The organism is Algoriphagus yeomjeoni (genome assembly GCF_003259505.1).
GTDB classification, from domain to species: domain Bacteria; phylum Bacteroidota; class Bacteroidia; order Cytophagales; family Cyclobacteriaceae; genus Algoriphagus; species Algoriphagus yeomjeoni.
This window is the reverse complement of sequence record NZ_QLLK01000001.1, coordinates 115,343-230,685: the sequence shown is the minus strand read 5'-3', so window position 1 is coordinate 230,685 and position 115,343 is coordinate 115,343. Positions and strand designations below refer to the sequence as shown.

Below are 115,343 nucleotides of genomic sequence, written 5' to 3'. Positions count from 1 at the left end.
CCAATCATAGGAAATGTGTGTATGGATATGTGCATGGTGGATGTCTCAGGCATGGATGTGAAGGCCGGAGATGAGGCGATTATCTATGGAGAGAAGATCTCCTTGAAAGAACTTGCAGATCAGATTGGAACCATCCCCTATGAATTGCTGACAAATATCAGCACCCGTGTGAAGCGGGTATATTACCTGGACTAGGGTTGGTTTTGCCTATGAAATTTCTCTAAATTCCCTCATGAAAATCACCAAAAAGCGATTAGCACACATCGTATTTGAATCAAATGATAAGGCGTCAAAGTTGTTTGACGTGGTCCTCTTATTCATGATTTTTGGAAGTATTTTCGTGGCAATTTTAGATTCAGTTGCCAGTCTAAGAGAAGATTACGGCGAGGCTTTTTTAATTCTTGAGTGGTTATTTACAATTCTATTTACAATCGAATATTTATTGAGAGTTTGGTTATCCAGAAAGGCTACTGGCTATATTTTCAGCTTTTTTGGTATGGTTGATTTGCTGGCAATTTTACCTACCTATCTCAGCTTCTTTGTACTTAATTCCCAATTATTCACGGTAGTAAGAGCCCTTCGTCTCTTGCGTGTAATTCGTATTTTGAAGCTTGGTCGATATGTGGCTGAGGCAGAGTATCTGACCAAATCTTTAAAATCGAGCTCTCACAAGATTATGATATTCATAGGATTTGTGATCACTATTGTGCTTATCATGGGAACCTTCATGTTTATCATTGAAGGCCCGGAGCATGGATTTACCAGTATTCCCGTCGGGATGTATTGGGCGATTGTGACCTTGACTACTGTAGGATTTGGTGATATCTATCCAGTTACTCCTCTGGGTCAGCTGGTTTCTTCACTGATCATGTTACTTGGCTATGCGATCATCGCAGTTCCCACAGGCATTGTTTCTTCTGAGATGGCTTCGCAAAAAAGAAAAGATGAACTATTGCTAGGAGATAAAATATGCCCTAAATGTAGATATACCCCACTTCTTCAGACAGACAATTATTGCAAAAACTGTGGAGAAAAACTGTTTTAATCGCCGAATTTTAGGAAATCCTGTATGTTTTTCACCTTACCAAAGAGAAGTAAAATATCTTCAGCCTCGAAGGCATACTCAGGAGTTACCACGCCAATCACATTTTTGTAAGGAGTATTGATACCCAGTAGATTTTTCTTCTGCTCGATTTTTATAATAGTAAGAATATTCAAGTAAAATTCCTTCCTGATATCCGCTTCAGCTACAGTCATTTCGACATATCTACCAGGCACTTTTACTTCCACAATATTATACTCATCCGAAATCTCCAAAGAGTCCAAAACGCCTTTCATTTCAAGTCGCTTGGAAAGTCGATCTGCAGTCTCCTCTTCCGGATGGATTATTTCATCCACTCCAATTGCTTGAATCACCGTCTCATGCAAATCGTTAATTGCACGCGCTATAATTCGCTTTGATTTGAGCTGCTTGAAAATGGCTGTGCTCATGATGGATGCTCCAATATCCTCTCCTATGGCAATAATGACCACATCAGTCTCCTTCAAAGGTAGATTCTTTACCGCCGCCTGATCTGTGGCATCCATGACAATGGAATGAGTGATACTGTCTTTGATCATTTCAATTCTGCCTTCATTGGAATCCACACCGATCACTTCGTGACCTAGATTTGTCAGGCGTTTTGCCAGATATCCTCCAAAGTTTCCTATGCCTACAATTATATATTTCATGTGTTTTAGATTACGTTATAAAGACGGTTTCTTCAGGGTATTTGTACCGTTGTTCGCCTATTTTTCGAACGATTGCAATTAGAATAGTTAATGTTCCTACTCTTCCGATGAGCATGATTACCATCAAGACTAATTTACTTCCCAAGCTCAATTGTGAGGTGATCCCCAAGGAAAGCCCAACTGTGGAAAATGCGCTAAAAACTTCGAAAGCCACATCAATCATGGGGAGTTCAGGATCAAAAACCATTAGTAGAAATACCCCAAGACCCATCACAAGCACGGACAAAGAAATAACAGCAAAGGCTTTTTTGAGCGTTTCATTGGAGAGTTGTCTTCTGAATACTTCCACTCTGGTTTTCCCTGAAGCGATACTGAAGGTATTGAGCATAGCTACTGCAAAGGTGCTCGTTTTTAGTCCGCCGCCAGTGGATCCAGGCGATGCTCCTATCCACATCAGGAAAAGATAAACCAGTACAGTAGGAACTGCCAATTCGCGCATGTCTACAGTGTTGAAACCTGCAGTTCTAGGAGTGACTGCTCCAAAAACTGTAGTAGCAAATTTCCCATACAGACTAAGTCCTTTCAAGGTGTGCTCTTGCTCCGAAATCGCATACACTACCATTCCAACTACCAGTAGAATACCAGTGGTATAGACCACCAGTCTAGTGTTCACACTGGAAACTCTTGGTGTGTGCCGGTATTTTTCTAAGCCGAGCACGCTTTTCACAAAACCAACAATCAGATGCTTTACATAGGAATAGTAGTTTAACACCACTGGAAACCCGATTCCACCTAGAACAATTGCTAAGGCTATAGCTAAATGCATATTGTATGCCTCCCTAAACCCTTCCTGATATAGTCCATTACCTAGCGTAGAAAAACCTGCGTTGCAGAAAGCAGAAATGGCGTGAAAAAGTGAAAAGAAGAGCTGGTCTCCCTGACCAGAAAATTGAGCAGAATCTGTGAAATGATAAATCAGGAAAGCACAAATACCTTCTACCAAAACAGTAAAGGAGATGATTTTGAATAAGGTGGTGTAAATCTCATTTACATTGTTCTCATTGATGTAGTCGCGTATGAAAAGCCTGTTTTCTATAGAATAACTTCCCTTGAAAAAGAACCCGAAGAAGCTGGTGAAAACCATGATTCCAAGTCCTCCGATTTGGAAAAGTATCATGATAATCACCTGACCAAAAAAGGTGAAATCCTTGGCAGTGTCTAGTACGATCAAACCTGTAACGCATACGGCTGAAGTGGAAGTAAACAATGCATCTATAAAGCTGATATCTCTAGTGGTGGCTTCAGGAAGGCTCAGAAGTCCTGTTCCCACGAATATCAGGATTATGAAAGATAGAATAAATACTAGAGAAGGACTGAGCTTAAGCTCATTCACCGTTAAGCTGAATTTGCTTAGTTCTATGAAAAATAAGATAATGACTAAGGCATTGATTAGGTGATAATGAGTCGAAAAAGAGAGGATCATCTCTGTAGTCTCATTTCCAAATAAATTCCACCGAACCAATGCCGTAAGACAAAGGAGTATGGAGAGTAGAATTTCAAAGATTACCCTTGCAGGATAAATTGATTTCTCCACGAGGAATACTTTTACCAAGTAACCTGTGCCTATCAACATCAAACACAAGTTGAATAGGAAAGATGTTGCAACTTGATCTTTTGGGTCTATTGAGTAGCCTAAGTGAAATAGTAATATTCCAAAAGCTAAAATACTGCTAAGCTGAACTACTTTTTCCTGAATCTTCATCACCTTCTTCAGAAAAAGGATGTTTCGATCGGGGTTAGAAAAGAATTTCAGCTTTAGTTTCATAGCTTACAATTACGCGTACAAGGGTTACCTATCCTTTTTGCTAGTTGGTTTTTCTGAAGTTTTAAAAATCCCTTCAGCTGGATATAAATGGAATTTTTTATCCAGATTTTGTGAGGAATAGATGCTTGATTTTCCACTGAAAAGGTAGGCGATCAAGCAGGCAATTCCCAAAAATATGCCTGATTCATATCCAAATAGTTCCATGCCCATCACAGTACATGCGAGTGGAGTATTGGTTGCTCCTGAAAAAACGCCTACGAATCCCATGCCTGCCAATAAGGCAAGCGGAAGTGGAATCCAGGAAGAGAGTGCATTGCCCAATGTGGCTCCTGTGAAGAATAAAGGTGTCACTTCTCCGCCTTTGAAGCCAGCTCCTAAAGTAAAGCTGGTCAGGCCAGTTTTCACCAGCCAATCATACCATGGTAGTGGAGTCTCGAAGGCTTCAACTATCCTTGGAATACCAAGCCCTATGTAGGTCGTACTGTCCGAAATGTATACAATTCCTGCGATCACCAGTCCACCTATGACCGGGCGAAGTGGAGGATAAGAAATGTAGTTGGAAAATAGATGAGAAAAAAAATGATTGCTTTGGGCAAATAATCTCCCGGATAATCCAAAGGCAATTCCTGCGGGAATAATCCAAAGTAGGTTGATCAACGTATGCGGAGGAACCAAATCTACCAAATAATGCGTGTGGCCAACTCCAAAAAGTGAGGCACAAACCCAATTTGCCACAAAAGCAGTCAAAAAGGCTGGAAACACTGATTTCCATCTAATTTTCCTATGCAACATCCATTCTAATGCGAATATTGCTCCAGCCAAGGGTGTCCCAAAAACAGAGGCAAATCCCCCGGAAACCCCAGCTATTAAAATGATTCTTCGATCTGCTGGATCCACCTTAAAATACTTTGTAAGTTGGTCAGCAAGTGATCCTCCCATTTGCACTGCTGTGCCCTCACGTCCAGCGGACCCTCCAAATAAATGTGTCAAAACAGTTCCTAATAGCACCAGAGGAGTCATTCTAAGGGGAATCGGTTTTTCTGTTTTGTAAAGCTCATCCAGCAAAAGATTATTCCCTTTTACAGAATTTTCACCAAACCGGTAATAACTCCAACCTATTACAAACCCGGCAATTGGCAGAAATGCAATGATCCAGATGTGAGATTCCCGGTAATTAGTAGCCCAGTTCAAGGCAATTAGAAAAATAGCGGAGGCAGCCCCTGAAAGTAAGCCGATTACCAGACTCAAAACGATCCAGAGTAGTACGTACCGAAAAATAGATGTACTGTTCAAACTAGTTTTTTCAATTAGTTAGCCCAAATTAGGAATAGAAATTGAATTTAAAGAAGCGTACATAGCCTTATATTATCAGAGAAGAGTAACATATTGGATTGATATAGGGTTATCTTAAAATAAATCACCCAGCAATGAAAAATATTCTTATTTCCGGAGGTTCAGGTCTTATTGGCCAAAAAATCACTCAGCTGCTGGAACTGAAAGGGTATTCAGTTGCCTGGCTAAGTAGATCCAAACAAAAGCAAAAGTCATTTCTATGGGACCTAGATAAGCAAACTATAGAGACTGAGGCAGTAGAGTGGGCAGACGCCATCATTCATTTAGCCGGTGCAGGTGTGGCTGATAAACGTTGGACGGATGAACGTAAAAAGCTCATCTTGGACTCTCGAATTGATAGTTCTAAGTTGCTTTACACAGCCGTAGAAAATGCCACCGAAAAGCCAAACACCTTTATTTCAGCATCTGCTGTGGGATATTATGGATTCAATACTGGGACATCATTGATGGACGAAATGCATGAGCCAGGATCAGATTTCTTAGCTCGTACAGTGGTAGCATGGGAAAATGAAGTGAAGAAAATGGAGGAATTGCACCTTCGAACTGTGATGCTCAGAATAGGAATTGTGCTCGATGCCAATGGTGGAGCACTTGGAGAAATGATGAAGCCACCTATCGCAGCTCCACTCGGTACAGGAGATCAATGGATGAGTTGGATAGGTATAGAAGACTTGGCTAGAATGTTTGTCTTTGCATTGGAAAAGACTACGCTACAGGGAGTTTTCAATGCAGTTGCCCCAAATCCTGCTACCAATCAGCAATTGACTCAAGCAGCGGCAAAAGCTAAGGGTAAACCTTATGTGGGAATAGGCGTACCGGGTTTCGTCCTCAAACTAGTTCTTGGAAAGATGGCGGCAATGGTTCTTGGTGGCAATCGAGTTTCTTCTCAAAAAATCCAAAAAGCAGGTTTCGATTACGAATGTCCTGATTTGGTGCCAGCCTTAAAGCATATTTATAATTAGAGACAAAGGGAGTAATCCTTCCCTCATAAGTCAAGAATTAGGAGTTTTTCCTTCTAGCAATTCCACTATTTGCTCTTTGATGACGATATGCAGCCCTAGACTGTCTTTGGAAACTCCATCGACAAGTTTGTAGGTATATTTAGCTTCATCATTCACCACTTTTACATCAAAGCATCTGAAGAAGATGTTCTTTTGCTTTTCCAATTCCTGTGCGATTTCCATTATGTGTGAAGAGATGATATAGACACTTCCGGTCTGTTGGGCGATTGCAGAAATAATCAATGAAGAGGCTGCAGAGGCATCTTTGACATTTGTGCCACGAAATAACTCATCAAAAATCACAACCAGATTTTTATCATTTTTGATCTCGCTAGCTACTTCCTTTACTCTTTTTACTTCGCTGTAAAAGTGGCTCAGGCCGGTATTGAGGTTATCAGAAAGATTGATTGTAGTGAAGAGCCCGTCGAAAATACTCGTTTTCATTTTGGTAGCTGGGACAGGAAATCCCAAATGAGCGAGATAAGCGGCAAGGCCGAAGGCTTTTAAAAAGGTGGATTTTCCAGACATGTTTGCCCCAGTCAGAAAGCATATGTTTTCTTTCGCTGAAATAGTGAAGTCATTCCCTACAGCTTTCGCCAACTTTGGGTGAAATAACCCTTCTATTTTTATAAGAGAGGCTTGCTCCTCTTCATATTCAGGAATCGAGAGCTTATACTTTCTACTCGTTTGAGCTACCGCGTTGTATGCATCAAATTCATAAAAGCGTTCGAGCAACCAGAGCAATTCTTCCTTTGCCTTTTTTCTCAAAATATAGTCAAAGGCTGAAAAGTGGAGGGAAAGTGGCTTCTTACCATAGTTATCTATGAAGTCCCGAAAACTATTACTGTTTATTTTCTCTTGAATCTGATAAGCAAGATCTGATAAATACCAGGTTGGGCTTAGGTCTTGGATTTTAGTGGCGAGTTGTAGCGCATTTTTCAAAAAGTCAAACACATGCTGCATCCCAGTTTCCTGGATGTAAAAATTGTTTGAAGTTCTATACGTATTCTTCAAATAAATGGACAAAGAGCTGAAATAGGAAGAAGAAGTTACCGCTATTCCAGACTCCAGATACACAGCGATAAAGTCAAGTTGCTTTTTGTCAACTTTTAATAGGAAGTCATTTGTCTGAAAGAATTGAATTGCTTTCTGTCTGTTTTGTAGGATGGTTTTGCTCTTCGTTGGACTTCCAAACAGCTTCTCCAAGTATACTTTCCCACCTTTAGAAGCAGGCTTTTCAAAAAGCGCCAAGAGGCTTTCCTCATCGTAATTGACGGATAGACCTAAGTCTTTCGCCGTTTGCTTATCGGTAATAAAGCGTTCATCTACAGCTTCTTCTTCCGATTGGGACTTTTCGGGCGGCAGGTAATTGTATTCGATGAGTTGCTTTCTATCTTGGATAGGCTTCAGTGCGCCTCCAGTCAGCAGGAACGTTTTGTCGCTCACATCCATCAGATTCACATAGTCGTGATCCGTGATGATGATGCCTTTTTCTTGCTTATGTAAATCAATGAGGGCCTTTATTTCAGCCCTGTAGAGCGGTTCTACTTGGGAAAAAGGCTCATCTAGTAGAGCAAATGCCGTAGGGAGGTTTAGAATTAACAATACTTGGAGGTACCTTTTCTCTCCTCCTGAAAGCGAATTGATTTTTTTCTTCAGAAGCGGTTCTACTCTGATATTTGCCTTGACTGAACTTCTTCTGGTTTCGTCTGGGATAAAGGTTCGAATGACCCCCGAAACAGTAATGTTTTTCGGCAAGAAATTTCCTTGGGGTAGATAAGCTATTTTATCTCCAGTCGAATAAGCTTTTGATAAGGGTTTGCCATCTACTCGTATGCTTTTATTTTCCGTTTCTACCGAACCAAAGATGATCTGAAGGAGTGTGGATTTTCCTGTTCCATTTCGTCCAAGAATACCTATAACCTCACCCGTTGCGCACTTAAGATAGATGTCTGTTAAGAGATGCTTTTGCCCAAATGATTTGATTATGCTATCGACTTCTAAGCTATGCAGGGCCATCATCGATCAGAAAATTAAGAAATAGACTAGTGCGATTGAGGCATTTATTCCAAAGGTAAAACCTATCAATTTTAGCTTATCCAAACCTAGATTGTAATAGAAAAAGTATTGATTGGCATACCTTACTTGATAGAGATAAAGTGAAAGCAAAAAACCTACAGTCAGCAAGGGTAAAAAGAAAAAAACTGAAAAACTGCCTCTTTCTGATAATACTAACAAGGCAATGCTAAGTGAGAAAGGGATGTTGAAACTGTTGATTTGCTTGTAGTACAGAAATAGACTTCTCATAATTAAGTACTTCTAGTTTATAGATGCCCAAAAATTCTATTTTTCAAATAGAAGTATGTTCAATTCCTTAACCTTCGAAAGACGCTTATCTGCTGTCATCAAAGGGATATTTAGGTAAAATGCAGTAGCTGCAATTATTGCATCAGGAAGCTTGATTTTATTTGAGTTTCTTAATTCAATGACAAGCTTTTTTATCTCTGAATTAATGTCAATTATGGCAGAGTCTTCCAATAAATTTTCAACAATTTGCCTTCCTTTCGTAGTTAGGTCATTATATCCTAACAATTCTAGCTCAGTTACAAATGAAATAAATATCGATTTATTGTTTAAAAAATCGGCAATAGTCTGATCTCCTGAAAGTAAGTAAAGAATAATGTTGGTGTCAAGCAGTAGACTATTTCCATTCATTTCTCATAGCCTTTTGGATTACTTGAGGGTCTTCTTTTAAATTAAGTGCTCCGCAATATTTTTGAGCATCAAAGTTTTTTTTGCTTTTTGCTTTTGATAGTGCTTTCTCTATTTCTTTTTTATCTGATCCCTTTTTGATTACAGTTACCATGATTCATACATTTATTTCAATTGAACGAATAAGTTATCAATTTGATTTCAAATCCTTTTCCCTCTTCCAATTAAAAACCAGAGAATAGCCCCTAAAAGTGGCAACAAGACTACAATTACCACCCAAATCAATTTGTCATTTGGGTTGGCAAACCTACTGCTCACCACATCGAAAATAGTGATCGCGTAAATGATTAACCCAATAGCGCCCATTCCAAACATATCAGGAATAATTTGTGATTTTAGTGCTTTTTCCCATCGCCAGATATACAATCGGCCCAATACCTTGTGCAAATAAGAGAATCACTATCCAAATGATTTTCATATTCGGATCTTTGAATTCTGAGCGAAGTACATCTACCAGGCAGTAAATCCAAAATATGGTATATAGAATTCCAAAAATGAGAAAAAGCAGAAGTGAGGCTCCGCCCATATTCTGAATAAATGTTAGTGTCATTTAGTTAGGAGTTTGGTTGTTTTGAAAATGAAGGATTAAATCTTCGCCGTTCTTTTCTCATGCTTCTAGCCATGGCGAGATATAAAAATGTTCCGATAAAAGGAGCAATCAAAATTATTAAAACCCACAGGAATTTACTGTGAGCTGCCCTAAATTCCGATCCTAGGGCGTCAAATAGCGCATAAGCCCAAAAACCTAGGTAAACCACAGAGAATAGGAATGAAATTTGCCAAATAAGTTGCCCGTCTCCAGATGCTATTAAATCCATGTGTATTCTTCAATTATTTTAACCATTGAACCAAAATAGCTTTTTTTATGGACTCGAAATAAGAATTTAGCTAAAAGTTAAACCACCAATCTATATGAAAAGAAGTCTGTTTTCGCTGATTTTATCCTTTTTCGCGCTTTGTAGCTATGCTCAAGTCGATCTAAGCTACTACTTGCCAGCCGGCTATACCTATGATGAGTCCATCCCTACGCCAAAGGAAGTCTTGGGTTATGAAGTGGGAGAATGGCATGTGAGTCACGATCAACTCGTGATGTACATGAAGGCAGTGGCAGAGGCATCGGACCGGGTGACATTCGAGGAAACAGGTAGAACGTATGAGAAAAGACCTCAAGTTCTCTTGACAATTACCTCACCTTCAAACCTTACAAAAATCGATCAAATCAAAGCAGATCGGAAAAAGTTGAGGGAAGCCAGTGCCTCGGCAGATATTGCAAAAATGCCGATTGTGATGTTTATGGGCTATTCTGTTCATGGCAATGAGCCTAGCGGAGCAAATGCTTCTCTTCTGGCAGCCTATCATTTTGCGGCAGCAAATGAAATCGCTGGAGATTTGGACAATATGGTTTTGCTGCTAGATCCAGCCATAAATCCAGATGGCTTGAATCGTTTTGCTTCATGGGTGAATACTCATAAGTCCTATAACATGAATGGCGACCCAAACAACGTGGAGTTCAGCGAAGCATGGCCTAGAGGCAGAACGAACCATTATTGGTTTGACTTGAATAGAGATTGGCTACCTGTCCAGCATCCAGAATCCAGAAATAGAGTGCGCGTCTTCCAAGATTGGCTTCCAAATATCCACTTGGATTTCCATGAAATGGGGACAAACAGCACCTTCTTTTTCCAACCAGGTGTACCTGCAAGAATGCACCCACTCACGCCAGAAAAGAACTTTGAACTGACGGAGAAGATAGGTACCTACCACGCGAAAGCTTTGGATCAAATTGGCTCCCTTTACTACAATCAGGAGAATTACGATGATTACTATTATGGAAAAGGCTCAACCTATCCAGATGTCCAAGGTTCTATAGGAATTTTGTTTGAGCAAGCCAGCTCACGAGGCCATCTGCAGGAAAGTGTAAATGGGATGCTGAGCTTTCCTTTCACGATCAGAAACCAGTTCACTGCTAATCTCTCCTCTTTTCAGGCCGCAAAAGAAATGCGCCAAGAATTGAATCAATTCATGAAGGATTTCTACAGTGATATTAAAAAAGAAGTCGATGCTGATACGAATAAAGCTTACATTTTTGGAAGTAAGGAAGATGACGCACGAAGCTTCCACCTTGCTGATTTGATCCTGCAGCATGATATCAAAGTATTCAGCCTGAATGACGATATCACGGTGAACGGGAAAGAATTTGAAAAAGAAACTTCCTACATCGTGCCAGCTGATCAGCCTCAATACAGATTGATCAAGGCAATGTTTGAAACACGAAATACCTTCAAGGATAGCCTATTCTATGATATTTCTGCATGGACATACCCAATGGCTTTTAACTTAGATTACATGGCCTTGAATAGTCAGATTTTGAACTTGGCAAGTGTAAATGAAATTACCAAAAGCTCTATCACTTTAACGCCAGGTAAAGTAATTGGCACTGTCGGAGCTTATCAATATGCAATGGAATGGATGGATTATTACGCTCCAAAGGCTGCCTATAAATTGATGGCCGAAGATTTCCAGGTTAGAGTAGCGACAGGAGAATTTTCCACTGCCGATGGCAAAAAATTCGGTAGAGGCACATTGTTAATAGGAAAAGGAGAAAGTGGACTGGATGACCAGGCTTTTTTCACCAAACTCTCTGAAATAGCACAGAAATCTACTGTAGATATTTATGGGTTGACTACTGGCTATACTGGCGGTATGAATTTGGGATCGCCAAATATGATGGTGCTCGACAAACCAGAAATTGCGCTTTTGGTAGAAGGTGGCGTGGATAGCTACGAAGCTGGGGAAATCTGGCATCTGCTCGATCAGCGCTACGAAATGCCGATTACGCTATTGTCCATGGATAATATCGGTAGCAGTACACTTGATAGATACAACGTAATTCTAATGCCTGATGGCAGATATAGTGGTCTTGGAAAGTCTGGTGCTGCTACCTTGAGATCTTGGGTGTCCGGAGGAGGAACTTTATTGGCAAAAGGCGGAGCGCTTCAATTTCTCGCTCAAAATGAAGTAGGCGATTTCAAGTTCCGGGATGGAGCCGAAGCTGAAAAAGATTTACAAAAAAGCTACGCAGATTATGAAAACGAAACCGGTGCAAAAGTAACAGGAGGCGCGATTTTCAATGCAAGGCTAGACCTTACTCATCCCATTGGCTACGGCTACTTAGATACTGCTATTCACACGTTCCGAAATGATAATTTATTCCTGGAGCCTTCAGAAAATCCATATGCAAACCCATTGGTTTACACCGATGAGCCCTTAGCATCAGGCTATCTGCATCCTTCAAATCTTGCGGGCATTCAAAATGGTTCTGTAATTCAGGTTTCCGGTATTGGAAGAGGACGTATTGTTGCTTTCGCTGATAATATGAACTTCCGTGCTTTCTGGTTTGGGACAAACAAACTCTATATGAATGCGATTTTCTTTGGACAAGTAATTCAGGGCGGAACAACTAGATAATTTCAATTATCCTAAATCCCGGGTCTTGGCTCGGGATTTTATGTTTTAAAAATACTTAACTGTTTTATAAAATTTTGCGTAAGCAAGCCTACTAAACACTAAAAGATAGTCTATGAATATTTCTACAAAATTATTGCTTATGCCTGCACTGCTAATGTTAGGAGTCACGACATATGCCCAGGATATGAGTTTTGAAGAATATAACCCGCCCTCTACACTCAAAGTCCCTGAACATCCTGTGCAGAGAGCGAAATTTCCTTTTGTAGATATCCACAGTCACCAAGGAGGAATAAATGAAGAAAGAATTGATCAGCTAATTGGTGAAATGGATGAGTTGAACATGGGAGTTTTGGTGAATCTAAGTGGTAGAGGTTTTGGACGAGGGAATAGCAATACCCAGCAAGATTACATCAAATCCATGATCACCGAATTTAATACCCACGCTCCAGGCAGATTCATGGTGTTTACCAATTTGAATTTCGCAGGTTTTGGAGATGAAAACTGGACTAGAATTGCTGTCAAAGAATTGGAAGAAGATGTGGCTGCCGGAGCAAGCGGCTTGAAAATCTATAAGAGTCTCGGTCTGAATGTAAATGATATCCATGGAAACAGAGTTCCTGTGGATCATCCGGATTTGGATGCCGTGTGGGCAAAAGCCGGTGAATTGGGAATTCCAGTGATTATTCATTCTGCAGACCCTGCGCAGTTTTGGCAGGAGATGGACGCCAATAATGAGCGATGGCTAGAACTGAAAACTCACCCTAATAGGGCGCGTGGAGCTGACAATCCAGCGCCTTTCGAGCAGATTATGGCTGAGCAACATCATGTTTTCGAAAAGCACCCTGAGACAACTTTCATCAATGCACATATGGGATGGATGGCTAATGACCTGGATGCTGCAAGTGCCCATTTGGAGAAATATCCAAATGTCAATTTTGGAATTGGAGCGGTGATCGCTGAGTTTGGTCGTCAGCCGAGACGTGCAAATGAGTTTTTTGAAAAGTATCAGGATCGCGTTCTTTTTGGAAAAGATGCTTATAATAAAGAAGAGTATTACACCTATTTCAGGGTCTTGGAAACTGACGATGAATACTTCCCTTATTATAAAAAGTATCATGCCTTTTGGGCTATGTATGGCTTAGGACTTTCTGATGAAGTCTTAAAAAAGCTTTACTATAAAAATGCGTTGAGGATTGTGCCGGGTATGGATAAGAGTATGTTTCCGGATTGATATTATTTGGGTAGGGGCGAAAAATATTTCGCCCTTACCGCCAATTTTTCTCCATTATGATATGTAAAATCACTTAACATATCATTACCCTTATGTAAAGAAAACGCAAAAATCTTTACATATACATTTTCATATGTAAAGAAACTGTAGCTTTTCTATACATAAGCCAGTACCTTTGTAAAGAAAATAGAATAATCTTTACATATGACCTGGCAAATCTCCCTTCTTCCTCATGTTGATGAATTGGAAACAAGAACAATTCTCAAGCAACTGCCTGCCGCACATGCGGCTTTGGCGGAGCTGAAGGGATTAATCTACTCCATTCCTAATCATGAGATCTTGCTGAATACGCTGGCTATTCAAGAAGCGAAGGACAGCTCTGCCGTGGAAAATATCATCACTACGCATGACGAGCTGTTCAAGTCGGACCTGGAATTTGAGTCTTTGACGCCGGCAATCAAGGAAGTTCAGAACTATGTAGCGGCGATGAAGCGGGGATTTGAGTTAGTTGAAAAGAAAGGATTGCTGACCAATCAGATCATTTTAGAGATTCAGGAGACGCTGGAGGGGAACAATGCCGGATTCCGCAAGCTTCCCGGCACTGCGCTGAAAAATGCACAGACTGGCGAAACAGTGTATTTGCCACCACAAGATCCAAATGAAATCATTTCTCTGATGTCAAATTTGGAGCAGTTTATCAATAATCCGGAACTAAGCGATCTGGATCCACTTGTAAAGATGGCAGTGATTCATTTTCAGTTTGAGAGTATTCACCCATTTTATGACGGCAATGGTCGTATGGGAAGGATTATGAATATTTTGTATCTCATTCTTTGTGACTTGCAAAAGCTGCCTATCCTCTATCTGAGCAGCCATATCATCCGCAACAAAGCTGATTATTACAGATTGCTTCAGGGTGTTCGGGAAAAAGGGGATTGGGAAAATTGGTTATCTTATATGATTGCAGGAGTGGAAAATACGGCTCGGGAGACTATCGTATTGATAGAAAACCTCAAAGTTCAGATGGCTGAAATGAAGATTCAACTTCGGGATAACTACAAGTTTTACTCTCAAGAGTTGTTGAACAACCTGTTCAAACATCCTTATACCAAGATTGAGTTTATCGTGCGGGATCTTGGAGTTTCCAGAATCACGGCGGCCAATTACCTCAATAAACTTGCGGAAGACAGGGTGCTGCGCAAAGAGAAATTGGGGACAGGAAATTATTACGTGAATGAGAAGCTTTTTGCGCTGCTGACAGCAAAAGCTTAGCACTATGAAAGTGTCCAACATTCTATCCCGTTTCCTTCTTCACGGGGCAGATTTTAGCAAGTAAAAACGAACATAAACAGATGAATATCCTCCAGAAAAAACCCAGAATCAAAGCGACGCTGAAATATCTCGTCGTCTTGGTTCTGGTGCTTTTGGTGACGATTTTTCAAGACATACTGGTTAAGGAAAACCAGCAATTTTCTCACTATTATTCCGAGCCTCTGCTACGCAATTTATTTTGGGTTTTAGTGTTTCCAGTAGCTATTCTTTCTGGTATTACCTTCAAAAAGTTTTCATTGCTGACCAAAATTTCTCTACTGTTACTTAAAAGGCTCCTTTTCGTATTTCTGACTTCCTCCTTACATCTTCTTTTATTTGCTGGATTAATGCACTTAGTGTCCTCAGTTTTTTATGAGGAAACATATTCTTTCATAAACAATCTCCGATTTGCGCTCTCAGAGGATTTGTATAAATATTTGCTAATTTATTCTGTGATTTCGCTGGTATTAATAAAAAAGATAAATGTCAAATGAAACTGATTTAAAACCCGTGAAGCACTTCGACTATAAAAGTAGAAACGATGGGACTAAGGGTCCTAGAATACTTGGCCAGATCCTTCTTGCTTCTGGAGTGATCGTTATCATTACACCATTTTTTGCTGATTTGGATACAGATAATCTGAAAATTGCATTAGTTGGTGGCGGAGCATTATTGATTGGAATAATTTTGAGCTCTCTTAGATCAGGTACTCTTTTTGACTTTCAAAGCAGAAAATTCAAGGAATACCAGAGGATTCTCTGGTTTGAATCTGGCGAATGGGAAGTATTCCCAGATATAGACCATCTAGAATTGATACATCACACTTTTCGAACATCTTTTACCCCCAATGGCATTACACCTACAATGAATGGGCTGGTCACTATTTATAAAATTGTCTTGTTAGCAAATGGGGCCAAATTCTTAGTACTTGATTATACACAAGAAAGGGATGCGGTGAAAGCCTTGGAGGAAATAAAAATTGGGATAGGAATTTGAAAAAGTAAATTTTTTGAACGGCTTAAATCTCGACTCCTTACATCACTATTGCGGTAATAAAAAAGCACTGATTTTCTCAAAACAAGTTCGGGAAAATCAGTGCTACTAAAAGTATAAACCCTTTAGAATTTCATATTCAATCCCAACATAAAGTTGGTTCCCGCCATCGGGTAATAGTAGTTTTCAGTTACCAATTGCTTTTGGCTTTCTCCAGGCACGAAATAGCTAAACGTGTAGCCATTCGGTTCATACAGCTCATTGAAAATGTTATTGACCAAAAGATTTACCTCTAAACTTTTGAAAAACCTCGGTTGCACTTGGTAGCTGATTCGGATATCATTGGTAAAGAAGGAATCCAGTGATCTACTGTCGCTTTCCGAGTTATCTAAGTATTGCTTTCCAACATACTTGGACATCCAGTTCAACGATAGATTTTGGATTGGCTTATACTCGATGATCGCTGACGCAATAGTGTTTGGAGAAAAAGCGATATCGGTATCCTCGTACGTAAATTCCTCCTGTTGGAATTCTGCTGTGCTATAATCATCCACGTATTCAGTAAATTCTTTGATCTTGTTTTGGCTCAGCGTCAAATTTCCGCCCAAAGTCAAGGCCTTCGAAACTTGGTAGCCTCCAGATAGTTCGATTCCTGCACGATAAGAATTTGCGACATTTTCTCTAATATATGCTCCCACGTCATTGATTTGACCTGTCAAAATCAACTGGTCTTGGTAATCCATTAAATAAAAATTTGCATTGTAGTTAAACTTACCTTTTTGCGCTCTAACTCCAGCTTCAATGTTATTCAAGCGCTCTGGTCTAGGGATTTCAGTAATCGGATTATCGGTAAAATCAGAACGTTTTGGTTCGCGATTTGCCACTGCATAACTCGCATACCAAACTTGCCCGTTGCTTCGTTCATAGCTCAATCCAAATTTTGGGTTGAAAAAGGTATAGGTTTCATTTCCGTCTACTATTCTTTGATCGTCATTGACTCCAAAGAAAGTGTAGTTGATTCCTCTGACCTGCAAATCACCGAAAAGATTCAAACCAGGCGTAATTTCATGTGTTGCTTTCAGATAAATATTCCGATCATCTTTGACGGCATTGTTATCATAATAGCGATCCCGGATGTTTGTCTCCCCCGCAATTCTTGCCCAGATGATTTCACCGAAATGATCTCCATCGTAGCGATTGGCTCCACCACCAAAAATGACATCCCACTTTCCATTATCAGAGATGTAATTGACAGAAGCTATTCCTCCAAAGAAGTCGTTGTCCAACCATCTTCTGCGGATAATGTCCGTACTGGAAATTATTTCTCCGCCGATTTCCACATCGGGAAGAGCATAGCTTGCAAAATCATCATCTTCACGGAATTGCTCATAGTAGCCTCGACCATACGTATAGTGAAGTGCTGCGTTAGTTTTCCAATTGGAACCGATTTTCCCGGTATAGATCAGCTGATAGTGATCCTGCTGGTAATTGTCCGTCTCATTGTCATAGGTATAGTAATTGAAGGTCCGGTCATTCTCTAATTTCGATTCTGGGAGTCCCCACCAAGCTTGATAGGTTTGCTCCTGTCCAGAAAATATATTCAGTTTCACCACATGGTTTTCACCGTAATATCCTCCCGAAACAAAGAAGGATTTCAAGTCAGAAAATGCGCGATCCACATAGCCGTCTGAAGTGATTTTGGAAAGCCTTGCATCCACAGCAAAACGGTTATTCAAAAGTCCTGTTCCTGCTTTTACCGTATGCTTCCAAGAATTAAAGGATCCTACAGAATTGGAAATTTCAGCATAGGGTTCATCTTTTCGGGTATCCGTTTGAATATTCAGACTCGCACCAAAAGTAGCAGCGCCATTGGTGGAGGTTCCTACGCCCCGCTGAATCTGTATGTTGTCCACAGAGGATGCAAAATCCGGCATGTTGACGTAGAAAACACCATGCGACTCCGCATCATTCATGGGAATTCCATTCACTGTCACATTGATTCTACTTTGATCTGATCCTCGAATGCTCATACTGGTGTAGCCGATTCCTGCTCCTGCATCTGAATTCGTAACCACGGACGGAGTGAAATTCAAAAGAATAGGAATATCCTGTCCCAAGTTTCTTTTGGCAAGCTCTTCCTTATCTATCGTCTGAAATGTGGTTGGAGTCGTGGCAGATGCTCTTGTGGCAGACACAATAAACTCTTCAGAAAGCAGGTCTGTTGGATTAAGCTCCAGCCTTAATTCTCCTGCCAAAGGCACGCTGAGGCTTTTTTGAAGTGTTTCAAAGCCTACATACGAGACCCGGAGTTGAATCTCTCCTTCATTTAATTTCGTAATGGTGAAATTTCCATCTGCGTCCGTAACAGCTCCTCGACCTTGTTTTTCGGTCCAAACTGAGGCTCCAATTAATGGTTCGCTGGTGTTAGCGTCCAATACTTTACCGCTGATGCTATTCTGAGCCCAGACGGAAATTGTAAACAGGCAAAATGCCACGTTTAATAGTACTTTTTTCATGTGTAATGTTCCCTTTCGGAAGATTGAGTGAAACATGAGAAAGCTCTAGGGAAGCTTACCGTATTTGTTTACCCTGTAGCAATGACAAAATCGAAAATCCAGAAGGGTACCGCTTCATCGGTTTGATTTTATTTGTTGCTACGCTTGTTCATTTCCCTTCGCCGGCATTACCCGGATCAGGTCGTATGGGTATGATCTCAGCCCGTTTTGTTAAGGCACCCCCTATGATCTAGAAGCAAAGGTAAGTGTGAAAAATTGCTAAGCAAATCTGCTGATTAGAAAATTAATTTGTCAAAAGTCGATAAGTGCGATTGTTTCAGGACTTTCATAACTGATCTTTTATTCATCTCTCAAATCTTTTTCCTAAATTTCTAGCCAAACCCTATTGACCTATGAAAATATACAAACTGCCTTCAGGCACACTTTTGCAGCAGGAGAACCAAGTATTCTTGGGCCCTGAATTAGACTGGGATGTCTTGCTAGCCCAAGAAAACCTAAAAGATCACTTATTATCTAAATCCAAATCCTGGACGAAAATATCTTCTGAGGAGGCTGAGTCACTACTTGAAAAAGGGATTTTGGCCCCAATGGGAAACCAGGAAATCTGGGCTGCAGGCGTGACATATTTCCGTAGCCGGACCGCCAGAATGGAAGAATCCCAAGATGCAGGTGGAGCAGATTTTTATGACAAAGTTTATAACGCAGATCGACCAGAGCTATTTTTCAAGGCTACTGCCAGTCGGGTTTCAGCACCGGGATCAGCCGTAAATATCCGTAAAGATTCTACTTGGGATGTGCCGGAACCCGAATTGACTTTGGTAGTTTCTCCGTCGGGAAAAATCCAAGGATATACCTGCGGCAATGACATGAGCAGTAGAAGTATTGAGGGAGAAAACCCGCTCTATTTGCCTCAGGCGAAGGTTTATGCGGGCTGTGCGGCGATTGGCCCTTGCCTTTTCATCACAGATAAGGCTATCGAAGAAACGGCAAATATACGCTTGGAAATATTCCGGGATGATGTATTGGCTTTTGTTGGAGAAACGCCTCTGACACAGCTGAAGCGAAAGCCGAAAGAATTGGCAGGCTGGCTGTTCCGAGGAAATACTTTTCCGATTGGGTGCTTTTTGATGACGGGCACGGGAATCGTGCCGGACGATTTCACGTTAGAAGTGGGAGACAAAGTCAGAATTGGAATTGATGAGGTTGGAGTGCTGGAAAATTTCATTGAAAAGATCTAGAATTTGAATTTCAAAAGCATTTTCAAACATATGGACAAAGCACCAGGTTACTCATTTTTTTGAGTACACTGGTGCTTTTCTTACTTTTAGAAATGACTCAGTTTTTCCAGCACCAACTTCGTTTGCCGGCTTTTCCATCAGGCTATCATTTGATTACTGATAAAATAGAAGATGCGATTCCAGAAATTTCCCGGATTAAAACTGGGTTTTTGCAGGTGTTTATCCAGCATACTTCAGCAGCCTTGACAATCAATGAAAATGCTGACCCCACAGTCAGAAAAGACTTTCAAACTTTCGTAAATGATTTAATTCCAGAATCTTATCCACGGTTTATCCACACATACGAAGGCCCGGATGATATGCCTGCGCACATTAAAGCCAGTTTTTTTGACACAAGCTTACAAATACCCATTTCTGGTGGAAAACTCAACCTAGGAATTTGGCAGGGAATTTATCTCTGTGAATTTCGGAGAAACGGAGGGAGTAGAAGCTTGATACTTACGGCTTTTGGGGAAAGTATTTAGCCAAATTTTTCGAATAGACCTGATTACCACCATTGATATAATAAAAGATTTAAAAATCACGCCAGCGCATATTTTTGTTTCGAATAATCGCTGATGACAAAATTATTACCTCTTCTTGTAATTTTCACCCTTGTCCAATACAATCTTTGCGCCCAAAAGTTTGAACAATCAAACGCCTTTGCTTTTAAGCTAACTGAGCCTATCGTCCTTGATGGCATCTTAGCTGAAGAAATCTGGGGTGATCATGGCTGGAGTACGGATTTTATGCAATATTTTCCCTCGGATACTTCTCTGGCGTTGGTTAGAACCCGTGTCAAGATTGCCTTTGATGAGAATAACCTTTACTTGGCAGCGATAATGGAGAATAACGAACCAAGGGAATATGTTTCAACTTCATTGCGTCGCGATTATAGAGGACAACAGAACGACGGGATCACATTTGTTTTTGACACTTTCAACGACAAAACGAATGCCTTCCAATTTGGGGTAAACCCTTATGGAGTTCAACGAGAAGGATTACTATCAAATGGAGGCTCCAAATCTGAAGATTTGAGCTTAGCCTGGGACAACAAATGGTATACGGAGGCAAAGATATTTGAGGATCGCTGGCAGGTAGAAGTGATTATTCCTTTATCCACACTACGATTTAAAGATGGTGCTCAAAACTGGAATGTTAATTTTTATCGAATTGATAGCCATGTAGGAGAAAGAAGTACTTGGTCTCCTATTCCAAGAAACTTTTCAATAATATCTACAGCATTCAACAGGAAGTTGATTTTTGAGGAGCCCCTTAGGAAGACATCAGCCAACATTTCATTGATCCCTTATGTGGCAGGCAAAACTTCAAAAAATTACCTGGAAAATACCAGCGAAAAATTTAAACCTGCAGTCGGTGGGGATGCAAAAATTGGCCTTGGACCAGCGATGAATCTGGATTTAACGTTTAATCCGGATTTTTCTCAGGTAGAGGTAGATCAGCAGGTGACCAACCTGGATCGATTTGAGATCTTCTTTCCAGAGCGCAGGCAGTTTTTTCTGGAAAATGCTGACCTCTTTGATAGCTTCGGACAAATGCGTTCCAGACCTTTTTTCTCCAGAAGAATTGGGGTGGATATAGATTCGTCTACAGGACAAAATGTGCAAAGCAAGATAATCTACGGCGCAAGACTGAGTGGCAAAATCAATGAAAACTGGAGGATAGGTGCCATGAATATGCAGACAGCAACTGAGGAGGAAGCTGGGATTACCGGGAAGAATTTTTCTGTATTAGCGATTCAAAAGAAGGTTTTTGCCAGATCGAATGTAGGCTTGATTTACGTGGACAAGGAATCACTAGCGCAAGATGAATATCAATCTCTATTTGATCCCACGGATTACAACAGACTCTTGGGTCTGGATTACAACCTCAATTCAGCGAATGGGAAGTGGACAGGTAAGGCATTTTATCATAGGACGTTTGAATCTAGAGATACTGAAAAACCTTATTCACTCAATGCCTACATGCTTTTTAGTGATATTCATTGGGCTTGGAGTGCGAGTTTTCAGGATATTGGAAAGGATTTCAATCCCGAAGTTGGTTACTTACCAAGGTCAAATTTCAAGCGATTCAACCCAGATGTTTCCTACCTATTTTATCCTCAATCTCGGTTGATTAATAGACATGGGCCCAAAGTCGAATTTGAGGGCTATTGGAATGAGACGATAGGCACAACTGACAGAGATATTAACCTGAGCTATAAGGTTCAGTTTAACTCTTTTTCCGAAGTCACACTAACCCAAAAAAACCGATATGTGTATTTATTTCAGGATTTTGATCCAACTAGAACTGGAGGAGAGAAATTATTAGCCGGTACCGATTATACTACCAAAACCTTACAGCTAGAGTATAAAAGCAACCCCAGGAATATTTTCAATGTTACGCTGACAGCTGAAGGTGGTCAATACTACACAGGTAACTACCAAAAACTAGAAAGTGAAATGGCAGTGCGAATTGGCTACAAAGCGAATATCTCCATGAATTTCAACTATGCACGAATTAGACTTCCAGCACCTCAAAACGATGCTGATCTGGTGTTAGTTGGACCACGAATCGATTTGACATTTACTAAAAGTCTATTTTGGACAACGTTTATTCAGTACAATAACCAGATCGATAACCTGAATATAAACACCCGATTGCAGTGGAGATTTGCTCCAGTTTCAGATTTCTTCTTGGTATATACGGATAATTATTTCCCGGAGAGTTTACTTCCCAAACAGCGCTCCTTGGTGTTTAAATTGAATTATTGGCTAAATCTCTAATCCTTTCTAGCTTCAATCTTGGCGTGATCGCCAGTCATCAATATTCTGCGGAAACCGTCTTTGGTGTCGTTACTGACTTCCTTGCCTAGCACTTTTACTTTGGTGTATTTATCTGGAATCTCGATGGAAATACCAGCTTTCTTCTGAGTTTGGGTGACTTCTACGGTCATTTGGTTATCCGTAGAATTGATGTAAATGCTGATTTGATTATCATCAATCCATAGGTTCTCTATTGAAGCCTTCTCCCAACCTGCTGGCAAATTTGGACGGATGTAGGTCACACGGTTCTCTCGGTCAGGCAGTATTCCTAAATGAGTAATAAAAAGTAAAGGCTGTATCATAACGTGCCCTGGCGCTAAGTGTCTCGGTCCTCTTGTTAAGAAAATTTCCTGATCTACCTTTTCAACGAAATCCTTACTTACTAATTGAATAAATTTAAATAGCTCATCTGAGTCGTCTAATCCCCCATCAACTCGTTTTAATCCTTTTGCAAATTCCATTAACCCCGTTTTGTACTTGCTCCATTCATAAGCTTCCTGTATTTCTTGATCAGGAATGGTGATTTTGGAAGTGGATTGCAGAGAATCTATCAAAGCAAAGTTCTGGTCCCAATCTGTGTGGACATCAGTCCGAAGATCAATCAACGTTTCAATGGCCGTGAATTCTCCTTGGTCAGAACCGGCGATGAAAATAGGAATCACTCGCTCTTCATTTCCTGCCATTTCCAAAGAAATTTCTAATCCAGCGCTGGCCCCCAATACGGAGATTTCTGGTGTGCAATCTGAATTAATCGGACTCACTACAAAATCCTGAGAGCTTCCCCAGACTGCGTACCAATCGTTTGCCTCATCCTTTGCGGTGAAAATTCCAGTCAACTCATCAAAAATTATCTGGTCTGCTGCGTTGACGCCAAAAGTACTGTCCTTCAATACACTAGGTTGGAGGCCGGTATTCGCTTGAAACTGAAACTTAACGCTTTTCGCAGAGTTATCCACATTCCTGATGGAGTAAAGTAGCGAGATTCCTAGCTTATCTTTACTGATAATTTGTAGCTGACTTACTTCCAAACCTTGATTTTCGAGTGGATAAAATAGCTTTGCAGCAAAAGGATATTTGGTAATTGAAGTTGGATTTTCCAGACAAATTGTCTCAGTCTCCGTTTTAATAGCCGCATTGAAGGCACTCAACAATTGTATGCTTTCCAAGGTGATTGCCTGCCGATTTCCGCTGATTAGGATATGCTCGTTTCCTAAGGAAAAGTCGGCGAGATCAGTTACAGCAACGGAAGGCAATTTTTCCAAGCTTTCAAAAAGCGAGACTTCTTCTGAATGCGGGAACTGGCAGGAAAATGCGGAGAAGAGAATTAGAAAAGCTAAAATGGAGGTTTTCATTAAGTCTGAATTTGCTTAAAATTACATCGTTATGCCTAGTTGTCTCCAAATGAGGAATTAATCTTTGGGAGATTTAACAAAAGCCTACTTTCGGTACTTTTTTGCCTTCAACCTATACACCCACAGGTAAGTGAAAAACGAGACAAAAACTTGCAGAATTATAAAGTAAAACCAGGTGTTTGGTTCTCTTAGAGGTTCTAGATTGATGGTATTGTTATAATAGAGCTTGGAAATAATCAGAGCTATGATTGTGGCAGGCAAAACTACTACCATCCAGAAGTTGAAAAAGGAGCGATACAGAAAAGGGGTTTTCTGATTAGTAGAAGGATTATTTGTCTTACTGTTTTTCATTTTCCCGCATTGATTTGCTGATCATACGCCATCTTTAAATTGCTTCGATTTTGGCTTATAATCTCTGTAGTACATCCACAACCCAAAAATCACCTGAAATATCAGCATTTTGACATAGGTAGATGGAAGCTTGAAGAAATTCCAGCTGATGGAACCCTTGAAAAGCTGTGTGAGGATAATCGTGAGAATGCTGGCAGGAAGGATATAAACCAGCCAGAAATTGAAAAAGGAACGATATAGGAAAGGTGGTTTTTTCATTTAATTTGAATTTTTACCTGCGCTCTGATGATATCTCAAGTTAGGCCGATAAAAGACGTAATAGTTGGAAATTGTAGTGAGAATAAGGTACCAAATGAAGGTAGAATAGAAGCTCCTGTCGCTAATAAATTCCCAGGAGATTTCTCGGTTAATCGTGAAATGAGTTGTCAAGGCGAAGAAGACCGCACTCGGAAGGATGAGTCTATACCAATACTTCAGGTACGGAGTAAAATGCTTTTCGAATCTTTCTTTTGCCTTTGAGGGAACCATGGTTCTTAAATTTATCGATTTAAATAGGGAAGAAAAATCGCACTTCTATCACTTACCTCACCAAACCTTGAATAATTTGATTTAGATACATGATATCCCCTAATTCATGAAAGGCGGAAATCACGATTCTGTTCACAGATGGACTTTCCGCTGTAGGGTAAGGAAAGGACGAGGTGATAATACCTGCTTTTTCAAACTCTTTGACCCAAGATGAATCTGCATAAGGAAATGCTGGAAATACTCTACTGCCACTGATTTGCGATACTTCTGCCGTCTCTTGAGCGAATATTCCACAGGCGTCTTCCAGCCAGCTTTTCGCCTCCAAATAAATATGCTCCATATCCAAAAAAGCGCTCAGATGCGCTGGTGACCCTGGAGATGCACCTCCGAATAGCGGAGTTGACTTGATGGAGTCTATGTGAATTTCATTTCCTAAAATTATTCCTGCGGGAAGACCCAGCCCTTTTCCAAGTGAGCCAGTCACCAGAAGGTTGATATTCGGGTCATCCCAGTTTTCGTAGGTACCATAGATACTTTTTCCTATGGTGCCAAAGGCATGACTATCGTCTATCAGCAAGGTGACTTCATGTTTTTTAGCAATGGATTTCACCCAATTATAGTCGTGGATCTCACAGAGAAAAGGATCTAAGGCATTTCCAATCAAAAGGATTTTACGAGGAGAAAGTTCTTCTGACTGTTCTAAGCAGGAGTTTTTCCATTGTGTAAAATTTAATTGAGTAGAGGGGGATAAATCATCTGGTACTATCGCTGAGTGGGCATCAGGAGCGATCCAGATTACATCAGCATTTTTATGACAGGATTTCCATGCGGCGATACCTGCCAGATACCCCGAGCTAAAAACCGCCGCGGCAGGAGCGCCAGCTGATGCTGCAAAGGCCTCTTCAAACTCGTCGAAAATCAGTAGTCGAATATTGTTGATTCGGCTTTGTCCGTGATTGGAGCCAAAATCAAACAGTCGATCAGCCAAAATATCCAGGAAATCATTGTTTTGAACCATTCCCAGATAGGAGGTTCCGCTGAAATAAAGATGCTCTCTGCCCTCTATTTCTACCATTCTTCCAATTCCGGTATCTAGGTAGTGATTTTTCAATGTGTATGCTTATTTGGCGAAAATCTGAGTTTCATCCTGAAAGGATTTGAATTCCAGCGCATTTCCGCAAGGATCTAGAAAGAACATCGTCGCCTGCTCGCCAACTTCCCCTTTGAATCGAATGTAGGGTTCGATCACAAATTCAATTCCATGCGCCTTTAATTTATCAGCCAATTCGTGCCATTCTTGCCAAGGCAGAATAGCTCCGAAATGCCGAACAGGGACATTTTTGCCATCGACTGCATTTGTATTCGCTTTAGCCAATTCTTCAGGCTTAATATGGGCGGATAACTGATGGCCGAAGAAGTTGAAATCTATCCATTTGTCAGTGCTTCTACCGATCTCACAGCCAAGAAGATCTCCGTAGAATTCACGTGTCTCTGCGATGTCCCTAATCGGGAAAGCGAGGTGGAAGGGTTTAAATTGGCTCATAATGCGTACTTTCGTTGAGGGTTTTATGGCGTCAATTTAGTTGTTTATTCCCTAAATAATATGAAGAAAAGTAAATCTGTATCATTGGTTTTGAGCAGCGGTGGAGCGCGGGGATTAGCGCATGTGGGCGTGATCGAAGAGCTGGAAAAACGGGGGTATCGCATAGCTGAGATTGCTGGTTGCTCAGCCGGGGCGCTCGTTGGCGGGATGTATGCCGCTGGGAAAATGCCCGAATTCAAAGATTGGATTTGCCATTTGGATCGGCTGGACGTATTTTCTTTGATGGATTTTACCTTTTCAAGCAGGGGATTTATCAAGGGTGAAAAAGTATATAATGCTCTGAAAAAAGTGATCAAAGACTGCCAAATAGAAGATTTTGAGATACCATTTTACTGCAATGCGGTAGATTACATCAGTGGGAAGGAAGTGGTTTTTAGCGAGGGCAGTCTATATGCTGCTATTCGTGCTTCCGGAAGCATTCCTACCGTTTTTCAGCCAGCACGACTTCATCGTCAGGAATTAATTGATGGCGGAGTGCTAAACCCTGTTCCACTGTCACTTTTGAAGCAGTCAGAGGAAAATATGATCGTGGTAGTGGGATTAAATGCCGGTGATTCTGAATTAGTTATTCCACCTAAAAAAGATGCAACTGGCAAAAGCTTTATTTCCATGCCAGCTTGGGTAGCTGATTATCGCATTAAAATGCGTCAGTATTTTCCCGAGCAGGTCAAAGAAGAAAAGAAAACGTCGCTCAGCTCTATTAGCCTAATGACACGCTCCTTTGATTTGCTACAAGATCGATTCTCTGCCTTGTTGATTGAAAAACAGAAGGTTGATATTTCCATTCAAATAGCCCGAAATCAGGCTGGAACTTTAGAGTTTCATAGAGCGGAAGAACTGATAGAAATTGGGAGAGAAAAAGCAATTCAAGCCTTAGACAAATGGGAAAATGAATATCTCTGAACTCAATAAATTGCTTGGAAATATCGACATCTACCTACTGGATCAGATTCTGAAGGGAAGGTTTTCTACGGAAATGAGAATCTTAGATGCTGGCTGCGGCGAGGGAAGAAATGCTGTCTATTTCATCAATGAAGGCTATCAGCTATTTGGAATTGATCAGAATGAGACTGCGATTCAGTACTGCAGATTCATGGCAAAAAGTCTGGACAAGAACTATGATGCCCATAGGTTTCAGCTGGCTGGATTGGAGGAAATACCATTTCATAATCAAGCTTTTGATGCAGTTATTTGCTCAGCAGTTTTACACTTCGCGCATGATGAAAGTGATTTTTGGCAGATGATGAATGAAATGCTCCGAGTGCTGAAGTCAGGCGGAATTTTATGGTTTAGAATGACCACAGCTTTTGGAGGTGTTTTGGGAAAAAGCCAAGACCTTGGAGGTGGAAAATATCTGCTTCCTGATGGTTCTGAAAGGTTTTTACTGACTGAAGCGCACCTAGAGAAATTTGAGCAACTTGGATTGACCTTTTTGGAAACACCCAAAACCGTTTTGGTGCTGGAGCAAAGGGAAATGGGAGTTTTCGTGATGCAAAAAGAAATGGAAAACTGAAAGCTGAGACTATGGATTTACAATACGGGTTAGAACTGGTTGGAACTTTTGTTTTTGCGATTTCCGGGGCTTTGGCGATCCGGGAGCGGGAGCACGACATGTTTGGTGCAGGATTCACTGGGTTTATTACGGCTATAGGTGGTGGTACCCTCAGAGATATTTTGCTCGATAGTTATCCACTAGTTTGGATAGCGGATGTAATGTTTCTATATGCTATTCTTCTTGGAGTTTTAGGGGCTTTTATTTTTCCAAGATTCCTAAGTAAGCTTCGCAAAACCTTCTTTCTTTTTGATACACTAGGGATTGCTTTTTTCACCGTTCTAGGTGTTGAAAAAGCACTGAGTCTCGGGATGAGGCCAGAGATCGCGGCTATTATGGGGATGTTTTCTGCCGTGATGGGTGGTGTGATCAGAGATACCCTGACGAATGAAATTCCTATATTATTTCGAAAGGAAGTCTATGCTTCAGCTTGCCTAGCGGGTGCGATTGTTTATTTGATTCTGAATTATTTCCAGGTCCCTCGGGATATTAATTTATTGATTTCTATCTCTGTAATCATCGCAATCAGGATGCTTTCTGTAAAGTATAAGTTGAGTTTGCCTAGGCTTGACTAGAGGAATTTTCAATTGACAAATTCAAGGCTCAATTTTCAATTGTCCAGATCAAAACTTGCATTGGTTACCAGAATCTTGGGATAATTGCGGGGACTGCTGCCTTGTATTTTTGGTAGGCTTCTCCAAACTGAACAATCAGATTTTTTTCCTCATAGTATATCCCAAGTGGTAAATAGAGCAATAAACAACCGAGATGAACTACAGAGCTAATCGTCCCTGCGAATAGAAAATACCCAAGAAAAATCAACACCAATCCAGAATAGAGCGGATGTCGGACCTTGGCATAAAGACCGGTTGTAATCAATTCTTCAGAATCCATTGAGCTGGGTTTAATTCCAAGAAAGCGCTTTATTGAGTAGTTTTTGCTTGATTTGGTAGCAATGATCGTCCCAAATCCTGCAAGCATATATCCCAGATAATCTGTAAAGTCGCTTTTTGGAATCAATGTAGTTTTCGGAATTAAGACTGCTTGAATCATGATACCAAATAAAAGTATCAGGGAAATTAAGGTGTAGACTAAACGGTACCATTTGTAAGCTCCTCCCCATTTTACCTCCAAAATTCTTTTTAACTTGGATGCTGCCAGCAGGGTATGTAGTGTGTAAAATATGATCCAGCTCAGGGCTAGCAGTACATAATTCATTGAAGTATATTAAATTTTGAAGCAACTATAATTTTTATGAAATCGAGCCTGCCCGATCCAGGCGTGACGCTTAGCAGCTTACAGAGGGATGGCCATTAAAGATCAAATTATAAAAATATGAAAATCGGAATAATCCGCGAAGGAAAAAACCCACCTGATAAACGTGTTCCATTTACGCCGGAGCAACTGAAAAGCATTCAGGAGGAATATGCCGGTAAGATTAGCGTACAAGTGCAAGCCAGTCCTTTCCGGGCATTCACAGATCAGGAATTTATTGATTTAGGGATAGAAGTAGTTGATGATATTTCAGATTGTGATGTTCTTTTTGGTGTGAAGGAAGTTCCCGTTGACCAGTTGCTAGAGGAGAAGACGTATTTTTTCTTTTCTCATACGATCAAAAAGCAAGCCTACAATAGAAAACTGCTCCAAGCTGTCCTGGACAAAAAAATCCGACTGATTGACTATGAGGTTTTGAAAAATGAGGAAGGAAATCGTGTGGTAGCTTTCGGAAGATGGGCAGGAATCGTAGGAGCTTACAATGCATTCTGGACCTATGGAAAGAAAACAGACCTTTTTGAGATTAAGCGGGCAAATGAATGTGCAGACCTGAAGAAGCTTCATTTTGAGCTTGCAAAGGTTCAATTGCCCCCAGTGAAAATTATCCTCACCGGATCTGGTCGCGTAGGAAGAGGAGCTTTGGAGATCTTGAATGCTATGAAAATACGGGAGGTTTCTGTACATGATTTTCTGCATGCGTACTTTGATGAGCCCGTCTATGTACAATTGAGCTCATCGGACTATAATAGAAGAAAATCAGATGGAGGGTATGACAAACAGGAATTCCATTCCTTTCCTGAGAAATATGAAAGCCATTTTCAGAAGTTTGCAGAAGCGGGCGAGATACTTATTTCTGGAGCTTACTGGGATCCAGACGCCCCAAGGTTATTTGAATTGAAGGATATCGCAGGAGAGGATTTTCAACTATCGGTGATTGCAGATGTGAGCTGCGATGTGGGTGGATCTATTCCGACTACACTTACTTCCAGCACGATCACTGATCCAGTCTACGATGTAGACCGTGAAACGGGTGAGAAAATTCCAGCCTTTGGAAGTCAGACGAGTATATCGGTCATGGCGATAGACAATTTGCCCTGTGAGCTACCCCGAGAGGCAAGTCAGGAATTTGGGATTCAATTGATAAAATGGGTGGTTCCTGCACTATTGGAAGATAATTCCGGGATTCTGGAGCGGGCGACAGTTGCTCGGGATGGTGACTTGACTATTGAGTTTATTTATTTGAATGAATTTGTAAATCAACATGAATAAGCTGAATCGCTTTTTAGAATCCACTCTTTTAAAGCCGACTATGATTGGAATTGAAGTGGATTTATTAGTCAGAGAAGCAATTGATGAGCAATTTGTAGGAGTCTGTGTGCCTCCATTTTGGCTGAAAAAAGTCCGTAGGGAATTAGGGGAAGAGAATATTCAGCTAGTAACCGTGATCGGCTTCCCTTTTGGATATAGCGACACAGCTACCAAAGTATTTGAAACTAAGGAAGCGATCCGACAAGGTGCAGATGAACTGGATTTGGTTTGGTCCCAAACGGCCTATCATTCGGGGATGAATTGGCCAAAAATTGAAATCGCGCAGATAGCAAAGATTTGCCATGAGGAAGAAAGAATTCTAAAGGTCATCATTGAAACAGCCAATTTGAATGAAAAGCAACTTGTGGAAGCTTGCATGATTTGTCAGGATGCTGGGGCTGATTTTGTGAAAACATCCACTGGATATGCTTCACATGGAGCCAAAGTGGAGGATATCAAATTGATGCGGGAAAATTTATCTTCTTCACTAGGTATCAAGGCAAGCGGTGGAATCAAAACGCTAGACTTAGCACTGGACCTTATTAAAGCGGGTGCTGATAGGCTGGGCAGCAGCTCTGCAAAAGCATTAATGGAAGCTTGGAGAAATTCTCAATCGTTACTGAAGTAAATCAGCAAAAAAGGAATGATGAAGAAAGTCAACAGGATATAAGCAAAACCTAAGAACCTACTTTTAACAGACTTTTTGCCCATATACAAAGCCAGAATCACAGGAATATTCCTGACGGTAGGAAATGGAAGGAAAATCAATGCTCCAATCAAATTGAATAGGAAGTGAACTATTGCCAATGCTATAGCAGCTTCAGTCTTATAAATGGCAGCAATTCCTGCGGTAATGGTGGTTCCTATATTGGCCCCGATGATGAAGGGAAAAGACTTTTTCACGGATACTTTTTTATTCGCCACCAAGGGTACTACCAGTGAAGTAGTCACTGTACTAGACTGCACCGCCGCAGTGAAGAAAGTCCCATAGATAAAAGCCATGTAGGGATTCTTGAAAATCAGCTTGTTGATATCCTGAAAGCTATTGAGAACGAATGCCTTATACACCGATGTGGACAGGATCTTAATAGCTGCAAAAACCAAGAAGATTGAAAGGATCATTGTTAGGAATGGAATATCTATAGTACTCGTGATCCATTCAGAGATCGGTCTGGTAAAAACTTTATTGTAAACGATCGGCCCTGAGTAGGATTCATCCGGAATGAATAAATCGGCTATTTGGATCGAAATTTTGGATAAAAAACCAAAATATATTTCAAGTGGAAGGAGAAGAACAACTGTGAAAATATTAAATATATCATGCAGCATTCCCGCGGATAGGGCACGCTTGAATTGCTTCTTGTTCATGATATAGGAAAGAGAAACCAGCGTAGAGGTTAAAGTCGTTCCTATATTGGCACCCATGACCATCGGTACAGCTTGTTCTAAGGTTAAGTTGCCAGCGGCGACTACTGCGACTATGCTGGCGGTCACTGTGGAGCTGCTCTGGATAAGGGCAGTCATTAGAAGGCCAATGAAAAGACTGACAAAGGGGTTTCTTGTAGCAAGAAGGATATTTTCTGCCACGTCATTGTTCAAATGGCTCATTGCCACAGTGAGCAAATCAATCGCGAAGATGAATAACAGAAGAGCCAAAAGCATCATTACATAGCTTTTAGTCTTATTTACTTTTTCTTTTTCCGGTTCTAAGCTCTCCATCTATTAGATTCAGAAGTTATTCTGTATACTTTATTTTATCTAAGGGTTAAGGGCTTATGAATTAGAACGGAACTAAGCGAGAATCCAAATTTTTGATAAAATATTGGGCAAAAGTTGAAATTTTTTTGCGAAAAACAAGATAAAACTATCTTTTAGAAGAGGAATTGTGTTTACTTAACAATTTGATAACATGGATAGAAGTATATCTTCTTTAATTTTGCGCGACAGACCAAAAGCCAAATCATGGCCAAGAAAAAAATAGACCAAAACATTAATCAGGATAAGCTTTCCAAAGGAGCGTATTCGTTGTTCGATTTTACTAAGAAGGAGAAATCTTTTTTAATCGTCATTTGTGTACTCATATCCATCGCTGCGGTAATCACCCCATACACCTATGCAGCTATGTGGTTTGGGTTTGCATTAGCCGCCTACTCTGCTATTGCAAATGATAGTATTCAAACAATCGGGACATTTATAGCCTCAAATCATAGTAAGAAATGGTATTGGTTGTGGTTATTTATGGGTTTGATCTTTGTGGCAACTGTCACGTATAGCTGGATCACCTTTAATGGTGATGTGAGTTATGAACGATTAAGTGTACCTGGATTGGACAAGGCGCCTACTAGCTTTGTTTTCCTTCAGCTTGCAGCTCCGATTGTACTCCTTATTATGACTAGGCTGAGAATGCCTGTTTCCACTACATTTTTATTATTGAATGTATTCACTTACAAAGCAGGGACTATTGTTAGTGTTATGTTTAAAAGCTTTGTAGGGTATATTTTAGCCTTTTCAATTGCTATTGCTGTTTGGTTTGTTCTTGAGAGATTTGTCAAAAACTACCTAAAAGGAAAGCCTGCTCCGTATTGGATTTACCTGCAGTGGATCACCTCTGGTACGCTCTGGGCGGTATGGATTATGCAAGATGCTGCGAATATTGCAGTGTTCCTACCTAGACAATTGGATGTAGTAGAATTCGCTGTTTACACTGGTTTCGTGTTTATTGGTCTGGGTTTTCTTTTCTACATGAAGGGAGATAAAATACAGGGAATTGTTAATGAGAAAACCAGTGTTACAGACGTTCGTGCAGCAACCATAGTAGATTTTGTGTATGCTATCATCCTATTCTACTTTAAGCTTTATAGCAATGTTCCGATGAGTACTACTTGGGTATTTATTGGATTGCTTGGCGGAAGAGAAATAGCGATTGCACTCGGTAAGCATGCCAAAGCGGAAAAGAGAAATGCCTGGTTATTCCGTGCATTTAGACTAGCTAGGAAGGACGTCTTCAAAGCATTTATAGGTTTGGTAGTTTCCTTGATTCTAGCATTTATCATCAATGATGGTGTGAGAAACGAGATCTTGGACTTCTTCTAGACCGCTTTGGAAATAGAACTTTATAGCAACGAGTACTTCATGAATGAAGCTCTCAAGCAAGCAAAAATTGCTTTTGAAGAGGGAGAGATACCTGTTGGTGCTGTGATAGTTTCAAAAAATAGAATCATCGCGAAAGCCTATAATCAGACCGAGAAGCTTAATGATGTCACTGCCCACGCCGAAATGCTTGCTATAACTTCGGCGGCAAATTACATGGGAGCTAAATACCTGAATGATTGTAGGCTGTATGTGACTTTGGAGCCCTGCGTGATGTGCGGAGGGGCCCTATTTTGGTCGCAGATCGGCGAAATCCATTATGGAGCATCCGATCTTAAAAGAGGGTTTTTGCAGAGTAATCCGGCAATTTTGCACCCCAAAACAAAAGTAATTGCAGGAAGTTTGGGCTTAGAATCCGAACAGCTTTTGCTCGAATTTTTCAAAAAACTGAGAAAATAAAAGGAAATTGATCACTAAAGAACCTTTTTCGTTTTCGATTGGTTGATAAAACAGATTATTCGTAAGATTTTTAAATCAATCTTTTAACCTTAAAATTAAAACAAAATGGCTTTCGAACTTCCATCTTTACCTTATGCCACGACGGCTTTGGAACCCAACATTGATGCTAAAACCATGGAAATACACCATGGCAAGCACCACAATGGATATGTAACTAACCTTAACAACGCAATTGAAGGGACTGACCTAGCAGGCAAATCTTTGGAAGAATTGCTTCAGGTTGCTGGATCAAATACAGCAGTAAGAAATAATGGTGGCGGACACTATAACCATAGCCTTTTCTGGAAAATCATGTCTCCTACAGGTGGCGGAGCTCCAACTGGAGATTTGGCAAATGCAATCAATGATAAGTTTGTCAACTTTGAATCCTTCAAAGAAGTTTTCAACAAAGCAGCTGCAACAAGATTCGGTTCTGGCTGGGCTTGGTTGATTTTGACTGCAGCAGATAAGCTTGAGGTGGTTTCTACTGCAAATCAAGATAATCCTCTGATGGACGTAGCAGAGATAAAGGGAACCCCTATCATTGGACTGGATGTATGGGAACATGCATATTATCTAAATTACCAAAACAAGAGACCTGATTACATTGCCGCTTTCTGGAATGTAATCAATTGGGATCAAGCAAACGCGAACTATATAGAAGCGTTGAAGAAATAAGCTGGTAAAGCTAAAATTTGAATCCTCGGACATAACGTTCGGGGATTTTTTATGTCCAAAGGTGAAATAACACTGTTCGTTTTCGATACACTCTTTTTTCGATATTTTTTGAAAAGTGGAGAATAGAGCTATTTTAGGCCGATTTCAACCTGTGGCATTTATTTTTCAATAGGTGGCTGACGATACACAATGTACTATTGAAATGAAATCGAGCATGACTCCATCGACACACGGCGTGAAGATTATGATGAATGCGGAATTCCATCTCACCTTTGAAAATTTATAAAAGAGATGAAAACGACCAACTTGCTTTTTTTAACACTATTTACTTACCTGCTAGGGATAAGTAACCTTGCCGCTGCGGACAAAGACGTCAGCGAGATTACCGGTAAAGTAACTGATCAAAATGAACAGCCTGTCCCATATGCTAATGTGGCATTAATCGATGCTACGAGCGGTAACCTGGTGGATGGCGCAGTATCTGATGAAAATGGCTTTTTCCTAATAGAATCTACCAAAACTGTCAAAGTCAAATTGGTGATTTCCTCTATTGGGTTCACTGCTTTTGAATCCGAAGTTTTTCAGCTAGAACCTGGTTTGAAGAAGAATTTTGGGTCAGTAACCGTACAGGATGAAATGACAGGTCTTGATGAGGTAACAGTAAAATCTACTCGTCCGGAAATCATCATTGAGCCAGACAAAACAACCATCAATGTGGAAGGAACAGTGATGGCTGAAGGATCAAACGCGCTGGATGTGATCGGAAGATCACCTGGAATTTACGTAGATCAAGATGGGATCATCAATCTGAACGGGCGTACTGGAGCTACCGTGATGATCAATGATCGCTTGACCTACATGAGTGCCACTGACTTGGCGAATTTTCTTCGATCTATGCCTGCTGATAATATTAAAAGCATAGAAGTGATCAATAATCCTTCAGCAAGATTTGATGCCGAAGGTTCTGCCGGCGTGATCAATATCAAGTTGAAAAAGAATACTGTCGATGGTATGTTCGGGAATATCCAAGCAGGAGCCTTGTATAACGGACAGTGGTTACCAAATACCGGCGTAGCGCTGAATGTGAAAAAAGGAAAGTGGAGTACAAATGCCAACTTGAATTACAACCACTATGGTAATTTCAATGATCTCGAAATCTATAGAAATTTCACCTTACCTGAAGGCATTTCTAACTTCAGCCAAGAATCTAGAATTGTATCTAGAAACAAGAACCTCTTTTTTACTGGAGCTGCAAATTATGAGATTAATGAGAATCAAAACATTGCCATAAATATACAGGCTTCGGATTCCCGTGATGGAAATGACAATAACTCATTGACTGATATCATCACACCGGGCATGCAAGAAATTAGCTATTTGGAATCGATTAATGACGCCACAGGAACAGGAAGTAGATATTTTGCCAACCTGCATTACGATGCAAAACTTGATACTTTGGGCACAAAAATAAGTTCCGATGTGGACTTTACCCGAATGAATTCCGATAGCCAATCCTTACTTACCAATAAGCAATGGGTTGGTGAGAACATGTCTGATGCAATGAATAGTAACATTTTGACGCTGAATGATATGTATTACAATATCTTCACAGCCAAGGTAGATTTTGTAAAACCAGTAGGAAAAGGAAACACAATTGAGACTGGTGTAAAAGGTAGCTGGGTTAAATCTGATAACAATCTAGACCTAAGTAAAGCACAGGAAGATGGTCCATTTATTCCTGACCCAAGCAGCAACAGGTTCATTTACAATGAAAATGTATTGGCTGCATATTTTTCCTACAAAGGGAAATTCTCCGATAAACTTTCTTATCAGGTAGGGTTAAGAGGTGAGCATTCGGATATCACTGGTAACTCGGTGACGCTTGATCAGGTGAATAAGCAGAAGTATTTCAATTTATTTCCAAGTGGTTTCCTACAGCATAAAATCAGTGATAACTACCAGATCGTCTACAATGTGAATCGTAGAATAACCAGACCTAATTATCGATTACTGAATCCTTTTGTATACTACATTGATCCGTTGACTAGTGAAAGAGGTAACCCGAACCTTAAACCGCAGTATTCCAATAATATTGAAATGAATCATGTAGTAAAAGGGATGTACCAATTCACGCTTGGATATAGCGAAACGGAAGATGCATTTATGCAGGTGTTTATACAGAACGAGGAGGAGCGTACTACTACTACGTTTACTGACAACTTTGACAAGACTAGAAACGCAAACTTCAGAGCGATTATCCCTGTAGATATCAAAGAATGGTGGTCTACTTCGAATATGGTCCAGGTGAATTACAATCGCTTTAAGTCACAGATTGGGGATGATTACCTAGATAATTCGCAGACTTCGTTCATGGCAAGGTCGCAGCACAACTTTGTTTTACCACTAGGTTTTAAAGTGGAAGTGATGGGAATGTATCTTGGACCGCAGATCTGGGGACAGGGCGAAATTGCTGGATTTGGATGGGTAGATGCAGGGGTGACCAAGTCTATCATGAAGGATAAAATCACCCTTTCTGTAAATGGAACTGATCTGTTCAGGACGCAGGTAATAAAGGCCAATGTTGACTTCGCAAATATTGATACAAATTTCCGACAGTACCGAAGCAATCAAGGTGTTCGATTTACGTTGAAATATAACTTCTCTAAGGGAGAAAGCTTCCGCGTGAAAAGTAATTCTGGAAGCTCCGAAGAGCGAAATAGATTAGACTAAGGTTATCTGAAATAGAAAGAGCCGGACCATTGGTCCGGCTTTTCTTAGTTTATTCCCACTTTATAAAGGGTATAAAAATCCTCTTCAACATCCGGATTTGGCTTACCCATAAACCATAACGAACCTTCACGACTAACGAACAAATCGCTTAGTTCATCAGGTATTATAGCATCATTTAGCATATTTCCCTCAAGGTCCAGGATCTGATACCGCATTTTATAGGTGTCTTTCATGCGGGAATAAAATTCTTCCCATTCAGATTGGGACATGTTTTCACGAGAGCGGATAGCATCTTCTTCGCTATACCCAGTTTCATACATGATTACCAGTTTGTTTCCCACTTTCACCAGTTTATGAGTGATACCATATGATGGATCATAACTTATTGCTCTTGGGTCAGCTTTTTTGGGATCTTCACCGGTATTCAGTTTGTAGTCTGTTAGTTCTAGAGGGATTCTCTGGAGTTTAGTATAGGGAGAATCAAGTTCGTAAATATTCAAAAATGGATCTATTCCAGTGATGACATACAATTTGTCATTTACGATTTCAAATGTTGGCGAAAGTGTCGATGGCTCATGGGACATATTGTTTTGGAAAATGCTGGCAGAATCCAGAGCTAGAAACTGCTCAAACGACCCTGTCTGAGGATCAGCCCAAACTAGCTGTAAAAAAGTGTCATAAAATTCTGGCTGTGTCTTGTTGTACTCTCCACGCCCAATGGTTCCGCTAAGAAGAATTTTATCCTTGACAAATTGAATCTCACGCTTAGCATCTGCTCTGCCACTGAAAGATTTTGCTTCATCTCTTGGGATTTTTTTGCTTGTCAGTAAGTTGCCATTAAGATCATATTCATATATGCCAAACATCGAAACAACCTGGATATTTTGTGATGCATTGAATCTGCCGGCAGCCATAGGGTAAAAGCCAAACCCGTCCGGCGCATCGCGGTCTTTGCTGAATTCACCCAGGATATTTCCGTCAAAGTCTGTACTCACAAACTTCATGTTCTGAGGATCAAAGAATAAAATTTTCTCAAATTCTGGATTGACATCCATAAGATTGAGCATACCTATATAGTCGACGCGGATGGAGTCCTTGATCTCTAATTTAAGATCTAGTATTTCTGATGTCTCGGAGGTAGTAGATGGCTTGCAGGCAAAAAAGATGAATGGAATAAGAAGAATGAGTAGTCCGAAAGGAAGTTTCATATTGTTGGAGATTAGCTCCAACTAATATATTTGCTCATCAGATAATTACCTAATCGAATAGCATATTTTGGTTAGGAATCTTGTGCAGATCAACTTGCTTACGTAGCCTATTTGGCTTACTGAAAATGATAAAGGAAGATCAAAACTCCAGAAAAGGCTGGCTTCTTTTGGTCCTTTATTTCAAGTTTTACTTCTACTTCTGCCTTTACTGTTCCTCGTAGATTAGCAACGTTTTTTAGGGTAGCTACCAGACGAACTTCACTATTTACCAAGACGGGATTTGCAAAACGTAGGGATTCAATTCCGTAGTTGATCATCATTTTCAGGTTTCGCACATCTACGATTTGTTCCCAAAGATGGGGTACAATACTTAATGTGAGGTAACCGTGAGCGATTGTATTCCCAAATGCTCCTTCAGCTTTGGCTCTCGCTGGATCGGTGTGAATCCACTGGTGATCATGAGTAGCTGTTGCAAATATATTTATCTGGTCCTGAGTGATTTGAAAATATTCAGATGAGCCCAAGCTCTGCCCATTGTACTTTTCAAACTCTTCAAAACTGCCTATAATCACTGGTTGCATGGAATATATTTTTTGTATTAAACCAAATTAGGGAAGTTTTAGCGGGAATTACAAGAGTATTATTAAGGCTAAAATCGAATTATAATGTTTCTAGCGGGCATTGAGAGCCTTATAATTATATTTTAATAGAACTTTAGTTTTACAAACAAAAAAGTATATTTTGCACCAAATTTATTCGTTCTCCACATGCTACTATTGGGTTTAGTCACCAGTTTTCTCTTTGGTTTTCAAGCTCCTGTTGATACAATTCCAACTAAAGAGGTTCCCACAATCTATTCCCTGCTTACAGAGGATCAGCGAATAGAAATTACAGAATCCTATGAAGTTACCTATAAAATAGAGCGAAAGTTTACCATCTTTTCGCCTGATGGATTAAGCCATGCTTTTACCTCCGTTTTCTATAATAAGTTGAATGATATTGAAAATGTTGAGATAGAAATTACCGATCCGCTGAGTGGTAAAACTATGGAGAAGGCGAAGACCAAGGACATGACTGATGCAGCTATCTATTCTACCAGCAGCATTTTTGATGATAATCGGCATAAGTATTTTGAGGTAAATAGCAGTAAGTTCCCAATACAGGTTACTATTACTATTGAGACTAAATCTTCCACTAATTTCTATTTGAGAGATTGGGTACCAGTACATCGCTATAACCAGAAGGTGTTGAAATCCACGCTAACTGTGGTTTATCCAGAGCAAATTGGCTTACGATATAAAGCGGTGAATTTGCTTGGTGAGAGAACTCAAAAGACCGTTGACAATAAAACTGAAATTACCTGGGTGGAAAAAGATCTTCCAGTTCAAACTCCAGATTTGAAGAAGGAAGATGATCACAAGTTATTGTTAGCACCTGTCAGCTTTGCTTTGGGAGATTATGTCGGTAAGATGGAAGATTGGTCTGGCCTTGCGGCATGGCAGTTTAAGCTCAATGAAGAGCGAAAAGCGCTTCCGGAGGATTTCCAAGCCAAGCTTGTTGCTATGGTGAAAAATGCTTCGAGTGAGTACGAGAAAATTCAGATTCTCTATGACTACCTGCAAAAAAACTACCGCTACGTCAGTATCCAATTAGGAATTGGTGGTTGGCAAACTATGCTAGCTTCAGATGTGGTGAAATATGCATATGGAGATTGTAAGGGATTGACAAATCTAATGCAAGCGATGTTGAAGGCTGTCGGGATCAGCTCCAACTATACCTTGGTACAAGCAGGTGAAGATGCGGATGATATCGAGATAGATCTTCCTTCCACTCAATTTAACCATGTGATCCTACAGGTGCCTATGAAAGAAGGGCAGAGTCCAGTTTGGTTGGAATGCACTTCTAACTCTCTTCCAGCGGGGTTTCTCGGGGACTTTACCAAAAATAGGCACGTTTTGGTCATTGATGGAGAAGGAGGTTATTTGACTAAAACACCTTCGTACAATTCACTCGACTGGAATACTATCTACAGCAAAAATGAGGTGAAAATTGATAATAATGGAGATGCTTCTATTGCAACAAGGCTTAAAGTTGATGGCAATTTCGCTGAAGACATGCTTACGGTGAAGCAACGTCTCGATACCCGACAGCAGCGCGATTATTTCAACCGAAATTCACCTGTTGCAGGATTAATTATCCAACAGTATGAGCTGGCTGTTGACCATAAGGATTCTCTTTTGCTTGCAGAGGTAAGCTATGATGGTTTTATTCAAAAGTTCGTCCAGAATACAGCTAAACGAATGATTTTAAAATCATTTCTTGGAAAAGTAACCGATGAGATGCTGGTCAATAACTCACTTAGTCAGATTGATGAATATGAAATTGAGCTTCCTGAGGTGATGGAGGCAGAAAATCTTCCAGATAATTTATCGATTGAGGAGGATGGAATATCGGTGACTTTATCTGCCTCGCTAGATGGTAAAAACTTACATGTAAAAAGGGAAGTGAAGCTTTCAATCAGTGAGGAAATGACCGATGAATCTAAATCGGAACTTATTAAACGAATTAATGCCCTAGGCTCTTCTAACTTCTATTTTATCAAAAACACAGCTGCGCTCAGAAATGAATAAAACATTACTAACCCTGATTTTGATCCTTATTTCGAGGATTACCTATTCTCAAATACCTAAACTGGGAGAGTTTAGTGATAGCGAGATTTCTATGACTGAGGTAGCATTTGAACCAGATGCACCAGCTGTTATATTAGTGTCTCATGGAAATTCTAAGTTCTTACCTGGGCTAATCGAAACCACCTATTTTATCCGATTAAAGGTGCTTTCAGAAGCAGGTAAGGACAACGCTGATATCCGTATTCGCTATTATGCGGGAGACCAAAGGATGGAGGACATTTCAGGTGTGAAAGCCCAAACAACAAATTTTGCAAACGGCAAGGCAGAAACGGTAAAGGTTTCTAAGGATGGTATTTTTGAAGTAGACCTAGATGGTGGATATAAGGAGCTAAGAATTTCTTTTCCGAATGTACAAGTAGGGTCTATTATGGAGTATCAATACAAGAAAGTGGACAAAAATCTTACGTTTATAGACGGCTGGACATTTCAAAATAGACTTCCAACTCTTTTCAGTCAATATGGAATTAAAATGAACCCTAACCTGGAATACAGAACCATGGGACAAGGTCAAAATTTCGCCAGTAGTGTGGAAAAAACACACGAATTTGATTTTTACACTTGGACTTTGAGGGATTTGCGTTCGCTCAAAGAGGAACCATTCATGAAGAATTATAGGGACTACATAGACCGGATTGAATTTCAATTGGCTCAATATAAAACTTCAGGCGATATGGGCATTCAGTGGAAGGATGTGCTCAATTCATGGGAGGTTTTGGGTGACGAAGTTATTTCTAACTATACGGAGAAGGGTTTTTATAGAAATAATCCTATTGCAAAAGAATTCCTTGACGTTGATTTGAAGGGTTCTACACAACTGGAAACAGCTCAGAAAGCGTATTATTATTTGAGAAATAACTTTAGAGTAGAAGGAGAAGACTGGATTTATCCTCAACAAAATCTCAATCAATTACTAAAGTCCAAAGTAGGCACCCCTGGAGAACTTATGCTGGCATTAATGGGAGTTCTGAAGTCAGAAGGAATTCCTTGTGAGCCTGTTCTAATTGGCAGTAAAGGTTATGGAAGGAGCGATCTGGTACCGTTCCCGTTCCTTAATCAGTTTGATGAAATATTGTTATTAGCAGTACTCGATGGCAAGCCTCAATATCTGGATTTATCGCAATCTGACGCGCCTTTTGGGTACGTAGATCTGGATAAACACGTGAAGGGAGGCCTGTACCTACAAGAGGATCAAAGTAAGCTTATCCCGATAGACATTCAGCATAATTCTAATTCTCAATATTTTGGACAAATTGGCCTAAATGAAGAGGGTCAACTCGTGATGGCTAATTCTCACCGAAACTATCGATATAGAGGTCTTAGTTTAGCCAAAGAAATAGCTGGAATAGAAAAAAGAAAGGAGTCCTTAGATAAGCTGTTTGATGAGGAGGATGGTGTTGTTTTTGAGAACTTTAAAATCAATAATTCTTTAGAGGAGAAGGACATGCTGGTAATAAATTTCGACACGAAGATTACTGAGTTGGGAGATCAAGAGATGATTCTATTTAGCCCACTTAAATTTTCTTCTTTCTCTGAGAATCCTTTTTCCCAAGAGTACAGAATGTTTCCAGTTGATTTTGGATACGCTTTTACGGAAACGTATAATACTGTGGTGACTATTCCAGAAGGATATGAATTAGATGATTACCCACTAGAAGCTGGATATACTATTAATGGAGAATATGTAATTTTTGTGTATTCCCCTGTTGTAGTTAATAATGGTCTGACAATTTCAGCCAAATTCGTTGTGAATAACCCTCTTATTCCTGCAAGCGAATATGAAAACCTTAAATATTTTATGGAAAGTGTTGCTTCAAAACTTTCAGAGCCAGTGATTCTTAAAAAGAAGTCAGTTCCTTCACCAAACTGACGTGAAGTATTTGTTCTTTTATTGATAATTTTGAGAGCAAATACCCAAGGAGATGAGTGCATATTTACATGGATATATTCCTGAGGAGCAACAGCGGCTGATGGACCAAGCTGGTGTGCTTGGTTCTTTAATTTACCCTAGGGTTGATTTTTCTGGCTGCAAAAAACTTCTTGAAGTAGGATCTGGAGTTGGCGCACAAACTGAGGTTTTGTTAAGGCTATTTCCAGAACTGGAGATTACCTGTGTAGATTACTCCCAAAGTCAACTTGATAGAGCCAGACAGAATTTAGCTTTTGCTGGGGATAGGGTAAAGTTCGTCTGTCAAGATGCAAGGATCCTTCAGTTGGAAGAGAACTATGATTCAGTATTCATTTGCTGGGCACTGGAGCATATTCCTGAGGCATCTCAGGTTTTGGTAGCTATCAAGCCTTATCTTCTTCCTGAGACTAAGCTCTGGTTCACAGAGGTTTTTAACGCTAGTTTCTATTTTCATCCACCGCTGCCTGGCTTGACAAAATACTATAAAAACTACAATGATCTTCAGGTATCTTTAGGTGGTAATCCAGATATTGGGGCTAATCTTGGAAATCTACTGAACAGTGCTGGCTACAACCAAATTGAGCTATTTCGAGGGGGTTTTCATTTAGATCAACGAAATCCTGGCGATCTTCATAAGATTACACAATACTGGAAAGAGTTGATGAAAAGTGCAGCTACTGGATTGATTGAAGCAGCGTTGATTTCTGCAGAAGATGTTTCGGCTATGGAGAATGATCTTGATGCTATTGCCCAAGATGAGGATGCTGTCTTTTTCTACCATTTTGTACAGGCAAGTGCAACAGTTTAAATCGAAATTATGAAGGTTTTTAAGTGGCTATGGCGATTGATTTGGAAAACGATTATGTGGTTTTTCATTTTATCCGTGGGGTTAACAGTTCTCTACCGTTTCGTTCCTGTACCTATCACGCCATTAATGGTTATAAGACTTTTTGAACAGACATTTGATTCTGATAAAAAGGTTCGACTTCGAAAAGACTGGGTTCCTTTTAGTGAAATATCAAAGAATGCACCCCAAGCTGTGTATGCCTCAGAAGATCAGAAATTCCTTGATCATAGTGGATTTGATATTGAGGCAATGGAAAAGGCTTGGGAAAACAACAAAAAAGGAAAGCGGGTGAAGGGAGCTAGTACCATTACCCAACAAACAGTTAAAAATGTCTTCCTATGGCAATCGCGCAATTATCTACGAAAAGGGCTGGAAGCATATTTCACGGTGTTAGTGGAGCTGATTTGGCCTAAGGAGCGCATCATGGAGGTTTATCTCAATGTGATAGAGATGGGAGATGGTATTTACGGTATTGAAGCTGCTTCTCAGGAATTTTTCAATAAACCAGCGGCTAAACTCACTCGAAATCAGGCTGCCTTGATAGCTGCTGTACTTCCTAATCCAAGAAGATGGTCACCAGCTAAACCAACCCCGTATATTTATGGGAGGCAAGCCTGGATTCTTCGGCAAATGAATAATCTTCCCCCGATTGGTATGGGAATATAAAGGTTGGATTTGTAGTATTAAAATAGGATTATTTGATGTAAAAATAAGAGCGATACCAAATCCCTTTTCTTTTTGGTACTGTTTTTCTCAACTAGTAGGAGCAACTTTGATGTACACAAAATTATCTTTTTGAATTGAACGAAAACGGGCGTTTTCAGGGTTTAGTTTTGCATTTCTAGATTGCACATATTCAATCCTTAAATCCTTGTTTTTGAGCTCTATTTGAGGTTTAAAAAAAGCAAGTATTTTTTATCCACATTTTCGATAATTTATCCACACTTATTCACACGATGCTACTAATGCCTTGTATAACAGGTAATTATACGCCATGTTTTAAAGGTAATTTTGTGGATAAAGAAGGCTAACTTGAAAAAATCATTTAAAACGAAGGTCTAATAAAGTGGATAATTGGCTCCTCCAAATATTATTCTTAATCCAGTTAATCCTGCTTTTGTTTGATGAGGCGTTTGCGGTATGCATTGAAGATTCTTGACTTGGAAACAAAGCCCAAATACTTGCCGTCTTCGATTACAGGGAGGTTCCAAGCTCCAGACGATTCAAATTTTTCCATGGCTTTTTGCATATTCTCAGTAGCCAATAGGATTTCAGGAGGACTATGCATGAGCTCTTTTATCATCAGGTTCTCTTGCTTCTCCCGATCAAACATGATATCACGAATATCATCTAAAGTAACTATTCCTCGTAGCGCTTTAAACTCATCTACAACAGGGAATATATTACGCTTCGATATTTTCACCAGGCTTATAAGATCTTTCAATTTTGAATCAGGATGTATTGGCAGTAAATCTCGCTCGATGACATGTGTTATAGTAATGAGTTCTAGAAGCTCCTGATCTTTTGACTCTGGCAGGTATCTTCCTTTTTCCTTCAGTTGTATCATGTAGATGCTGTCTTTCTGATAGGCTGTCTTTGTCACATAAGATATTGCAGAAACGAACATCAATGGGACAAATAACTCATATCCTCCCGTTATTTCAGCTATTAAGAATATGGCTGAAAGAGGTGCATGCTGGGCGCCAGCCATTACACCACACATAGCCACTAAAGTGAAGTGAGCAAGTGGCAATGGAATTGTAAAATCAAAAAGATTACTGGAGTAGGCAAAAAGAAAACCTAAAATTCCACCTACATATAATGAAGGCGCAAATATTCCCCCACTTCCACCAGCCCCAAGGGTAACTGCTGATGCAATTGGCTTCACTAGGATGATAAAGGCTAAGAAAATAATGATGATGTAGGGGTTCTCAATAATTGAGAAAAAAGGACTTCTTTCAAGTAATTGGCTTGAGTTTCCATCGATTAGAGTATTGAGCGTGTCGTAACCTTCTCCGTAGATAGGAGGTAGGAAAAAAACCATAATACCCAATATTGCTCCGCCGTATAGTATCCTTAACGCTTGACTATCCAAACTCTCCATCAGAGATTCTGTTTTTCTGACCGCCTGGCTGAAATACAGCGAAACCAACCCACAGGAAATTCCCAAAAGCAAATAGTAAGGCATGTGGGAAGCCTGAAAGTTTTCAGTCAATTTGAAGTTAAAAACAGAGTCTTTGCCTATCAGTACCATTGAAGTTAAAGAACCCGTAACAGATGCAATCAACAGGGGAATAAAGCTAGCGGTGCTGATTTCCATTAATATTACTTCTATGACGAAAATCACTCCTCCAATCGGAGCTCCGAATATGGAAGATATTGCAGCGGCTGCACCACAACCAATCAAAAGTGTCCTCTTTTTTGCATTCAGGTGTACAAGCGACCCTACATTGGATCCGATTGCCGAACCTGTAACTAACATAGGAGCTTCTAGACCTACAGACCCACCAAATCCAACAGTTATCGCTGAAGTAACTACACGACTGTAGGTTTTTACTCGTGCGATGATACTCTGCTTTTTGGATATGTTGAAAAGAATATCCGGGATTCCATGACCACCCCAATCTCTGAAAAGATACTTACCTAAGATAAATGCTGCCGAAATACCTATAAGCGGATAAATGATATAAAGGAAATTAGCATATTCCTTATAAAATCCCTCTGTAAGAAAATGCTGAATGGCATGTACACCTTGTTTTAGAATCACCGCGGCAAGACCTGATAGTATACCTATGATCCCGCTTAGAATTAGGATAAAGGTTTGGTTGCTCATGTGCCTGAGCCTCCATATCAAAAGCCTGGTGATAAAGTCAGTTTTAGCCAAAATATCGCGTTAGTTGCGTGCTTAAAAGTCTAAGGTAAGTAAGAAGTAAGCCAATGAAAAGGAGAGGTCTTACTCTTTGAGTAATTCCTCATCCAATGCTATTGTACACTTCAAGATAAGGTTGACAGCATTGATATAAAACTGTTCGTCTATATTTTCAAAAGAATCACTTGGCTTATGGTAGTCAGGGTGATCTTCAACTCCGAAATATATATGCGGAACATTTGCACTGAAAAATGGTCCCTGATCTGAAGATTGGGTCCAGTTATCTCTTCCAGTGTTCGGTTCATCGTGGCCAAACATCAATTTTGGGACACTACCAGTGGATGCTCCTTCCAAGATGGTTTTGAAGGTGGGATAATAATATGTTCCAGAAGCATAGAGTTCTCCTTTCTCATTTCTGGAAATCATATCCATATTGATATTGAGAAGTATTTGATCTAATTCAAAGGGGAAGTCCTGAAGCAATGCCTTTGCACCCTGTAAACCCATCTCTTCACCATCCAATGCTGCGAAAATCATGGAGTGCTCTGGTCTATGTTTTTTAAAATACCTAGCTAATTCTATCAATGCGGCTGTACCTGAAGCATTGTCGTCGGCGCCATTATAAATGGAGTCTCCTGCTGCATCGGGCCTGCCTATCCCCACGTGATCATAATGCGCAGTGATTACAATCAATTTTTTGGATTTGCTTCCAGCTATAAAGCCAACAATATTTATGGCGTCTTCGAAAGTTTTGTTTTCCCTTCTATTTTCAAAAGAGAATCTTTGCTGAAAATCTGCGTATTGTGTCTTAAGTCCGATGCTTTTAAATTGATCAAGAATAAAAGAACGAGCTTCAGCATTACCTTCGCTGCCAGTTTTTCGCCCTTTCAGCTTATCAGTTGATAAATACTTGATGTTTTCAATGAGGCTTTTTGAAGCAATACTTTGCCCATGTGCTTGAAAAATTACTAGAAATAAGAAACAACTTGTTAAATTTTTGATTGTGAGTTGCATCAAGGAAAGTATTTTGCGTTATGTATATTGGTAAAATTAATAAGCTTAGTGGATCACACCTCTGAATTCATGAAATCTAGCCTTCCTGTGGCGGATAGGCATGCTGCAGGAAATATAAATTGGGTAGTCCCGAGATTCTCAGTACCTCCCTGCGAGATTTCATACAACCTCTGAATAGCAATTATAAACATATGAAATATAATATCTCACTTATTTTTATTCTTTTAGTAAGTCTCCAACTAGTTTCGGCTCAAGGAAGCATACCGCAATCATTTTTTGATGGTAAATCAATAGTTTTTATCTCCACAGATCCGGCAGCAAGGCCAGTAATGACTTGGCAGGAAGTGGCTGATAGTGTACATAATTCTTTAGTAAGTGCAGGAGGCGATCCTATTGCATATTTCGAATTGGAAAAAGTGGCACTTTCTGAGGCTGTTCAGGCTGATTATGCGATGAGTTTTCAGCAGCGATTGGTCAAAAATATTATTCTCGTTACCAGACAGAAAAATCAAATGAGTATTCATGTTGGACCTTTTTCTGGTGACAGAAATATAATTCCAACTAAATCTCTTTATGGCATAACAGCTGCTGATATAGGAGCTGCTACAAGCCAGTTCGCTTCGATAGGTGAAAATCAGCCGACACAAAATATACTTGTCTTGGAAGTACCTGAGTTTCTAAATATCAGTAATACAGAAACGACGTCTAACCTTAAATTTATTCCCCAAAACCCACTCAACCTGGATGTGTTTAAGTTAGGTATTACGATTGAGGGCTCATCGGCAGAAACAGGTTTACTGAGCTACTTTAGATATGATATGTATGGTAAGTCACCCGAAGTTATCATGGCTGAGCAGGCGGCTCAAAAAGCCGGAATTGAGCAAGTTCTCAAGCAGGAATATCCATATGAAATTGAGTGGCTCACCGAAGTAAAATCTGAAGCAGAATTGATTCAAGATAAAGTCCAGTTTCTTTTGGTAAAAGTGGAGGGCAGAGAAGCTGATTTGATGAAAAGTATGGGGCTAGAACCAAAAGCAGATGAATCTTCTTCCAGGATAGTTGTAAAATACTACATCAAGCTTCTTGTTCGTGAAGAGCTCTATATTGGCCCTGAGTGGGACGCTGATCCAGATTGGAGAGTAGCCTTGAATAACTTTCTAAAGAATTTAAAAAAATAGACCTCTCTTTTGAGAGGCCTATAGCTACTTAATTTTAGGGGTGATTTAAGCAACTTCTACTAGTATTGATTTATTAGAAGTATTTGGAATATTCCGCTTCTATTGGATAAATCAAAGTTTTAAATTTCAATTATTCAATAATAGTCAAAATTTTTTCGATTAAAAGGTTCTTAGGTAAAAAATTTACAAAAATCATTTATCCTAATACAATTCCTTGTTCATAAAAGGAATCAAAGCAAGTATAATCGCCTGATTATAATAGGTTTGCCTAGTAATAGTGCCATGAGTAAGGATCCCGACAGAACCTCCATTTTGTTTTGAATTTTCTTGAGAAAAAACCTGGTCATCAGCTTCACCCAACTCCATTCCTGAGTGAATGAGTTTGGCAATAGCTTCAGGGAGATAAAATATTCCAGTTTTTGCCTTGCCATTTAACCCAGCCTTATCTTCTATGTATATCCAGGCGAAAGCATACATTCCTCCTTCATCCTCAGCTATTCCTCCTTCTATCCCCACCCAATAATCAGCTTCAGGGAAAGTTTTTTTGGCGTTAACTACTCGATTTCTAGCGCCTAAATAGGTTTCTTCATCACCCCTAGGCTGATCCGATACTTGTGAAGAAGCATTGATTCCATTCACAACAAAACCTCTGTTGAATGCTTCGGTAAAAGCAGAATCTGTACAAGCGACTTTGACTGGGTTTTTACTTCCAACAATTACTAAAAGCTTTTCGGAAATCTTAAAATTTTCTCTTTTTGGGAAATTCATATATAAAAAAACCTAGGCAGGTGCCTAGGCCATGTTTGTGAAAATTTGGTTTACATCATCATCTTCTTCCATTTTTTCGATCATCTTATTGATAATCTCTTCCTGCTCTTCATCAAGTTCAGTCAGTGTGGAAGGGAAGCGCTGAAAGTCCGCGCTGATAACTTCTATATTTCTTTCTTCTAGTGCTTTCTGCATGGTGCCAAAATCTTCAAATTCAGTGTAAACGAAGATTTCCCCTTCGTTTTCATCAATATCCACCAAGCCAAAATCAATCAATTCAAACTCCAATTCTTCTAGGTCAAACTCCCCTTTTTCAAATCGGAAAACAGCCTTTCTGTCAAACATAAAAACGACGGAACCGGATGTACCTAAAGAACCACCAGCTTTGGAGAAATAGCTTCTTACATTGGCAACAGTTCTGTTGATGTTGTCAGTCGAGGTCTCCACCACTACGGCTATTCCAAAGGGGCCGTATCCTTCGTAAACTACTTCTTCGTAATCTTTCTCATCCTTGTTAGAGGCACGTTTGATGGCAGCTTCTATTCTGTCCTTGGGCATTTGTGCTCCCTTGGCATTTTGGATTATGGTACGAAGTCTTGGATTTGAGGCGGGGTCAGGTCCTCCTGATTTCACCGCCATTACGATTTCTTTTCCTAAACGCGTAAAAACCTTGGACATTTTGTCCCAACGCTTGAATTTTCTCTCTTTTCTGAATTCAAATGCTCTTCCCATGGTTATAAATATTAGGGTGGTAAAATTAGCAATTCTTTTCGTTTAGGTTGAAGAATGAATACTTCTAGACAAAGTTTTGGTAATTTCCCCAAAGAAATCGACCCAAAATAGCTACTTAATCGTAAGCGTTAAAAACACTTTTACCATGTCGGATTTTCTCTCACATCCTCTCCCCAACATTCCTGATTCAGATTTGCCTAAAGTGGTCATAGTAGGAGCTGGCTTTGCCGGTCTTAAACTTGCCATGAAGTTGAGGAAGAAACGGTTTCAGGTTATTTTGCTTGACAAACATAACTATCACCAGTTTCAGCCACTTTTCTATCAGGTGGCGACTGCCGGGTTGGAACCTAGCGCTATTTCTTTTCCGCTTCGAAAGGTTTTTCACGGATCTAATAATGTCACTTTCCGAATGGCACAAGTAGATTATTTTGACCCAAAGATCAAGCGGATCTATACCGATGTGGGGTATATAGATTATACTTATTTGGTGTTGGCGATGGGTGCTGAAACCAATTACTTTGGGAATAAAAACATCGAAGAGACCTCCTCTCCTATGAAAACCGTTTCGGAAGCACTTTACATCCGAAATAAGATCATTTCAAACTACGAACGTGCTATAAATATCGAGAGGTCGGAGGATCGTAAATCACTCATGAATGTGGTGATCGTGGGTGGTGGACCTACCGGCGTGGAACTAGCTGGAGCTATGGCAGACCTACGAAACAACGTGTTTCCTAAGGATTATCCTGAGCTCAATTTTCACAACATGAAGATAGTACTGATAGAGGCAGGTCCTGAGCTTCTTGGCCCTATGTCCAAAACATCAAAGGAGCATGCCTTAACTTACCTTCAGAGTTTAGGCGTAGAAGTCATGTTGAACACCTTGGTAAAAGATTATAATGGTCATAAAGTAGTACTAGCTGATAAAGGAACTATCGAAACCCAGACTTTGCTATGGGCGGCTGGGATTAAACCGAATACGATAGGCGGCTTGGAGCTTGAAAACTATGCACCAAATGGAAGAATTTTCGTAGATGATTTTTCAGAAATCAAAGATTGCCCTGGCGTATTTGCACTTGGTGATATTAGTTTGATGACTCAGGAAGATTACCCAAAAGGCCATCCTCAAGTGGCACAAGTCGCCATTCAGCAGGCTGTTAACCTGTCGTATAATCTTCACAAAATTGAAGAAGGCAAGGAGAAGAAGGCATTTAAATACAAAGACTTAGGATCTATGGCAACTGTAGGTAGAAAGCTGGCGGTTGTAGATTTACCTTTTATCAAGTTTCAGGGAATCTTTGCCTGGTTTACTTGGCTTTTTGTTCACTTGATGGCCATTCTGGGTGTGAAAAATAAGCTTTTTATTTTCCTTGATTGGTCGTGGAACTACCTGAGCTTTGATCCAAGTCTTCGATTGCTAATCAAGCCTAAGGCGGTAAGACCTAGCGAGCAGAAAGCCCTTACTGAAGAGCGATAAGGATTTTAGGTATGTTAACAAAAACTCTTTTGGCTCAGATTAAACTGATTTGCGTCAGCTGTGTCTAATTCATGTAACTAAACAAAAGCAAGCATGAACAAATGGATTTTCGCTACAGGCATGATGGTCATGATCAGCCTCAGCACAATGGCACAAAAAAGAGGAGGGGAGCGACCGAGTGCGGAAGAAAGAGCTAAACGAACTACTGAGCGAATAGCAGAAACACTTTCACTTACTGAGGCACAGAAAAAGCAAATCTTAGATATTAATCTTGAGTATGCTAAAAAGAATGAGGCCGAAATGGCTGAAAGGAAAGCTGAGATGGAAGCCCGAAAAGCAGAGATGGAAGCCAAAAGAGATGAATTGAAAGCCCAGGATGCTAAAATACAGGCTGTTTTGACCGAGGAACAAAGAGCGAAGTGGACTGAAATTAAAGCTGAAAGAATGGATGATCGTCGCAGAGGCAGACCAAATGCTCAGATAGAAGGAGATCCCCGAAGAGGGCGAAGAGGCGGGAATTAATTCCCTAATCTCCTTTAACTAAGAAAGCCATCCCGATGATTCTCGGGATGGCTTTTCGTCTCTGGTAGACGAATTACTTTTAATCTATTATTCCCTCTTCCACCTGGAAAAAGGATTCATCTTTCTGCGGAAGATTAGATTCACCCATCAGGTATTCATCTACTTTCACAGCAGCTTCCCTGCCCTCAGATATTGCCCAGACAACCAAAGATTGGCCTCTTCGCATATCTCCAGCAAGGAATACTTTGGAATTCGTGCTCTGATAGTTTTTAGACTTTGGTAGTGTATTTTCCATCGTTTCAGCACCGAAAGCTTCTAGCAAGCCATTTTGAGCAGGACCAGTGTAGCCAATCGCAAGGAATGCCAAATCACAAGGAACCGTACGCTCCGTGCCAGCTATTTCCTCAAAGACCATACGTCCATCTTTATGTACCCATTCCAAATCTACGAGCTTCAAGCCGGTTACTTGGCCTTCTTCGTTCACCACAAATTCCTTGGTCAGTATGGAAAATACTCGCTCGGCACCTTCTTCATGAGAACTGGAAGTTCTCAAAGTCATTGGCCATTCTGGCCAAGGATTCAAGGTGTTTCTTACCTGTGGTGGCTTAGGCAAAAGCTCAAGTTGGGTAATTGAAGCAGCTCCATGTCTATTGGAGGTACCAATACAATCACTTCCTGTGTCACCACCACCAATTACGATGACGTGCTTTCCTTTGGCAGAAATCGGGTTTTCTTTGATTTCGCCAGAAACTACTTTGTTTTGCTGACCTAAGAATTCCATAGCAAAATGAACACCTTTAGCATCGGAACCTTTAATATTCAGACCTCTCGGTTGTCCTGCTCCAGTGGAGAGTACGACCGCATCAAAGTTTTTAAGAATATTTTCTGCTTTGATATTGAAACCTATTTCGGTATCGCAGGAGAAAATCACTCCTTCTTGCTTCATGAATTCAATTCGACGATCAATTACCCATTTTTCAAGCTTGAAATCTGGGATTCCAAATCGAAGTAAACCTCCTGGTTTGGAGTCTTTTTCGAAAAGTGTCACCTCATGACCTGCCTGATTCAGCTGATCAGCCGCAGCGAGGCCAGCTGGTCCAGAACCAACTACTGCTACAGACTTGCCAGTTCTAGTTTTAGGAGGATTTGCTTTGATCAAGCCTAGTTCATAGGCTTTCTCAGCTATATTTTTCTCGATCAATTCAATCGCAACTGGATCTTTATTGATACCCAATACACAGCTTGCTTCGCATGGAGCAGGACAAATTCTGCCTGTGAACTCAGGAAAATTGTTTGTGCTGCGTAATATTTTGATGGCTTGCTCCCATTCATTTTTGTAAACCGCATCGTTGAAATCCGGTATCACATTACCAAGCGGACATCCGCTGTGGCAAAACGGAATACCGCAATCCATGCATCTTGCTGCTTGATTATTTAACTTTTCGCCTCCAAAAGGCTCGTATATTTCCTTGTAGTCACCTATTCTAGCTTTCGCGTCACGGGTAACCGGAGTTTCTCTTTTGAATTGAATAAATCCTTCTTTCGCTCCCATTTTACGCCAATGATTTTGATTGTTCTAATGCTCTTTTCTCTAATACTGCCTTGTAGTCTCTCGGTATCACCTTGATGAATTTCTCCTTATAGTTATCCCAATCTTCAAGGAATCTAGTTCCTAGACCTGATTTAGTCAGTTTCACATGTCTTTTGAGGAATGTCTTAATCGTGCTGAAATCTTCATCTTCCAAAATATCGATATCCACCAATTCAGGATTAATCTCTGTTATGTAATCTTTAAGGATATAGGCTATCCCGCCGCTCATTCCGGCAGCAAAGTTTCGTCCTATCTCTCCAAGATTCACTACCAAACCACCCGTCATGTATTCACAACCGTGATCACCAATTCCTTCTACTACAGTTTGCACACCGGAATTCCTTACACAGAATCTTTCCCCGCCTTTTCCATTGATATAAGCCTCGCCCGAAGTAGCTCCGTAGAATGCTACGTTACCTATGATGATGTTTTCTTCTGGAACAAACTTCGCGTTTCTGCTAGGGTAGATAATCAGTTTTCCGCCTGAAAGACCTTTCCCAAAGTAATCATTTGCTTCCCCTTCCAGCTCGAAGTTGACCCCTTTGGTGAGGAATCCTCCAAATGTCTGTCCAGCAGAACCTGTAAACTTAAAGTTTATTGTGTCCTCTGGCAGTCCTGGGCTTCCATATATTTTTGAAATCTCATTGGAAAGCATCGCTCCCACTGATCTATCAATATTTTTGATTTGGAAACTACCGGTAGAGGCCATTGCCTGCTCAAGTGATGGAAGTGCAGCTTTGATCAGCTGACGATCCAGTACCCGCTTAAGCTCGAAATCTTGATCAATCTGCTTATGAATACCGACGTGATCTGGAACTTCTACTTTGTGGAAAATAGGACTTAAGTCCACTTTATCCCACTTCCAATGGTTCAAATGACCAGTGGATTGAAGAACGTTACTTTGTCCTACCATCTCGTCAATGGTCCGGAATCCAAGCGATGCCATGATTTCGCGAAGATCTTGCACCAGGAACTGGAAGTAATTAACTACGTGATCTGGATCACCGGTAAATAGTTTTCTCAATTCTGGGTTTTGAGTTGCAATACCTACTGGACAGGTGTTTAGATGACATTTTCTCATCATGATACAACCTTCCACTACCAATGCCGCAGTTGAAATCCCCCATTCTTCAGCACCTAGTAATGTTGCAATTGCAAGATCACGGCCTGTTCTAAGCTGTCCATCAGTTTGAAGGGTTACTCGACTACGAAGATTATTTTTTACTAAAGTCTGGTGAGCTTCAGAAAGCCCAAGCTCCCATGGCAATCCTGCATGGCGAATTGAACTTAATGGTGATGCTCCTGTACCTCCATCAGCACCAGAGATCAGAATCACATCCGACATGGCTTTTGCCACCCCAGCTGCAACAGTACCTACACCAGCTTGAGATACAAGTTTGGTATTGATTCTAGCTTTTCTATTTGCATTTTTCAGATCGTAGATAAGCTGAGCCAAGTCTTCGATAGAATAAATATCGTGGTGAGGAGGAGGGGAGATCAATCCTACTCCTGGAGTGGAGTGTCTTACTCTACCGATCCAATCATCCACTTTATGTCCTGGAAGCTGTCCACCTTCACCAGGCTTGGCTCCCTGTGCCATTTTGATTTGAAGTTCCGCCGCGTTTGTTAGGTAGTTACTTGTTACACCGAATCTACCAGAAGCTACCTGCTTGATCGCTGAGCGTTCCCAATCTCCATTTTCTTTTTTCTCAAAACGAATCTCATCTTCTCCTCCTTCTCCAGAGTTACTTTTAGCGCCCATTCTGTTCATGGCTATCGCCAAGGTGGAATGTGCTTCGTGAGAGATTGATCCAAATGACATCGCTCCTGTTGCAAATCTTCGCATAATAGATGATGCTGGTTCTACTTCGTCTATAGGAACGGTGATTCGCTTTTTGAATTCAAATAAACCTCGTAAAGTCAAGGCGTCTTTGCTTTGCTCGTTGATTTTCGAGGCAAATTTCTTATAGAGACTGTAATCGTTTAAGCGAGTGGATTTCTGAAGCAAGTGGATAGTTTCAGGGTTGAATAAGTGTTTTTCACCTCTTCTCTTCCATTGATATACGCCTCCTTGCTCTAGGATCGGAGTGTCTGTCTCGTATGCAGCCCTGTGGCGAATCAATACTTCCTCAGCTAATTCGTCGAAGGAAATACCAGAGATTCTGGAGATCGTGCCTTTGAAGCATCTGTCGATTACTTCAGGGCCTAAGCCAATGGCTTCGAAAATCTGAGCACTTTGGTATGACTGAAGGGTGCTTATACCCATTTTGGAAAGAACTTTCAAAAGTCCTTTACCTATTGCATCTTGGTAATTTGAGAATAGTTTCTTCTGGTTTTTTGGGTTTTTCAATTCTCCCTTATCGTACATGTCTTTTAGAGACTCTAATGCCATGTACGGATTGATCGCTGAGGCACCATATCCAATTGCAGTTGCAAAATGGTGTGTCTCCCGGATATCTCCTGATTCTAATACCAAGCCAGCGCTAGTTCTGATTTTCTTTTTCACCAAATGGTGGTGAACTGCTCCTATTGCCAATAAAGAAGGGATTGGTGCATATTCTTCAGTACTATTTCGATCAGAAATAATAATGACGTTTTTTCCTTCGCTAATCGCTTTTTCAGCATCGTCGCAAATTTTGTTCAATGCTTCCAGTAGCCTCCCAGGCTTATGGTCTGCCAAAAAGAGACTGGTAAGTGTAGTGCATCTATAGCCCTGACCTTCCATATTTTTTACTTTTTCCAAGTCTTCGTTAAGAAGAACAGGTTGGGAAATATGGATCTGGCGGGTATGTTTTGGACTTTCTTCCAATATATTTTGTCCCACACCCAGACGGGTGAAAAGGGACATTACCAATCGCTCCCGAATAGGATCTATCGGTGGATTACTTACCTGGGCAAAAAGCTGCTTGAAGTAATTGGAAATGTGCTGACTCTCTTTGGACAAAACAGCTAGCGGGGTATCTGCTCCCATAGAGCCAATGGCTTCATAGGCAGTATCTCCCATAGGGCTTAGTACCACCTTGAGTTCTTCTGAGGTATAGCCAAATATGGTTTGTTGTTTCTTAATATTCTCCGTAGAATAAGGATGCTCCAGTTTTTTTGGATCATCTTCCAGGCGAAGTTTGATTCGCTGATCGGCTACCCACTGCTCATAAGGCTGCTTTTTACAGATTTCTCCTTTAACTTCCTCATCAAATACTACTCGTCCTTTTTCCAAATCAGCCCAAATCATTCTACCTGGACTGATTCTGCCTTTTTCTAATATCGTAGCTTCCCGAATAGGTAATGCGCCTGCTTCAGAAGATAGGATAAGCCGCTGATCTTTTGTAATAAAATACCTAAGTGGACGCAGACCATTTCTATCCAGTGTAGCCCCTACAGATTTACCATCTGTGAATAGCAAAGCTGCCGGTCCATCCCATGGCTCTACTAGTGATGCATGGAATTTATAGAAGGATTTTCTGTCACGATCCATGACTTCATTGTCCTGCCAAGCTTCTGGCACGAGCATCATCATAGCATGTGGAAGCGATCTCCCGCTTAGCGTCAGTAGTTCTACCATCGCATCAAGATTCGCTGAATCAGATTTCTGCTTATCCGTGATTGGCATCAGTCGGGAAAGCTCCTCATCAGTGAAATACTTCGATTTCATGAGGTTTTCCTTCGACTTCATCTTGTTCAGGTTTCCTTTGATCGTATTGATCTCACCATTGTGAGAAAGGAAACGGAATGGCTGAGCCAGTCTCCAGTTTGGAAACGTATTCGTAGAAAAACGAGAGTGAACTATTGCGAAAGCAGAGCCTATCCTTGGATTTTGTAAATCCTTGTAAAAAGCTAAAACTTGGTCAGTTCGAAGCTGTCCCTTATATATAAGTGTCTGACTGCTCAAACTCGCGAAATAGAATGACTGGTTCACGCCTGGAATCTTGGTGTTGATTTCAGAAGTGGAATAGTTTCTAAGCACATAAAGCTTACGCTCCAATTCAATACCGGTAAGCCCTTTTTTATGCTTGACAAAGAGCTGCTCTATATTAGGCATCACTTCAAGTGCTCCGGATCCCGGAACAGTTTCATCCACAGGAACAGATCTATAGCCGATCAATTCAAAATCAAGCTCTTCCAGAAGCTGATTGAGAAGCTCTTTCGACTTATGAAATAGCTGCTTGTTTTTTGGGAAAAAGGTCATACCCACGCCATATGATCCAGCTTCTGGAAGCTCAATCTCTGTACGCGCAGTGATATCCTTTAGGAACTGGTGTGGTACCTGAATTAATATGCCAGCACCATCGCCGGATTTGGGATCAGCTCCACGGCCACCACGGTGCTCCATGTTGCTCAGCATATATAAGGCATCGCTAATCGTCTCATGAGATGGAACTGCACTCAGATCGACAACCGCACCTATACCGCAGGAGTCATGCTCAAACTCCGATCGATACAAACCTTCTTGCATTTTTATAGAATTTATTAGGTTCAAAATTTCCAAAAATTACAAAAAAAAAATGTCCTATTAAAATTACGGCAATAAAACGGGCGCTTTAGTGCCTTATTACTTATGGATTTTAACTTTATTATAATTTTGGTAATTTCCTTTTTGGTGTGAAAAAGCGAACCGACCATTAGAATTTATAGCAGTATTTGAATAGATAGGGTCTTTTATTCACTTTTTCGTAAAAAATTATGTCAAGCTTGGGATTTTTGGGTACCGAAAAATAATTTCAAAAAAAATAAAATTATTTTTCGTGAATTTTGAAACGAAATCTTTGAATCTCTGGCCTTCTGATAGCCAGAAGAATATTATGCTGCAAAACCAATGAAACTAAAAATATTATACACTTATGTCTTTTAATCAGTATAAGGGCCTAGTGTATCCTTGTCTAAAGAATTGATGTGAACCTTGACTTTTTTGATTTTCCGAGAGTCCACTGCAAGGATTGTAAACTCAAAATCTTCAAACTTGATCTTGGTACCATTCTTCGGCAACTTGGAATTCAATTCTAAAAGTAGGCCACCAAGTGATTCGCTTTCACCTTTCACCTCTTCGAATATCTGCCCGTCTAATTCCAGTTTTTTACAAAAATCATTAAGTGAAACTTTACCTTCAAATATAAATGTAGCTGGATCAATTTCTTGGAAGAAAATATCATCATGGTCATCAAACTCATCGTTGATTTCCCCGATAATTTCTTCAATCAAATCTTCTAAAGTGACCAAGCCAGAAGTTCCTCCATACTCGTCCACCACAATTGCCATATGGACACGCTTTAGTTGAAAATCCTTTAATAGTGTATCTACTTTCTTGTTTTCCGGCACAAAAAAGCTCTTTCGGATCAATTCATTCCACGCAAAATCTTCGTCTCTTTCAATAAATGGAAGTAGGTCTTTTATATAGAGTATGCCTTGAATATTGTCAATAGTCTCCTCATACACCGGGATTCTAGAATAACCACTTTTATTGATTTTGTCCATCAACTCATGGAAATCAATTTCCATATCGACAGCTGTGATATCCATGCGACTTTGCATTACCTGCTTCACGGTCAGTGTACCAAAGTTTACTATTCCCCGCAGGATCTCACGTTCTTCATTCGGAGCATCCTCTGTGGTCAATTCTAAGGCTTGGTTCAGCTCATTTACGGAAAGTGAATAGCCTTTCTTCTCAATTCTCTTCTCGAGTAGATTACTAAAGGCCATCAGGAACTTAGAAAAGGGTTTAAGGATCGTGGAGAAAAAGCTAATACTCGGAGCCATGATCAGGCTAAACTCGACCTTGGCTTTATTGGCATAAACCTTAGGTACAATCTCACCGAAAAAAACGATCGCGAAAGTGACACCAATAGTCTGTACCAGAATTATAATTATTCCGGTTGCATTTTGCCCGAAAATCGACCATGCCACAAATGTCGTAAGCGTCACTATCCCGATGTTAATCAGGTTGTTGAGAATTAAAATGGTGCTGAGCAAGTTTTTTGGAGATTCTACTAGCCCGAGCACTTTTTTTCCACGGGGTGTATTCTCTTCTTCTATATTACCTAAATCCTCACTGGATAGGGAAAAAAACGCAACCTCTGAACCAGAGACTAGGGCAGAGCCTATAAGTAATAGTATAAAAAGCAACCCATTTAGAATCAGGTAACTTACCGAGGGTAAGCTAATCTGAGCGAGTAAATGGTAACTCGGGTAGGGATCGTCCATGTATTAAACCGCAAAGGTTAATGCAAAATTAAAAAATTCCCCTGAAAATAACTTCCAGGGGAATAGATTATTAAAACGGCAAATCGTCATCTTCTGTATCTGTAACCATTTCCTGCGCTTTTGGCGCTGAGGTAGGCGCAGCAGATGCTGGTCTTTGCTGAGGCGCTTGTTGAGCTGTGTTTTGGTTTCCAGCTCCATCAGGTTTAGCTCCGAGCATTGTAAAGCTGAGCACTCTTATCTTGGTTCGATAGCGATTTTGACCTTGCTCATCCTGCCAGATATCAGTTTTTATTTTGCCTTCTACGTAGATCTGACTGCCCTTTTTGAGGTATTGCTCTGCTATTTTTGCCTGAGCTCCCCACATTTCCAGATCGTGCCATTCGGTCTGCTCGACTCGCTCACCGTTCCTGTTTTTGTAAGCTTCAGTAGTAGCCATTCTAAGATTTGCTACTGTATTATCTCCTTCGAGATACTTTACTTCAGGGTCTGCACCGAGATTTCCTACTAGGATTACTTTATTTACTCCTGCCATAATTTTTTTAAGTTAAAGGTTGAAAAAGTGTAAGAACTTGAAGGTACTCAAATCCCTTGATCGTTCAAAAAGTTTACGATCAACTTTGGCTTGGCCAAATATTCAATCTTGTCTTCTGCAACCAGCATAAACCCCTCATTTTCGCACCAATTTTCAAGTTGATCCAAATTTTCTTCATCTATTTCCACTTCTGAGAAAACTACATTCAAGCGCTGGTGTGACAAAATGTGTCGGTATTTTTTTGGGAATTGCTGAATCTGTTCCTTAGCAGAGGATGGTATTTGAAGAGTTGGTGTTTGGGTATCAGCACTGGACTCTTCTTGAGGGAAGTCAAATAACCCCTCCCATATATCTCCTGAATTTCTTTTTTTCCACACCCATTTCTCCCCGCACTTAATCACATAATAGTGGAAATGTCGCTCTTTAATTTTCACCTTATTGATCTTCATTGGCAGCTCTGACACCATATTATATAGGAGTGCAAAACAGGAGGTTTTCAATGGGCAAATTTCACATCCTGGGCTCTTGGGAGTGCAGAGCCGCGCCCCGAAATCCATCATTGCCTGATTGAATTCCCCAGGTTGATCTTTCGGGATGATCTGATTGGCTAGTGTTTCAAATTCCTTTTTTGCTTTGGAACTTGCGATGTCTGTTACTATTCCAAAATATCTGGCCAACACCCGAAATACATTTCCGTCCACAACCGCTTTTACCTCACCATAAGCAAAACTGGCAATTGCTGCGGCAGTATAGCTGCCGACTCCTTTAAGTTTTAAGAGCTCATCATAGGTTTTCGGGAACTCACCATCCATCTCAAACCAGATACTTTTTGCACAAGCATGGAGATTCCTTGCCCTGCTATAATAACCTAAACCTTGCCATAGTCGGAGAACTTCTTCTTCTGGTGCCAAAGCAAGATCTTTTACGCTAGGGTAAGTCTCTACAAAAGCATAATAATAAGGTAACCCCTGCGCTACTCGAGTCTGCTGAAGAATGATCTCAGAGAGCCAAATTTTGTATGGATCTTGCGTTCCTCTCCAAGGTAATTCACGCGGATTTTCTTGATACCAAGCTAGTATTTGATGTGAAAAAGCCTGATATTCAGTGGCTTTGTGGGGCATAGTCAATTATTATTTATCATACAAATCAAGCTAATTTTTGTGAATATGTTTTTTAATTGCAATGGTTCTCGTACATTTGCAGTCCCAAAAACACTTGGTTAATAGGTTGTTAAGCTTATTTCGTAATTTCTAAATTAATATTACAGTGACTAAAGCAGAAGTAATCACTAAAATTTCGGACAAAACAGGAATCCAGAAGGATGATGTTACACAAGCCATCGAGGCGTTCTTCAAAGTAGTGAAGGATTCAATGTCTGAAGGAGACAACATCTACGTGAGAGGATTTGGTAGCTTCATCAATAAGAAGAGAGCTAAAAAAATCGCCAGAAACATCTCCAAAAACACAGCAATCGTGATCGACGAGCATTACATCCCGGCTTTCAAGCCATCTAAGGTGTTTGTGGAGAAGATCAAGAACAGTAAAAAAATCAAAGAATTAGCGCCTCAGGACTAAGTCAGGAGAGCTTTTGACATGAAAAGATCTCAGCTCATACTTATCATAATAGGAGCAATCACTGTTGGGGTATTATATGCTCTTCCTAGTGTGGTAGTAGATAATGAAAGTAAAGCAGATGGAGTTTCTCAGGAGAATTCACCTGTTTCTTCGGACTCTACTAATCCTATTGAGATGCATGAGAATGAGTTAAGTCCTGACCAGAGACTTCAGATAAATACGCTGAAACTTCAGATCGCTGAAAACTCTTCGAAAGAAGAAATGAAATCTTCCACGGAGGAAATCGCGGCGATATATCAGGAACTTGGGAAGTACGACAGTGCAGGATATTATCTTAGTTTGGCTGCGGATCAGCAGTCAGACCTGGCATTAGCAGAGAAAGCAGGAAACGCTTATTATGAAGCATTCAGTTTCGCGCTAGATCCAGAGAAAGTTTCTTATACTGCTGAGCAGACCCGAAAGTATTTAAACAAGGTGTTGGAAAACGATCCCACCCGTTTGGATTTGAAAACCAAGGTAGCGATGACTTATGTGTCCTCGTCCAACCCAATGCAGGGAATCACAATGCTGAGAGAAATCTTAGAGCAGGATCCACAAAATGAGGACGGGCTGTTCAACATGGGCGTGCTATCAATGCAATCAGGTCAGTATAAACGTGCCACTGAGCGATTCGAAGAATTGATCCAATATCACCCGGACAATCTTCAGGGGCAGTTTTATCTGGCAGTGAGCTATTTCGAAGCCAAGCAAAACAACAAAGCGAAAGCTCAGTTCGAGAAAGTAAAAACGATGACCACTGATGAAATGATCCTTGGCAGTATCGAAAGCTATCTCGAGAAGCTATAATTTATTTGTATCACTACTAAATCCAAAGACTATGCCTTGCGGAAAGAAAAGAAAAAGACATAAGATCGCTACGCACAAGCGTAAGAAGAGACTAAGAAAAAACAGACATAAGAAGAAGTAATACACTTCTTCTTATTGTCATTTGAGTAACACGTTCATTTACATATAATAAGACGAGATTTTGAGTACGGAATTGTTAATCGATTCTGCTCAAAACGGAAGTCGAATTGCTCTCCTTCACGACAAGAGCCTAGTTGAGTTGCATTCCGAAGGAATGGACAATGGTTTCAAAGTTGGAGATATTTACCTCGGTACAGTCCGCAAAATCGTCAATGGGCTCAATGCAGCCTTCATTGACGTAGGTTATGAGAAAGATGCCTTTCTTCATTACCAAGACCTCGGGGCAAATTTCAACAGCCTGACGAAGTTCACCAAAATGGTGCGCAACAACAACTACGGCAATTACAATTTGAAGGGTTTTGAAAACGAACCTGAAATCGATAAGATTGGAAAAATATCTGGTCCTCTATCGAAAAACCAGCAAATACTGGTTCAGGTCGTCAAAGAACCCATCTCTACGAAGGGGCCTCGACTATCCTGTGAGCTCTCTCTACCAGGTCGCTACCTCGTGTTGGTTCCCTTCTCAGATTCGGTCAACGTATCCAAGAAGATCAGAAGCAACGAGGAAAGAAGACGTCTCCTGAGACTCATCAATTCCATCAAACCAGCCAATTTCGGAGTAATAATCCGTACAGTGGCGGAAGGTCAGTCCGTTAGTGACTTAGATAAAGACCTTCGTAATCTTCTCACTAACTGGGAAGAAGGCATGGCAAAATTGTTGAAAGCCAAGAGTCGCGACAAAATAATTGGAGAGATGAGCATGGCTTCCTCACTTGTGAGAGACCTGCTCAACGAATCATTCGACGCAATCACCGTAGAAGAAGAATCTACTTACGATCAGATCAGATCCTACATCAGGAATATAGCTCCTGAAAAAGAAAAAATTGTAAAGCTTTACAATGGTAAAGCCAAGCTATTTGAAAGTTTTGGAATAGAAAAGCAGATCAAAAGCCTGTTTGGACAGACGGTCAGCCTTCCGCAAGGAGGGTATGTGATCATCGAGCACACAGAAGCCCTGCACGTCATTGACGTAAACAGTGGTAATAAGTCCAACCAGGAAAGTGACCAGGAATCAACGGCCTTAAAAACCAATCTGGTCGCGGCTAAAGAAATTGGCAGACAGCTCCGACTCCGGGATATGGGAGGAATCATCGTGGTCGATTTTATCGACATGAAAAAGGCAGAAAATAAAAAAGCCATCTTCGAAGCGATGAATCACGAGCTTAAGTTTGACAGGTCTAAGCATACTGTTTTGCCTCTGAGCAAATTTGGGCTCATGCAGATCACCAGACAGCGAGTAAGGCCTGAGGTCAATATTGTGACCAAAGAGACTTGCCCGGCATGCAACGGCACCGGCAAAATACAAGCGTCTATATTAATAGCTGATAAGCTGGAAAAAGACGTAGATCATATTGCTACTATCCAAAATGTAAGTAAAATACAAATTGGGCTGCATCCCTACCTGCACTCATACTTCACTACAGGCATTATAAGCCGAAGAGTAAAGTGGTTTTTCAAGTATAATAAGTGGATAAAACTGATCAAAGATTCTTCCCTACCCGTGACGGAATACAGATTCTTAGATGAATCTGGAGAGGAAATCGAACTACATGTAAAAAGCGAGACTGAATAGTCTCGCTTTTTTTATGGGGTTTTTTTTAACCGCAAAGGTCACAAAGGAAGCGCAAAGAGCGCGGGTAGTAAATGGGCTAGCCTTCGTAGCCTATAATAATGCAGTCTTCAGACTGCCGTTCAATGTTATAGAGCTATTCTAATGAATTGATTTTCGAGAAGTCAATCACTGCGAAGGCAGTCACATCGTCTGTCGTTTCTGAATAAAGGCTCAAAGCATAGCCATTTGGCGTATTAAACCCATACATACCGATTTTTTTTCGATTAAACTTTAGCTCTGCCTCCCGATCCAATTTTTCATCAAATACTAACAAGCGATTTCTTTCTTGTTCCATATTTTCCTGTGAAGGTCCTTTTACTCTCACCCAGCGTAGGATCTTTTCTGAATGGGTATCATAATCAAGACCATTGTATTTGCTGCTTGAATGATCAGGTTGGAATATTATATATTCGCCGCTTGGTACTGTTGTGCCTTTTTTAAACTCAAGGGATTCAGACGTTCCTGCCCATTTCCAAGTTTGTTTACCATTTTTCACCACCGCTATGGAGTCAGATATGGCGAAACCTATCAAGTGCTCGCCGCTAGATGGAATATAAATATGACTGAAAAGTCCTAATTGGTCGTCATTGAGGTATTCGGCAATAGTTTTTGGATAGATGAAATTGAAGTTTGAAAAAGTATCGGTGTCTAAATTAAAGGTCATCCCCCAGTTTTCATAGTCCAAAAAGTCCGCCATGAAGACGTAAGGGATATCTACAAAAAATAACTCATTTCCAGATTTTTGAACTTTGTTGTATCCTGCCGTCGAGTAGTTGGCATATTGCCTGCTTTCGCTTACCTCCGGAAAATTCCACCTGTTTATCACTTTTCCTTCAAAATCACATTGAATTAACTCTTTTTGCTGTGATAATACATAGAGACTTTTGTTGTCGACGAAAGCAGCGGTTATAAATGAACCTATACCATCTGGACCTTCCTTTTCATAAAGTTGCTTTTTCAGCTGCTTTCCTTCTGGAAAACTATATACTCGAAGTTGATGGTTTAGAAAAGTAACTAGTACTTCACCAGAATCAGTTTTGTAATAGCTGAAATTTTCCCCCAAGCTCTTTGTCAGCGTATCCTTCTCCAAGTACAAGGTATCTACTATCAAGTCCTTTAAATCTAGGATTGGAATTTCCTTTTGGGGCCTTGTGGAGCAGGAAACTCCAAAAATAATTAATGCTAAAAAATTAAATATGATCAACATTCTCATGGTTCAGGATTAAAGGTGTCTTGTAAATTAAAGAATTCGTCTTAAAAAAGACATACCGTTATATTAATTCGTGAATCCAGCCTTGTTAACTGCGCCCAGTGGATTTAAAGTTGATGTTTTATGAGCTAGGATGGTTGTTCTTATTGGAATCTCTTCCTCTATTATTCACGCAAAAACTAAATTAGAATAGCCATAAATCTAAATTATTGGTCTAACCAAGATTTGAAATCCCCTACTTTTTCGCGGCTGATCAAAATATCTTGGTCTGAACAATTTTTCAAAGTTACCTTCAGTCGGCTATTTGAATATGAAAAGATTCCATCGATAGAAGTCATGCTACACAAGTATTTTCTATTCAATCTGAAGAAATTTCCGGGATCTACCTGCTCTTCAGTTTGCTCCAAAGTACTTTCAAGAACATACTTTTTTGCTTCATGTGTTTGTAAAAATGTGACTCGTTCTTCACTATAAAAAAAAGAAATGTCTTCAACCGGAATACTCTGGATTTTCTCTCCGAATCGTACCAAAAACCTGGATTTATAGCTGGTTTTCTTAGGCGTCAGAAGGTTTTTCAGTACATCCAGCTCTATGGTGGATCTAATTTGATTTGCCTTGAACTTATCCACAGCCCTAGCTAAATCTTCAGGATCAATAGGCTTCAATAGATAGTCGATAGCATTTACATGAAAAGCTTTGATCGCATATTGATCAAAAGCTGTAGTGAAAATAATCGGTGTGGATAACTTCACTTTTTCGAAAATTTCAAAGCTTAATCCATCGGCCAGCTGGATATCACAAAAAATCAAATCAGGTGCTGGGTTTCTTTGAAACCATTCTATTGCCGTAGAAATACTATCTAGGTTTCCGAAGATTTCTGCATCTTTAAAATGTACCTCAATTTGCTTTAGAAGTAATTTTGCTGCAGGTTTTTCATCTTCTATAATCAAAATTTTCATGTGGATAACTCTAAAATTGGCAGTCGAATAATGAATTCATCTTCAGTATGGATTTCTTCCATATTCTCAGTTGAGATGAGCGCATACCTCATTTTAATGTTATTCAAACCCACACCCGTAGAAGGTTCCGTTTGACTTGATTTAGGCTGAAATGTGTTGCTCACCCAGAGATTTCGACCTTTACGAAAGATGTGGATAAATAGCGGATTGGCTTCGCTCAGGATATTATGCTTTATGGCATTTTCCAACAAAAGCTGAAGTGAGAGTGGAGGTAGAAAACCTGTGCTATCTTCTATCTCAATTTTATATTGAAGGCTTTCCTCAAATCGGATTTTTTGGAGCTCCAGATAATTTTTAGCAAAAGAGATTTCCTTTTCAAGTTCTACAATTTCTTCCTTCTGCACTTCCAGCACATAGCGGTAGATTTTCGAAAGCTTCTGGATAAATGCTGCCGACCTATCTGCATTTTCATAGACCAAACCAGAAAGTACATTCAGAGAATTGAACAAGAAATGTGGGTTGAGCTGATCCTTGAGTGATTGGTATTGACTTGCCAGTTTTTCGTTGCGAAGGATCTCGGCTTCCAAGGCTGATTTTCTCCATTCCAGTAGCCAGGATCGCGTTGTAAACAAAGCCATGAATCCTAAGGCGATCCACATAGGCATCAGGGCAAACTCGATCAGGTTGAAGAAAGGGACCTCATTCAGCGTAAAATTTCCTTCTAGCCACGAATAGAGAAAGACCAAACTGTAGGACACCAGGAATGCATAACTCATGTACGTGATGCTGGTCAATAGTAGCCGCTTTACCGGGTGATGAATCCATGAGATTCGCTGATCGTAGAAATTCTCAACTGCATTGCCTCCATAGCTCATGGAGATGGTGACGGCTAAGGAAAATAAGAAATCAGGAAATAGCTCTTTAATTCCCTCCCAACTCAAGAAACAGCGGGGACAGAAATACAACATTAGGACAGTTACAATTCCCAAGTTGATGATAAGAAAGTTTGGAAGAGTGCTCCAAATTCCATCCTTTGTTTTACAGTTTCTGTGTTGATTTATTTCTGGCATTTTGGGAAATTAATTAAAAAGACGCAATTCCTTTCTCTACCCAGACAAAGAAAGGAAATGCACTTTGGAGGTATGAATTACTTACATTTTGAGACTACTTGTTCGGCTTGTGTTTTACCCCAAGTAGGAAGAATGTATTCGCCATTGATTTTGGTTTCCTCTTTTTTATAGATATCCAGACTCATTTTGGCCATTCCACATGCTTTTTCGGGTCCGGTTCCAAAGAACTCTGACATTCCCAATTCCATTTGGGACATCAATGAAACTGCACGAGGATTTTCACGGTCAAGATTGATCGCTTTACCAAGAAGCTGCATAGCTTGTGGGCTCATTGATTGTCCTCGGCTAGCTGGGTCCAAACTTATTTTACCCATCAAGATGTAACCTTGTAAAGCAGTGATTTCTGAATTTCCTGGTGCAAGTTGATCTGCTTTTTTAGCCAGCTCCATGGCCTCATCCAGTGTTTTGTCTTTTTCAATATCAAATCGGAATGCGGCTTCAGTTTTAATCAAAGCGGCGTAGTAGTAAGGAAGCCACTCGGTTTCTGATGCCTCTGCAATTCTTAGAAATCCGTTGGTGACAGTTTGAGACTGCTCGAAGTTTTCAATGGTTTTTTTGGCTTCCAACTGTTTCTGCATAGCAGCGATATACGCTGGATCAGCTGCTTGCGCAAAAGCGATAAAAAGTATGGTTACGGCTAAAGTTAAGATTGATTTTTTCATGATTTCTGATAGTTAAAGGTTGTTTAAATTATTTGCTGTTTTGTCTTTGGAAAGGGTAAGAAAGATTCCTAAAAATAGAAATCTAGGGGCTACTTGACCCTGAGGAATGGATTCAAATACTCCTTGGGAATTCGTTTTTGGACTGTATGTATAGCCAAATACATTGTCTCTACCCAGCACATTGCTACATGCCAGGTGAATGATCAGGTTTGGTTTTGGAAGGTAGCTCCAGGAAAGGCTGAGATTTTGAAAGCTTTTTGTTTTAGCATTCATTTCTGCATTGTCCAAGTTTGGATTTGTGTAACTATAGCCGTCATTGAAAATGAATGATGCTCCGATTTGGGATTTGAGTGGTGCGATGAAGTGCTTGACAACGACTGAGAGATTATGTTTTGGTGCAAAACTCGGTTGCACTTCGGTTTGGAATTGATTGAAACTTCTTTTGCTATCTACAAAGCTGTAGGTGATCCAATAATCTGTGTTTTTGAAGGTCTCCCGATCTCTGAAAAAGAAATCTATTCCCCTCGCGTACCCTGAGCCACCATTTTTCAGCCCTTCTGGGCTTTCTGGTAATCCCTCAAAAGTCACCAGCTGATCGTATGATTTGTAGAAAGTTTCAGCTCTGAAGGTAAATCCCTCTTTGGAGAAGAGATAGTTTAGAATCAAGTGCTGAGAAGCCGTATTTTGAAGATCCATGTTCAACACTCGGTAGTTTTCAATTGGTAATTGATGGAAATTTCCAGCTGCAACTGATAGTTGCCCTTGCTCGTGAAGCTGATAAGCTACGGAAAACCTCGGGTCCAGCCATTTCTCCTCAGATACGGAACTTCTTCCTCCACGCAAGCCTGCACGAAAAACCAGGTCCTTGTTCAAATAATAGTCCCATTCAGTAAATAGATAGGATTCACGATCCGAATATCCGCGCGTCCAGTCCTCTTGTATAAGTTTTTCAGAAAAAGGATGAAGAAATTGTTCTACGCCAAATTTTGCTGAAAGGCGGTCAGAAAAGTCTTTGACGGCAGTGGCTTTCAAGTGAAGGAGTTCATTCTGTCTTTCCACCTGCAAGCTGTCGTAGTTGATTTTGTCAAAATTCTTAGAATAGGATATTCCTGCAAAAACCGTCCAATCCTTCTTTAAAATAGTTCTCCAGTTTGCCTGAGCATAGCTGTAATCATTTTTAAGATCTACCAAGACCCTATTTTCTGATCCAGGAAGCGGTTGCCAGAGACTCATTCCTCCGGATTCAGTTCTTGCCATTACCTTCAGCAACCCATTTTTACCTACCTTTTTTTGCGCAGCTAGCTCCAAATCCCAGCCATGTGGAGCCGCTTCAAAATCAACTTCTTGTTTGATCAGCCCTTGGTAAGGACCAAGATTGAAGTAATTGGCGCTGGCGGTGATGCTTTGTTTTTCATTTGCGAGCGTGTGAGAATAGCCCCCACCTATGCTCATGATACTCAGGTCACCTTGACTTCTGACGGACAGATCTTTGGTGTTCAATGCTAGGGCAGAAGATAATGCCTGGCCGTATTCAGATGAATAGCCTCCCGTACTGAAAAAGGTGCCTTTAAATAGATTGGGGTTGAAGCGGGTGCGGGTCGGGACATTTCCTGCAGTGGTGCCATAGGCGTTACCTACGCGCATGCCGTCAATATAAATTCCGACTTCGCTAGCATCACCACCGCGGACAAATAGGCGACCGTCATTTCCGACAGTACTTGTACCTGGGAGGGTTTGGAAAGCGCCCATGATATCGCCCATGGCACTGGGAGTGGTTACGATGTCGAGTGGCTTCAAGATCACCGACTTACTTTCGTCAGAAGCCTCCATAGCACCAGCTGAGATGGTCACAGAGTTCATTTCAGTGATTTCTTCGATGAGTTTAATCGGTAAGATTTCGTTTGAACCTGGGGATAAAGTAATTGGGAGTTCTTGTGTTTTGAAGCCTAGAAACTTAAAGACTAACACATGAGAACCTTCATTTTCAGTCTCAAATTGGAAGCTACCATCGGCTTCGCTCGTCGTACCATCGTAGCTTCCCTTGATCTGAATATTTGCTCCAGGAAGTGGCAGGCCTTTTTCATCCAGCACTTTTCCTTGGACTGTAGCTTGCGCAAAAGCTTGTGTCTGTAAAAGTAGAAGAGTAATAAAAAGTAGCAGTCGTAGATTCATTTCGATTAAGATTTGAATCAAAAGTGCATGACATGCCTCTTTGAAAAAATTAAAGCTGACTGAAGTGTAGAAATTGGTGACTGAAGTGTAGAAACAGGTTAACGAACCATTAGCTCTTTTTTAGCTACACATCAATGAGTAGAATAAGTGTGACTTAAATCAGGTTTTAAAGAAACTCTTCTCACTATTCACCCCTGAGTCGCTGCCTACTTTTGTGCTAGTAATACTAGTACTAACCAACTATATAGTCGAAATGAAAAGGTATCTCTTCACCCATTGCCTGATACTGTCACTAGCACTCCTGACCTGGTTTCCAAGCTTTGCGCAGCAATCTTTTCAGCTGACTGGAGCCCAAGAATTCATAGTAGCAGGTACTTCCACGATACACGATTGGGAGATGATAGCTAAAGTGGGTAGCTCAGGATCAGCCAAAATGACTATTGAAAATGGGAAACTTTCCAAACTAACTTCTCTGGCAATCGAGCTTCCGGTGAAAAGCCTTAAAAGTGGTAAAAGTGCCATGGATAAAAATGCCTATGAGGCACTAACCAGTGAAAAATATCCTGCTATCAAATTTGAAATGACCGAGTGCCTAGCGATTAGCGGAAACATCGTTAAAGCGAAAGGGAAACTTACTATCGCCGGTACATCCCGTATTATTCCACTTGAGGTGACATATTCTACCAACGGATCTACCAACGGAAATGTCATCAAGTTTAAAGGATCGCACCCGGTTCTTTTTAGTGAGTTTAATCTGGAAGCACCTACAGCTGTATTTGGTACAATAAAAACCGGGAATGAATTGAAACTAGCTTTCGAAGCGAGTTTTTCACCAAAAAATTAATCTAAACTAAGCCATTATGAAATTAACGCTTATCACATTAGTGAGTAGTACTCTTGTTTGTATGATGTCTACAAGTAGTCTTACTTTCGCTCAAGAGAAAACAGAACTTCAGTATTTTCGCCAAAACAGCAAGGATGGCTTAAATGTGTTTGAGGCTCCAAAAGAAAAAGGAGGCGATTTTGAAAAGGTTCGTGTTTTTGTAGGTGGAGACTTTGCATTGCAGTTCCAATCTATCAATCATTCCAATTCATTGAATAACCTAGTAGAATTGGGCTCAAATTTCAATTTGCCTTCTGCCAACCTGAACATCAACACACAGCTTGCTGACGGATTGAGATTGCATCTGAGAACTTACCTTTCTTCCAAACATCACAATGAAGCTTGGGTCAAAGGAGGCTATCTTCAAATTGATCGACTGGGATTTATCAAGGAAGGGTTTCTTGATGGGGTCATGGATTATACTACAATCACGTTTGGACTGGATGAGTTTAATTACGGCGATGCTCACTTCCGTCGGTCCGATAATGCCCGAGTGATTTACAACCCATTCATAGGAAATTACATCATGGATTCCTTTTCCACTGAAGCATTTGGGGAAGTGACAGTTCAAAAAGACGCATTGATTGCTGTCGTTGGACTTTCCAATGGCAAACTGAACCAGAACGTAATAGTAAATGACAATACAGATAACAAATTGTCCTTTTACGGAAAGCTAGGTGTGGATAAGCAAATGACTGATGATTTTAGGTTTAGACTTACAGGATCTTGGTATCTGAATAACGGTACTACAACCGGAACTTGGCTATATGGTGGTGACAGAGCAGGAGGACGTTATTATGGTATTTTACAACCTTTGGAGGGAACTGCAAATGATTTTGAAGGAAGATTCAATCCTCGATTCAAGCAAATGACTGCTTTCCAGATAAATCCATTTCTTAAATATAAGGGGCTGGAGTTCTTTGGGATTGTAGAATCTGTAAGTAATTCTGAAGAGCAGGGCGACGGTAATTTCACCCAATTATCCGGTGAACTTCTTTACCGTTTCGGAGGAACTGAGCAGTTTTATATCGGAGGCAGATATAATACCGTCAGAGGGAAAAACAGGGAATCAGATACTTCCGAAATAGAAATCAGCCGATTAAATATTGGCGGAGGATGGTTTATGACAAAAAATGTGATTGTCAAGCTGGAGTACATGAACCAAGAATATAAGAATGGTTATGCTGCTACTAGTATTTACAACGGCGCGAAGTTCGATGGAGTGAATATCGAAGCAGCGATCAGTTTCTAATCCAATAACATAAAGCCAATTCTTACCTTAATTGGGAGAATTGGCTTCATTATTTAAAAGCCATGACAATTCAACAGCTTATTTTGATTTTCAATTTGGTTTTTATTTCACTTGTTACGCCAAAGGAAGAGGTGATTAATTGGAAAATTACCTCGGATAGTTTGTTGGAAATTTTGGGAACCACCAATGTTTCAAAATTTCAATGCGAAAATTATAGTAACTCAGGAGCTGAGTATTTGACGCAACGGATAACTGCAAATCATGGAGAAGTAGGGCAATGGAATGGAGAAGTATTAATTACGAGTACAAACTTTGACTGTAATAACTCTCTGTTGACTAGGGATTTCAAAAAGACTATAGAAGTAGATCAATATCCTACTATCAAAGTCAAATTTCTCAGCTTGACCAAAGGATCTGAGACTGCTAACCAGTCAAATCTCACAGGAAAAGTAGAGATCACCCTAGTTGGTATTTCAAAACAGTATCCAATTTCATGTGTGTTCCTAGCCAAAGATGGAGATACTGCTTTGTTTTCAGGAGAGAGAAAAATCCTCTTATCCGATTTTAATATTGAAGCACCAGTGAAGTTTTTAGGTACAGTTAAAGTACAGGATTCGGTTATGGTAAATTTTTCATTGGTACTTGAAAAGCAGAATTAGAATCTGTTCATATTTACCACTCCCTCCCCACAGGAATCACTTTCCAGTTTTGATCGAAGTAAGGCGTTTGCTCGTAAAACCAGCGATATACTTGCCTTGGAGATTTTGCGAACTCAAGATTCGTAGCTTTTTCTTCCTCAAATCGTTTTTTCAAATCAGCATCCTCAGACAGCATTTTAGCAATCAAAGGCTCCATGATGTATGTTTCCATGTATTCTGTTTGAGAGAAAATCGAATTGAAATATCCCCATTGGAAAAAACTGTCCACTGATTCTGGCTCCAGTAAAATTACTGCAAGTTCACCCAGTGCTTGACCTGTACCTACTCTTACGGAACCGGGATTCAGTGTCATTGTTCTGTACGTTTTGTCAAGCTCAAATCGCTGAACCCGCATCAATCCTTCATAAGGCTGGTTTCCCATGGAATAGCTTGTGACTGTGGATAACTCAACACGTAATTCTTTTGCTTCACTCAACGTTTCCATTTGGATACCATGTTGCTTCAGCTTTGTGATGACTTCTGTCCATTCTACGGGCACCCAGTAGGCTTTTGGAACTGAAACAGAAAGTTCGGGCACATCCATGAAAATGCTCGGAACGGACTGGGTAATTGGTTTTCCTTCCCACTTCACATACTCTGCTCCTGTTATTTCGGACTTTACTTTTGAAGAAGCTACTCCGAGGAACTCCATGGAGTCAGCTGCGATTTCACGGAATTTGAATTTGACAGGAATAGATTCTTTCGGTTGATTGGAATCAGCAGCCACTGCTTTTTGCAGCGTTTCAAAATGATTCCCGACAGATTTAATCGCTTGCTCCAAGAACACATAGGTGCCAAGAACACGTTGTTCAAAAGGCTTCAGTGAGTGGTTTTCGATCAGAATAGAAGGAATGTGCTTGATGTCGCCATAGGTATGTGAGAAACGTGGACTAAAAGAAAAAGCCACGTTGCCAGCTGAAAAATCATTTCCATTGGCAGCAAACAAAAGTGGTCCTGGAATGTGTCCATTGTCCTTTAACGCTTGGTCTACCTCAGGCTGAAAGTGGGTGGATAGCCAGTTGGAAATTTCAGGTGAATAGCCGCCCGTCGCTACATAGCCATAGGTGATGTCGTACTGATAGTCTGCCCCATCGGTGACATGAATGTCTATGTAAAGATCGGGATCATAGCTGTTGATAACTTCTGTTACCGCTTGAATTCCTGCGGTCTCAAGTTTGGTGTAATCCCTATTAAGATTTAGGTTGACAGCATTCGTTCTCCAACCCATTTCTTTAGGCCCACGCTGATTTACTCTGCCATATTCGCTTCTTCGCTCATGGCCGTCTACGTTTAGAATTGGGATAAAAAGTAGGTTTGATTGCTCCAAAAGGGACAATTTACTTCCTTGGCTAATATCCCTGAGTAACATCATTCCGGCATCCTTCCCATCTATTTCCCCTGCATGGATACCTGCTTGGAATAAAATCAGCGGTTTTTTTGATGTGGATAACCCCTTTGCAGAAAAGTCCTGATCCAGAGATGCAATCACCATTTGGATCGGCCTCCCTTGCTCACTTATTCCCGCTGTGACTAGTTCGAGGTACTCAGAATCAGCCACCAATTTCTTTATCCAATCCATCGTTTGGTTGTAAGTAGGTGATTCTAATCCATCCGAAAGTTCGAAAGGAGTGACCCATAGGCTAGACTTATCCACAAGCAACGATTTGCTTTTTCCGCTCCATGGAATTGTAGGAGGCATAATATCTTGGGCAAAAATGAGTGTAGGTATGGTGAAAAGTAGTAGTGTCAGAAGGAGAGACTGAAGTAATTTCATGTGTGGTGATTGTTTGCTTAAATATCGCAAGTCCTGCGGTAGAATTGCAGCAATTTGGGTTAAACTGCCAAAAGAGCATTTGAATGCAAAAAAGGGCAGACTTATGGAAAGACTAGGTTATAGGAAATAAGTTTATGCAATAGGTTTTCCTGGAGATTGGTGATATTTTTTCGATACGGAATTATCATTCAAGGAATTCAGGACTAAGTCAACTTCACCAATTCTTTTTGAGCCTTGTTTATTTTAATGTATCTAGTCGCATAGATAGCCTGATCATACCTCTCAAGTAACTCTTCCATATTGCACATTCATTTGTGCAAAAACACAAAAAAAATGCACATTCAATTGTGCAAAATGATAAATTAATAATTGGTGCTAGAAATGCATCAGTAATTCAAGGACTGCTTCTGGAATAGTAAGAGGTCTAGATTATTCGTCTCTCTTTGCATGATTAAAGGTTAAAATTAAAAAACCGACTACACCCGGCAGCCGGTCTTGATACTTAAGTCTAGATACTAAAATCTGTTTCCGAGAGGCTTTGGTCATATTTGATCTCAAATTAATCTATCTTATAATTAACGAGTTAGTATGTTTGCTTACGTTTAACTCAAACTAAAGTGATTATTTTTGAACTAAGAACTTGCAAGTTTTTTTTTTTTTACATAAACTTATGCGTCTCTAATGGCCATTTTTAGACATTGTTATTATTTCACTATTTTAAATTTGATTGTTATGAAAAAGAAATTTGTATTTACATTTTCGTGCCTGTTGGTTGGTATTATTTCGTTTGGCTCTATTAATTCTTACGCTTATATGGCCACAGGATGGGATTATAAATCAGAAGTTAGTCTTGACCGTATGGACGGGAGAACGTATGTAGTCACTCATTGCGAGAGTAAAATTGGAGATGATTGCACTACTCCAGGGAGTGCTTCTCGAATAGACTTCTCCGCTTATGAGAAATTGTTCTCCTTGATCTAGATATCCATTCGTGAGTTTTTGTGATTTTGTAAAAGGTAAGAGCCATCAATTTATTTTGGCTCTTACCGTTAGTTCAATAAGCTGTTCTTCAAGGATAGATTCTGACATCTTTGAATATACTGACCTGGAATTAATAGACAGTATTGAAGTAAAATTGCCACTTGAATATATTGAGAATTCGAAGTGGCAAGCATTTAGTGATTCATCGCAAAGTCTTCTTATTGATTATGGGATGGATAGAAGGCAAGACCTTCTAATCTTAAGGTTGGATTTGGAGCAAGGTGCATATTTAGAGCCAATCCATATTCCAAGAGAAGGGCCAGATGGTTTTAATGCGCCAGATCTATTTATTTCTTATAAAGCGGAAGATTCTATTTATGTTTTTCCCGCTTTAAAGGATCATTTCTATTTATATAATTCCTTTGGGGAAATACTAAAGGAGTACAGTTATAATAGTAGGGACTTTTCTAGGTTCTACATTAGCGGTTTTTACTCAGATATTTTCTACAGAAATGGGGAAATGATTCTCCCAACTATAAACGATACTCGTTACGACGATCAAGACTATTTTGAAAAAGTAATTCCTTTTCAAAAATATGAATTGGTTGAGCAAAGGTTTTCAGATAGTATTGAATACCCTAAGAGCCTCATTGGGAAATTTTTACCCTCGAATCTAACAGGAGGGCAAATTTCGAATTATGATAATGAAACGGCGATAATTAATTTTCCCTTTTCTGATAGTCTGTACCTTTATAAGTATGAGGATAAATCTATTGTGACTTTTTATTGTGGAATTGAAACTGGACACAAAAACAATTTTTATGATCATGTGCCAGATAGAGCGGAAAGTATTGAATATCTAACCAAGGAAAAAAACTACGAGTTCTCCAAAGTTCATAATGGCAAAGTATATCGTCTAGTTTCTCATTTAAAAGATGAAAATGCTCGGGAGTTACCCTTGTTTGATATAATTAATCAAAATCTTCGTGGAGTTACTATGATAGAATTTGACCCAAAAGACAGTTCAATCAACTATTACGAAATGCCTATCGCTAGGAATTTTGTGTTTCAGGATGATAGATTAATTGTGGGTGGAATTTCGATCAGAGAGGACGAAAACCAAGATACCTTTCGGAAATTTTATGTTTATCAATTGAAATAGTTATGAATTTCTAAATGTTCTTTTAAAATTAAAAAAACCGGCCACTTCTCAGCTGCCGGTCTTGATACTTTTGTCTTGATACTAATATCTCTCTTACTGTCCTACCATGAAGATCGCATTACTCAACACTAGTTTGCCTGATTCCCAGAAGCCTCTAAAGATCGGATCATCCACGAAGTAAACGATTTCTCCACGTCCGGCATTCTCTACGCCTATTGCAAGAGATTCACCCATGGTCGATTTGATTTTGAAGCCGATGTAGCCAGTTCTATAAGCGTCGTTATTTGCGATTATTCCTGCGTTTGATCCATTACTGAGGAAGGCATATTTGCTGGAATTGTTTTTTAGCGTATAGTAAGTTCCGCCAGTACCATATCCTAGTGGATGAGTCTCGTCCATCGTGATCTGATAAATTGCTCCTGCTGCTCCGCCTGAAATTGCAACGCGCTCAGCTTCTTGGTAAGGAGTCAGGCGCTCAGCTTTTGCGAGGGAATCTCTTTTCTTTTCAGAGGCTTTTTTCTCGTCCTCGTTTTCGAATGTCTTCAGGTTAAAACCTTCCTTGTTTGCAAAAAGACTCAAAGCACCATCAATTGCGATTAATTTTCCACCTCCTCGAACCCACTCCATTACATTTTCCTCAGCTGATTTACTTAATCCTCCTCGCATGGATGGCATTATGAGTACAGTGTATTTGCTTAGGTCATAGCGACCCATATTATCAAGCTCCAAATGCACTAGTGGATAGTTCAAGTCTTTTTCGAAGAAGTGCCAGATCGCTCCATAATTCAGAGAATTGGTTCCTTCCCCACCGATCAAAGCTACCTTCGGTGCTTGGATGACCCGGATATTCGGTGAGCCAAAGTCTTTGCCTTTATCCACATAGCCACTCATTGTGGTAGCCAGTGATACGCCAAATTTATTAGCGATTTCTACGACTTTCTGATCAAAATTCGGAACATATTCATTCCCGCCTTTGGTGATCATCAATGATCCTGCAGGAAAGCTTTTCCCTTCTACTTCAAAAGGAAATTCATTGTATTTCACGCGAATATCAGCCGTCAAAAGAGCAGAAAGGAAAGCGGCATCTCTCGTCCCTTCCCAAGAAGCAACGTATGCCACAGGCGTTTTGCCGGCAGTATTTGCTGTAAAAGCTGGCTTCTCATATTCCTCAGCTGCGTTCACTCTAGTTTCCAGTGCGTATGCTTCAAGACCATAGGCATAAGGCATGGACCAACTCGTGATGTCATAGGTGATGCTGTCGTTCAGGATAGGATTTGGCTCAAAAAGAACCTGCGTCAACACCGACTTAGGCTGGTAGGCATTAATGATAATATCCTCCTCGCTTGTGGAGAAAGATTCGCTTTTCCCAGACGTATAAGAGAAACCTTTGAGGCCTGATTTTTCCCCAGCTTTTCCATAAGCAATCTTATTTTTATCCAAGAGTTCAAGCAACTTGGCTATTTGCGCTGGATTGCTTTCTCCTTTGATCACAAAGCTTTTGTAGTGGCCTTTTGGGGAAGAAGAGTTTTCATCGAAAAACTTCTCAAATTCTGAAAGCAATTTTTCAGCGTTTTTGCTGGTTACTTCTGCAGCCGACATCGCTGCGGTATAGTGGCCTTGAATTCTGTAGCTCAATGTCACCGTGTCTCCTACAGCATCAAATCCTCCAACTCCAGCTTGACCGCCACCACCTTGCTCGATAGTCATTCCGATAGCTCCATTAAACATCGGGTAGGAATCACCATAGGATGGATAAAGTAAATCGAAACGCTCTTTTGTGAAGTAAAATCTTCCAGCCTCATCAAAATATTTGGCAGTATTTCTACCAAAAGTATCCTGAAACTCATGCTGCCATTCAGTCAATTGCTCGTGAAGAGGCTCAGCTGCTGGAGCCATGTAAAATGGATTGTTGATGCCCTGCTCATGAAAATCAAGATGAAGCTGAGGCATCCACTGATTGTATAGCTTCATTCTAGCCTGAGATTCTACTTGAACTTGCCATGCCCAGTCCCTATTCAAATCAAATAAATAGTGATTTGCTCGTCCGCCTGGCCAAGGCTCATTATGCTCTACTGATTGTAAATCCGGCTGAAGGGTGGTATTCATTTTCTGGTTGTACCAGTTCGAATAGCGATCTCTACCATCAGGATTGATACATGGGTCGATGATGACTACTTGGTTTTTCAACCATTCTTGAGATTTAGCATTGTCAGGGTTTGCCAATGTGTAGAATGAAGAAATCGCAGCTTCCATACCCACAGATTCATTTCCATGAACATTGAAAGACATCCAGTTGATCGGAACAGAAGTGGATGGTTCACCTGCCAGCATGCCTGTTCTTTTCAAGTTATCTGTGCGTATTTGCTCAAGATTGGCCATGTTTTCCGAACTAGAAAGGATCGCTACGATTAGTGGGCGTTTTTCATTCGTCTCTCCATATTGGATAAGTTTAACATTGGGATTACTCGCGGCCACATATTCGAAGTAATCTACCATGCGGTGATGAGGAGTGAATCGATCTCCAGGCTTGTAGCCTAAAAATTGTTCGGGTGTCTGGATCTGAGCCCAGGTGCAGATGGTGATAGAAAAAACGAATAATGATAGGAGTAATAGTTTCTTCATATGAAAGTGGTTTTTTTTTCACCTGAAAGTTAAGATGTTTTGTGAATTGCCTTAGCACCGATTACATAAAGCTTCAAAAGTCTTCATAAGTACTCATGCTACCCTTTACTTTAAAAAGGAAACTCATATATGAATAGCTTTCTAGGGTTCATTTTCACTTCTATTATTTCAAGTGTGACAAAAGTCTCAGAACGTGGCAATGACATGTGCGTACTTTATATTATCAAAACGAATTACCAACAGTAAAAACTATACTTATGTACTTTCAACACGTTTATGACAAATCTCTAGCCCAAGGAAGCTACTTCATTGGCTGCCAGGCAAAAGGTGTGGCCATCGTGATCGATGCACAGCGTGACATGGATGTTTATTTGGAGATTGCCAAGCAAAATAACATGCAGATCACGCACATCGCGGAGACACATATTCATGCAGATTTTTTGAGCGGTTCTCGAGAACTTGCTGCTGTGACTGGTGCCACAATGTACTTGTCGGATGAAGGTCCTAAAGAATGGCAATATGAATTTGAACATGAAGGCCTTCTTCATGGAGATAAAATTAAGGTAGGAAACTTAAGCTTGGAAGTGCTGCATACGCCAGGACATACGCCTGAGAGTATTTCTTTTCTACTGACAGATCATCCCGCCACAGACAAACCAGTGATGATTTTCACAGGGGATTTTGTTTTTGTAGGGGATGTAGGAAGACCGGATTTACTAGAGAAAGCAGCAGGAATAGCGGGCACTCAAGAGCAGGGAGCCAAGCAAATGTATGAGTCTATTCAGCGATTTTCTGAACTCCCAGAATACATTCAAGTATGGCCTGGGCATGGAGCAGGTTCGGCTTGCGGGAAAGCGTTGGGAGCCGTTCCTAGCTCCACAGTTGGCTATGAGAAAATTCGTAACTGGGCACTTCAATATGCTTCTGACGAAGAGGGGTTTGTAGATTATTTGCTAGACGGTCAACCTGAGCCTCCTAAGTACTTTGCGATGATGAAGCATTTGAATAAGGTGAAAAGACCCCTGCTAGTAGAAGTGCCAAAGCAAACCAAATTAAGTAAGGATCAATTTCTCAAGGCTCAAAATGATGGGCTGAAGGTAATTGACACCAGAAATAAAGTTGATTTCGCTAAAGGTTTCTTACCAAACAGCATCAATATTCAGGGTAACAATTCCTTTTCGACTTGGGCAGGTTGGTTACTCAATTACCAAGAGCAATTTATCCTGGTGGCTGAAGAACCTCAGATGGAAGATCTTACGCGCAAATTGATGCGCATAGGACTAGACAATATCTACGGCTTTGTGGAAAATGTCGATGAGCTAGGTCTTGAACTTCAGACTGCTGATGTGATAGATATCCAAGAATTCAAATCCTTGATAGGGAAAGAAAATGTGCAGGTGGTGGACGTAAGAAATACTACGGAGTATAATGCGGGGCATGTCAAAGGAGCCGACCATGCTTTCGTAGGCACCTTGCAGGATAATCTCGATAAAATCAGCAAAGACAAGCAGGTAGTCATTCACTGTCAAAGTGGAGATAGGGCTTCTATCGCCTATTCTCTATTGAGAAAAAATGGCTTTGACGAGGTGAAGAATTATTCTGGAGGAATGAAAGAATGGTTAGAGAAAGGTAATGAAGTAGTTAAAAATTAAACAACACAATTATGGGGTTTTTATCATCAATATTCGGAGCCAAGGATAATAGCAAAATCACCGAGGCAATTCAGGAAGGTGCATTTCTTGTTGACGTAAGAATGCCGGGCGAGTTTGCCTCAGGGTCTGTCAAAGGAGCAGTGAATATCCCTCTGGACAAAATTGGTAGTCAACTATCCAAATTCAAGGGAAAGAAAAACATTGTAGTATTCTGCAGATCTGGTAATCGAAGCGGACAAGCGAAGAGCATCTTGGAGCAAAACGGTTTTCAGAACGTCATCAACGGCGGTACATGGAGCAATGTCAATCAGTTAGTAGGTTAAAGAAGATTGACCTATTTAAAAAGGAGAGTCGCTTGACTCTCCTTATTTATTTTTAGAATTTACCATGAAAATCGTAAATTAAACTTTCGATTTTCATGGTAAAATATTTAATTCCTAAGTAGTACTTACTTGTTTTTACAGGTAAATATCGTTTATTTTACCATGAAATCCGTAAATCAAACTTTCGATTTTCATGGTAAAAGACAGGCTAATTCTTCCATTACTTCAGGAATATCTCTCGATTTTCCCTGCTATTGGGCTCCTTGGGCCGCGACAGGTAGGGAAAACTACGCTTGTCAAAAATCTCACTTTAGATAAAGAAAGCATTTACATCGACTTGGAAAAAGCCTCTGATCGTGCTAAGCTGAAAGACGCAGAACTTTTCCTGAAAGGGAATGCGGATAAGACGGTGATCTTGGATGAGATTCAGCTAATGCCGGAGTTGTTTGCCGAGCTGCGAAGTCTGATCGATGAGCAGCGCGAGCCGGGAAGGTTTATTCTCTTGGGTTCAGCTTCGCCAGATTTGATTCGGAAGAGCGCAGATTCACTGGCTGGTAGAATTGGCTATTTGGAACTTCCTCCGTTTTTCTTGGGGGAAGTGGGCGATGATGAGTTGGAAAAACTCTGGATGCGAGGCGGTTTCCCGCTGTCTTTTTTGGCAAAGAGTGAAAGAGAATCCTGGCTATGGCGGCAGAACTTTATCAAAACCTATCTGGAAAGAGACTTGGCGCAAATCGGTTTGAGTACTGATCCGCGCTTGGTGGAGCGCTTTTGGATGATGCTGGCAAATGCTCAGGGAGGAATTTGGAATGGAGAGAGTTTCGCACGAGCGCTGGGAATCACGCGACCGACGGTGAATCGCTTTCTGGAATATTTGGAAGGTTCTTTTATGGTGCGTGTGCTACAGCCATTTCATCACAATATCAAGAAGCGACTGGTGAAGTCGCCGAAGGTTTTTATCCGGGATGCAGGTTTACTGCATTCGCTGACTGGTGTGGATTCTATGGATGCATTGAAGAATCTAGTTTTAATCGGAGCGTCTTGGGAAGGATTTGTGATCGAGCAGATTGCTTCGACATTTGGTGATGAATACGAATACTATTTCTACCGAACGCATCAGGGAGCGGAATGTGACCTGCTTTTGGTGAAAAATGGTGTAGTGAAAACTGCTATCGAAATCAAAAACACCCTGTCGCCCAAGCTCACCAAAGGACTTCAGATCACCATGGAAGATACCGGAGCTGAGAATGGATTGGTGATTTGCAGAATTGAAACAGGTTATCCGCTGTCGGAAAAAGTTAGAGCGGTGGGGTTGAAGGAGTTTTTGGGTGGGTGATTTTGGGTTTCAATCTGACTTTTAAGTCATAAAATTAGACTTATAAGCTAGTTGATAAATTTCGACTGGGAAATTTTGCTTGATGACCGAAAACAGATTTCTATATGGAAAGAGAATCAGAAGAGTATTTTAATAATTTCAGAAATCATATTGAAAAGTATGTAAAACTCGAAGAATCTGAAGCAGGTCATATTTTCAGTTTTTTCTCTATCAGAAAGGTGGAAAAGAAAGATGTCCTTCTTGAACCTGGAAATATCTGCCGGGTTGAATGTTTTGTGAGTTCGGGTTTATTTCAATCTGCAGTTCTTGACGAATCAGGTAAAACACATACCCTCAATTTTCCCCATGAAGATTGGTGGGTAGGTGATTTCAAAAGTTTCAGTACCAGAAAGCCTTCTGCAATGAAAATAGAAGCACTAGAGGATTCAACAGTGCTGGAAATCTCAAAACCTTCTTTAGATGAATTGCTAGGAAGTTCCCAAAGTTTTGCGATTTATTTCAGGACACTTAGCGAAAATGCAAGTATGGCAGCCAATGAACGTATCATTAACCAATTGTCATTAAGCGCCGAAGAACGGTATGAGTTGTTCAGAAAAAAATATGTGAGGCTAAAAGATCGGCTTTCCCAGCGGAGGATCGCCAGTTTTTTAGGGGTTTCACCTGAATATTTCAATCAGATAGAAAAGAGGAAAAATAGAAATACTTAATGTAGTTAAAGTTTTCAGGGTTTTGGAGTCGGTAAGTTTGTGCAACTTAACTGAGAAACAATGAATGAAAAACACCCAAACGTCCAATTAGTAGAAAGCTTTTTCAACGCCTATGCAACTGCTGATTTCGAAGGAATGCAACGCGTAATGGCTGGAAATGTCAAGTGGCATATTCCTGGGAAACATCCCTTTAGCGGCACAAAAAATGGAATAGCTGAACTATTGGAATATTTAGAGAAATTAAATGAATTCGGCTTTAAAGCTGAGCAGATTGTAATGGGAGTAAATGATAATTACGTGATCGATTGTCACAGAAACTGGAGCACTTCGCCCGGCACACCTGTTCTCAATGTTATGTCTTGTTTGCTATGGAAGATTGAGGAAAATAAGATCGTGGAGGTTTTTAATTTCCCTCAAGAGCAGTTTTTGGTGGATAATTTCTTCAATAAAGCTTAGGATCGAGAAACGTGATTACTTGGGATACACCTCATGCTGTCCTCATTCTTGATAAAGGTATAACGATAGAAGTTAGGCATTCATACCAAGCTTTTACTTTTTATAACTTTGGGATGAAGAGGTTAACCAAAAATAATTGATCAGGTAGTGCGTACTTCCTTACACTCAAAAACCATAATCCCAACTCTGGATAATGAGTTTCGAATGAACTTTATGCCACCTAACGACTATCTCATTTCTGCTTTGAAAGAATTGACCACCGAAGTGAAAATAGGCTTCGCTTTTTCGAATTGTCCCGAACGTGAGGTTGCGGTTATTTTGAAGGTTTGATTGAGTTTTTGGTACATGTAAAAAATGCCCGTTTTATCTCCATTTGTGCCATAGGAGAATTTTACCCACCTAGCTTGAGTTTCGTCTATTGTCGTGGTTCCATTTTCCTCCGCTTTTAAATTTGGAAATTCCTCAGGTAATATGTACTGAATTTCAAAAAGGAAATCTTCTTGTAAGGATTGATTTCCACCAACAGATTCAAAATTTTCTGTTCCCTGAGCGCCCTCTAAATACGTTATGGACATGACAGCATTTTCTAGGCTTTTAGCTGTAATCCTATAATCGTAGCCGTCGTCATTGACCTCCCAACCATCAGGCAAAATATAGCTGAATTTAATTTCGGGATCTGTTACCACGACCCTTTCTTGGGCAAAAGAAATTAGTGGGAACACTGAAAGGGAAAATAGCAGTAGGATGCGATATATCATGATGGCTTCAAGATTAGGATAAACAAAACATCTGAACTAATATATCCATTAAGCAGGTGCTTATAAAATACATCCGCTTGATTTAAGGAGAATTAAGAAGTGGAATGAAAATGCTTCCTGCACGCTAAAAGCTACACAAAAGCCTCCCTCAAATACTTCGCAGTATAATTCTCCTCTTCTTTCATCATATCCTCTGGAGTTCCTTCGAAAGTCAGATATCCTCCTTTATTTCCGCCTTCTGGACCGAGATCAATTACCCAATCGGCAGATTTAATCACTTCGGTATTGTGCTCGATGATGATCACCGAATGACCTTGATCGATCAGCGCATTGATGGAGTGGAGAAGTTTTTTGATGTCGTGGAAGTGGAGACCAGTTGTCGGTTCATCGAAGATAAATAAGATATGATCGCTGGATTTTGTTCCGCCTTTTCCGAGGAATGAGGCCAATTTCACTCGCTGAGCTTCCCCGCCGGAAAGTGTATTGGAGCTTTGTCCCATACCGATGTAGCCAAGCCCAACTTCCTGTAAAGGCTGAAGTTTATTGATGATCTGGGTTTTTCCTTTGAAGAAATCCAGGGCCTCATCGATGGTCATATTCAGCACGTCCGAGATATCTTTCTCTTTATACTTCACATCGAGAATCTCATTTTTGAATCGCTTCCCTTTGCAGGATTCACAGGTCAAGTGAATATCTGCCATAAACTGCATTTCTACAGTGGTGATTCCTTCGCCAGCACAGTTTTCACATCTTCCACCATCTACGTTGAAAGAGAAAAAAGCAGGTTTGTAGCCTCGCTGCTTGGAAATAGGCTGTTCTGAGAAAAGCATACGAATCGCGTCATAAGCTTTCACATAGGTTACAGGATTTGATCTGGAGGACTTTCCGATTGGATTTTGATCCACAAATTCCACTTGGGAAATGGATTTGTAATCACCTTCAATCTTATCGTACTTTCCACTTTCGTCAATGACCGTTCCAAGCATTTTACCTAAGGCAGGATAAAGAACTTTCTTAATCAAAGTGGATTTCCCAGACCCTGACACACCAGTTACGCAGGTGAGCGTGTTAAGCGGGAATTTTACAGAAATGTTCTTAAGGTTATTTTCCCTAGCGCCTTTTACCGTAATTGAATCCTTCCACTTTCGGTTACCGTCTTTCTGGAAAATCAGCTCTTCCCCACGCAAATACTTGGCAGTATGGGTTTGAGCCGAAGTCATGAGTTCAGCTATTGGCCCTTGGAAAAGCAATTCTCCGCCATGAACTCCCGCATCAGGTCCGATATCTATGATTTGATCGGCAGCTTTCATCACTTTTTCCTCATGCTCTACCACGATCACCGTATTGCCAAGATCCCTGAGAGATTTCAAAACTTCGATCAATCGATCCGTATCCCGTGGGTGCAGGCCTATGCTCGGTTCATCCAGAATATACATGGATCCGACTAGTGCTGAACCCAAAGAAGTCGCCAGTTTTATCCGCTGAAACTCCCCTCCAGAAAGGGTAGAAGTCAAGCGATTCAATGTCAAATAGCCCAAACCAACTTGATCCATATATTCCAATCGACTTTGGATTTCCTTCAGCAATCGGTTGGCTATTTTCGCCTGATGTGGCGGAAGATCAAGGCTATTGAAAAATGGCAAAGCCTCATCAATCGGCATCAGCACGATATCCTGAATGGATTTATCTTCGATTTTCACATAAGAAGCATCTTTGCGCAGGCGAGTTCCTTTGCAATCTGGGCACGTCGTTCTTCCTCGAAAACGAGAAAGCATCACGCGATATTGGATCTTATGGGTTTTGGTTTCCAGGTCTTTGAAAAAAGCGTCTAAGCCTTTAAAATACTTGTTTCCAGTCCAAAGCAGTGCTTTTTCCTTCTCGTTCAGATCCTCGTAAGCGCGATGAATCGGGAAGTCAAATTCGATTCCTTTCTTCAAAAGTGGCTCCACCCAACTTCTGGACGATTCCCCACGCCATGGCGCAATTGCTCCTTCGTAAACCGAAAGGTCTTTCTCAGGAATCACCAAATCTGGATCTATTCCCAGCACATTTCCAAAACCCTCGCAGGTTCGGCAAGCGCCAAAAGGATTGTTGAAAGAGAAAAAATTAACTGATGGAATTTCGAACTGCATGCCGTCAAGCTCAAAGCGGTCAGAAAATGACTTTGTTTCTTGTCCCGGGATGGTGATTTTACAATCTCCATGACCTTCGAAAAGCGCTGTTTGTACTGAATCGGCAATTCTGAATTGATTGTCTTCGTCTTCCTTGTGAACGGCCACACGGTCGATCAGGATCTCATATTTTCCTTTTGGGATCTTCTTTTCCTGAAGCAAATCTTCCACAAAATAAGCTTCATCATCGATCAAGATTCTAGTATATCCTTTTTGCAAGAGCAATTCCAGCTCTTGGTTGATCTTCCTTCCACGCTCGATCTGAAGAGGACAGGAAATCATGACTTTTGATCCCTCGTCGAAAGACTGAATGTAATCCACGATGTCCGTGACGGTGTGATGCTTTACTTCTTTCCCAGAAATCGGCGAGATCGTTTTTCCTATCCGGGAGAAAAGTAGCTTCAGGTAATCGTAGATTTCCGTAGTTGTGCCGACGGTGGAGCGAGGGTTTTTAGTATTTACTTTTTGCTGGATGGCGATTGCCGGAGCTACACCTTTGATGTATTCTACATCAGGTTTTTCCATCCTGCCTAGGAACTGGCGGGCGTAGGAACTTAAGCTCTCCACGTACATGCGTTGGCCTTCGGCAAAAAGGGTATCGAAAGCCAAAGAAGACTTTCCAGAGCCAGAAAGCCCGGTTACAACAACAAATTTATTTCTTGGAATCGCGACGCTCAGGCTTTTCAGGTTATTCACCCGGGCGTTTTTGATGATGATGAATTCTTTGGGATCGAGGTCGTCGATTTTCGTTTTCGTAGGCAAAGTGCTCAAAGTCATAGGGGACAAAGTTACGAAAGGAACAGAGGAACTCCTTGGAAAGTTTGAAGCTTGCAGCAAATTGTCGGATATGGATAGCGCGATAATCTTCCAATCTTCTAATCCGCTACGTCGGACAAGTACTTCCAATTAAAATTCTTTTCTTCGCATCATGGATATCCAATGGCTTATAGACGGCTTTGCCCAAGGGCTCGCAGAAATGACCTGGCTGGAAGCTATTGCTGTGTTTTTCGGAATTGCTTCTGTCTTTTATTCCATGCGCGAAAATATCTGGGTGTATCCTACTGGGATTATTTCCACGCTAATTTATGTTTGGATTTGCCTCCAATACAAGCTCTATGCAGACATGGGAATCAACGCCTATTATTTTAGCATGTCAATTTTTGGCTGGTATGTTTGGACTCATCCGAAGCAGGGGAAAAAAGAATTACCCGTGACTTGGCTCAAAGCAAGAGGCTGGGCTATTTCTTTAGGGATATTTGTGGTTTCCTACATTCTCCTTGTTTTCGTCTTAGTTAATTTCACTGATAGTGATGTGCCGTTTTGGGATTCTTTCACCACTGCTTCAGCTTTTGTTGGGATGTGGTTGATGGCCAAAAAGAAAGTGGAAAACTGGATATTTTGGATTATTACCGACTTGGTAGCGGTACCACTATACTTCTATAAAGGTCTTGTTTTGACCTCATTTCAGTATCTTTTCTTCACAGTGTTGGCGATTATTGGGTTAATTGCCTGGATCAAGTCAGCTAGGAGGAAAGAAGAAAAGGCGGTGCTGCAGAGTTGAACGAAGCGTATTCAATAGGGCTTCGACTTCGCTCTGCCTGACAACGTATTCTATTTCACTCTTTCAGAGCTAAAGGAAAACTAAATAATTGCTAACCCAGCTCGTTAGGCTGGGCTGTAGTATCTTGAGCTCTCAGCCCAATTCATAGGAATGAAAAATTTTGCTTTGCGCCCCTCCGCGTCGACCTCCGTGGCCTCTGCGGTAAAAAACACCTTCTCAATGCCAAAACGAATCTTAATTCTAGGCCCTGAATCCACCGGGAAAAGTACCCTTGCAGCAGATCTGGCTAATCACTTTGGGGAGCCTTGGGTGCCGGAATATGCACGAGAGTATCTCGATAATCTGGGGCGGGAATACCGGTACGAGGACTTAGTGAAAATCGGTAAAGGTCAGATTGAGCTTGAAGATAAACTTGCTGAAAAGGCAAATGATTATCTTTTTGTAGATACAGATTTACGAGTTATCCACATTTGGTCGGAGCATAGATTTGGGAAAACTGATCCTTGGGTATTGGAACAAATAGCTACTAGAAAGTATGATTTGATACTGCTGACAGATACGGATTTGCCCTGGACACCTGACCCCTTGCGGGAATATCCAGAACTGGAAATGCGGAATTACTTCCTTGATTTATATACCAAATTGGCGAAGGAAAGCGGTTTTCCTTTTTTTCTAATTTCGGGAAATAGGGATGCGCGGCTTACAAAAGCCCTTGAATTATTTTAGTTTCGAGTTTGAAAACACAATGCTATGACACGAAATATTCTCTCTTTAATTCTAGTACTCTCATTTTTTTCCTGCCAAAAAGATGAAGAACAGAAGCCTATAAAACCAAATATCGTTTACATTTTGGCAGATGATTTAGGATTTGGAGAAGTGGGATATCAGGGTCAAAAGAAAATCAAAACGCCAAATATAGATGCGCTAGCTGCTTCAGGCATGGTTTTCACTAACCATTATTCTGGTGCTCCTGTTTGTGCCCCAGCTCGGTGTATTTTATTGACGGGCAAGCATGGAGGACATGCCTACATACGTGGCAATGATGAATGGAGAGAGCGAGGAGAAGTTTGGGACTACGCTAAAGCTGCGGCCGATCCAAATCTAGAAGGTCAAAGGCCTTTGCCGACTGGGACTACTACACTCGCGTCGATTCTTCAAGGTCAAGGTTATAAAACAGGAATCGTCGGAAAATGGGGTTTGGGAGCACCGCTGACTGAAAGTATTCCTACCAAAATGGGATTTGAATATTTCTACGGCTACAATTGCCAGCGGCAAGCGCATAATCTTTATCCTCCTCACATGTGGGAAAATGAAACTAAGATTCCTCTAAACAATTCAATTGTAGTTCCAAATACAAAATTGGATTCTCTGGCAGATCCAAATGATCCCTCTAGTTATTCCAAATACCAGCAATCGGATTATGCACCAACATTGATGCATGAGAAGGCTTTGAGCTTTATTGAGGAAAATAGAGATGAGCCATTTTTCCTTTATTATGCTTCAGCATTGCCTCATGTGCCGCTTCAAGCACCCAAAGATGATGTGGAAAAGTACGAATCAGAGTTTGGAGATGAAGCTCCTTATGATGGATCTCAAGGATATTTTCCAAACAGATATCCACACGCCACCTATGCGGCGATGATTACCTTATTAGATCAGCAGATTGGCGAGGTGAGAGCAAAATTAAAAGAGCTAGGACTAGAAGAAAACACGATTATTGTGGTCACGAGTGATAATGGGCCTACGTATACTGGCGGTGTAGATTTTGACTATTTCGAAAGTTCTTCCCCATTCACCAACGGTTATGGTCGTACCAAAGGATTTGTTTACGAAGGAGGAATTCGGATTCCCATGTTAGTGAGCTGGCCGGGAAAGGTGCAGGCAGGAACGCAAACAGATCATATTTCTGCCTTTTATGATGTGATGCCTACGATTTGTGATCTACTTGGGATTGCTCCTCCTTTAGATGCAGACGGAAAGAGCTTTCTTCCTACACTTCTTGGAGTTGAGCAGGAGGCTCATGAATTCCTGTTCTGGGAGTTTCCTGAATACGGAGGACAGCAAGCTGTCCGTATGGGTAAATGGAAAGCAGTTCGGCAGAATATTGTTAAAGAAAATAATCTGGAGATAGAATTATACGACTTGTCAACAGATCCTCAAGAGCAAAACAATGTGGCTGAAGCTAATCCTGAAATTGTTCAAAGAATGAAGGAGATCATGAAAAATGAACATACTACACCAGCTTTGGATCGCTTTAAAATGGCAGCACTGGGGGATTAAATAGATTGTATAAAATTTACTTGTTTACCATTTCCCCAGTGAAAGCGTAGCTGCTTCTACCACTCTCATTAGGTCTGGGTGTACGTTGTTGTTGAGAATAATGATCGTTTTGTTTTCTTCAAGGTAACGGACGATAATAGTTGAATAACCTGGATTGCTTCCTGTGTGCATGACCATTTTTCCGAACGGGCTTTGGGGCTTTATCTCCCAACCGAAACCGTAATAACTTCTCGTTCCATTATTGAGTTTGAAAGCGGTGTAGGCTTCTTCCATGGTTTCTTTAGAAACTAGTTTTTCTGTATAGAGCGCCTGATCCCATTTTAGCAAGTCTTTAGCATTGCTACTTACCCTTCCTGGACCTTTTCTATTTCCTAACCAAATGGTGTAATCATCCGAATGAAAGGTCGCAGCGTTGACGTATTTGCCATTCTCGTCTTTGAGATGGCCAGCTGCAAAAGTCTCAACTTTGGCCTTTTCTTCAAGTGATCTGATATCGGTGTCATACATTCCTAATGGCTGAAAAATCCATTCCCGCATGAGCTCTACAAAGTCTTTTCCTGTGGCTTTTTCCACAATACTTGCCAGAAAAACATATCCAGTATTGCTGTATTCGTATTGCTCGCCAGGGTCGAAAGATTTCACAGGAGCATATTCTCGCAGGTATTTGAGGATTTCGGGGTTTCCTGCGACTTTGCTTTTGTCCCAATGTTCATCCATAATTGCCTGGTAATCTGGGAGACCACTCGTATGTGTGAGGAGATTTCTGATGGTGATTCCCGGATAAGGATTTTCTATGTATTTGGAAACTTGATCATCAAAGTCCAGCAATCCTTTTTCCTTGCACATCATAATCATCATAGCGGTGAATTGCTTGGATAGCGATGCCAATTCGAAAATATCATCTTCGTGAAGCAGACTACGGTTCTCATATGCGCGAAGTCCCAATGCATCTTCGAAAAGGATTTCCCCATCTTGAGCCACTAGAATCACTCCCGAGAAACCTTCTCTTTGAGCTCTTTCTACTGCATCGGTAAGTATTTTTTGCTGAGCAACTGTGTCAACCTGAACGTAAACAAATGCCAAAAGGAATAATGCGAGGAGTTTGTACATGGCGAGGTGGGATTTGAAAGGAAATTACAAAACCTTTTGTATAGGAAGACACCTTGACGTCTTTTATTTAAGCTCAAAAAGATTCAATTAAAAAAGCCACGGAAATTATCCCGTGGCTTTTAGCATATCAATAAGAGGTTTAAGACTTATTCAACTCCACCTTTTCTAGTAGGAGATCTTACAGCTGGCCATTCTGTTGGTTCACCATTTCTTCCCAAAGGAACCCTAACTTCTCTAGAAACCATATCGTCTTCTTCGCTAGCCATGTACACCATGATAGCTGCCATGATCACGTTGTTTTGAACATCATCAAAAACGATTTTATCATACGTATCTAAGTTGGTATGCCAGGTATAAGTACCATAAGACCAGCTAAGGGAACTTAATGAAAAAGCAGGAACTCCTGCTGCCACGAATGAAGCATAGTCAGATCCGCCTCCACCTGGGTTTCCAGGAAAGGTTGTTTCTACATCTCTTGTGATCTCTCTTGGCACCTTGGACATCCAACGGCCTAGGTAATCATAGCTGTGTATGAAACCTTGACCTGAAACATTCGCCACACGGCCAGTACCATTATCTTGATTGAAAAGCGCCTGAATCTTAGGCATCATGTCCGCATGATCCTCTACAAAAGCTCTTGAACCATTCAGTCCTTGCTCCTCAGAACCCCAGTGACCAACCAAGATTGTTCTCTTTGGGTTAGGATAAACTTCCTTCAAAACTCGCATCACTTCCATCATCATGATGGTACCAGTTCCATTATCCGTAGCACCTGTACCACCATCCCAAGAGTCAAAGTGTGCAGAAAGCATCACATACTCGTCAGGCTTTTCAGTTCCTTTGATTTCAGCAATGGTATTGAAAGTTGGGACCATTCCATTCTCTTTGGACTGTGCATTGAGGTGGATCATTGGTTTTTCGCCACTCTCAGCAAGTCTAAATAGCATTCCGTAATCTTCCAGTGAAAGATCTACAGTTGGTACTTTTTTAGTGGATGCAGAGAAGATTTTATTTGCTCCGAAACCTTGTGACCAATAAGAAGTGATGATACCTAATGCTCCAGCATCTTCAAGTGCTAAAGGTAATTCTCTTCTACCTTGACCAGTTTTTTGAAGTCTTTCATTCCAAGCCCTGTTGGACTCGGTACGATCTTCTTTCATTTTTTCGAAAGATTCTTCAGTGGCATATTCTTCCCAGTTGTAGTCTGGACGACCAGTCAGCTGCGGAGCTGAGATCATTACATATTTGCCCTTTACCGAGGGAAGCCATGCTTTGAAAGCTGCTTCATCAGCCAAATCTGGAATAACCACCACTTCGCCATTAGCTCCACCTTCCGGTGATGATGGGCTCCAAGCCAATTGCTGGCCTGAAAGTGATTTTGTCCATGGAGCAATCATATCGATGTGAGAAATTCCTCTTTCCCATCCTCTCCATTCGCCCCATTGCTCATTGCGGGCTTCGATGCCCCAGCCTTTGTATTTGGCTACAGCCCAATCGTGCGCTTTTTGCATTTGCGGGGAACCTACCAATCTTGGTCCTACTCCATCCATCAATTCGTGGCCGATCTGTTTGAGTTGGGAGTTTTCTGTTTCTTCTTTGATGATTTTTTCAATCACCTCATCTTGTGCTTGGACATTGCTGACGAGAAGCAGCATCAGGCCCATGCCTAATAAGTATCTCTTTTTCATATGTTTATATTTGGTTTTCTTTGGTCCCGTGGAATTTTATTTGATATAAACATCCCAATTAGTGTAGGATTGAACATGCTCGATCTCATATTTGGATGTTTTATTTTTAAAATTATCGCTTAGAAACGTGATTTCCGCACCGTTGGTGGATTTGTGGGCGTACAGAATTGATGCTTGTCCTAATGATTGAGCACAAATCTGATGACTGGTTTTTTTTGTATAAAAGGGAAAATGTTTGGGATGATCTCTAAGCAAATAAGTTAATCAGGTTCTTCTTAAAATAGGTAGCGCTTTCTTTTACACTTTGAATAGGGTTCTGAGCGAAATTTCCACCTTGCTCGATGTAGTAGTATTCCATTCCAGAGAGAGTAGCATCGGGTAGTATTTTCGTATAATCAATCGAACCATTCCCCATTTCAGAATAGTCTCTTGTGACTTTATCCATGTCTTTGATATGCCACATGACAAATCTGCCTGGCGCTTTCATGAAAAGTTCATGGGCAGTTAGTGGAGAGCTGTGCGCCACCCAGTACAGGTCGATCTGAAGTTTGACTAGCTCTGGATCTGTATTTTTCAAAATGATGTCATAGCCGATTTCACCCTTATGGTCAATAAACTCAAAATCATGATTATGATAGGCAAAGCCAAGTCCGGCTTTATTCACTCTTTCTCCAATCAAATTCAGCTTATCTGATAAGATCTTGAATTTTTCAATGGAGCGGGACTCTGGATCTAGCCATGGCCAGGTAATATACTTTTGGTTTAGGGCTTGAGCTCCTTCTATGCTTTGATCTGTATATCGCATCAAGTCCTCGGACGATCCGTTGAAATACTTGATGAAATCGTAATGACCAGAGGTGCTTTCTAAAGAGTTGTCTTCTAAGACTTTCTTAAAATCGGTAGCAGGCATACCATAGAATTCCTGTTTTTCTCCATCATAACCATAGGTTTCGGTGTCCTGATAGCCAAATCCAGCAATTGTTTTTAAAGCTAGTTTTGGATCTTCTGCCATGGGAGCTCTAATCGTAAAAAGCTGAAGTCCCATTTTGTAATCTTTAGCCCTAGGGGAATTGAATCCAGCTAATCCAAAACTTGCTGCAGATACGGCAAGTCCAGTTTGTTTTATGAAATCTCGGCGGTTAATCATGGAATGCGATTATTAGGGTCAAGGTAGAAAAATCAGCAGTGAGACAGACTATTTTGTTTGCTCAAAATAATTATGAAAAAATAGCAATTGATACTGTACCGCATCTCTCCAATAGTCCCAAGTGTGGCCTCCAGGGCCAGTTATAAAGGTATGTGGGATGTTGTTGTAGGTTAATTTTTCGTGGAGTTTTACATTTACTTCGTAAAAGAAATCTTCTGTACCGCAGCTAATGATTAATTTCTGCTTGTTTGGGATCAGACGATTACTCTGGTATAAAACGGAATATTCTTCCCAGCGCTCAGGGTTTTCTGCTTTGATTCCTAGGTATTTTTTCATTTCCCAGTTCTCTGGAAAAGGGCTGATATCCACGCCGCCACTAAGGCTTCCTGCAGTGCCATAGGTATCCTGATGTCTAAGAGCAAGGTAAAGTGCACCATGTCCTCCCATGCTGAGTCCTGTGATAGCTCTTCCTTCACGACTTGCTATTGTGCTATACTCTTTGTCAATAAATTCCACCAATTCTTTTCCCACATAGGTCTCGTATTTTGAGCTTTCTACCTCAGGACTATCCCAATACCAGCTACCAAAGTTTCCATCTGGTGTAACAATGATTAGTTCGTATTGGTCTGCATAAGTCTCTAGAAGAGGAACTTGCTGTATCCAAGACTTATAATTTCCTGAATAGCCATGTAGCAAATAAACTACTGGGTAATCTTTAGACTGACTATAACCGCTTGGGGTAATTACCACAGCTTTGATTTCCTTTTGCATTGAAGCACTATAAGTGGCGACCGTGTCGACACTTGCCAGCGTTGTAAAGGAAATAATGCAGAAAAAAGAAAATGTAAAAAAGGAAGATAAGAAGGATTTCATTATTCGGATCACTTTAGGTTGTGTAGAGTAAAAATGGCAAGGAATACTTGAAATTTCTGTATATCTAATTGAAAAAGTACTTTTGAATTGATTTTTCTAAGGTTTTCAAGAGCGGATCAATCTGGTTGCTTATTCTTCTATTGGTAAAAAGATCGTCATTTCTGTGCCTTTGCCTACGCTGCTTTGCACCCGAAAATCCCCTCCATGGGCTTTAACAATATCATAGCTCAGGCTCAAACCTAATCCAGTACCTTTTCCAGTAGGCTTGGTCGTAAAGAAAGGTTGGAAGATTTTTTCTTTAATAGAATCGGGGATACCATTTCCGTTGTCTTTGACGGAGAGCTCTACCCCGTTGAGAGATTGTTTGGTAGAGACTATTACCATAGGATGGTAATCATCGGCTCCATCTTTATCCGAACTTTTACGCCGTTCCGCACATGCGTAGAAAGCATTGTTTACTAAGTTAAGAATCACTCTTCCAATGTCCTTTCCAATGATATTTATTTTAGGGATCAAAGGATCTAGTTCCAACTTAAAGTCTGAGTTGAAGCTTTTGTCTTTGGCACGGATTCCATGGTAAGAAAGACGTAGGAATTCATCCGCTAGGGTATTGATATCGGTCAGACTTTTTTCACCGGAATTTGTTCGGCTGTGCTCGAGCATGCCTTTGACTATGGAATCAGCTCGCTTGCCATGCGAGTTGATCTTATAAAGGTTTGCTTTTAAGTCTTTGCCAATAGCTTTTGCCTCATCTATTTCTCCTTTCTCTAATTCCTCGTTCATTTCCTCTACTAATTCAGCACTTAATTCTGAAAAATTATTTACAAAATTCAGAGGATTCTGAATCTCATGAGCTATTCCGGCCGTGAGTTCTCCAAGAGAGGCCATTTTTTCGGACTGAATAAGTAGGGCTTGGGTGGATATTAATTTGTCATAAGCTGATTCTGCGATCTCTCGTTGAGCTCGAATCTCTTCCTTTTGGAAATGAAGCAATCGATTTGCTTTTTGCTTTCCAAGGTTGTTTCTATAGAGATAGATACTTATGATAACAAACAAAATTAAAGCCACTAATGAAGCTATTATTATGATCCTTTGGTTAAAAACAGCAGCGTTTTTCAGGTCTTTATCTTTCTGTAGAATCTCTATTTCAGCTTCTTTTTTATCCAGCTGAAATTCGAATTGAAGCTGCTGAATCATTTTTTCTGTACTGGTCTTTGCAATAATTTCCTTTACAGATTTAACATTTACTTCATTTTCATATGCTGCCTTATAATTTCCAGCCAAGGCATAGGATTCTGCCAAGTTTTGATAAATCTCCACCAATTCGTTTTTTGCATCGATCTCTATGGCCAGGACTTCTGCTTCCTCTAGACTGCCAATTGCTCCTGGATAATTCTGCTGTAATTTCTGTGTTTTGGCTAAGCCTATTAGGCTCTGGGTTAATTCAAATTTTGCATCAGACTTCTCCGAAATTTCAATTGCCCTTTCATGAAATGCATAGGCTTTATTGAAATCTCCCAGAATTGAATTAATCTCGCCAAGCTGCGTCAGTGGGAACGTTGCATCGATGGTTCCATCGCAAAGTGCCAGAGCTACCTCATGATAATTGGTGGCTGAATCATAGTTAGATTCCAAAAAGTAAACCTCTCCTATATTCATGGCTGCTATGGCCATACCAGACTCTAGGTTAATCTCTTCAAATACCTCAAGCGACCTTTTAAAGTTAGTCAAGGCCTCATTTATGGTATTGTTGTTCTTGCTATAAACAGTCCCTATGTTATTGAGAGAAGTCCCTATTCTTAATTTGTTGTCAAGCTGCTCAGAAATTTTAAGGGATTCAAAATGAAGCTCTAATGCCTTGGTATTATTGCCAAGCATGTAATAAATCGAACCTAGATTGCTGAGAATATTGGCTTCACCGGTTTTGTTTTGAAGCTCTCTATACACCTTGAGGGCTTCCTGAAAAGCTAAAATAGCTTCTTGAAAGCTGCCTAGTTGGGCATAGGCCCTTCCCTTGGAATTGAAGCCATCCGCCAATCCCTTGTTATATTTTATTTCAGTTGATAATTGGATGGCCTTTTCAAAATAATCGATGGCATCAGTTATTTCAGTGCCCAAAAGTTCTAATCCTAAATCTAAATAATGCTTAACTTTTAAACTGTCTTCTTTTGACTCTCCAATAGCGACTACTAGGCTATCTACCCGAGAAGTTTGTGCTTCACTTTCATTTACTAGAGAAAAATAAAACAGTATTATAAAGAAGTACTTATTGACAGTCAAATTTCTATTCATATCAACTTTTTAATTGCTTACTAGTAGGCTTTGTCCAGATTGGCAATGCTCTTTTTTTCCACTGTCGGCAAAACGCTACCTTTTATTAAAAATAATCAAATCTCATAAGAACAATTTGTTTATGAGGGTATTATGGGATTTAATTTAAGAAAAGAAACGTATGAAATACTATTCCATACGTTTCTAAAAAAGGTATTTCTCAATTATTTAGGGCTCTTTAATCACGTTGACGGATTTAATTCCTATCAAAGTATTGACGTGAATAATATAAAGACCTTGATGCATTCGTGAGAAGTCTAATTGAAGTCGATTTTCATTTTCAAACCAGGTTTTTGGCAAATGCTGAACTCTCCCCATTGCATCCAGAATAATTAAAGAGAAATCAGATGGCTCTTCAGTAACCAGGCCGTTTAGGTTAAGATTGAGTATGTCTCTTACAGGATTAGGATATGCTATTAACTGTGTGCGAGTATCGATCTCTTCCTCCAGTAGTTTTTCAATTCCCTCAGATAATACTATCTCCGTATTCGTTTGGTTTAACACAGTGACCTTTCTGGCATTTTCAAAGCTTGAAACCATTGGACGGATCACTATTCCTTGAGAAACCCATTGCTCACTCTCAGTAGCCGTGGCGCTTAAATCACCAGTTGCGCCTGGTTCACTTTGAATAAAGTAGGACATCATGTTAGAAGTTAAGCCTTGTTGATTATTAGGATCATCGTAAACTTCTATAGTACCTGCTGGTGCTGTCCATGTTGAGTTTTTCTTATTGGAATAGAATAACATTACCATGGAGTTGCAATCAATAGTAGTAAGTGACGGGGCCGTAGCAGTTAATCCTGGAGCTCCGGAAGCACCGCTAAATGCTGCAATTGGACCATCAGGATGCGCTACATCTGCTCCAGTTACTCGAGTAATACCCATCGTCCATTTTGGAGCTTGATTGATTCTGAATTCATAGTTCTCCGGTTCATTATTATCCTTCACTATTTTGTAGAAAGTAAGCATTGCCACTTGATTCTCTTGGTTCACTCGATTGATGAGAACCCAATCTTTGTCAAGTGGGTTGACAGAAGGGCCTTCGCCTTTTTCAATCATCAATCCTACGATCAACAAATCACCGACTTTCGTATTTGCAGGCCTTTTAATAGTTGCTGGATTACTTGTATTTCCAGCTCCCATTGCCGTTTCAAAATCTCCAATCACCGGAGCCTCATTGATGCAACCAACGATCAGCAATGCTTGAGCTTCTGAACGTGTTGGATTATAATTTTCATTGCCAATAAAGGTTGCTACTACTTGGTAGGTGCCCGGGAAAATAGGTGCAAAAGAAGTAGGACCATAACTGGTTTCACCAACACCCACATATTCTATCGTGAGTAATGCAGGATCTAAAACATCTTCTTCTCCACCGATTCCATATGCTGAAGCTGTTGCCTCAATTGGACCTTCGTTGTATTCAAACCTTCCTCCAGTCACAGTTACCGTTGGAGTTGCTTTTTCTACGGTCAGCAAGCCTTTGGTAATGGCTTCAACGCTGTAGTTTGAAGGATCAACAAAAGTAATTGTTGGGTCAATCTCATAAATTCCGGCGTTGATTATACCACTACTTTCATACGACACTTCATTTTTAAGCAGTGAATAGGAAATCGAGCTAATTACAGATTCCTCGCTGTCTTCGAGAGTTACTTCTACTCCATCAGGATCAAGGAAAGTGGTGCTAATCTTAAACCCATCAAACTCGGTATTATATCCTGGGGCTTCATCACCATAATTAATTAAGGCTGGCTCTGCAGAAGTAGTGGCAGTTAATGGAGCAGGAGTGATCGTAAGATCGGCAGGCAAGTAAGATGAAATAAAGTTTCGGGATTCAAATGTTCCTGGGATTATGAAGTGATTTCCTACATCTGTTCCTGTGACCATATTTACTGAGAAGAATTCAAGATTGAAATCAGTATCATTCTCACCAATTTCTTCCCCAAAATCATAGTATTTACCTATTTCAGCGTTTTCACCTTCCTCAGCCAATTCCAGATCAGCTTCACCAAAAATTACAAGGCTATTGTTTTCCGCTTCTTCTTCTCCTCCAGTGCTGTTGATGATCGTTCTTGAATTAATGATCGTTCTACCATTTATCAGCGTTCGCGCATTGATGATGACACGACCATTGATGATGACTCTTCCATTGATCAAGGTTCGTGCGTTAATCATTGTTCTAGCATTGATGATAGGCCTTCCATTTATGCTCACGGATTTCAGTTCTTGATTTAGCGGATCTTCTAAGTAATCAAGGAAGGCATCCCCCGGCACATCGAATGCGGAATTAATGATTGGCCTGCCGTTCAGGATAGTTCTTGCATTAATTATGGATCTAGCATTGACAATGGTTCGTCCACTGACCATGAAGCTTTTGTTGATAAAGCTGTCCTTATTGATAATTATCCTGCCGTTAAAAATACCCAGAGGGAGGCTGTTATCTCCATCTCTTTTAGCTAATTCCAGATCCTCAATGTACTCTGCAAGAATGCTGTTTTTTAAACCTTGGACGTCATTTATTTTTACTATGCCTTCAAATTCAATTAGGTCTTCAGGAATAATGACTTCAAATTCTATAGCATCACTGATTGACTCACCATATTCCACGGCAAGTTCGTCAACCAAATCAACAGGTTTGATGGAAATTGGCAGTGCTTCCACTGTAATAATTCCCGGGCCATAATTTCCAAAGGCATCATTTGTACCGTCATAAAAAAGAGTCTCATCTTCCTGTAAAACGCCTACATAATTATAGAAATCTGAGAAAGTATAACTTGTTGGAGCGTGAGAGGCTGTAATAATATACGTCCCAACTTCAGCCAAATCTCCACTGATCGGGCTATTAAGGCTGACTAGCTCTAAAGAAGGATCTGTATTTTCAGGATCAAGGGTAAGACCTACCTCTTCTAAAGTCAATTCACTTAACTCCCAATCGTTATCCACTCGTTCATACACGCTCGCAGTAAATGGCTCAATAACTTGGGCAAACTTCTTTGTCACATCATCTGCTCTGATGGCAATTGTCTTTTTGACTATATCAAAGAAATACTCCGGTCCTGCAGTTCCTCCATCCAGTTCACTATCAGAAATGGCATTATTTACCACCGTGACGCCTGGATTTCCTTCAAAAGTAGGCACTGTTACTTCCAAATAGCCTGCTCCAAATTCATCAACTCCATAAACAGCAATCAGTTGTTCTTCTCTCAAATAAACATTTGATCCTTCATAGAGATTTGTCCCTGTTATAATCAATTTAAATTCTACCTCTCCAGGATTTATACCCTCATCATAAACCAATTCAATGTTGTCTGGATTAGGAGCGGCGAGTGTGAGCAAAGCTTTGTCCGCCCTTACAAGGCCTGACCCAGATTTGAAATCAACTCCGGATTCATGCATGTCTTCAGCGGTAGATTTAAGGACTCTGCGAATGTCTTCCGGCAAACTAGTTCCTACATCTCCAACCCAATCTGTGGGTTTGCTTTCAGGATAATATTTTACACGTGCCTGTTTCACCAAGGCAGCAATTGCGGCAGCATGCGGAGCTGCAGCTGAAGTTCCATAGAAGTTTGGAAAATCATCTCCCTCCAGATTTGGCGCTCCAAAGTTTACGGTTGTATTCACTCCATTTGGCGCTGTAAAATCCGGCTTACTTCTAACTACACCGTTGGTGGTTGTTCCTCCCCGTGAGGAGAATGTGGCAACTGTAAAAGGGTCAGTTCCGCTAGGAACCAAGTCAGAATCAAATCCAAAAACTGAAGTGTTGGCATAAAGCACAGCTCCCACAGTCATGGCCCCTTCCGAATTAGCATGCCCTACAATTGTGGAAGCATTGATTCCATTTGGATCATTTGGGTCGAGCTCACCTCGATAAACAATATACTTGAACTTAATACCCAGGTTGGTTTCCATGTCAAGACAGCTTTCACACTCCCTAGCTATCAAAAGCTCTATGGTGGTAGGTTGAGAAACAGTAAAGGAAAGAATTTCTATAGGGTCGCCATTTGCATTATTTCTATTGAAACCGAACAAAGGAACTCCGTAGTCTTTTAGATAAATATCAAGATCATACAAGCTACCAGTCTGGTCAATTGAATACAAAGGATCATCCCACTGTAGAGCTATCATATATACTGCAGGACCATTTTGACCTGGGAAGACGTTAATCGACTGGGTTGTACTTCCATTACTAAATTGGTGCACGCGGCCACCTTCCCAAGTGCCACTATTCAATGGCAATTGAATGTTTGGATCAGTAGTAGGAGTGAATAACCCTTCAAAACTTTTGCTTCCGAAATTTCCTGCAGAAGTGAAGTAGGATACTCCATTTGCAGTGACTTCATTTACAGCTTTTGCCACTTTACCATCACTGAATATTGGCTCAGTCATATAGGATATATCGTCCACTAAAATATCACTTCCCGCTACTGCCATATCTCTAATTCCTTGCGCAAAATCACCTGCCGTTAGAACCCCGGTTCTGAAACCAAGTTCGGCGCCGGGAGCGACATCATGAATAATCTGCATCATTGCACGTCCTTCGTCAGTACCAGTCCCAAATCGACTTGGCATATCTCTTAAAAAATACGTGCTCGCAGGTAAATCTCCATTCGATATATCATTAGCTAAGGTATTGACTCCAGCATCTGTGCGGGTAGCATAACTATCTGAAAAAACTCCGATTTTTATGCCTGTTCCGTCTATAGGCTGATCCCCTTCAAAATGCGAATATCCTGCTCTTACTAAATTGGAACGCATGACCCGGTCACCTTGAGTCGTCGTAGCGCCTTTATTGGGAACTGGAGGAATAGCAGGTCTGACGTGATTGATGGCTTCAGGGAATTGATTTAATTCCAACAGCTTTTCTATTGGGAAAAACCCAGCAATAATCAAAGAATTAGGGTCTTGCTTTAGTTCATCTTCTGTAGGAGTGACAAATCCCAAATTTTCAAGAATCGTTTTAGCTTCGCCAAACTTATCTTTCATGTAAATTACTTCGATCAGGACTTCATTTCCATCGATATAAAATACTTCGTTTGATTCTACAACCTGTCCTTGATTGAAGATTTCATGCAGCGCACTTAATTCAGAACCAATCAGCTCATATACTTTTCCTTGGCTACAAATCCCGAAAATTTGACGATCGTTCACCGTTACGGTGAAACTTTCTGTGCTACCACAATTTCCTTCTACGGAAACTTCAATTTCATCACCATCAGTCACTAAAATAGATTCTGGAGTTTCAATGATTTGACCATTCCGGGTAAATATCAAGTCTCCATTATCTACACTTACAAAATCATTCAGATTTGCGATGGTTGTGTTTCCTCCATTTTCTGCACTACAAAGTACAGCATCCACGACTGAAATATCTGGAGGGGTAATCAAGCTGACACCAAGGGTACATTCGGTAGGAGCGCAGGCACCAATGTTGTCGATTTTAACTGACACAGTGCCGGATCCAGTCCAGTTTACAGTAATTGAATTAGAGCCTTCTCCAGAAATTATTTGTCCTTCTCCACTTAAAGACCAAACGTATGAAAGTGATCCAGCTGGTACTGTATAGGTAGCAGAGGATCCAGCACAAACCTCAGTCTCTCCCTTAATTGTGCATTCGGTATCAAAGTCAATTACTTCTGATGTAGCTTGAACAGAAACACTTTGACTACCAGCAGACTTTCCATTAATAGAGACCACTCTGGTATGGTATGGTGAACCGTTTATGCTGGAAGCTGAATTTCCATCTCCCCAATCTTGTGCTTTGGCGATATGACCTCCCCAAGCAATAATTACTGTGTTATTTGCCCCATTTTCACCATCGGCTGAGAAGGTTATACTTAATCTTGTGATGGTGCTTGTTGATGAACTTTTCTCCTGAAGCACATACTTAATATCTTTAAATGTACCTCCATAAATAGCCATTCTCTTTTCTAAGGCGGAGAGTTCATTAAAGCTTGCTAAAGGCTGCGGAGCCCCATCAGGAGTTGGAATTGCGATATAATTTGGGATTCCAGACTGGGGAATGACCGCTTCACAAATTCTATCAAAACTAGTGATATAGTCGATCGCGTATTTGGTGTCCTTACTTGTATCCCATTCAATTTCAACCGTATGAGTACCCGGTTTTAATTTTGAAACAATAAGACGATACGGAATGGATTGTCCTTCGTAGAAATGGCTATTTCCTGAATTTGAATTTCCAGAGGACCAGTTTACGGGGCTTACAGGGTCACTATCAAATCCGCCATTTTGGCCTTGTTCCAATTTTACATTTTGGGCAAGTGTGAAATTTGATAAGAGTAATAAAAGAAAAACAAACCCCTTAGTGATAGGAATTAACTTTTGCATCATGGCATGTAAAGTTTAAAGAATTAAAATTTAATCAGAAATGATATGGTTTTTGATAGAATCTAAAATCAAATAAAAAGTATCAAAAACTACTTTTACCTTCTGTTATAGGCAGAATGGTACCAACAATTAGTATGTCTAAAATAGTCAAAAAAGAATACATATAATATTAAAGATCAAATGATTATGAATAATTTTTAGATTTTAAAAAGCCATGGCTCGTAAGAATTAATTCATTCTGTACTATAAACTTTAACTATTATAACCGAGATTAATTTTTATATGACTATTTTGTTATTAAAAATTATTATTCTAACAAAAAACTAAATTGTACAGAGGGTGAAGTTTTTTCACATTTAAACAAAAAGCTAATTCTTATATAGATTCGACACAATTGAAGGCCAGTTAGTTACTATTGATACTTTAAGGATCTAGGTGAGCTAATGGCTAAACAATAGAAATTCTTGCCTCTAGTTTGAATACCTGGAAATTACTGCAGTGGCAATTGCATGAAAAAAGTAGATCCTTCTCCTGCAATTGATTCTACCCTGAATTTACCTCCATGCGCCTTCACGATATCATAACTCAAAGACAATCCTAAGCCTGTACCGGAGCCGGTTGGTTTTGTCGTAAAGAAAGGCTGAAAGATTTTGTCTTTGATGGAATCCGGGATACCGGAGCCATTATCTTGGACTGAAATCTCAATTCCATTTTCAGATTTTTTCGAACTGATGAATACCTCGGGTTTATATTCTTCTCCTTCCTGTTTTGACTTTTCATTTACTGCACTTCGACTTCGCTCAGCACATGCGTAAAAAGCATTATTCACCAAATTCAACATAACCTTTCCGATGTCGGAAGGGATCACTTCTAAGGAAGGAATGTTTGGATCAAGAATAAAAGTTAGATCAACTTTAAAATCTTTGTTTTTGGCTTGCTGACTGCTATAGGCTAATTGAGTAAATTCCTTAACCAGCTTGTTGAGATTCGTAGATTCTTTTGTACCGGTTCCAGATTTGGAGTGTTCCAACATTCCCTTGACGATGGCATCAGCCCGCTTGCCGTGATGGTTGATTTTGGAGAGATTTTCCTTGAGGTCCGCCGCGATGAACCTTACTTCTTCTAGATCGCCTTTCTCAAGTTCTTCATTCATTTCATCTATAAGTTCGTCGCTGACTTCAGAGAAGTTATTCACAAAATTCAGCGGATTCTGGATCTCGTGGGCGATACCGGCAGTCAACTCACCCAGCGAAGCCATCTTCTCGGATTGGATAAGTTGGGCTTGGGCAGCTTTCAGTTCTTTCAAGGAATTTTCAAGTGCTGAATTTGTTTCTTCTATAGCCTTTCTTTTTTGCTCCAGTTCTTCTATGGTTTCTTCTAGTAAAATAGCTGTAGTCCGCTTCACTTTTTCTGTTCTTTCCAGTTTGAATTCTGTAATGGACAGATCGCTATCGACTTTTTTAATCGCTGTTATCAGTACAGCCTTTTCTTCATCCGCGAAGGATTCGTTTAGTTGAACAATATCAAGGATAGTTTGAAGTTGCTGATTCATCTATTTTTCTTTAAGCGCCACTACACAGGTAGTCAGGTTATGCATTTCTAAATTTCCACCGGTAGCTCTGCCCAACTCTGCATTGGAGAACATGCCGGCCATCGGTACACTCCATACATTTTTTACTCCCTCCAGTTCTTTACTCATCAATGGACCCAAAGAAAGAATCCTACCGGCACAACTAAACACGACTATAGCATCAGCCTCTGGCATTTCGGTAGCTTTTAAATTTTCTACGCCTTTCACCACTTTTTCCATTACATCAAAATCTGGCGGTAGGGAAAAACGGACTTTTGAACCTTGTGGCACAGAGCCACTTGTATAAAAAGAGTGATCGTTCCAGTCTACAGTTAGACCTGGACGCATGATTGGGTCGCCTTTCTCCCGCTGTAATTGCAAAGGGAAATTGGCCGCGATTTCAACAAGTAAATTGTTGTTTTCGGGAGTCACATTTTCAAGGCCACCGTATTTGGCGGTAATATCAAGTACCGGAATATTATCCACCGTGTACACATGGTTGCCTTCACTTTTGGTTACTGTTTTTTCTGTACCTACAGCTTTCCAACCACAGGTGGCCACACCTTTTATATCTACTTTTGAAGCATCCATAGCTATACAGACCATTCCATTGTCACTTTCTTTATTATTAGTAAAGACAAATGTTTCAGTAAATGCATAATCGTCGCCAGCAGCCCCACCAAACGCATGAACATCTTTGCCAGCAACATCTTCAATACCATGCAGCACCTCTTCTCCATCTGTTTCTCCATTGCTGGTGCCAATGAAAAATGCAGGATCAGCAAATCTTTTTTTCGCCTCTCGCGCAATGTTATGTGATACCTCGCGGTAATTCTTTTTAGGGTATTCTTCTAAGTAAACTTCAAAATAATCTCTGTTCATATCCAATAGAAGAATTGCAGCAGAGCCCTTCTCTGGTACTTCATCAATGAACTCCCCATTGGTGGTACATCCAAAAACACGGATTCCTTTAGCACCCAACATTTCCGTGATTGCTATTCTGTCCAGACTTTTGGAAATAAAGGCAATCGCTAATGTCGGGGTAAAATCATCCTCCACACTTTGAGACAGTGCGACTTTGATTTCTTCCAAAGATTTTCCTTTGATTGATTTCGCTTTCATAAACCTTTGATTGTTAATGAGATTATTTTTCTTTTAATACCACCCAGCTTACCGTTGTCCCGTGAAATTCACATTGGCCCTTATCTAGTTTTCCAAATTCACCCAAGGAGAAAAATCCCAGCATCGGCTTATTCCATGTTTCCGCAAGACCTTCAATTTCTGTTGAGATCATCGGTCCAAAGGTGCCCAGCCTGCCCACGCAGGAAAAAACGAGCATGGCATCTGCATCGGGCCTACTTTTTTCTTTCATGATTTTTGTGCTCTCCACCACCGTATCAATCGCGTCAAAGTCAGGTGGTAGAGAAAACCGAAACAGTTCACCTTCTTTGGCCACGCCGCCTCCTATCATTATTGATCGATCGGCAGTATTCCAAAATAGCACAGGTTTCATAATTGCATTCCCTGATGCCCGTTGAAACTGTAAAGGGTAGCCTAGATCGGAAGGAAGCAATCCATTCCCCTGTTTTTCAGGGCTGATCATTTCATCTCCTAAAAACCGCTGAATGACATTCATCGCTGGTTGATTATCGATGGTAAAAACCCAGGGTCCTTCGCATTTGGTGATTTTTTTTATTGTTCCAACTGGCTTCCATCCTGAGACGGCCAATCCATCCATTAATACCTTATCCCGGTCAATAATGAGAGCAAGTAATCCACCTTTACTGGACAAGGCATTGGTGAATAATATGCCTGAAAAATCTTTGGGGTTCCCCGCAACGCCACCCATTATTGGAGCGTCTTGACCTGCTGCATCTAATAATCCTCGGATCAATTCATCTCCGGACATTCTGAAATCTATTGGAGAAATGATGAAGCCGGGGTTTGCAAATAAATTCTCTCCGGTTATGCCCGCCTTATATCCAGCTTCATATGCAGATGATTCCGCATAATCGTTGAGTACAATACTGAAATAATCTCGTTTCATATCCAGTAGCATTGCTACGATATCATCAGATTCTATCCCTTGCCCAGTAAATTTTTGGGGTGCTGTGATTCCAAAAATAGCAATGTCTCGCTCATCAAAAAGTACCTGGAGAGATTCCATATGCTCGATGCTACTTAAGGTGATGATAGCCAGCGTTGGCTTGAATCCAGATTTAGTATATTGATCAAGAGCTACCTCTATATCTGTTGCCGAATTTCCTTTGGTTATTTTAGATTCCATTCTTTAAGTGGTTAATTGAATTTGAAAAATGGTCTGACCTGGTATTGATTGAATCAGCAATTCTCCCCCATGTGCCTTCACAATATCATGAGTGATCGAAAGTCCAAGCCCAGTTCCCTCTGTTCCTTTTTTGGTAGTGAAAAAAGGTTGGAGGATTTTGTCCTGAATCTCTTTTGGAATACCAGACCCATTGTCTGTGATGGAAAGAATTACCTTATCTTTTTGTAGGGCAGTTCTTACAGTCAATTTTGGAAGATAGACTCCATCTTCCGTCTTCTGTCTCCCGTCTTCGGTCCTCAGTTTATCCCGCATCGCATCGAAGGCATTATTACACAGATTCAATATCACTCTGGAAAAGTCTTCGGAGATCAAGTTGACTTCCCCAATATTAGGATCAAGTTGAAGGTCGATATCTACGTTAATGGGTTCTTTGGCTGCCCGCATGCCATGGAAAGAAAGATTTGTAAATTCCTTGACCAATGGATTGAAGGATTTTGGTTCTCGCTTGTTTCCAGATGCCCGGCTATGCTGAAGCATGGAGGAAACAATGCCATTCGCTCGGGTACCATGCTCGTGAACTTTAGTAAGATTGTTTTTTACATCTGTCAGGATTGCTATTACTTCCTCTTTGGTGTCGGAAGCCTCTAGATTTTCTAATTCTTCAAAAACCTCCTCTAGCAGCTCACGGCTGAGGTCAGAGAAGTTGTTGACAAAGTTCAGTGGGTTTTTAATTTCATGAGCAATGCCTGCTGTGAGTTGCCCGAGACTGGCAAGTTTCTCTTGCTGTACTAATTGCTCCTGTGCAGATTTGAGCTCTTTAAGGGCTTTTTCCGCTTTGGCTTTGGCTTGCTTCAATTTTTTTAGATCCTCTCTTGCTTGAGACAAATCCTTAAACCTCGAATATGCTAAAGAGAAAACCGTCGCTGCTCTTTGTAATAGATCCCAACTCTCATGGGAGATTTCCCCGGGAGTAGCTGCTCCAATCGCTCCATTCGAGAACTTAGTCAAATGGTAAGTTCGCTCTGGGATCTCGAGTCCATAATAGCCATTTAACTTTGGAGATTGCTGGGCACAGTAATTAATCCACTCTTTGCGATTTTCTCCTTTCATCAAAATGGAGATGTTTGTTTGATCGCCTTGATAGAAATCGAACATTTGTCTACCAACCCAAGTGTCTCTGTAATCAAGGCTAAAATGGTCAGCAATATTCTTCTTTGCTCCTTCTCGTACATCTAGGATGGAATACCAGCATTCTGCAAGTCCTGAATCTGAATCGTTGATATAAATAGAACTCGTCTCCAATTCTTCCACTCCTAAATGCCCCATTTCTTCCCGCATCACATTGGCTACTTGGATAAGCTCTTCAGGGTGTTGCATCGCCATGGCACGGGCACGAACTCGCTCTAGCGCCAATTCAATTTTAGCTTTACGATTTTGCTTTTCTGCAGTTAGCAAGTCTTCAAAACGTCGGTAAGCCAAATCAAATACTCCAGCAAAACGAGCGAGTGTTTCAATGGATTCTCGTGGGGGTTGTTCCACTTTCCCCGGGAGACTGTATCCAATTTCTCCGTGGGTGGTCCTTGCCATGACAAAAGTCAATCCGCCGATATGTCTTATATCATCCAGCGTTGGAGCTTGGGGATCTATCCTCTCAAAATCACCAAGTTTGACCATTTTATCGACATAGTCGACTGCCAAATCCACATCCATAGCCAAAATATGAGTGGGTTCATTACCCTTTTCCCATGCAGCTACAGCCGGAATATCTCCATGAATATGCCGAGGTAGGGACATCACCATCCCGATTTGTGTTCCATCACCTGAAGTCATGGCTTTGTCATAGGTCTCAGGAAGCCAGCGCATATGCCAGAAGTAATGTGCTTCGTGACCGAGGTTGACAAATTCCTTCCGCATATTCACCACGATTTCCAAGAGTTCCTCAGATTCTCTCATTCCAGTGACCTGCGCTCTGATTCGCTCTAATGCCGTCTCTACCTTAGCCTCCTTAGCCTGTTTTTCAGCTTTTTTAAGGTCAAGGAAGCGGGTATAGGTCTGCTCAAAGACTTTTGCAAATCGCTTAAAAATATCTTCCTCCTCACATGGAACTTCAGTGATTATGACCAAGTACCCTGTTTTGAAGTAGGCCGCGTGGAGGCGTTGCCATTTCGGGCGGGGAATGCCTGAATCTTCCATTTCTTCAAAAATCTGTTCAGCAACAGGCATTGCCATTAACCAGTCGTAATGTTTTTCCAGGTGTTTCCCCTCAAGAGTAACGGTATGGTATGAGTTACCTTTTTTCCAACCTTCATAAAGACTCTCATGCGCATAGTCTCCTTCATTTGGTAGGGAAAAGGGTTGAATCAATCCATTATCCAGGCTGAGCCACCAATCATCTTCCTTGCGATCTTTTTCACAAAGGACAAAGCCGCAAGTCCATAGATTATCGACAAGCGTATTGAGCTCACCGAACAAGACGGTGGCAACATCTCCCAATTCCTCGGCTTTTTGCATCCCCATGGTGCGGGACCTCACCCGCTCTAGAGCTGCTTCTATTCGAGACTCTTTTGCCTGTGCTTCAGATTTCTGAAGATCGAGGAAGCGGGTAAAGGTTTGTTCAAAAACTTTGGTAAAGCGTTTGAAAATATCATGTGCCTCAGGTACTTTTTCATAAGTGATAAATAAGACAAAGCCCTGTGTGAATTTGCACAGGTGATTGATTTGATAAGTGGGAAGTGAAAGCCCTTTTTCCTCTATATGGTCAAAAGTAGGCTTCAGGTCCGGAAAGGATTTCATATGGGTGTAATGATCTTCGATTGCTTTCCCACCAAGCTCCTGAACCAACATAGTCCGATCACTTAGGACAAATTCTCTCATCTCATCGAAAGAAGCCTCTCCCCACAGGCGAAGCTGAAATGGTTTTTGTAAAACCCCTTCACTACTCATCCAGCACATAGCTGATCTTTTATCATCCGCCAGGATGTTATACCCGGCGCTCCAAGATGGAATGCCCAGTGCCTGAATTTCAAGAAATAATAAATTCGCCGCCTCGGGTAGCTCCTTACTATGTTGCATTCCCATAGTCCTAGCCCGGATCTTCTCCAATGCAGCCTCAATCCTAGCCTCTCTTGTCTGTGCTTCGGCTTTTTCTAAGTCTTCAAATCGCTTATAGGCCAAATCAAAAGCACCTCCCATCTTAGTCAAGATGAATTCAATTTCATCCTCAGGTGGATCCAATAAATCAAGAATCATCCTTCCATTATTTAAAGGAACTGTTGGGTGGTAGCCTCTTTGTAATCCTGAAGATTTGAGAAACTCCTCTGCTTCCTCCGCTTCTTTTACCTTGTTGTTTTCTCGAAGCCAATCACAGGTGATTTGTAATGATTTTGTATCCTGAACCACCACCGTATAGTTTGTTCCTTTTTCCCAAACTTTTCTTAAATAGAAATCAGGATGGGTTTTTTCCATTTCAAAAGGGACGTCCAATGGAGTGTGCATGCTTTCTCCATTCAATTCTAAGGAGGTGAGATCCCAGCTTCGGAACTTTCCATTCTTTTCTTTCAACAAAATGGCTGCGGCGGCGACACCCGGAATATCCAAACCTATGATTTCTTCCTTCAGCTTAACTACCACTTCCAGAATTTCTTCGGATTTGAACATCGCTAAAGCTCTAGCTCGCACTCGCTCTACGGCAAGATTGATTTGTGCTTCTCTAGCCTGTGCTTCGGCTTTTTTCAGATCTAAGTAACGACGATAAGTTTGACTAAAAAGAGAGCTGAAACGATGGATAATTTGAATTAGATCGGTAGAAAATTCAAGAGGACTGAAGGCATAGAAAAATCCATGCTCGAAGACGAAGCCATAATGAAATTCTTTATCGGGCAGTTTATCTATTGGTATTTGTATTTTGTAGTCGGGTGCTTGATTAAGCATCTGATAGTAATTGATCAGATCTTCTCCTTCTAAAATATACGTATGGAGCGAGAGCTGCTCCTTCCATGCTTTTCGTGCACTTTTCAACAAAGGATGCCAAGACATTTCTAAATTTCCGATATGCAGTTTGAACTCATTTTCTATTTTGGAGGCTGTCCAAAGCTGATTGTTTTCATTCTCGTGGTTTAGGATCCCAATTCCAAAACGGGTTTTTTCATTTACTCCTAAGGCTGTGAGTTCTTCAAACATCATCACGATACACTTCCCTACATCCTCACTGTTGTGCATAGCCATAGTTTGGGCTCGCACTCTTTCTAGGGAAGATTCAATGTGAGCCTCTTTTGCCTGCGCTTCTGCTTTTTGAAGGTCGAGAAAGCGGGTGTAGGATTGCTCAAAGACCTTTCCGAAGCGCTCCAAAATTTCCAAATCGGCTTCAGTGATTTCGTTTTCGCTTACAGTTTGTAGTCCGCTGTATTTAAAAAAGGTAAAGCCAGCCACATATCGATCGAGTGCTTTATTAGCTTCCTGCACATGCTTGGGAAATCGCCTAAATTCAGTTTCTGAATAGAGGTACTCATCGTAAATCTTCTTCTCTTCACCTTCAAGGGTATATACAAATCGCTTGTCTTGTGATTTCCAAGCACTCCACATAGCCCTGTGAAAATCGTAATCCTCAAACTTCATATAGTAGGATTCAGCATCCTTTCCTGTTTCAGGATTTGCTGCCCAAACTGTATTCGATAAATCATCCCCATCGATGAGGTTGATGATACAGAATGTAAGTGTAAACTCCAGCTTGGTGAATTCCTGTAAAAGCGTATCCACCACTGTCGATAGTTCCGAAGAATGATGCATGGCCAGACTTCTGGATCGGATACGCTCCAAAGCTGCCTCTATCTTGGCTTCTCGTGCTTGAGCTTCTGCCCTCTGAAGATCAAGGAATCGGGTATAGGTCTGATGAAATACCTCGGTAAAACGTTTAAATATTTCAATCGCTTCTGGATTACGTTCTTCAGTAATAAACATCAAATGACCGTTTGCGAAGAAGCCACAATGGTTTACCTGAAAGGTGGGCAGTGGAAAACCTGCCTTCACAAATCCTCGCATTGTTTCACCTACCACTGGCAGGCCATCCATGTAGTTATAAGTTTGGGCTAGTGATTCTCCCTCCGATTCGAAAACAAGAAATTTATCATTCCTTCGCTTTGCCTCGCGTATCGTTTTAAAGAAAATATCTTCTGTCAGTGGTATCTTGAGTGGATTCCCTAATTTTCCGTGAGGCCCTGGGTTGTACCCTAAAAAATAGCTATCATCATCATGCCATAAGCTAAATCCACAAGACCATAATTTGATTCCTAGATTTTTTATTTGCTCAAACATTAATTCTGATGTTTCCATCAGTTCATCACTATGCTGCATGGCCATTGTTCTGGCACGTACTCTTTCTAAAGCCAGTTGTATTTGACCCTCTCTAGCCTGCGCTTCTGCTTTTTGGAGATCGAGGAAGCGGGTGTAAGTTTGCGAAAATACCCGGGCGAATCTGACCATGATTTGCTCTTGCTCTTCGCCAAGTGCATCTTCCGCCACAATATGAAGGTATCCATCCCGAAAATTAGCGCAATAGAAATGTGGATTATTGGGCATCTCTTTGCTCGCTATACCTTTCGCTACTTCTGAGCCTAATTGATCAAAAACCAGCTCAAGATGGTGTTGGAATTGCTCATTGGTTGCCTGTTGGTGAAAGAGTGGTTCTTGCTTTTTCCAAGCTTCGTGCCGGTCATTGAGTATCTTCTCTCCGGTGCTTGGTAGCGTAAACTCTTCCCGAGAAGACCCATCAGGCCTAGTAAGCCATAGGACTTGGCTATTTTCCGCCTCGTTATAAATAGCATAACCACATTGGTTTATGTTTTGTATGCCTAGAAGGTTTAGTTCAGTATTAAGGGCTTCGGCCGCTTCTTGTAGTTCTTCGGTTCGGTGCATTGCCAAACTTCTTGATCGAACTCTTTCAAGTCCTGTTTCTATCTGAGCTTCTCTAACCTGCGCTTCGGCTTTTTGAAGGTCAAGAAATCGAGTGTAAGTCAAGTCAATAACCTGTGAAAATCTCTTTAAGACTTCCGGTAAATCTCCGGGTAAGGGTTCTGTCCCCACGGCTTCCAAAAATCCATGTTTGAAAAAAGCTTGTCCAGCATACACTGACTCAAGAGCATAAAAAGAGTCTTTATATTCTTGGGAGCTGTATTTAAAGTCTGTTTGGGAAAAAAGCAGATCGCCATATGATTTGATTTCTTCCTTATCCATTGAATAGT

General features: G+C 40.6%; 90 protein-coding genes and 1 riboswitch (2 of these 91 running past the window's edge). Of the genes, 42 read left to right on the top strand and 48 right to left on the bottom strand.

The features are described 5' to 3' along the window. Both LV83_RS00945 and LV83_RS00940 read left to right on the top strand, forming a co-directional pair. Positions 1-195: the 3' portion of a bifunctional UDP-N-acetylmuramoyl-tripeptide:D-alanyl-D-alanine ligase/alanine racemase gene (locus LV83_RS00945; RefSeq protein ID WP_111609649.1), read on the top strand. Its footprint begins 2,268 nt before the window's first position; only the last 195 of its 2,463 coding nucleotides appear in the window; its start codon lies beyond the left edge, outside the window; it ends in the stop codon at positions 193-195. A 37-nt stretch (positions 196-232) separates the two neighbouring features. Continuing rightward, positions 233-1,045 carry an ion transporter gene (locus tag LV83_RS00940; protein ID WP_111609648.1) on the top strand — a complete coding sequence of 271 codons (813 nt, stop codon included), beginning with the start codon at positions 233-235 and terminating at the stop codon, positions 1,043-1,045. Here the strand turns inward: LV83_RS00940 and LV83_RS00935 are convergent. From LV83_RS00935 to LV83_RS00925, 3 genes are read right to left on the bottom strand one after another with little or no spacing between them, the layout of a single operon-like run. Further along, the gene (locus LV83_RS00935) at positions 1,042-1,731 is read right to left on the bottom strand and encodes a potassium channel family protein (protein ID WP_111609647.1); all 690 of its coding nucleotides are present in this window, start codon (positions 1,729-1,731) and stop codon (positions 1,042-1,044) included. The two genes, LV83_RS00940 and LV83_RS00935, sit on opposite strands and share 4 nt — an antisense overlap. A gap of 10 nt (positions 1,732-1,741) precedes the next feature. Next, entirely contained in the window at positions 1,742-3,556 is a 1,815-nt protein-coding gene (locus tag LV83_RS00930; RefSeq protein WP_111609646.1) for a TrkH family potassium uptake protein, read from the bottom strand. A 24-nt stretch (positions 3,557-3,580) separates the two neighbouring features. Then, positions 3,581-4,849, bottom strand: coding sequence for a voltage-gated chloride channel family protein (locus tag LV83_RS00925; protein WP_245946965.1), 1,269 nt, complete (start codon positions 4,847-4,849; stop codon positions 3,581-3,583). A gap of 134 nt (positions 4,850-4,983) precedes the next feature. Between LV83_RS00925 and LV83_RS00920 the strand changes: the two genes are divergently transcribed. Then, positions 4,984-5,871, top strand: a complete 888-nt coding sequence (locus tag LV83_RS00920; protein ID WP_111609645.1) for a TIGR01777 family oxidoreductase — start codon at positions 4,984-4,986, stop codon at positions 5,869-5,871. Positions 5,872-5,901: 30 nt separating this feature from the next. Here the strand turns inward: LV83_RS00920 and LV83_RS00915 are convergent, their stop codons facing one another. From LV83_RS00915 to LV83_RS00890, 7 genes are read right to left on the bottom strand one after another with little or no spacing between them, the layout of a single operon-like run. Then, positions 5,902-7,932, bottom strand: coding sequence for a MutS-related protein (locus LV83_RS00915; protein WP_111609644.1), 2,031 nt, complete (start codon positions 7,930-7,932; stop codon positions 5,902-5,904). 3 nt (positions 7,933-7,935) lie between these two features. Continuing rightward, positions 7,936-8,217, bottom strand: coding sequence for a hypothetical protein (locus tag LV83_RS00910; protein ID WP_111609643.1), 282 nt, complete (start codon positions 8,215-8,217; stop codon positions 7,936-7,938). A gap of 36 nt (positions 8,218-8,253) precedes the next feature. Continuing rightward, the gene (locus tag LV83_RS00905; protein ID WP_111609642.1) at positions 8,254-8,625 is read right to left on the bottom strand and encodes a type II toxin-antitoxin system VapC family toxin; all 372 of its coding nucleotides are present in this window, start codon (positions 8,623-8,625) and stop codon (positions 8,254-8,256) included. Next, complete coding sequence (locus LV83_RS21340) at positions 8,612-8,776, bottom strand: hypothetical protein (protein ID WP_158530475.1); 165 nt, start codon at positions 8,774-8,776, stop codon at positions 8,612-8,614. Before LV83_RS21340 ends, LV83_RS00905 begins: the two co-directional genes overlap by 14 nt. Positions 8,777-8,823: 47 nt before the next feature. Further along, the gene (locus LV83_RS00900; RefSeq protein WP_111609641.1) at positions 8,824-8,997 is read right to left on the bottom strand and encodes a PLDc N-terminal domain-containing protein; all 174 of its coding nucleotides are present in this window, start codon (positions 8,995-8,997) and stop codon (positions 8,824-8,826) included. Position 8,998: 1 nt separating this feature from the next. Beyond that, positions 8,999-9,232 carry a PLDc N-terminal domain-containing protein gene (locus LV83_RS00895; protein ID WP_111609640.1) on the bottom strand — a complete coding sequence of 78 codons (234 nt, stop codon included), beginning with the start codon at positions 9,230-9,232 and terminating at the stop codon, positions 8,999-9,001. Between the two features lie 4 nt (positions 9,233-9,236). Next, positions 9,237-9,500: a PLD nuclease N-terminal domain-containing protein gene (locus LV83_RS00890; RefSeq protein ID WP_111609639.1), complete on the bottom strand. Its 264-nt coding sequence runs from the start codon at positions 9,498-9,500 to the stop codon at positions 9,237-9,239. Between the two features lie 94 nt (positions 9,501-9,594). Here LV83_RS00890 and LV83_RS00885 point away from each other — a divergent pair, with 94 nt between their 5' ends. The 4 genes from LV83_RS00885 to LV83_RS00865 all read left to right on the top strand — a co-directional run bounded on the left by LV83_RS00885 (position 9,595) and on the right by LV83_RS00865 (position 15,688). Next, positions 9,595-12,150, top strand: coding sequence for a M14 family zinc carboxypeptidase (locus LV83_RS00885; RefSeq protein WP_170124549.1), 2,556 nt, complete (start codon positions 9,595-9,597; stop codon positions 12,148-12,150). A 139-nt stretch (positions 12,151-12,289) separates the two neighbouring features. Beyond that, entirely contained in the window at positions 12,290-13,381 is a 1,092-nt protein-coding gene (locus LV83_RS00880; RefSeq protein ID WP_245946963.1) for an amidohydrolase family protein, read from the top strand. A 204-nt stretch (positions 13,382-13,585) separates the two neighbouring features. Further along, positions 13,586-14,653 carry a Fic family protein gene (locus LV83_RS00875; RefSeq protein WP_111609636.1) on the top strand — a complete coding sequence of 356 codons (1,068 nt, stop codon included), beginning with the start codon at positions 13,586-13,588 and terminating at the stop codon, positions 14,651-14,653. A gap of 522 nt (positions 14,654-15,175) precedes the next feature. After that, positions 15,176-15,688, top strand: coding sequence for a hypothetical protein (locus LV83_RS00865; protein ID WP_111609634.1), 513 nt, complete (start codon positions 15,176-15,178; stop codon positions 15,686-15,688). Positions 15,689-15,810: 122 nt separating this feature from the next. Here the strand turns inward: LV83_RS00865 and LV83_RS00860 are convergent, their stop codons facing one another. Then, positions 15,811-18,201 carry a TonB-dependent receptor gene (locus LV83_RS00860; RefSeq protein ID WP_111609633.1) on the bottom strand — a complete coding sequence of 797 codons (2,391 nt, stop codon included), beginning with the start codon at positions 18,199-18,201 and terminating at the stop codon, positions 15,811-15,813. A gap of 136 nt (positions 18,202-18,337) precedes the next feature. Next, positions 18,338-18,434, bottom strand: a riboswitch (TPP riboswitch). Between the two features lie 159 nt (positions 18,435-18,593). Here LV83_RS00860 and LV83_RS00855 point away from each other — a divergent pair. The 3 genes from LV83_RS00855 to LV83_RS00845 all read left to right on the top strand — a co-directional run bounded on the left by LV83_RS00855 (position 18,594) and on the right by LV83_RS00845 (position 22,264). After that, positions 18,594-19,439 (top strand): fumarylacetoacetate hydrolase family protein, encoded by an 846-nt coding sequence (locus LV83_RS00855; protein ID WP_111609632.1) that lies wholly within the window; start codon positions 18,594-18,596, stop codon positions 19,437-19,439. Positions 19,440-19,531: 92 nt separating this feature from the next. Next, positions 19,532-19,963 (top strand): secondary thiamine-phosphate synthase enzyme YjbQ, encoded by a 432-nt coding sequence (locus LV83_RS00850; protein WP_111609631.1) that lies wholly within the window; start codon positions 19,532-19,534, stop codon positions 19,961-19,963. A 93-nt stretch (positions 19,964-20,056) separates the two neighbouring features. Then, positions 20,057-22,264, top strand: a complete 2,208-nt coding sequence (locus LV83_RS00845; RefSeq protein WP_111609630.1) for a DUF5916 domain-containing protein — start codon at positions 20,057-20,059, stop codon at positions 22,262-22,264. Here the strand turns inward: LV83_RS00845 and LV83_RS00840 are convergent. From LV83_RS00840 to LV83_RS00815, 5 genes are all read right to left on the bottom strand, one after another. After that, complete coding sequence (locus LV83_RS00840; protein ID WP_111609629.1) at positions 22,261-23,655, bottom strand: hypothetical protein; 1,395 nt, start codon at positions 23,653-23,655, stop codon at positions 22,261-22,263. The genes LV83_RS00845 and LV83_RS00840 overlap by 4 nt on opposite strands. Before the next feature lie 84 nt (positions 23,656-23,739). Further along, on the bottom strand, positions 23,740-24,006 hold the full coding sequence (locus LV83_RS00835) for a hypothetical protein (protein ID WP_111609628.1): 267 nt from the start codon (positions 24,004-24,006) through the stop codon (positions 23,740-23,742). A 21-nt stretch (positions 24,007-24,027) separates the two neighbouring features. Continuing rightward, positions 24,028-24,264 carry a hypothetical protein gene (locus LV83_RS00830; protein WP_111609627.1) on the bottom strand — a complete coding sequence of 79 codons (237 nt, stop codon included), beginning with the start codon at positions 24,262-24,264 and terminating at the stop codon, positions 24,028-24,030. Between the two features lie 322 nt (positions 24,265-24,586). After that, a complete protein-coding gene (locus LV83_RS00820) occupies positions 24,587-25,645 on the bottom strand; it encodes an aminotransferase class I/II-fold pyridoxal phosphate-dependent enzyme (RefSeq protein WP_111609625.1) in 1,059 nt (352 codons plus the stop codon). 9 nt (positions 25,646-25,654) lie between these two features. Further along, positions 25,655-26,077, bottom strand: a complete 423-nt coding sequence (locus LV83_RS00815) for a VOC family protein (RefSeq protein ID WP_111609624.1) — start codon at positions 26,075-26,077, stop codon at positions 25,655-25,657. A 60-nt stretch (positions 26,078-26,137) separates the two neighbouring features. Here LV83_RS00815 and LV83_RS00810 point away from each other — a divergent pair, with 60 nt between their 5' ends. Genes LV83_RS00810 through LV83_RS00800 form a run of 3 tightly spaced genes read left to right on the top strand, consistent with a single transcriptional unit; the run spans position 26,138 to position 28,264 of the window. Continuing rightward, positions 26,138-27,040: a patatin-like phospholipase family protein gene (locus LV83_RS00810; RefSeq protein WP_111609623.1), complete on the top strand. Its 903-nt coding sequence runs from the start codon at positions 26,138-26,140 to the stop codon at positions 27,038-27,040. Then, entirely contained in the window at positions 27,027-27,650 is a 624-nt protein-coding gene (locus LV83_RS00805; protein WP_111609622.1) for a class I SAM-dependent methyltransferase, read from the top strand. The genes LV83_RS00810 and LV83_RS00805 overlap by 14 nt, the downstream gene beginning before the upstream one ends. A gap of 11 nt (positions 27,651-27,661) precedes the next feature. Continuing rightward, complete coding sequence (locus LV83_RS00800; protein ID WP_111609621.1) at positions 27,662-28,264, top strand: trimeric intracellular cation channel family protein; 603 nt, start codon at positions 27,662-27,664, stop codon at positions 28,262-28,264. A 64-nt stretch (positions 28,265-28,328) separates the two neighbouring features. On the opposite strand, the gene LV83_RS00795 is transcribed toward LV83_RS00800, so the two are convergent. Beyond that, positions 28,329-28,907 carry a methyltransferase family protein gene (locus LV83_RS00795; protein ID WP_111609620.1) on the bottom strand — a complete coding sequence of 193 codons (579 nt, stop codon included), beginning with the start codon at positions 28,905-28,907 and terminating at the stop codon, positions 28,329-28,331. Positions 28,908-29,024: 117 nt separating this feature from the next. On the opposite strand from LV83_RS00795, the gene LV83_RS00790 reads away from it, so the two are divergent. Continuing rightward, a complete protein-coding gene (locus tag LV83_RS00790) occupies positions 29,025-30,233 on the top strand; it encodes an NAD(P)-dependent oxidoreductase (protein ID WP_111609619.1) in 1,209 nt (402 codons plus the stop codon). Beyond that, complete coding sequence (deoC, locus tag LV83_RS00785) at positions 30,226-30,900, top strand: deoxyribose-phosphate aldolase (protein ID WP_111609618.1); 675 nt, start codon at positions 30,226-30,228, stop codon at positions 30,898-30,900. Before LV83_RS00790 ends, deoC begins: the two co-directional genes overlap by 8 nt. Here the strand turns inward: deoC and LV83_RS00780 are convergent. Further along, positions 30,882-31,991: a Na/Pi symporter gene (locus LV83_RS00780; protein ID WP_111609617.1), complete on the bottom strand. Its 1,110-nt coding sequence runs from the start codon at positions 31,989-31,991 to the stop codon at positions 30,882-30,884. The genes deoC and LV83_RS00780 overlap by 19 nt on opposite strands. A gap of 243 nt (positions 31,992-32,234) precedes the next feature. Here LV83_RS00780 and LV83_RS00775 point away from each other — a divergent pair, with 243 nt between their 5' ends. The 4 genes from LV83_RS00775 (at position 32,235) to LV83_RS00760 (ending at position 37,268) form a co-directional block, all read left to right on the top strand. Next, positions 32,235-33,365, top strand: coding sequence for a hypothetical protein (locus LV83_RS00775; RefSeq protein WP_111609616.1), 1,131 nt, complete (start codon positions 32,235-32,237; stop codon positions 33,363-33,365). A 12-nt stretch (positions 33,366-33,377) separates the two neighbouring features. Then, entirely contained in the window at positions 33,378-33,821 is a 444-nt protein-coding gene (locus tag LV83_RS00770) for a nucleoside deaminase (RefSeq protein ID WP_111610086.1), read from the top strand. Positions 33,822-33,926: 105 nt separating this feature from the next. Then, entirely contained in the window at positions 33,927-34,538 is a 612-nt protein-coding gene (locus LV83_RS00765) for a superoxide dismutase (protein ID WP_111609615.1), read from the top strand. Between the two features lie 291 nt (positions 34,539-34,829). Beyond that, positions 34,830-37,268, top strand: coding sequence for an outer membrane beta-barrel protein (locus LV83_RS00760; protein ID WP_111609614.1), 2,439 nt, complete (start codon positions 34,830-34,832; stop codon positions 37,266-37,268). Between the two features lie 44 nt (positions 37,269-37,312). Here LV83_RS00760 and LV83_RS00755 read toward each other — a convergent pair whose 3' ends face one another. Next, a complete protein-coding gene (locus tag LV83_RS00755; protein ID WP_111609613.1) occupies positions 37,313-38,476 on the bottom strand; it encodes a hypothetical protein in 1,164 nt (387 codons plus the stop codon). A gap of 116 nt (positions 38,477-38,592) precedes the next feature. Further along, the gene (locus tag LV83_RS00750) at positions 38,593-39,057 is read right to left on the bottom strand and encodes a MaoC family dehydratase (protein WP_111609612.1); all 465 of its coding nucleotides are present in this window, start codon (positions 39,055-39,057) and stop codon (positions 38,593-38,595) included. A gap of 186 nt (positions 39,058-39,243) precedes the next feature. Here LV83_RS00750 and LV83_RS00745 point away from each other — a divergent pair, with 186 nt between their 5' ends. From LV83_RS00745 to mtgA, 4 genes are read left to right on the top strand one after another with little or no spacing between them, the layout of a single operon-like run. Continuing rightward, the gene (locus LV83_RS00745) at positions 39,244-41,106 is read left to right on the top strand and encodes a DUF3857 domain-containing protein (RefSeq protein ID WP_111609611.1); all 1,863 of its coding nucleotides are present in this window, start codon (positions 39,244-39,246) and stop codon (positions 41,104-41,106) included. Beyond that, a complete protein-coding gene (locus tag LV83_RS00740; protein WP_111609610.1) occupies positions 41,099-43,033 on the top strand; it encodes a DUF3857 domain-containing protein in 1,935 nt (644 codons plus the stop codon). The genes LV83_RS00745 and LV83_RS00740 overlap by 8 nt, the downstream gene beginning before the upstream one ends. 52 nt (positions 43,034-43,085) lie before the next feature. Beyond that, positions 43,086-43,880, top strand: coding sequence for a class I SAM-dependent methyltransferase (locus tag LV83_RS00735; RefSeq protein ID WP_111609609.1), 795 nt, complete (start codon positions 43,086-43,088; stop codon positions 43,878-43,880). A 9-nt stretch (positions 43,881-43,889) separates the two neighbouring features. Next, entirely contained in the window at positions 43,890-44,585 is a 696-nt protein-coding gene (mtgA, locus tag LV83_RS00730) for a monofunctional biosynthetic peptidoglycan transglycosylase (protein ID WP_111609608.1), read from the top strand. A gap of 439 nt (positions 44,586-45,024) precedes the next feature. Here the strand turns inward: mtgA and LV83_RS00725 are convergent, their stop codons facing one another. Further along, positions 45,025-46,752 carry a chloride channel protein gene (locus LV83_RS00725; RefSeq protein WP_245946961.1) on the bottom strand — a complete coding sequence of 576 codons (1,728 nt, stop codon included), beginning with the start codon at positions 46,750-46,752 and terminating at the stop codon, positions 45,025-45,027. Positions 46,753-46,872: 120 nt separating this feature from the next. Beyond that, positions 46,873-47,802 (bottom strand): M28 family peptidase, encoded by a 930-nt coding sequence (locus LV83_RS00720; RefSeq protein WP_111609606.1) that lies wholly within the window; start codon positions 47,800-47,802, stop codon positions 46,873-46,875. Positions 47,803-47,993: 191 nt separating this feature from the next. Between LV83_RS00720 and LV83_RS00715 the strand changes: the two genes are divergently transcribed. After that, the gene (locus LV83_RS00715) at positions 47,994-48,980 is read left to right on the top strand and encodes an NTPase (protein WP_111609605.1); all 987 of its coding nucleotides are present in this window, start codon (positions 47,994-47,996) and stop codon (positions 48,978-48,980) included. A 201-nt stretch (positions 48,981-49,181) separates the two neighbouring features. Here LV83_RS00715 and yjjX read toward each other — a convergent pair whose 3' ends face one another. Together yjjX and LV83_RS00705 are read right to left on the bottom strand one after the other, a co-directional pair. After that, positions 49,182-49,748 (bottom strand): inosine/xanthosine triphosphatase, encoded by a 567-nt coding sequence (gene yjjX, locus LV83_RS00710; RefSeq protein WP_111609604.1) that lies wholly within the window; start codon positions 49,746-49,748, stop codon positions 49,182-49,184. Positions 49,749-49,772: 24 nt separating this feature from the next. Beyond that, positions 49,773-50,480 (bottom strand): YebC/PmpR family DNA-binding transcriptional regulator, encoded by a 708-nt coding sequence (locus tag LV83_RS00705; protein ID WP_111609603.1) that lies wholly within the window; start codon positions 50,478-50,480, stop codon positions 49,773-49,775. A 145-nt stretch (positions 50,481-50,625) separates the two neighbouring features. Between LV83_RS00705 and LV83_RS00700 the strand changes: the two genes are divergently transcribed. Together LV83_RS00700 and LV83_RS00695 are read left to right on the top strand one after the other, a co-directional pair. Next, positions 50,626-51,957, top strand: a complete 1,332-nt coding sequence (locus tag LV83_RS00700; protein ID WP_111609602.1) for an NAD(P)/FAD-dependent oxidoreductase — start codon at positions 50,626-50,628, stop codon at positions 51,955-51,957. A 93-nt stretch (positions 51,958-52,050) separates the two neighbouring features. Then, positions 52,051-52,479 carry a DUF4890 domain-containing protein gene (locus LV83_RS00695; RefSeq protein ID WP_245946960.1) on the top strand — a complete coding sequence of 143 codons (429 nt, stop codon included), beginning with the start codon at positions 52,051-52,053 and terminating at the stop codon, positions 52,477-52,479. Between the two features lie 79 nt (positions 52,480-52,558). Here LV83_RS00695 and LV83_RS00690 read toward each other — a convergent pair whose 3' ends face one another. The 5 genes from LV83_RS00690 to mutY all read right to left on the bottom strand — a co-directional run bounded on the left by LV83_RS00690 (position 52,559) and on the right by mutY (position 61,918). After that, positions 52,559-54,031, bottom strand: a complete 1,473-nt coding sequence (locus tag LV83_RS00690; protein WP_111609601.1) for a glutamate synthase subunit beta — start codon at positions 54,029-54,031, stop codon at positions 52,559-52,561. Between the two features lies 1 nt (position 54,032). Continuing rightward, entirely contained in the window at positions 54,033-58,523 is a 4,491-nt protein-coding gene (gltB, locus tag LV83_RS00685; protein WP_111609600.1) for a glutamate synthase large subunit, read from the bottom strand. A 392-nt stretch (positions 58,524-58,915) separates the two neighbouring features. Beyond that, the gene (gene gldE / locus LV83_RS00680; protein WP_111609599.1) at positions 58,916-60,265 is read right to left on the bottom strand and encodes a gliding motility-associated protein GldE; all 1,350 of its coding nucleotides are present in this window, start codon (positions 60,263-60,265) and stop codon (positions 58,916-58,918) included. 70 nt (positions 60,266-60,335) lie between these two features. Further along, complete coding sequence (locus LV83_RS00675) at positions 60,336-60,797, bottom strand: single-stranded DNA-binding protein (protein ID WP_111609598.1); 462 nt, start codon at positions 60,795-60,797, stop codon at positions 60,336-60,338. A gap of 47 nt (positions 60,798-60,844) precedes the next feature. Continuing rightward, complete coding sequence (gene mutY, locus LV83_RS00670) at positions 60,845-61,918, bottom strand: A/G-specific adenine glycosylase (protein WP_111609597.1); 1,074 nt, start codon at positions 61,916-61,918, stop codon at positions 60,845-60,847. A gap of 145 nt (positions 61,919-62,063) precedes the next feature. Here mutY and LV83_RS00665 point away from each other — a divergent pair, with 145 nt between their 5' ends. From LV83_RS00665 to LV83_RS00655, 3 genes are all read left to right on the top strand, one after another. Beyond that, on the top strand, positions 62,064-62,372 hold the full coding sequence (locus LV83_RS00665; protein ID WP_091696410.1) for an HU family DNA-binding protein: 309 nt from the start codon (positions 62,064-62,066) through the stop codon (positions 62,370-62,372). Between the two features lie 18 nt (positions 62,373-62,390). Continuing rightward, entirely contained in the window at positions 62,391-63,218 is an 828-nt protein-coding gene (locus tag LV83_RS00660) for a tetratricopeptide repeat protein (protein ID WP_111609596.1), read from the top strand. Between the two features lie 181 nt (positions 63,219-63,399). Further along, entirely contained in the window at positions 63,400-64,971 is a 1,572-nt protein-coding gene (locus LV83_RS00655) for an Rne/Rng family ribonuclease (protein ID WP_111609595.1), read from the top strand. A gap of 133 nt (positions 64,972-65,104) precedes the next feature. Here the strand turns inward: LV83_RS00655 and LV83_RS00650 are convergent, their stop codons facing one another. The 5 genes from LV83_RS00650 to LV83_RS00630 all read right to left on the bottom strand — a co-directional run bounded on the left by LV83_RS00650 (position 65,105) and on the right by LV83_RS00630 (position 71,143). Beyond that, positions 65,105-66,223: a DUF4221 family protein gene (locus LV83_RS00650; RefSeq protein WP_111609594.1), complete on the bottom strand. Its 1,119-nt coding sequence runs from the start codon at positions 66,221-66,223 to the stop codon at positions 65,105-65,107. Positions 66,224-66,426: 203 nt separating this feature from the next. Further along, entirely contained in the window at positions 66,427-67,179 is a 753-nt protein-coding gene (locus tag LV83_RS00645; RefSeq protein ID WP_111609593.1) for a LytR/AlgR family response regulator transcription factor, read from the bottom strand. Beyond that, positions 67,176-68,249 carry a sensor histidine kinase gene (locus LV83_RS00640; RefSeq protein ID WP_111609592.1) on the bottom strand — a complete coding sequence of 358 codons (1,074 nt, stop codon included), beginning with the start codon at positions 68,247-68,249 and terminating at the stop codon, positions 67,176-67,178. Before LV83_RS00640 ends, LV83_RS00645 begins: the two co-directional genes overlap by 4 nt. Before the next feature lie 77 nt (positions 68,250-68,326). After that, positions 68,327-68,971 (bottom strand): tetratricopeptide repeat protein, encoded by a 645-nt coding sequence (locus LV83_RS00635; protein ID WP_111609591.1) that lies wholly within the window; start codon positions 68,969-68,971, stop codon positions 68,327-68,329. Between the two features lie 12 nt (positions 68,972-68,983). Continuing rightward, positions 68,984-71,143, bottom strand: coding sequence for a TonB-dependent receptor (locus tag LV83_RS00630; RefSeq protein WP_111609590.1), 2,160 nt, complete (start codon positions 71,141-71,143; stop codon positions 68,984-68,986). A gap of 253 nt (positions 71,144-71,396) precedes the next feature. Here LV83_RS00630 and LV83_RS00625 point away from each other — a divergent pair, with 253 nt between their 5' ends. The 3 genes from LV83_RS00625 to LV83_RS00615 all read left to right on the top strand — a co-directional run bounded on the left by LV83_RS00625 (position 71,397) and on the right by LV83_RS00615 (position 73,937). After that, on the top strand, positions 71,397-71,987 hold the full coding sequence (locus LV83_RS00625) for a YceI family protein (protein WP_146613671.1): 591 nt from the start codon (positions 71,397-71,399) through the stop codon (positions 71,985-71,987). Between the two features lie 16 nt (positions 71,988-72,003). Beyond that, positions 72,004-73,278 (top strand): hypothetical protein, encoded by a 1,275-nt coding sequence (locus LV83_RS00620; RefSeq protein ID WP_111609588.1) that lies wholly within the window; start codon positions 72,004-72,006, stop codon positions 73,276-73,278. A 62-nt stretch (positions 73,279-73,340) separates the two neighbouring features. Continuing rightward, positions 73,341-73,937, top strand: coding sequence for a YceI family protein (locus LV83_RS00615; RefSeq protein ID WP_111609587.1), 597 nt, complete (start codon positions 73,341-73,343; stop codon positions 73,935-73,937). Between the two features lie 13 nt (positions 73,938-73,950). On the opposite strand, the gene LV83_RS00610 is transcribed toward LV83_RS00615, so the two are convergent. Continuing rightward, entirely contained in the window at positions 73,951-75,750 is a 1,800-nt protein-coding gene (locus LV83_RS00610; RefSeq protein WP_111609586.1) for a M14 family metallopeptidase, read from the bottom strand. A gap of 732 nt (positions 75,751-76,482) precedes the next feature. Between LV83_RS00610 and LV83_RS00605 the strand changes: the two genes are divergently transcribed. Both LV83_RS00605 and LV83_RS00600 read left to right on the top strand, forming a co-directional pair. Then, positions 76,483-76,731 (top strand): hypothetical protein, encoded by a 249-nt coding sequence (locus tag LV83_RS00605; protein WP_146613670.1) that lies wholly within the window; start codon positions 76,483-76,485, stop codon positions 76,729-76,731. A gap of 232 nt (positions 76,732-76,963) precedes the next feature. After that, complete coding sequence (locus LV83_RS00600) at positions 76,964-77,893, top strand: hypothetical protein (protein WP_146613669.1); 930 nt, start codon at positions 76,964-76,966, stop codon at positions 77,891-77,893. A gap of 93 nt (positions 77,894-77,986) precedes the next feature. Here the strand turns inward: LV83_RS00600 and LV83_RS00595 are convergent, their stop codons facing one another. Then, positions 77,987-80,515, bottom strand: coding sequence for a M14 family metallopeptidase (locus LV83_RS00595; protein ID WP_111609583.1), 2,529 nt, complete (start codon positions 80,513-80,515; stop codon positions 77,987-77,989). Positions 80,516-80,772: 257 nt separating this feature from the next. Here LV83_RS00595 and LV83_RS00590 point away from each other — a divergent pair, with 257 nt between their 5' ends. From LV83_RS00590 to LV83_RS00570, 5 genes are all read left to right on the top strand, one after another. Next, entirely contained in the window at positions 80,773-82,167 is a 1,395-nt protein-coding gene (locus LV83_RS00590) for an MBL fold metallo-hydrolase (RefSeq protein ID WP_111609582.1), read from the top strand. 11 nt (positions 82,168-82,178) lie between these two features. Then, the gene (locus tag LV83_RS00585) at positions 82,179-82,490 is read left to right on the top strand and encodes a rhodanese-like domain-containing protein (protein WP_111609581.1); all 312 of its coding nucleotides are present in this window, start codon (positions 82,179-82,181) and stop codon (positions 82,488-82,490) included. A 193-nt stretch (positions 82,491-82,683) separates the two neighbouring features. Then, a complete protein-coding gene (locus LV83_RS00580) occupies positions 82,684-83,826 on the top strand; it encodes an ATP-binding protein (RefSeq protein ID WP_111609580.1) in 1,143 nt (380 codons plus the stop codon). Positions 83,827-83,930: 104 nt separating this feature from the next. Continuing rightward, on the top strand, positions 83,931-84,533 hold the full coding sequence (locus LV83_RS00575; protein WP_111609579.1) for a Crp/Fnr family transcriptional regulator: 603 nt from the start codon (positions 83,931-83,933) through the stop codon (positions 84,531-84,533). Between the two features lie 60 nt (positions 84,534-84,593). Then, positions 84,594-84,989 (top strand): nuclear transport factor 2 family protein, encoded by a 396-nt coding sequence (locus LV83_RS00570; protein ID WP_111609578.1) that lies wholly within the window; start codon positions 84,594-84,596, stop codon positions 84,987-84,989. A 227-nt stretch (positions 84,990-85,216) separates the two neighbouring features. Here LV83_RS00570 and LV83_RS00565 read toward each other — a convergent pair whose 3' ends face one another. Both LV83_RS00565 and uvrA read right to left on the bottom strand, forming a co-directional pair. Continuing rightward, positions 85,217-85,747 (bottom strand): hypothetical protein, encoded by a 531-nt coding sequence (locus LV83_RS00565; RefSeq protein WP_111609577.1) that lies wholly within the window; start codon positions 85,745-85,747, stop codon positions 85,217-85,219. 131 nt (positions 85,748-85,878) lie between these two features. Next, complete coding sequence (uvrA, locus tag LV83_RS00560) at positions 85,879-88,695, bottom strand: excinuclease ABC subunit UvrA (RefSeq protein ID WP_111609576.1); 2,817 nt, start codon at positions 88,693-88,695, stop codon at positions 85,879-85,881. A 151-nt stretch (positions 88,696-88,846) separates the two neighbouring features. Between uvrA and pnuC the strand changes: the two genes are divergently transcribed. The 3 genes from pnuC to LV83_RS00545 all read left to right on the top strand — a co-directional run bounded on the left by pnuC (position 88,847) and on the right by LV83_RS00545 (position 91,759). Continuing rightward, positions 88,847-89,479, top strand: coding sequence for a nicotinamide riboside transporter PnuC (pnuC, locus tag LV83_RS00555; protein ID WP_111609575.1), 633 nt, complete (start codon positions 88,847-88,849; stop codon positions 89,477-89,479). Between the two features lie 219 nt (positions 89,480-89,698). Then, the gene (locus tag LV83_RS00550) at positions 89,699-90,205 is read left to right on the top strand and encodes an AAA family ATPase (RefSeq protein WP_111610084.1); all 507 of its coding nucleotides are present in this window, start codon (positions 89,699-89,701) and stop codon (positions 90,203-90,205) included. 24 nt (positions 90,206-90,229) lie between these two features. Then, on the top strand, positions 90,230-91,759 hold the full coding sequence (locus tag LV83_RS00545) for an arylsulfatase (protein WP_111609574.1): 1,530 nt from the start codon (positions 90,230-90,232) through the stop codon (positions 91,757-91,759). Between the two features lie 24 nt (positions 91,760-91,783). On the opposite strand, the gene LV83_RS00540 is transcribed toward LV83_RS00545, so the two are convergent. The 10 genes from LV83_RS00540 to LV83_RS00495 all read right to left on the bottom strand — a co-directional run. Then, a complete protein-coding gene (locus LV83_RS00540; protein ID WP_111609573.1) occupies positions 91,784-92,869 on the bottom strand; it encodes a serine hydrolase domain-containing protein in 1,086 nt (361 codons plus the stop codon). 146 nt (positions 92,870-93,015) lie between these two features. Next, positions 93,016-94,557, bottom strand: a complete 1,542-nt coding sequence (locus LV83_RS00535) for a M20/M25/M40 family metallo-hydrolase (protein WP_111609572.1) — start codon at positions 94,555-94,557, stop codon at positions 93,016-93,018. 247 nt (positions 94,558-94,804) lie between these two features. Next, positions 94,805-95,704 carry a sugar phosphate isomerase/epimerase family protein gene (locus LV83_RS00530; RefSeq protein ID WP_111609571.1) on the bottom strand — a complete coding sequence of 300 codons (900 nt, stop codon included), beginning with the start codon at positions 95,702-95,704 and terminating at the stop codon, positions 94,805-94,807. A 48-nt stretch (positions 95,705-95,752) separates the two neighbouring features. Beyond that, on the bottom strand, positions 95,753-96,475 hold the full coding sequence (locus tag LV83_RS00525; protein ID WP_111610083.1) for an alpha/beta hydrolase: 723 nt from the start codon (positions 96,473-96,475) through the stop codon (positions 95,753-95,755). Between the two features lie 231 nt (positions 96,476-96,706). Further along, positions 96,707-98,869, bottom strand: a complete 2,163-nt coding sequence (locus tag LV83_RS00520; protein ID WP_111609570.1) for a tetratricopeptide repeat-containing sensor histidine kinase — start codon at positions 98,867-98,869, stop codon at positions 96,707-96,709. Positions 98,870-99,076: 207 nt separating this feature from the next. Further along, positions 99,077-105,253, bottom strand: a complete 6,177-nt coding sequence (locus LV83_RS00515; protein ID WP_245946958.1) for a S8 family serine peptidase — start codon at positions 105,251-105,253, stop codon at positions 99,077-99,079. Between the two features lie 487 nt (positions 105,254-105,740). After that, the gene (locus tag LV83_RS00510; RefSeq protein WP_111609568.1) at positions 105,741-106,802 is read right to left on the bottom strand and encodes a sensor histidine kinase; all 1,062 of its coding nucleotides are present in this window, start codon (positions 106,800-106,802) and stop codon (positions 105,741-105,743) included. Next, on the bottom strand, positions 106,803-107,942 hold the full coding sequence (locus LV83_RS00505; protein WP_111609567.1) for an FIST signal transduction protein: 1,140 nt from the start codon (positions 107,940-107,942) through the stop codon (positions 106,803-106,805). Between the two features lie 22 nt (positions 107,943-107,964). Further along, positions 107,965-109,107, bottom strand: a complete 1,143-nt coding sequence (locus LV83_RS00500; RefSeq protein WP_111609566.1) for an FIST signal transduction protein — start codon at positions 109,105-109,107, stop codon at positions 107,965-107,967. Between the two features lie 3 nt (positions 109,108-109,110). Continuing rightward, positions 109,111-115,343, bottom strand: partial view of an ATP-binding protein gene (locus LV83_RS00495; protein ID WP_111609565.1) — the 3' portion only. It continues 1,354 nt past the right edge of the window; only the last 6,233 of its 7,587 coding nucleotides appear in the window; the start codon falls outside the window, past its right edge; the stop codon is at positions 109,111-109,113.

Excerpts from the sequence above, each read along its gene's own strand:
- LV83_RS00850 (WP_111609631.1), top strand. The coding sequence starts at position 19,532 with ATGACTCAGTTTTTCCAGCACCAACTTCGTTTGCCGGCTTTTCCATCA.
- LV83_RS00935 (WP_111609647.1), bottom strand. The coding sequence starts at position 1,731 with ATGAAATATATAATTGTAGGCATAGGAAACTTTGGAGGATATCTGGCA.
- LV83_RS00860 (WP_111609633.1), bottom strand. The coding sequence starts at position 18,201 with ATGAAAAAAGTACTATTAAACGTGGCATTTTGCCTGTTTACAATTTCC.
- LV83_RS00715 (WP_111609605.1), top strand. The coding sequence starts at position 47,994 with ATGAAATATAATATCTCACTTATTTTTATTCTTTTAGTAAGTCTCCAA.
- LV83_RS00630 (WP_111609590.1), bottom strand. The coding sequence starts at position 71,143 with ATGAATCTACGACTGCTACTTTTTATTACTCTTCTACTTTTACAGACA.
- LV83_RS00610 (WP_111609586.1), bottom strand. The coding sequence starts at position 75,750 with ATGAAATTACTTCAGTCTCTCCTTCTGACACTACTACTTTTCACCATA.
- LV83_RS00810 (WP_111609623.1), top strand. The coding sequence starts at position 26,138 with ATGAAGAAAAGTAAATCTGTATCATTGGTTTTGAGCAGCGGTGGAGCG.
- LV83_RS00845 (WP_111609630.1), top strand. The coding sequence starts at position 20,057 with ATGACAAAATTATTACCTCTTCTTGTAATTTTCACCCTTGTCCAATAC.
- LV83_RS00695 (WP_245946960.1), top strand. The coding sequence starts at position 52,051 with ATGAACAAATGGATTTTCGCTACAGGCATGATGGTCATGATCAGCCTC.
- LV83_RS00525 (WP_111610083.1), bottom strand. The coding sequence starts at position 96,475 with ATGCAAAAGGAAATCAAAGCTGTGGTAATTACCCCAAGCGGTTATAGT.
- LV83_RS00505 (WP_111609567.1), bottom strand. The coding sequence starts at position 107,942 with ATGAAAGCGAAATCAATCAAAGGAAAATCTTTGGAAGAAATCAAAGTC.
- LV83_RS00675 (WP_111609598.1), bottom strand. The coding sequence starts at position 60,797 with ATGGCAGGAGTAAATAAAGTAATCCTAGTAGGAAATCTCGGTGCAGAC.
- LV83_RS00700 (WP_111609602.1), top strand. The coding sequence starts at position 50,626 with ATGTCGGATTTTCTCTCACATCCTCTCCCCAACATTCCTGATTCAGAT.
- LV83_RS00805 (WP_111609622.1), top strand. The coding sequence starts at position 27,027 with ATGAATATCTCTGAACTCAATAAATTGCTTGGAAATATCGACATCTAC.
- LV83_RS00545 (WP_111609574.1), top strand. The coding sequence starts at position 90,230 with ATGACACGAAATATTCTCTCTTTAATTCTAGTACTCTCATTTTTTTCC.
- LV83_RS00640 (WP_111609592.1), bottom strand. The coding sequence starts at position 68,249 with ATGCCAGAAATAAATCAACACAGAAACTGTAAAACAAAGGATGGAATT.
- gldE (WP_111609599.1), bottom strand. The coding sequence starts at position 60,265 with ATGGACGATCCCTACCCGAGTTACCATTTACTCGCTCAGATTAGCTTA.
- LV83_RS00890 (WP_111609639.1), bottom strand. The coding sequence starts at position 9,500 with ATGGATTTAATAGCATCTGGAGACGGGCAACTTATTTGGCAAATTTCA.
- LV83_RS00915 (WP_111609644.1), bottom strand. The coding sequence starts at position 7,932 with ATGATGGCCCTGCATAGCTTAGAAGTCGATAGCATAATCAAATCATTT.
- LV83_RS00895 (WP_111609640.1), bottom strand. The coding sequence starts at position 9,232 with ATGACACTAACATTTATTCAGAATATGGGCGGAGCCTCACTTCTGCTT.
- LV83_RS00940 (WP_111609648.1), top strand. The coding sequence starts at position 233 with ATGAAAATCACCAAAAAGCGATTAGCACACATCGTATTTGAATCAAAT.
- LV83_RS00550 (WP_111610084.1), top strand. The coding sequence starts at position 89,699 with ATGCCAAAACGAATCTTAATTCTAGGCCCTGAATCCACCGGGAAAAGT.
- LV83_RS00515 (WP_245946958.1), bottom strand. The coding sequence starts at position 105,253 with ATGATGCAAAAGTTAATTCCTATCACTAAGGGGTTTGTTTTTCTTTTA.
- yjjX (WP_111609604.1), bottom strand. The coding sequence starts at position 49,748 with ATGAATTTCCCAAAAAGAGAAAATTTTAAGATTTCCGAAAAGCTTTTA.
- LV83_RS00755 (WP_111609613.1), bottom strand. The coding sequence starts at position 38,476 with ATGAAACTTCCTTTCGGACTACTCATTCTTCTTATTCCATTCATCTTT.
- LV83_RS00735 (WP_111609609.1), top strand. The coding sequence starts at position 43,086 with ATGAGTGCATATTTACATGGATATATTCCTGAGGAGCAACAGCGGCTG.
- LV83_RS00510 (WP_111609568.1), bottom strand. The coding sequence starts at position 106,802 with ATGAATCAGCAACTTCAAACTATCCTTGATATTGTTCAACTAAACGAA.
- LV83_RS00885 (WP_170124549.1), top strand. The coding sequence starts at position 9,595 with ATGAAAAGAAGTCTGTTTTCGCTGATTTTATCCTTTTTCGCGCTTTGT.
- LV83_RS00750 (WP_111609612.1), bottom strand. The coding sequence starts at position 39,057 with ATGCAACCAGTGATTATAGGCAGTTTTGAAGAGTTTGAAAAGTACAAT.
- LV83_RS00690 (WP_111609601.1), bottom strand. The coding sequence starts at position 54,031 with ATGGGAGCGAAAGAAGGATTTATTCAATTCAAAAGAGAAACTCCGGTT.
- LV83_RS00765 (WP_111609615.1), top strand. The coding sequence starts at position 33,927 with ATGGCTTTCGAACTTCCATCTTTACCTTATGCCACGACGGCTTTGGAA.
- LV83_RS00795 (WP_111609620.1), bottom strand. The coding sequence starts at position 28,907 with ATGAATTATGTACTGCTAGCCCTGAGCTGGATCATATTTTACACACTA.
- mtgA (WP_111609608.1), top strand. The coding sequence starts at position 43,890 with ATGAAGGTTTTTAAGTGGCTATGGCGATTGATTTGGAAAACGATTATG.
- LV83_RS00910 (WP_111609643.1), bottom strand. The coding sequence starts at position 8,217 with ATGAGAAGTCTATTTCTGTACTACAAGCAAATCAACAGTTTCAACATC.
- LV83_RS00835 (WP_111609628.1), bottom strand. The coding sequence starts at position 24,006 with ATGAAAAACAGTAAGACAAATAATCCTTCTACTAATCAGAAAACCCCT.
- LV83_RS00590 (WP_111609582.1), top strand. The coding sequence starts at position 80,773 with ATGTACTTTCAACACGTTTATGACAAATCTCTAGCCCAAGGAAGCTAC.
- mutY (WP_111609597.1), bottom strand. The coding sequence starts at position 61,918 with ATGCCCCACAAAGCCACTGAATATCAGGCTTTTTCACATCAAATACTA.
- LV83_RS00625 (WP_146613671.1), top strand. The coding sequence starts at position 71,397 with ATGAAAAGGTATCTCTTCACCCATTGCCTGATACTGTCACTAGCACTC.
- LV83_RS00725 (WP_245946961.1), bottom strand. The coding sequence starts at position 46,752 with ATGAGCAACCAAACCTTTATCCTAATTCTAAGCGGGATCATAGGTATA.
- LV83_RS00535 (WP_111609572.1), bottom strand. The coding sequence starts at position 94,557 with ATGAAAAAGAGATACTTATTAGGCATGGGCCTGATGCTGCTTCTCGTC.
- LV83_RS00540 (WP_111609573.1), bottom strand. The coding sequence starts at position 92,869 with ATGTACAAACTCCTCGCATTATTCCTTTTGGCATTTGTTTACGTTCAG.
- LV83_RS00720 (WP_111609606.1), bottom strand. The coding sequence starts at position 47,802 with ATGCAACTCACAATCAAAAATTTAACAAGTTGTTTCTTATTTCTAGTA.
- LV83_RS00865 (WP_111609634.1), top strand. The coding sequence starts at position 15,176 with ATGTCAAATGAAACTGATTTAAAACCCGTGAAGCACTTCGACTATAAA.
- LV83_RS00705 (WP_111609603.1), bottom strand. The coding sequence starts at position 50,480 with ATGGGAAGAGCATTTGAATTCAGAAAAGAGAGAAAATTCAAGCGTTGG.
- LV83_RS00815 (WP_111609624.1), bottom strand. The coding sequence starts at position 26,077 with ATGAGCCAATTTAAACCCTTCCACCTCGCTTTCCCGATTAGGGACATC.
- LV83_RS00900 (WP_111609641.1), bottom strand. The coding sequence starts at position 8,997 with ATGTTTGGAATGGGCGCTATTGGGTTAATCATTTACGCGATCACTATT.
- LV83_RS00595 (WP_111609583.1), bottom strand. The coding sequence starts at position 80,515 with ATGAAGAAACTATTACTCCTATCATTATTCGTTTTTTCTATCACCATC.
- LV83_RS00530 (WP_111609571.1), bottom strand. The coding sequence starts at position 95,704 with ATGATTAACCGCCGAGATTTCATAAAACAAACTGGACTTGCCGTATCT.
- LV83_RS00745 (WP_111609611.1), top strand. The coding sequence starts at position 39,244 with ATGCTACTATTGGGTTTAGTCACCAGTTTTCTCTTTGGTTTTCAAGCT.
- LV83_RS00575 (WP_111609579.1), top strand. The coding sequence starts at position 83,931 with ATGGAAAGAGAATCAGAAGAGTATTTTAATAATTTCAGAAATCATATT.
- LV83_RS00520 (WP_111609570.1), bottom strand. The coding sequence starts at position 98,869 with ATGAATAGAAATTTGACTGTCAATAAGTACTTCTTTATAATACTGTTT.
- LV83_RS00740 (WP_111609610.1), top strand. The coding sequence starts at position 41,099 with ATGAATAAAACATTACTAACCCTGATTTTGATCCTTATTTCGAGGATT.
- LV83_RS00600 (WP_146613669.1), top strand. The coding sequence starts at position 76,964 with ATGGATAGAAGGCAAGACCTTCTAATCTTAAGGTTGGATTTGGAGCAA.
- gltB (WP_111609600.1), bottom strand. The coding sequence starts at position 58,523 with ATGCAAGAAGGTTTGTATCGATCGGAGTTTGAGCATGACTCCTGCGGT.
- LV83_RS00855 (WP_111609632.1), top strand. The coding sequence starts at position 18,594 with ATGAAAATATACAAACTGCCTTCAGGCACACTTTTGCAGCAGGAGAAC.
- LV83_RS00660 (WP_111609596.1), top strand. The coding sequence starts at position 62,391 with ATGAAAAGATCTCAGCTCATACTTATCATAATAGGAGCAATCACTGTT.
- LV83_RS00930 (WP_111609646.1), bottom strand. The coding sequence starts at position 3,556 with ATGAAACTAAAGCTGAAATTCTTTTCTAACCCCGATCGAAACATCCTT.
- LV83_RS00585 (WP_111609581.1), top strand. The coding sequence starts at position 82,179 with ATGGGGTTTTTATCATCAATATTCGGAGCCAAGGATAATAGCAAAATC.
- LV83_RS00830 (WP_111609627.1), bottom strand. The coding sequence starts at position 24,264 with ATGAAAAAACCACCTTTCCTATATCGTTCCTTTTTCAATTTCTGGCTG.
- LV83_RS00780 (WP_111609617.1), bottom strand. The coding sequence starts at position 31,991 with ATGGAGAGCTTAGAACCGGAAAAAGAAAAAGTAAATAAGACTAAAAGC.
- LV83_RS00800 (WP_111609621.1), top strand. The coding sequence starts at position 27,662 with ATGGATTTACAATACGGGTTAGAACTGGTTGGAACTTTTGTTTTTGCG.
- LV83_RS00580 (WP_111609580.1), top strand. The coding sequence starts at position 82,684 with ATGGTAAAAGACAGGCTAATTCTTCCATTACTTCAGGAATATCTCTCG.
- LV83_RS00615 (WP_111609587.1), top strand. The coding sequence starts at position 73,341 with ATGACAATTCAACAGCTTATTTTGATTTTCAATTTGGTTTTTATTTCA.
- deoC (WP_111609618.1), top strand. The coding sequence starts at position 30,226 with ATGAATAAGCTGAATCGCTTTTTAGAATCCACTCTTTTAAAGCCGACT.
- uvrA (WP_111609576.1), bottom strand. The coding sequence starts at position 88,695 with ATGACTTTGAGCACTTTGCCTACGAAAACGAAAATCGACGACCTCGAT.
- LV83_RS00500 (WP_111609566.1), bottom strand. The coding sequence starts at position 109,107 with ATGGAATCTAAAATAACCAAAGGAAATTCGGCAACAGATATAGAGGTA.
- LV83_RS00880 (WP_245946963.1), top strand. The coding sequence starts at position 12,290 with ATGCCTGCACTGCTAATGTTAGGAGTCACGACATATGCCCAGGATATG.
- LV83_RS00565 (WP_111609577.1), bottom strand. The coding sequence starts at position 85,747 with ATGATATATCGCATCCTACTGCTATTTTCCCTTTCAGTGTTCCCACTA.
- LV83_RS00920 (WP_111609645.1), top strand. The coding sequence starts at position 4,984 with ATGAAAAATATTCTTATTTCCGGAGGTTCAGGTCTTATTGGCCAAAAA.
- LV83_RS00650 (WP_111609594.1), bottom strand. The coding sequence starts at position 66,223 with ATGAGAATGTTGATCATATTTAATTTTTTAGCATTAATTATTTTTGGA.
- LV83_RS00875 (WP_111609636.1), top strand. The coding sequence starts at position 13,586 with ATGACCTGGCAAATCTCCCTTCTTCCTCATGTTGATGAATTGGAAACA.
- LV83_RS21340 (WP_158530475.1), bottom strand. The coding sequence starts at position 8,776 with ATGGTAACTGTAATCAAAAAGGGATCAGATAAAAAAGAAATAGAGAAA.
- LV83_RS00840 (WP_111609629.1), bottom strand. The coding sequence starts at position 23,655 with ATGAAAACCTCCATTTTAGCTTTTCTAATTCTCTTCTCCGCATTTTCC.
- LV83_RS00760 (WP_111609614.1), top strand. The coding sequence starts at position 34,830 with ATGAAAACGACCAACTTGCTTTTTTTAACACTATTTACTTACCTGCTA.
- LV83_RS00570 (WP_111609578.1), top strand. The coding sequence starts at position 84,594 with ATGAATGAAAAACACCCAAACGTCCAATTAGTAGAAAGCTTTTTCAAC.
- LV83_RS00645 (WP_111609593.1), bottom strand. The coding sequence starts at position 67,179 with ATGAAAATTTTGATTATAGAAGATGAAAAACCTGCAGCAAAATTACTT.
- LV83_RS00905 (WP_111609642.1), bottom strand. The coding sequence starts at position 8,625 with ATGAATGGAAATAGTCTACTGCTTGACACCAACATTATTCTTTACTTA.
- pnuC (WP_111609575.1), top strand. The coding sequence starts at position 88,847 with ATGGATATCCAATGGCTTATAGACGGCTTTGCCCAAGGGCTCGCAGAA.
- LV83_RS00605 (WP_146613670.1), top strand. The coding sequence starts at position 76,483 with ATGAAAAAGAAATTTGTATTTACATTTTCGTGCCTGTTGGTTGGTATT.
- LV83_RS00775 (WP_111609616.1), top strand. The coding sequence starts at position 32,235 with ATGGCCAAGAAAAAAATAGACCAAAACATTAATCAGGATAAGCTTTCC.
- LV83_RS00790 (WP_111609619.1), top strand. The coding sequence starts at position 29,025 with ATGAAAATCGGAATAATCCGCGAAGGAAAAAACCCACCTGATAAACGT.
- LV83_RS00635 (WP_111609591.1), bottom strand. The coding sequence starts at position 68,971 with ATGAAAAAATCAATCTTAACTTTAGCCGTAACCATACTTTTTATCGCT.
- LV83_RS00620 (WP_111609588.1), top strand. The coding sequence starts at position 72,004 with ATGAAATTAACGCTTATCACATTAGTGAGTAGTACTCTTGTTTGTATG.